The sequence below is a fragment of the Sorangium sp. So ce119 genome, assembly GCF_051524405.1.
Classification (GTDB): Bacteria; Myxococcota_A; Polyangia; order Polyangiales; family Polyangiaceae; genus Sorangium; species Sorangium cellulosum_G.
In genome coordinates this window covers 10,250,578-10,365,920 of the sequence record NZ_CP150310.1, presented here as the reverse complement: position 1 = coordinate 10,365,920, position 115,343 = coordinate 10,250,578, and the positions used below count along the sequence as shown (strand labels likewise).

The window sequence follows — 115,343 nt, the reverse complement described above, 5'->3', positions numbered from 1 at the left end:
GACCGAAGGCGAGGGGCGAGCGTGATCCCGCGCGTCCCGCGGCGGCACGCTCTTGAGCGTGTCGGGCGCTTCGGAAGGGCGCGGCGTGGGGAACTCGCCGACTCGCCCCTCCCCTTCACTCCAGGCGAACGGCGTCCCCTCCTCGGCGGAGATCGGCGCTTTCTCGTCCGGCGTGTGCCGAGCGCCGGACGGCTCCGCGAAGACACCCGCATCGGGAAACTCCGGCGGTCCGCCAAGCGCCTCCCACGCGTGGGCAAAGGGAGTCAGGACAGCGAGCATCTCTCCGATGCTTGGCTGCCGTCGGTTGGGGTCCTCCTCAAGGGCCCTTTCGATCATCACCTGAAGCATTAGAGGGATCCCGCTGGGAAAGCTCGGAGGTCGGTTCCACGGTGAGAGGGCGCGTTTGCACAAGAGCTCGTACATGATCGTGCCGAAGCCGTACACGTCCGCGCGAGGTCCCAGCCGACCACCCGAGAAGAGCTCGGGTGGTGCGTACCCGTACGGATCTTGACGAGCGTCCTCCGGGCCGAGTTGAAAGAGACGGGCAAACCCGAAGTGGGTGATCGCGTATCGGCTGTCGCCCACGACGCAGACCCGGTCCGGACTGAGGGCGCCGTGGATGAAGGAGAGCTCATGAGCACGCACGAGGCAGCGCCCGACGTCGATCAGCACCTCGAGATCCGCCGGCCCGAGGTCGTTTCCGCGCGTGGCGTCGATGAGCGGGATCGCGTCGCCGAGCACAGGCGACGCTGCCCACGCGACGTCGCCGTTCACCCCTCCGTAGAGCACGGGGACGACCTCCGGGACCTCGTCGGAAAGGCGCTGCAGGCGCGCGATCTCCTCGGCGAACAGGCCCGCATCGAGGCGCGCGCCCTCGTGGAGGTGCAACCAGACCAGAGCCCCCGTGTCGCCGACCTGCCGGGCGAGGAAGTGACGGAGCAAGCCGCGCTCCTCGCTGAGCAGCTCGTGGCCTTCCCAGACGTCGCCGGCGGCTACCATACGAGCTTGACCTCCGCGCCGGCGCCTCTCGTGCGGATCTCGGCCTTCCGCGGCCAGACCACGTACACGATCGTTGCGGCGCCGACCGCTGCCCCGGCGACGAGCGCAGCCGAGCCGAAGCCATGGAACAGGCCCGCTCGTGTGTTCGCCGCGTGCGCTTCGTCGTAGGTCTTGCGGAACTGTGCGCTGCTCGGGAGCATCGAGCCGTCCGAAAGGCGCGACACCTTGGCGGCCGTTTCGCTCTCCGCGGCGTCGCCGGCCAGGTGAAGGCCGACGCCGGCGCCGAGCAGGGCCGCCGAGGCGGCTGCGCCGGTGCCAATGGTCCACGGGTTGCGCGCCCGCGCTGGCGGGCTGGCGGCCTTCGGGGCCTCGAAGGCGAGGGCGACGCGCCGCGACTGCCCCGCCGTGAGCTTGACGAGCGCACGGGCTAGCTGCCCCTGCTTGCCCGTCGCCGTGACCTCGTGCTGTCCAGGGGCGACGAAGACGGGGCCGCCCGCGCCTACCTCGCGACCGTCCACCAGGAGCCGCGCCGTGCCTGGCGGGGCGCTCACGTGGAGCTCGGCCACGCGTTGCCGGACGGCCGCGAGATCGGCGCGTCGGACCTCGTAACGGCGGCGCTCGATATCGTTGGTCGGCGCGGGCATCTGCTTGACGCACGTGGAGAGCTCGGCCGCGGCCTCCTCGAGCCGGCCGAGGCGCAGGTCGAACACGCCGAGCTGACACACGGCCATCGTCGAGGGCTCTAGCTCGTTGATCCGCGCCCAGAGCTCGCGGGCGCGAGCGAGGTCGAGCCGCTTGGCGGCCTTCTCCGCCTCCTCGATGAGCTCCTGGACCTCGCGGGACCGGGGAGGAGGGGTCGCGGCCGCGGCTTGTGCGGGGAACGCGGAGGCAAGGACGAGGGCCAGGGCCGCCGCTTGCCGCGGATGGCCCCGTGGAACAGAAGCACGCACGGTTCACCTCGGGGCAAACGAGGGGGACCACAGCGCCGCGCTAGCCCATCCAGCGCGGCGCTGCTTTTCATACCACCGCGACGACGCGGTCGAGCGTGCGGAAGTGCCGCGTGCTCCGTCGCGAGCATTGTGATCGCGCGACGGAATTCCTCGTTTGCAACCTGAAAAGCGTCGCAACCGGTGACGACTCTCGCGGCGGTCCACGCTCACGACAGGGGCGAGGCGCGCTGCACCGGACAGGCGCGCCCACGCCGTCCGCGCCCGTTGTCTGGTACGCTCGGAGCATGCGTCCCGCTCGCCGCCCCCGCTCCGCCTCGCGACGAACGAGGAAGCGATGGCGACGAGGGCGGAGTGGGCCAAGCGTGTGGAGCGATGGCTGAGCCGCTCGCTAGACGACGGAGCACCCCGGGCGGCGTGAGGAGCTGGAGGCCGCGGGTGACCCCTGCGATCGGGCTCACACAGGTACGTGCGACCAGCGAACGCACCGAGGAGGACGGGCTAGATCGCCCGCTGTCCGACCTCGTCAAGGATGGCGCTGAGCTCAGTCTGGAGACGATGCACGGACGGCATGGTAAGCGGAGCACAGGGCTACCCAATGTGAGCCAGCTCGCCGAGCTTGCATCGTTAGCGCACCCAACATACGACCTCTGCTCGCCCGTTGCCTCCGTGTCAGGCCGGCTCGCCCCGCCCGGCCGGAGGTTGACAGATCGAAAACCCCATCGAACAAGGGCGAAGAGCCCCCTGCTCGGACAGGCACAATCCGGCAAGAACGTCTATGACTACGCTGCGCTGGCTTCACATCACGGACCTGCACACCGGAATGAAGGATCAAGGCCTGTGGCCGAGCGCAGCGCAATCCCTGCTCGAAGATCTGGAGCAGGTCACCCGCCGCGTGGGTCCTGTGGACATTGTGCTGTTCACCGGCGATCTCGCGTTCAGCGGCAAGCACAACGAGTACCGGCACGTAAACAGGGCGCTCGACCAGATCTGGGAGGTCCTCCAGCGCGTGCATCCGTTCGCGCCAGAGCCGAAGCTCCTCGCGGTGCCCGGCAACCATGACCTGGACCGACCTGGAAAGACCGATGCGACGGCGTACGGCCTGCTGACGGATCCACGCCAGCGGGACGAGCTCTGGCGCGGCGGTCGCGACAAGCTCAGGCCTCTCCGCGGCTGGTTCAAGGGCTACGAGAAATGGTGGAAGGACTGCAAGCGGCGGCCAACGACGGGCCTGGCGGAGGGCCTTCTGCCCGGGGAGTTCTCCTACACGCTCGATAAGGACGGCACGCGCTTCGGCTTCGCCGGGATGAACTCCGCTTTCCTCGACACATCCGACGAAGTCAAGGAGGGCCAGCTCTGGGTCGACGTGCGGCAGATCCAGCCGGCGTGCGGCAGCGATCTGCCCGCATGGCGCAAGCGCCACCACCTCACGTTTCTCCTGACGCACCATCCGCCCTCGTGGCTCAGCAAGGAGAGCCGCGACGCATACGCGGCGACCATTGCCCCGTTCTTCACGGCGCACCTGTGCGGCCACCTGCACGAGTCCTTCGCGGAGATGCGCAGGGTGGGCGGCGGCGATGCGCGGCGAATGTGGCAGGCGACATCCCTCTTCGGCATCGAGAAGCTGCCCCCTGCCGGCAAGCTCGACCGCAAGCACGGGTACACCCTCGGCGAGATCGAGCTGCGCGACGGCCAGGCGCACTCCCGTCTCTGGCCTCGCCTGGCCGTTCGGCTGCAGGACAGGAGCTGGCGAGTCACGGTGGACTACACGTACCGGCTCGAAGACGACTTGTGCCCCACGCGACCGGAGGAGCTCCCGGTACAGCAACCGCTCGCGGTTCCCCCACCGTCCACGGCCGCGCCGGTCATCGCGCCTCCGGCCGAGCCCGCCACCTGGCGCCAGGCCATCGAGCGCGCGGCTCTCTGGCCAGCGTCGAGAGGCGAGATGGCGGAGCGGCTCCGGCTGCTGACCGTCGAGCTCACGGACGCGTGCTGGGCCTGGTGGCAGCGGGGCGAGGCCGCTGTTCCGGGCGATCCGTGGCGGGATGAGCGCTATCCGGTCCGCGTCGTCCAGCGCCTCGAGCAACTCGTGCGCACGGACGCGGTGCACCCGGAGGAGGTCGTTCTGGTCGTCGTCGCGCCGTTTCTCCGCGAGGCCGCGTTCGCCGCCGGATCCGCCTGGATGGCGCCTGCTCGGCCCGACGATCTCGCGGTCGAGGGCGAGGCGCACACAGCGGATGCGGCGCATGCGGCCCTCGACCAGGTGCGCCAGAGCCGCCCGGACCTCGTGCGTCACGCAGCCAGGCTCGCAGGCGACGATCGGCGGTCCGTCTGCCTCTGGATGATGGTCCGTGCCCTGCAGGCCAGCAGCGATCTCTGGCGCCGCACGCCGGGCGGACCCGCCTACCCGCTGCTGGAGCGGATCAAGCGCATCGTCGACGACCATGGCGCGTCGCGGTGGCTACGCATCGAGATGCTGCTCCGGCTGGCGCGCTGCGTGGGCGTCAACCCGGATGCACTGGATGGCGAGGAAGGCATCGAGCGGGAGGGGGAGGTGACCCTTGAAGGGACCCATCTCCGCATCCCGGCGCTGGGCTACCTCCTTTGCGCGGCGGGCTGGCAGGCGCTGGACGTGCGGACGGCGGATGAGGTCGTGGTCGATCACGTCGGCCGGGACGGCTTCAAGCCAACGGAGGTCCGGGAGGCGCTCCGCGCCGCACGCTGGACTGTGCGTGACGAGCGTTACCTGCTCGAGCGCGCGTGCACGTCGCCCGTGGTGGACTTCGCGCTCAAGGATTTGGTCCGCCGAGCCGACGAGGCGCTCGAGCGGATCCGGCGCAAGCACGACCGGGATCCTCGAGCCTTCGCGCTGCTCCAGGATCTGCCGAGCCGCCTCTCCGCGGAGGGCATCCAGCCGGCGACGGACGCGCATGGGCGGTCGCTCTACCGGCTGCCGCACGTGCGCTTTCGTCTAGATCATAATCGCATCCGCGAGCTTCTAATGGGAGAGGCGCTCTACGGCGATCCGACCCTGGCCATTCGCGAGCTGTACCAGAACGCGCTGGACGCGTGCCGCTACCGGAAGGCACGCGCGGAGTACCTGAAGCGCATCGGCAAGCCCGCCGGCAGCGCGCCGTACAAAGGAAGGATCACCTTCCGACAGTCCACGGACGCAGCGGGCCGGCCCTACATCGAGTGCGAGGACAACGGCGTGGGGATGACGGAGGAGGTGGTGGAGCGCGTGTTCGCCGTGGCGGGGCAGCGCTTCCACGACACGCCGGACTTCATCGAGGAGCAGGCAGCATGGCAGCAGCTCCCCGAGCCTGTTGAGCTCTACCGTAACAGTCAGTTCGGCATCGGCGTACTGAGCTACTTCATGCTGGCGGACGAGCTGGTGATCTACACCCGTCGCTACCACCCGGACGGGCGCTGGTCCAGCCCGCTCGTGGTCCGGATCGCCAGTGCGAGCGGCCTCTTCCGGCTGGAGCACGGCCGGGAGGAGGACATGCCCGAGCCCGGAACGCGGGTGCGGCTCTATCTGACGTCCACGACCTACAGCAGAAGATCGGAGTTTGGGACGTCACAGTACAAAGAGGAGCTCTCGTGTGGCAAGGTGCTCGGCGAGTTGCTGTGGGTCGCTGAGGTGGACACCAAGGTCGAGGAGAAAGGCAAGGCCCCGCTCCGCTGGCCGATTGGCGTGCCCGCGAGGAACGCGCGGGAGATCCCGCGCGTACGATGCCTGCCGACGACGGAACCCGACATTTGGTGGCTAGCGCCCGAGCATGCGGGACGCAACTCCGAGATGGGAGTCAGGCTGCTCGTCGATGGCCTTGGTACGAGTAGCTCAACGACTTCGTGCATGCTGGTCAACCTGCACGGGCAGCGGCCTCCCGAGCTGACTGCAGACCGTCGGAAGGTTCATAGCTGGGACCATGCCCGCGCGATCGAGGTTGCGGAGAAAAACTGGCATGTTCTCCCCGAATGGGAAGGGCTAACGTTTGGCTTCCTCTGGGCGCTCGAGTCGATCAGTAGAAAGGCCGCATCGGCTGTCTGCGTGGCTCTTTTGCGTCAGGGGCGGTACCTGCGCCTTGACGGCAACAGTCAAAGCGGTGCCGAGATCCAGCAAACTGGCAGTTGCGCTGAAGACGCGAACATTGTTCACTCTATGTATTTTCGGGCTCCGAACCCGAGCGATGCCAATCTCTTGGAGGCATGGCGCGTGGCGTGCTGGGCGAAAGCTGGCGCCGTAGCGATTCCCCGGAATTGGCCCGCTCACGTGCGGCAGCTTGCGGACCTCCCAATTCCAGCGCCTGAGCCGGGCGACCAATTGATCCTGGGGGAATATTTGTGGGAGGGGATGACTGGTCCGTTCGAGCGCCGAGGGGGTCTTGTCTGCCACCTTCTGTCCATCGTCAAAATCGCTGCAATGCGGCGCGTGCCTGTCGCGGAGGTGTTCGCGCGTGCTCGCGGATACGCGCCTCTCGGAATCGTTGTGAAGCCCTCTGCTGTGGATCCATCCTTATTCGAGAACCTTAGCCTCGACGATAATGACTGGAAGCTGCTGTCGGCTGACCTTAATGGCCGGCCGCCGTGGGTGCAAGGTAGAGTCCCTCCGGGCCAGCTGCTAAAAGCTGTGAAGGTGTTGGAGATGTCGCCTGAGGAGATCTTACAGCGTCTGAGGCGTCTGGCACCCCTCGGTGTACATGTTGAGATCAGCCCCGAGGCGCTCCGGGATATGAGTCCGACAGAGGAGAATCTCCGTCTCTTGTCACGCAACGACGATGCTTCGTACCCCTGGCTGCGCGGCAAGGTGGGGCTTGATAGGGTCCTCATCACGGCGGAGAGCATGCGGTTGCCTGCCCCGGAAGCCGCGCGTCGGTTCACCCGGTTCGAAGTTCTGGGGATCAAGCTCGCGTTCGCGCCGTCTACGCTGGAGGGGATCGATGTGTCCGAGGAGCAACGGGTCATTCTTTCGCTCGATCTGGACGCGCAAAGTCCCTACATCAGCCACGTATCGACGGTTCGGGTGCTGCTGGCGGCGCACAAGCTTGGGGTTCAGCCGAGCGACGTCCTGCGGCACCTGCAGGGCCTCCCCGGATTGTCCCTGGACGTCCCGGAGGGGGCCGCGTTGGATGATATTACCCTGACCGATGACGACTTGCGGCTGGTTTCACGGGACTTGGACGGTGAGCGGACTTGGATCACAGTCCCCATAGGCCTGAGTCATCTCATGACGGCCGCCCGCAGCCTCGAGCAGCCCCTCGCGAAGATCGCCGCATCCGCGCACCGCATCGGCCTCGTGTCTGAGTCCACACGGACGGCCGTGGAGCGCATGGATGGGCGTGAGCTCGACGAAACTGATGAGCGGCTCCTGGAGTACGCGAGCGATGCCTCAGCGGCGGGAGGGCAGGACGAGCTCACGCGCAAGAAAGTCGTAGCCCGTTTCTGGCTCTGGTGGCTACCCCCCGAGGAGTTCGAGGCGCGTTGGGAGCGGCTCCTTCCGCTGCTCCAGCAGAAATGGGAGTAGCGCAGGGAGGCCCGGACGCTGGCGGGCCTTCCAGCGGGAGGAGGGGAGGAGCCCGCAGGCTGTGGAGTGAAGGCGGCCCCTTCGGTGCGTGGGTAAGTTATTGGTATAACGTCGCGCTTCCAGGAGGGTGGAGCGCACAAGAAACCTTCTGTCACTGCAAGGCCAGAAAGGCCGGGACTACCGCAAGTGACGCCAGCGCTTGAGGACGTGCGCGAGGTGCTTGCGGCCGAGCGCGAAGCTGCGAGAAGGCGGTCACGGTGAGTAGCTTCATGATCGTGGCGACTTGAGTGACCTGCTCGCCCTCGCCGACAAGGAGGAGGACGAGGCGCTCCGGGCCCTGATCACCCCGAGCTCGTCCAGAAATCGCGCGCCTCGACGGGCCCGTAGGCGAGGGCGCCAGCTGTTTGCCATGCAGGTCCGCGAAGGCCACTCCCGGCGGCAGTCGGCGTACTACCGGCGCGAGCTGGCCCGGTTCTCCGATGGTGACGACAGACTAATCAGTCGGCCGATCGCCTCGTGGACGACCCGGGCTGCCTCCGCATCACCGAGGGCGACGGCACGGCTCAGGGTGGCGGCGAGCGACGCGACCACGGCGGCCCGAGGGGAGAGGTCGGCTAGCGCCGGCTCTCCAAGCGCAGGCATCGCCGGCTGGTCCCGGGTTGGGTCCATGCCTTCCGAAGGGGTGCGCTCGGCGCTCGGCGCCCCCCCAACAACCTCGGCAAACGAGACGGATCGCGCCGGTTCGCCACCGCAAATTCGTTGCCCAAGCTCGTCCCTGGTTCCGCGCCCACCCGCCCAGCCCTCATCCCGCCTGCCGGAACCGCCGCAGCCGCAGCGAGCTGACCAGCACCGACACGCTCGACAGGCTCATCGCCGCGCTCGCGAGGACCGGCGACAGCAGCCAACCCGTCACCGGATAGAGCGCCCCCGCGGCGATCGGGATGCCGATCACGTTGTAGATGAACGCCCAGAACAGGTTCTGCCGGATGGTCCGCAGCGTCGCGCGCGCGAGCCCGAGCGCCGCCGGCAGCGCCCCGACGCCGCCGCGGAGCAGCGCCACGTCGGCCGCGGCGACCGCGATGTCGGTGCCGCTCGCGACCGCGATCCCCACGTGGGCGCCGGCGAGGGCGGGCGCGTCGTTGATGCCGTCGCCGACCATCGCGACGACGCGGCCGCGCTCCCGCTCCTCGCGCACGATGCGCGCCTTGTCCTCGGGGCGCACCTCGGCGAACACCTCGTCGATCCCGAGCTGCTGCGCCACGGCGCGCGCGGTCGCCTCGCGGTCCCCCGTCACCATCGCGACGCGCACGCCGAGCCGGTGCAGCGCGTCCACAGCCTCCCTGGCCTCCGGCGTCGGCAGATCCGCCACCGCGACCAGCCCGGCGAGCCGGCCGTCCACGGCGACGAACGACGGCGTGTTCCCCTGCCCGGCGAGCCCCTGGGCGAGCTCCTCGAGCGGCGCGGCGTCGATCCCGAGCTCGGCGAGGTACCGGGCCGTGCCGATGCGCACCTCGCGCCCCTCGACGCGGGCGACAACGCCGCGGCCGGCGTCGGCGCGGAAGTCCTCGGGCGCGGCGAGCGGGACGCTGCTGGCACGCGCACGCGCGCGCGCCCCCTCGACCAGCGCCTTCGCGACGGGGTGCTCGCTGCCGAGCTCCGCCGACCCGACCAGGCGCAGGAGCTCGTCCTCCGAGGCCTCCCCGAGCGCCTTCACCGCCGCGAGCTGCGGGCGGCCCGCCGTGAGCGTGCCCGTCTTGTCGACGAGGACCGTATCGACGCGGCTCGCGGCCTCGAGCGCCGCGCCGCCCTTCACCAGCACGCCGAGCTCGGCGCCGCGGCCGGTGCCCACGGCCACGGCGGCGGGCGTCGCGAGGCCCAGGGCGCAGGGGCACGCGATCACCAGGACGGCGACGAACCGCTCGACCGCGGCGGCGAGCCCCGCCGCGCTCGGATCCACCGCGACCCACGCGACGAACGCGAGCGCGGCGATGCCGAGGACCACCGGGACGAAGACGCCGCTCACGGTGTCGGCGAGGCGCGCGATCGGCGCCTTCGAGCCCTGCGCCTGCTCGACGGCCTCGACGATGCGGGCGAGCGCTGTGTCGGCGCCGGTCTTCGTGATCCGCACCGTGAGCTGCCCGCTCTGGTTGAGCGTGCCGCCGAACACGGCCGCTCCGGCGCCCTTGTCGACGGGGAGGCTCTCGCCCGTGAGCATCGACTCGTCGACCGCCGAGGCGCCGGAGACGACCTCGCCGTCGCTCGGCATCCGCTCCCCCGGGCGGACGCGGACGAGATCGCCGGGCGAGAGGGCGGCGGCGGGGATCTCCTCTTCGAGGTCGCCTTCGAGATCGCCTCCGAGGTCGCCTCCGAGCTTGCCGCGCAGCCGCCGCGCCGTCCTGGGCTGGAGCGCGACGAGCCCGCGCACGGCGTCGGTGAGCCGCTTGCGGGCGCGGGTCTCCAGGAGCTTGCCGAGCAGGACGAAGCTGATGATGGCCCCGGCGGCCTCGAAATAGACGTGCGGCCGCACGCCGTGCTCGGCGTGGGGGAAGAGCTGCGGCGCCACGACGGCGACCGCGGAGTAGACCCACGCGGCGCCCGTCCCGAGGGCGACGAGCGTGTTCATGTCGGCCGCCCGGTGCCGGAGCGCGGCCCAGGCGAGCCGGAAGAAGCGGCGGCCGGGGCCGAAGACCACGGCGGTCGCGAGGGCGAGCTGGACGAGACGGCCGATCGTGCCGTCCGCGCCCGGGATGCGGCCGTGCGACATGCCGAGCACGAGCAGCGGGACCGACAGGGCGAGCGAGATGCCGAAGTCCCGCCAGAGGGCGCGCCGCTCACCGTCGAGGCTCTCCTCAGCGGCGGCCGCCCGGTCGGCAGGCGCGACGGCAGCGCCGCCCGGCGCGGCGCTGCCCTCCGGGACGCTGTAGCCCGCGCGCTCGACGGCGGCGACGAGGCCCCTCGTGGACGCGGCGGCCGGGTCGAACATGATTGTGGCCGAGCGGGTCACAAGGTTGACCTTCGCGTCGCGGACGCCGCCTGTCGCGAGCAGCGCGCGCTCGACGCGCCGGACGCAGGCGGCGCAGGTCATGCCCTCGATGGGCAGGTCGACGCGGCGGACGGCGCCCTCGTCGGTGTCCTGGGGGGCTGGGATGGATACGGATGCGGTCGACATGATCACCTCGCTGTCGACGGAGCAGACGCAGGAGCCCCCCGCGGATTACGGCGAGATCGCTGAAGCCCACCTCGGAATTCACGCGAGACCAGGAGTTCACCTGGCCAGGCGCCACCCCCCCTGGCGGCTGTAATGGCGCCCCGGGGGGCGCGTCTGCTCGGCGGAGAGCCGGCCTTCGGACCGCGGACCGGCCGTCGGGAGCGCATCCGCGCGCGCCCTGCGACCCTCCAGACCCAGGGGAGACCATGAACCAGCTCGATCCCGACAAGGCACGCACCGCCGTCACGTACTCCGCCGCGGCGGATCACTTCGACGACCCGCCGCTCGCCTTCTGGGCCCGCATCGGGGAGCGCACCGTCGAGCGCGCCGGCCTCCGGCCCGGCCACCGCGTCCTCGACGTCTGCTCCGGCACCGGCGCGTCCGCCATCCCCGCCGCGCGCGCCGTCGGGCCCACCGGCTCGGTGCTCGCCGTGGATCTCGCCGATGCCTTGCTCGACCGCGGGCGCGCCAAGGCCCGCGCCCTGGGGCTCACGAACCTCGACTTCCGCTGCGCCGACGTCGAGGCCCTCGACCTGCCGCCCGGGAGCTTCGACGCCATCGTCTGCGTCTTCGGCATCTTCTTCATGCCGGACATGCCCGCCGCCGTGCGCCGGCTCTGGCGATGGCTGAAGCCCGGCGGCACGCTCGCCATCACCACCTGGGGACAGAACGTGCTCGAGCCCGGCAACACCGCCTTCTGGGCCGCGATCCAGGCCCATCGCCCCGATGTCTACAAGACCTTCCGGCCGTGGGAGCGCATCGACACCCCGGACGCCCTCCGCTCCATGCTCGCAGAGGCCGGCGTTGCGGCCTGCGTCATCGAGGCCGAGCACTCCAGTCAGCCCCTCACCTCGCCGGACGACTGGTGGGTCATCGCCCTCGGATCGGGCTATCGCGGCACGATCGACAAGCTCGATCCCGGCGCGCTGGAGGCCGTCCAGCGCGACACGCTCGCCCCGCTCCGCGCGCGCAACGCGCTCAGCGCCGAGACCAACGCGCTGGTTGCGATCGCCAGGAAGCCTCCCGGGCGCGGCGCGGAGCGCTGAGGCGCGCGCCTCCGCCCTGGCGGCCTCGGGACGGCTCAGCGCGCGGGGCGCAACCCCGCCAGCGTGACCGCGACGAGCCGGCGGACGGCAGCCTTGGACGGCAGGCTGCCGGCTGCGGTCAGGGCGTGGAGGCAGTACTGCGCGAGCTCGTCCGGCGCGATGTCGTCCCTGAAGGCGCCGGCCTCCGCGCCGTCCGCGATCAGGTCGCGGATGAAGTCGCGGAGGTGCTGCTGCGCGCGCGCGACGTGCTCCCCGCGGTGCAAGAGCGCCGAGAGCTCGGTGGTGGGGTGCTCATGGGCGATGAGCGCGAACGCCTCGAGCACGGCCTCGAGCCGCGCGCCCGGGTCGCCCGCCCGGTCCCGGACGGCCGCGAGGTGCTCGAGGTGGCCGGCGATCTGCCGCTCGTGCCAGGCCACCAGGATCGCCTCCACGTCGGCGAAGTACTTGTACAGCGTCGCGCGCCCGATGCCGGTCGCCTCGGCGATCTGCGACATCGTCACCGACGAAAGCCCGTGCTCGGCGACCAGCGCCGCGGTGGTGTCCAGGATCGCGTCGTGCACCGCGCGGCGGTGCGCCTCGATCGTCTCGTTCCACAGCTTCGGCACCCCCGAAGTGTACACGACGACGCCATGCATACAGAGTGATTTGACAGAGACAGAGTGTATTGATAAAGTCCGGGACGAGCCGCTGACAGGGGCGCTCGACCGAGGAGGTGCACATGGCTGACCCGTCCCGTTTTCCCGAAGCCGGCCTGGGGCTCGACCGCGGGTCGACCCCTCCTACCCCGCGCTGGGTGAAGGCGTTCGCGGCCGTCGTCGTCGTCCTGGTCGTGCTGTGGCTCGCCCTGCACCTCACCGGCAGGAGCCTTGGTGGTCCTGGTAGCCACACGCCGGTCGGCGGCCTCGGCGGCGACGCGCCGTTCGGTCATCGCGGCCCTGCGCCCCTGGAAGGGGGGCACGGATGACGATGACACCCCCGCTCCGGAAGCTCGCGCTCACCGCGCATGTCACGTCCTCGGTCGGCTGGCTCGGCTCGGTCGCGGCCTTCCTCGCGCTCGCGATCGCCGGTGTGACCCGCGGGGATGCTCCGACGGTGCGCGGAGCCTATGTCGCGATGGATCTGATCACGTGGTCCGTCATCGTCCCGTTCAGCCTCGCCTCGCTGATCACCGGGCTCGTCCAGTCGCTGGGCACTCCATGGGGCCTGCTCCGGCACTACTGGGTCGTGTTCAAGCTCCTGCTGACCGTCGTTGCCACGGGCGTCCTGCTGCTCCACACGCGGCCGATCCAGGTCGTGGCGAGCGCCGCGGCCGAGGCGGCGCTGTCCGGTGGCGATCTTCGCCGCCTGCGGATCCAGCTCGTGGCCGACGCGGCAGCCGCCGTGGCGGTGCTGCTCGTGGCCACGGCGCTCTCGGTGTACAAGCCGAGAGGCGTGACCCCCTACGGGCGGCGTGAGCATCAGACGCCGCGGGCGGCGCTCGCGCCGTAGCCGCGGCGAGTCGCGATGGCTGCCTGCGCCACCAACGCTCCCGTTCCCGCCTGCCGTCCTCGTCTCCCCTCTCCCGTCTCCCCTCTCCCGTCTCCCCTCTCCCGTCTCCCCTCTCCCGTCTCCCCTCTCCCGTCTCCCCTCTCCCGTCTCCCCTCTCCCGTCTCCCGTCCCCGATCCCCGTCCTCGTCTGGCGTGCTCGTGCGCGTGCGCGTGCGCGTTCTCGCTCGATTCGTTCCCGGTTCAGCCCGGAGTCATCCCTCTCCTCGCAACTGAGCCCGCTCTTGCGACGACCTCCAGAGCATGGCTCTCCTCGATCACGAAAACCTGGATGTCTACCACCGCTCCATCGAGTTCCTGACGGTCGCGCTTCGTCTCGTCGCGCGTCTACCTCGGGGAGAGCGGGAGCTCCGTGATCAACTCAAACGCGCAGCCATGTCGGTGCCACTCAACATTGCAGAAGGCTCGGGAAAACCGGCTACCGCTGACCGAGCACGATTCTACGCAATCGCCCGTGGATCCGCCATGGAATGCGGCGCCCTGGTAGATGTCTGCCGTGTGGCGGGCTTCCTGCTGTCGGAAGATGCGGAGAACGCAAAGAGCTTGCTGGCTCGAATCGTCGCCATGCTCACGAGAATGTGTCGCGGGTGAGCGCATGGAGGAATAACCGCGCACGCGCACGCGCACGCGCACGCGCACGCGCACGCGCACGCCAGACGAGGACGGGGACGGGAGACGGGAGACGGGAGAGGGGAGACGGGAGACGGGGGACGGGGACGGAGCGGCGACGGAGCGGGGACGGGGCGGCGACGGAAGAGTACGATGATGCTATCCGCTCGGCGGCCGGGTTCGTCAGCAGGTGCTCTTACCCAACGCTGTGCGCCTCGGGCTCACGAGCCGAGCAGCCGCGCGCTCGGCGCTCCCGCGCAGACCCCGCCTTCCCCCGCGCCCGCCCCGCCCTCGCTCGGTGCCCGCGCCAGCCGCTCGGCCGAGGCGCGGCCGAACTTCAGGAACACCGCCGGCGTGACCACGATGTCGAGCAGCGTCGACGACAGCAGGCCGCCGAGGATCACCACCGCCACGGGCTGCAGGATCTCCTTGCCCGGCTCGCCCCTGGACAGCGCGATCGGCACGAGCGCCAGCGCGGCCGTGAGCGCCGTCATCAGCACCGGGACGAGGCGCTCCAGCGAGCCGCGGACGATCATCGCCTCGCCGAACGACTCCCCCTCTTCCTTCATGAGGTGGATGTAGTGCGAGATCATCATGATCCCGTTGCGCGCGGCGATCCCGCAGAGCGTGATGAACCCGACGAGCGTCGCCACCGACAGGACTCCGCCGGTCAGGACCACGGCAACCACCGAGCCGACCAGCGCGAGCGGGATGTTCAGGAGGATCTGGAGCGCCACCGCCCACGAGCGGAACTGCGAGTAGAGGACGACGAGCATCCCGGCGAGGCTCGCGATCGAGAGGAGCCCGATGAGCCGCGACGCCGACCGCTGGCTCTCGAACTGCCCCCCGTACGTCGCGTAGTAGCCCGGCGGCTTCGGGATCGCGTCCACGGCGCGCTGGATATTGCTCACGACCTGCTCCAGATCGCGCCCGGCCACGTTGGCCGAGACAACGATGCGCCGCTGCGTGTCGTCGCGGCTGATCTGGTTGGGCCCCATGCTCTCCGTCACGTCGGCGAGCTGCGAGAGCGGGACCTTCGCGCCGCTCGGCGTGTCGACGAGCGTGCGCCGCAGGGCGTCGATGTCCTCGCGGAGCTCCGGCGGGTACCGCAGGACCACATCGATGGTCCGCTGGCCCTCCAGGATCTGCGTGACCGTTCCGCCCGCGAGCGCCAGCTCGAGCAGCTCGGCGAGCTGGCCCGCGTTGACGCCGAGCTGCGCCGCGCGCTCCCGGTTCACCTGGATGGCGATCTGCGGGATCAGCACCTGCTGCTCGATCTGGAGATCCTTCACCCCCTCGATGCCCTGCATCGCGCCGTGCGCCGCCTTGCCGAGGCGCCGCAGCTCGCCGAGATCCTCGCCGAAGATCTTCACCGCGACCTGCGCGCGGACGCCCGAGAGCAGGTGGTCGAGCCGGTGCGAGATCGGCTGACCCACGTTGACCGCCACGCCCGGGATCTTGTCGAGCTGGCCGCGGATGTCGCCGAGGATCACCTCGCGCTCCCGGTCGGACTCCCTGAGATCGACGTCGATCTCCGAGTAGTGGACCCCCTCCGCGTGCTCGTCGAGCTCGGCCCTGCCCGTCCGCCGCCCCGTCGAGACGACCTCGGGGACCTCGTGGATCAGCTCCTCGGCGAGCGTACCGAGGCGGCTCGACTCCGCGAGCGACGTGCCCGGCCTGGCGATGACGTTGACCGTGAGCGTCCCCTCGTTGAACGGCGGGAGGAACTCGCCTCCAAGGAACGGCACCGCCGCCGCCGCGGCGAGGACCAGCGCGCCCGCGGCCGCCATGACGGCCCCAGGGCGCCGCAGCGCCACCCCGAGCACGCGCCGGTCCGCGGCCTTGAGCTTGCGCACCAGCCAGCCGTCCTCGTGGCTCATCCGCTTCATGGACGGCAACAGATACGAGCAGAGCGCTGGAGTGACCGTCAGGGATACAACGAGCGACGCAAGGATCGACACGATGTAGGCGATCCCGAGCGGGGCGAAGAGCCGCCCCTCGATCCCGCTCATGGCGAACAGGGGGACGAACACAAGGACCACGAGGATCGTCGCGAACACGATGGAGCTGCGGACCTCGGTCGACGCGTCGCGGATGACGTCGATCGCCGGCCGCGGGGACGCGAGCGCCCGGTTCTCGCGCAGGCGCCGGAACACGTTCTCCACGTCGACGATGGCGTCGTCGACGAGCTCGCCGATCGCCACGGCGAGCCCCCCGAGCGTCATCGTGTTGACCGACAGATCGAAGGCCCGGAACACGAGCGCGCTCACGATGAACGAGAGCGGGATGGCGGTCAGCGTGATCGCGGTCGTCCGGAAGTTCAGCAGGAACAGGAACAGGACGATCGCGACGAGGATCGCGCCGTCGCGCAGCGCCTCGACCACGTTGTGGACCGCGCTCTCGATGAAGGTCGCCTGCCGGAACAGGCGCGGGTTGACGGTGACGCCCGCGGGCATCGACCGCTGCAGCTCGGCCACCGCCCTGTCGATGCTCGCGGTGAGCGCGACGGTGTCGGCGCCCGGCTGCTTCTGCACCGAGAGGATCACCGCGGGCTTGCCGTCGATCGACCCGTCGCCGCGCTTGACGCGCGCGGCCTCCTGCACCGTCGCGACCTGCGCCAGGGTCACCGGCGTCCCGCTCCGCACGGCGATCACGGTGGCGGCGATGTCCGCCTCGGTCCGGGCGCGGCCGAGCGTGCGCACGAGGAACTCCATGCCCCGCCGGTCGACGTACCCGCCGGTCGCGTTGGCGTTCGCGCCCGCGAGGGCGCGCGAGATCTCCTCGAGCGACACCGCCGCCGCCGCGAGCCTGGCCGGATCGACGGTGACCTGGATCTGCCGCACCTCGCCGCCGATCGGGATCACCTGCGCGACCCCGGGGATCGTGAGCAGCCTCGGCCGGATCACCCAGTCGGCCTGGGTCCGGAGCGTCATGGGCGAGACCCCCTCGCCCTGGACGCCGATCAGCAGGATCTCCCCCATGATGGAGGCGACGGGCCCCATCTGCGGCGTGATGCCGTCCGGGAGCTGCTCCGTCACCGTGGCGAGGCGCTCGGCCACGAGCTGCCGGTCGCGGTAGATGTCCGTGGACCAGTCGAACTCGACGTACACGACGCTCAGGCCGACGCCCGAGGTGGAGCGCACGCGCTCGACGCCCGGGGCGCCGTTCATCACCCGCTCGAGCGGCACCGTGACCAGCGTCTCCACCTCCTCGGGCGCGAGGCCGGGGGCCTCGGTCATGAGCGTGACCGTCGGCCGGTTCAGGTCGGGAAAGACGTCGATCGGCAGCTTCAGGAGCGAGTACGTCCCGTAGACGAGCACCAGCGCCGCCGCGGCGAGGACGAAGAGGCGGTTCCGGAGCGAGAAGCGGATCAGCGCGTCGAACATCGTCCCTGCTAGCCCCCGGCGGCGAGGACGACGGCCATCGCGCCGTCGACGACCACGCGCTCTCCCGCCGCCACGCCCGCCGTGATCCCGACCGCGCCGGCCGACTTCGGCCCGACCGCGGCCGCGCGCAGCTCGAACGTCTCGGGGCCGGTCTTCACGACGATCGTGGGCGTGCCGCTGCGATCGAGCAGCGCCGACGCCGGGACGACGACGCTCTCGACGGGCGCGCTCCCGGCCAGGCCGATGTGGACGAGCGCGCCGACCCGCGCGCGCCGGTCCCTGTTGTCGAACTCGAAGAGCGCCTGGACGGTGCGGGTCGCCGGGTCGACCAGCGACGCGACGGCGAGGCGCCGGGCCTCGAAGCGCGCCGCGGGATCCGTGACGAGCGCCACCTCGGCGCGATCGCCCGCGAGGCGCGCGGCGTCCGCCTCCGGGATGCGCACGTCGACCCAGAGCGCCGCGAGGTCGACGATGCGCCAGAGCTCGGTCCCCTCCGCGACCTGGGCGCCCGGGCTCACCCGGCCGGAGACCACCGTCCCGTCGATCGTCGCGCTGAGCCGCTGCGCGCCCGCCCCGCCCGCGAGCACCCCGACGTCCGCGCGGGCGCGCGCGACCTCGGCCCGGACGATCTCCACCTCGGTCGCGGCGGCCTCGACGTCCTTTGCGGCGACGATCCCCGTGAGCGCGCGCCGCCGCGCGAGCTCGCGCTCGGCCAGGGCGAGCCGCGCCTCGGCCGCGGCGACCCGGGAGGCGGCGTCGCTGCGCGACAGCCCGAGCTGCGCGCTCTCCGCGCCGCCCAGGCTCGGCCGGAGCGTCCCGAGGAGCTGGCCCTTCTTCACCTCGTCGCCGAGCCGGAGGAACCCGCCCTCGGGCGGGAGGAGGCGGCCGGACGTCGGCGCCACGACGGCGAGCTCGCCCGCGGGGCGCGCGACCACCGTGCCGATCTGCCCGAGGCTCGTGGCCAGCACGCCGCGGCGCGCGCGCTCGGTGCGCAGGCCGAGGAGGAACTGCGTCTCGATCGGCACGCGGGCCACGTTCGGGTCCGCCGCGGCGCTGGCCGCGGGCCTCGCGGGCGCGCCGTGGTCCTCGCCGCCGTGCGCGCCGGCGCGCTCCTCGAGGCCCGTGACCGCGACGGCCGAGGCGACGGCGAGCGCGGTGATGGCGAGGGGTCGGGCGCGGCTCACGAGGCCACCTGCGGGAGCGCGGAGCGGTCCTCGGGGGGCCGGGTGGGCGCAGGCGGCTTCCGCCGCGCGCGCCGCCCGAGCGCGTACCCGATCCCGCCGCTGAGCACGGCGAGCGCCCCCGCCGCGGCCGCCAGACCGCCGACGGGCACCTCCCGCGCCGGCGTCATCCCGGGCGGCGGCGCTGCGGGCGCGACGGCGCCGAAGCGGAGGTCGCCGACGAGCACGAGGTCGAAGTCGTCCCCGGCCTCGACCGAGACGACCCCGTTGGCGGTCGCCCCTTCCGGAGCCGCGGGGAGCGCGACGTCATAGACGCCGGCGGACGCCGTCTTCCCCGCGTCCGCGGCGAAGGTCAGCCCCCCCTTCAGCTCGATCCGCACGCGCGCGTCCGCGACCGGCGCGCTGGAGTCGGCCCGGGCGACGTAGACGCGCGCGGGCAGCGGCCCCTCCGCCTTCCTCGCCGGGTACTTGATCACCACCGAGAACATCGCGGTCTCCCCGGACACGACGTGCTCCGTCGCGGTGCTCGCGGCGCTCGGCTTGGCGGGCGCCGCGTGGTCCTCGCCGCCGTGCGCCGCGGCGCGCGGGGCCGCCGCGAGGATCGCGAGCGCCGCGGCCCAGGCGAGGTGCCTCTCGTGCGTCATCAGTGCCCGTGCCCGTCGTGCCCGTGCCCGTCGTGCCCATGGCCGTCGTGCCCGGCCGCGTGGCCCTCGAGGTGGAACGCGAACCGGATCGACGTCGCGGCCCCGCCGGCCGGCGTGATGCTGAGCACCCCGTCCACGTGGGCCTGCTGGAGCGGGTCGATCTTGCCCCGCAGGACGTCGGCCTTCTCGTCGTAAGCGAGCGCGGCCTCCTTCGACCCCGCGACGACGGGGCGCAGGGTCGCCTTGACGCCCTTCGCGGAGCGAGGCTTCTCGGCCGCGTCCAGCATCCAGACCGTGATGTCGCCGGTCTTCTCGAGCTTCACCTCGACGTGGCCGTCCGCGAGCGACTGGACGACGCCGCCGTGGGGCGAGCCGTGGGCGTGCTCTCCGGCCGGGTGCGCGGCCGGCGCGTCGACGAGGGACGCCGTCCCCCCGGCCGGCACCGTGAGCGTCATCTTCATCGGCGCGCCGCGGACCTTCAGGTCCCACGTGTAATCCGCCTTGTCCGGCGCCGGGCCCTTCGCCGACAGCGAGCCCTTCGCCTCGTTCGGGGCGAGCGTCAGGGTCTGCTTCTGGCCCTTGCCCCTGGGCTCGATCGTGATGGTGCCGGTGACGTCCTTCGGCGGGATCGGCGTCCGGACCGCGTCGCTGGCGTAGAGGTCGATGGCGCCGTCGGCCCCGACCACCACCTCGACGTGGTTGTCGCCCTCCATCGTGACCAGGCCTCCGTGGCGCGGGTCGTGATCCGCGTGAGGGCGCGTGCCCGCCGTGCTCGCGGCGTTGTCGTGGGCCGCCGCGTGGTCGTGGGCCGCCGCGTGGTCGTGGGCCTGCGGCGCCGCCGCCGGGGCCTGCGTCGGCGTGGCCGCGGCGTGGTCGTGGCGAGGCGCCTCCTTGGTGGAGCAGGCCACAAGCGGGATCGAGACGAGCAGAGAGAGAAGGATTTCGCGCATCGTGCTTTCCTGGAACCGAGGTTCTTGCCCTGGAGAGTAGGGCCCCGAGCAACGAGCGCGCCAGGCTGCCGCGCGCGAAGATCCCGGGCTTCTGCGCGGCGCCTGGTCCTCGCGGTGACCTCGAGGGTCACGATCGTGTGACCGCCTCGGTCACAGACCGCCCCTCCCCCGGGTCGACGATCACCACGCCCGCGCCTGTTCGGCGGCTCGCCGGCCCCTTTGCAGCCCCGGTACGCGGCTTGCGAGGATGCCCCCGTCCATGGCTCCGCCTCCCGCCCCGCAGCGCCTTTATCGGCTCCGCCGCCGGCTGCTCCTGGTCATCAGCCTCCTCGTCGCCCTGGTCGTCGCGAGCGGCATCGCCACGGTGCTCACCGGGCTCGCGTCGCGCCGCGCGATCCTGGAGGCGCACGGCCTCGAGGTGGCCTCCCGCCAGGCCGCGCTGCTCAGCGTCACCGCGCGCGAGCAGTACATCCACGAGGCGCACACGATCATCCTGCGCGACCGCTCGCACGTCGAGCACCACGACGCCTGGGTGAGCGAGCTCGGCGCGAAGCTCGCCGAGCTGCGGCCCGGCCTCGACGCCGAGGCGGCCACGAAGCTCGACGACATCGGCGAGGCGAGCCGCGAGCTCAGCCATCTCTTCTCCACGGCGATCCTCCCCGCGATCGATCGGCAGGACTGGCACGAGGTCCACCACGCGCACGACCGCGCCAACGCGCTCGTCGACCGGATGACCGAGCACGCCGACAGCCTGGCGCGCCACTTCGACGAGCGGGCCCTCGGCGCCGAGCGCCGGGCCGAGCAGTTCATCCGGTTCGCGCTGCTCCTCGCGACGGCCGTGTGCGCCCTCGCCGCGGCGCTCGCCCTGATCGCCGGGCGCGAGCTCTGGCGCTCGTTCTCCACCCCGCTCTCCTCGCTCGAGCGCGTCGCCGAGCGCGTCACCGCGGGCGATCGCAGCGCCCGCGTCGAGCCGGTCGCGGCCGTGGAGCTCGCGGCGGTCGCCGACGCGTTCAACCGCATGCTGGACGCGCTCTCGCGCACCGAGGCCGAGCTGGTCACCTCGGAGCGGCTGGCGGCGATCGGCCGCGTCGCCGCGGGCGTGGCGCACGAGATCAACAACCCCATCGCCGTGATCCGCGGCTACGTGAAGACGATGGCGAAGGAGGCGGAGAAGCCCGAGCTCCGCGAGGAGCTCTCGATCCTCGACGAGGAGGCGGCGGCCTGCCAGCGGATCGCGGAGGAGCTGCTCATGTACGCGCGCTCGCCGGTCCTGTCGCCGCGCCCCGTGCAGGCCGAGGAGCTGCTCCGGGACGCGGCCTCGCACTGCGACGGCGGGCCGGGGCGGCGCGAGCAGCTCCTGCTCGTGGACGCCGAGCCGGCGTTCATCACGGTGGATCCGCTCCGGATCCGGCAGGTCATCGTCAACCTCGTGACCAACGCGCGCGAGGCGACCAGCGCGATGTCGGGAGGTGACGAGATCGTCGTGCGCGGAAGGCAGCAGGACGACGGCTATCGGATCGAGATCCTCGACCGGGGCGCCGGCATCCCCGAGGAGGCGCGCGAGCGCCTCTTCGAGCCGTTCTTCACGACCCGCCGCGACGGCACCGGCCTCGGACTCGCGGTCTGCTATGGTCTCGTCACCGCGCACGGCGGGAGCATCCGGGCGGAGCCCCGGCCGGGGGGCGGGTCCCGGTTCGTGATCGACTTGCCGGGCGTCCTCGTCGAAGGCGCAAGGGAGAGCCAGGAGCGCGCATGAAGCCGACAGTGCTCGTCGTCGACGACAAGGCGAACATGCTGGCGCTCCTGTCCAAGGTGCTCGGCAAGAGCGCCCGGGTGCTGACGGCGCGGGGCGTGCGGACGGCGCTCCAGGTGCTTGAGACCGAGCCGGTCACAACGGTCGTCTGCGATCTGCGCATGAACGACGGGGACGGGCTCGAGGTGCTCCGCGCGGTGCGCGCGCGCTGGCCCGGGGTGCCGTTCATCCTGATGACCGCGTATGCGTCGGTCCCGACCGCCGTCCAGGCGATGCGCGAGGGCGCCTATGACTACGTGACGAAGCCGTTCGATCCGGACGAGCTGCGCGCGCTGGTCGAGCGGGCCATGGCGCAGGCCGCGGTGCTGAACGTCGGGCAGGACGCGCCGGAAGCGCAGGGCTTCGCGGGCATGACGGGGCGCTCGCCCGCGATGCGGGCGCTCTACCAGCTCATCGAGCGCGTGGCGCCGACGGACGCGACCGTGCTCATCCTGGGCGAGACGGGCACCGGGAAAGAGCTCGTGGCGCGCGCCATCCACGAGCACTCGTCGCGCGCGTCGCACCGCCCCATCGCGGTGAACTGCGCGGCCATCCCCCGCTCGCTCATCGAGAGCGAGCTCTTCGGCCACGCGCGCGGCTCGTTCACGGGCGCGGCCGCCGATCGCGCCGGGCTCTTCGAGGAGGCGCACGCGAGCACCCTGTTCCTCGACGAGATCGGCGAGCTCCGGCCGACGGTGCAGGCGAAGCTCACGCGCGTGCTCGAGGAGCGGGCGGTGCGGCGGATCGGCGAGTCGCGCGAGCGCAAGGTCGACGTGCGGCTCATCAGCGCGACGCACCGCGACCTCCGGGCCCTGGTCAAGGCGGGCGCCTTCCGCGAGGACCTGTGGTTCCGGCTCAACGTGTGCGTTGTCGAGCTGCCCCCGCTGCGCGAGCGACCGGAGGACATCCCGCTCCTGGCGCAGCGGTTCCTCGCCGAGCGGGCGCCGCAGTCGCGCTCGTCCGCGGCCGCGTTCTCGGCGGCGGCGATGAGCGCGCTCCAGGTGTACAGGTGGCCTGGCAACGTGCGCGAGCTCAAGAGCGCCGTCGAGCGGGCGCTGGTCATCGAGACGACGCGCGAGATCCGCCTCGAGTCGCTGCCGTCCGAGGTGCAGGGGGCGAGCCCGCTCCGGCTGACGAGCTCGAGCGACGTGGACCTCGCGCAGCTCTCGTACCGCGAGGCGGTCGACGCGTCGCGCGAGGAGATGAACCGGCGCTACCTCGAGGCCGTGATGCGCCGCTTCCGCGGCGACGTGCTGAAGGCCGCCGCGCACGCCGGCGTCGAGCGGGAGAGCTTCTACCGCCTCCTCCGCCGCTGCGGCCTGTCCGCCGACGACTTCCGCGAGGAGCGGCGAAGCACGGACGGATCGAAGAACTGAGCGGGCATTCACCGCCGGGCGCGGCGCGCGTCGCGAGCGTCAAAAGATCCGTCCGCGCGTCACGGGGCGGCCCGCTGGTGCCTAGAGGCATACGGCGGCGTCCCGCGCCCCATCGCCGTTGTGACCAGAGAGGTTACACTTGGGGTACACCAGGGACCAAGGAGGATACTCAGCCATGACCTTCTCTCGACTCATCTGCCTCGCCGTCCTGGGCCTCACCGTCGCCGCCTGCGGAGACTCGGAGCCGGGAGGCTCCCCTGGCGGTGGCGCGGGAGGGAGCGGCGAGGGCGGCAGCGCCGAAGCCAGCGGCGGGGGCGGCGGCGGGACCGCGGCGGCGGCGCCCGAGGCGCCGGTGCTCGCGTTCGTGATGCCGATGACGGGCGTGCTCCACGTCGAGTGGACGCCCCAGGAGGGCTGCGATGCGTTCGAAGGCGAGCGCAAGGACCCGATGAACGACTACGCCGTCGCCTTCACCGTCGCGGGCACGAAGAAGGCCTACATGGATCCCGAGGCGACCGAGGACATGGAGTACACGTACCGGCTTCGCTGCAAGGTCGGCGAGGTCTACTCCGAGTACTCGAACGAGATGTCCGGCAACCCCACGGACGAAGAGTAGGCCATGAGCGCGCGTTCACGGGTCCTCCTGGGCGTGGTCTCGCTGGCGCTGCTCTCGAGCGGGTGCGCGGCCGAGCGGGCCGAGGAGCCGCCCGCCCCCGACGCCTGGGGCGAGCCCGCCGCCGCGCCCGACAGCAACCCTGACCCCAGGATCGTCGAGGTCGAGCTCGAGGCCAGGGCGGCAGAGAAGAGCTTTCTCGAGGGCAAGACCACCACGGTCCTGGCCTACAACGGCGCGGTCCCCGGACCGCTGATCGAGGCGAACGTCGGCGACACGCTGGTCGTCCACCTCAAGAACAGCTTGCCGGAGGAGACGACGATCCACTGGCACGGCATCCGGTTGCCCAACGCGATGGACGGCGCGCCGGCCGTGCAGGAGCCGATCGCGCCCGGAGGCACCTTCACCTACCAGTTCACGCTGCGGGACGCGGGATTCTACTGGTTTCACCCGCACGTGATGGAGGAGGAGCAGATCCGGAGGGGCCTCTTCGGCGTGATCCGGGTGCGCGGCGAGGGCGAGCCGCAGGCCGACGTCGAGAAGATCGTCGTGCTGAGCGACGCGCTCCTCAAGGAAGACGGGAGCTTCGACGACGACATCGACGACGAGCTCATCATGATGGGCCGTGAGGGCAATGTCGTGCTCGTCAACGGCAAGGTGATGCCCGCGCTCGACGTGCAGCCGGGCGCGCTCACGCGGCTCCGGATCGTCAACGTGGCGAACGGCCGGTTCTTCCACCTCGCGCTCCCCGGTCACACCTTCCGGGTCATCGGCACCGACGGCGGGCTGATCCCGAGGCCGTACGACGCCGAGAAGCTCCTTGTCGCGCCTGGCGAGCGCTACGATGTCCTGCTGATCGCCCAGGGCGAGCCGGGGACGGAGCTCACGCTGACGAACGAGCCTTACGAGCGCGGGCACCACACCGGCCTGGCCGATCCGGTGCCGCTCGCCACGGTGCGCATCGGCGCGGGGCCCGCGCTCTCCGGACGCGCGCTGCCGGACTCGGGCCCTGCCATCGAGCGGCTGCCCGGAGGGGCGGCGGACACGACGATCACGTTCGACGAGGCGTACGTCGAGCGAGAGCTCAAGTTCCTTGTCGACGGCAAGACCCACCCGGACGTGCCGCCGATCCACGTGGAGCGCGGCGCGACGCGCGTCTTCGATCTGAAGAACGACGCAGAGATGGACCACCCGTTCCATCTGCACGGCTTCTTCTTCCAGGTCCTGGCCAGGGACGGCGTCGCCGTGGCCGACGAGGCGCTCGCCAACAAGGACACGCTGATCCTGCCCCAGAGGTCGACGACCACGGTCGTGGCCCGCTTCGACGAGCCCGGCCACTGGATGTATCACTGCCACATCCTCGAGCACGCCGAGCGAGGGATGATGGGCGAGATCATCGTCAGCCACTGAGCTCGGCTGCCAGTGTCAGGCGCCCGGCGCAGCCCGAGGTGTAAGAAGTGTGAGCGTTGGTCGTCGGCGGACAGGGAGCCGAATCATGAACCACGATCATCACCACGCGCATGGCCACCGTCACCCCGCCGGCCTGGAGCGGACGAAGGACCCTGTCTGCGGGATGACCGTCTCGCCGGCGACGGCGAAGGGGCGTCACGAGCACGGCGGTCAGACGTACTTCTTCTGTAGCGAGCGCTGCCTCGCCAGGTTCCAGGCGGAGCCGGAGAAGTACGCGCCCTCCGGTCCGACCCCCGGCGGGGCGAAGCCGGTCGAACCGGTCCAGTCGACGACGGGCGTCGAGTACGTCTGCCCGATGCACCCCGAGGTCGTCCGCGCGGAGCCGGGCTCCTGCCCGATCTGCGGGATGGCCCTCGAGCCGCGCACGGTCACGCTCGAGGACGCGCCCAACCCGGAGCTCGCGGACATGTCCCGGCGCTTCTGGGTGAGCGTCCCGCCGAGCCTCGTCGTCCTCGTGCTGGGGATGTCCGAGATGATCCCGGGCCAGCCGGTGCATCACCTCCTCGGCCGCTGGCTCCTCTGGATCGAGCTCGCCCTCGCGACGCCCGTGGTGCTCTGGTGCGGCGCCCCGTTCTTCGAGCGCGGCTGGGCCTCGATCAAGCGCCGGCACCTCAACATGTTCACCCTGATCGCCATCGGCACGGGCGCCGCGTACGCCTACAGCGTCGTGGCGACGCTGGCGCCGGGGCTCCTCCCCCACGCGCTGCGCCACGGCGTCGCGGTCCCTGTCTACTTCGAGGCGGCCAGCGTCATCGTCTCGCTCGTGCTGCTCGGCCAGGTCCTCGAGCTCCGCGCCCGCAGCCGGACGAGCAGCGCGCTCAAGGCCCTCCTCGGCCTCGCCCCGAAGACGGCAAGGCGCGTCGGCGAGGACGGCCGCGAAGAGGACGTGTCTCTCGAGCTCGTACGGCCGGGCGACCGGCTGCGCGTGCGGCCGGGGGAGAAGGTGCCTGTCGACGGCGAGGTCCTCGAGGGGAGCAGCGCTGTCGACGAGTCGATGGTCACGGGAGAGCCCATCCCGGTGGAGAAGGCGCCCGGCGCCCGCGTCGTCGGCGGCACCGTCAACGGCACAGGCGGCTTCGTGATGCGGGCCGATCGGGTCGGGCGCGACACGCTGCTCGCCCGGATCGTCCAGATGGTGGGCGAGGCCCAGCGCAGCCGCGCCCCCATCCAGCGCCTCGCGGACGCCGTCGCCGCGTACTTCGTGCCCGCCGTGATCGCCATCGCGGCGCTCACGTTCGTGGTCTGGCTGCTCGTCGGGCCGGAGCCGCGGTTCTCGCACGCGCTCGTCAACGCGGTGGCGGTGCTCATCATCGCGTGCCCGTGCGCGCTCGGCCTCGCCACGCCGATCTCGATCATGGTCGGGACGGGGCGCGGCGCGACGGCCGGCATCCTGATCAAGAACGCGGAGGCGCTCGAGACGTTCGAGAAGGTCGACACCCTGGTCGTCGACAAGACAGGCACGCTCACCGAGGGCAAGCCGAAGCTCGCCTCCGTGGCGACGCTGGGCGACCTCCCGGCGAACGAGATCCTGAGGCTCGCGGCGAGCCTGGAGCGCGGCAGCGAGCACCCGCTCGCGAGCGCGATCGTCGGCGGGGCGCTCGAGCGCGGGCTCGAGCTCCTGCCCGCCGAGGGGTTCCGATCGATCACGGGCAAGGGCGTGGTGGGCACGGTCGCCGGGCGCTCGGTCGCGCTCGGCAACCTCAAGCTCTTCGAGGAGCTCGGCGTCGGGCCGGACGATCTCCCGCGCCGCGCCGAGGAGCGCCGGCAAGAGGGCCAGACGGCGATGCTCGTGGCCGTGGACGGCAAGGCCGCCGGCATCGTCGCCGTGGCCGATCCCGTGCGCGCCACGACCGCCGAGGCCGTGCGCCTCCTCCGCCAGGAGGGCATCCACCTGATCATGCTCACCGGCGACAGCCGCACGACGGCGGAGGCGGTCGCCAGGAATCTCGGAATCGAGCACGTCGAGGCCGAGGTGCTGCCCGACCAGAAGGCCGCTGTCGTGAAGCGCCTCCAGGCCGAGGGCCGCATCGTGGCGATGACGGGGGACGGCATCAACGACGCGCCCGCGCTCGCCCAGGCGCACGTCGGCGTCGCCATGGGCACCGGGACCGACGTCGCCATCGAGAGCGCCGGGATCACGCTGGTGCGCGGCGATCTCCGCGGCCTCGTGCGCGCCCGGAGGCTCAGCCGGGCGACGATGCGCAACATCCGGCAGAACCTCTTCTTCGCGTTCGTCTACAACGCGCTCGGCGTGCCGGTCGCGGCGGGCGTGCTCTATCCCTTCCTCGGGCTGCTCCTTAGCCCCATGATCGCCAGCGCCGCGATGAGCCTGAGCTCGGTGTCGGTCATCGGCAATGCCCTCCGGCTGCGCCGGGTCGAGCTCTGAAGGTGCTGTCAGACCCGCGCGGGCTTCCGGGCGCGGAACCTGAACGCCACGCGCGGCCTGACGTCGACATCGATGTCGACGAACCCCGCCGCGGCCAGCCGGCGTGGCAGCGTCGCCGGGTCGACCACGACCCAATTGCAATCATGGAACGGAGATGAACATCCAGAGCGGCGGCCAGCGAGTTCAGGCGCTCCTCAACGCCGTCGAGGGTCAGGCCGGGACGCAGCCCGACGCCCCTCCGGTCGAGGCGGGGGCGGGAAGTTCGGCTCCCTGATCAGCGAGGTGCGCAGCATCGAGTAGGATCCGGCGCCTACCTGTTACAGCGGCGGTGGGCGAGCGTCGAGCGCCGCCACCTGGGCGCGCAACCGCGCCAGGTGCTGCTTCAGCGTCTCGGGCAGGTCGGGGCGGCGCAGTAGCTCGAGCAGATGCGGCATGCTGGAGACTCCCTCGCGCAGGCAACCGGTCAGCACCAGAACGTCGGTGCCGTCGAGATCGTGGAGAAACCGCTCGACCTCGGCCCAGTTGGCCTCGTGCAGCGCCGCCACGGGCGCCACCGCGTGCTCGCGCCGGATCGTCACGAACCCGCGGGACCGTCGGGAGGTGGGGTCGACAGGGAGCATGGCGCGATGGAGCGCTTCGAGCGGGACCCAGTGAGGCGGATACTTGAAGCGCGCCACGTCGAGCAGGAGCACGAGGTCGCGGTCCGGGTGCATTCCACCCACCGGGGAGAAGTGGCCGCTCCCGGTCTGGCCCAGCGTCCCGCGGTCATAGGCGACGACCACGTGGTTGTCATCGGCGCGCGAGGTGGCTTCTCGGACCGCGGCGCGGAGCGCCTCCAGCGAGGAGGTCTCCGCGAAGAACACGTTGGCCTGGGCGCCGTTGCACCGGGCCAGACACGCAAACTGCGTCAGCGTGATCCCCTCGCGAGCGACGTCGTCGAGGGAGCGGCAACAGTCGAGTTGCTCCTCCGAGAACCAGCGCCAGGGGCCCTTCCAGGCGCGCCCCGGATCGATCCCCAGTGCGTTGAGGACCATCACCAGCGTCCCCAGCCCGCAGAAGGCAGGCTCAGCCTGGGTGTGGAACTGCTCGATCAGAGGAAAGAAGCTCTCCATCGCCCCCAGGGCGAGCGCCTCGCCAAAGACCGCGCGCCCCTCCTCGGAGGAGAACGCAAGGCAGCCCGGTGGTAAGGGGCGCTTGTGATACGAGGGCATGGCGGAGGGGACGCGCTGCATGATCCAGCGCAGCGTAGCGGAGTGCGCCCTTGCCGCGCGCGGCCTGTTCGCGGTACGAGCAGGGCCGGGCGACGTGACCGGCCGGCGCCGCGCCGCTTGCCCGGGCTGGCCACGGAGCGCATCGTGCGGGGGACGGGGAACCATGACCCACGAGGCGAACGACTGGAGCCCCGGCGCGGTGATCGACGGCTTCACGCTCGGCGCTCGCGTGGGCGCGGGGGGCATGGGCGCGCTCTTCCGCGTCACGAAGCCGGGCATCGAGCGGCCGCTGATCATGAAGCTGCCGCGCCTCGGACCGGACGAGCCCGGCGAGACCATCGTCGGCTTCGAGACGGAGGCGATGATCCTCCCGACCTTGAAGGGACCTCACGTGCCGGCGTTCGTGGCGGCGGGAGACCTCGCGGGCACGCCGTACCTGGTCACGGAGTGGATCGAAGGCCGCACCCTCGAGGACCTGCTCGGCGCCGGGCCGCTCGGCGCCGCCGACGTCGCCCGGATCGGCGCCGCCCTCGCGGACGCGCTGCACGCCGTGCACCAGCAGGGCGTCATCCATCTGGACGTGAAGCCCGGGAACGCCATCCTGCGCGCCGACGGCACGGTGGTCCTCATCGACCTTGGCTTCGCCCACCACGCGCAGTACCCCGATCTGCTGGCAGAGGAGACGCGCTTCCGCGCCGGCTCGGCGCCGTACGTCTCGCCGGAGCAGCTCCTCGGGACGCGCTCGGACCGGCGCAGCGATCTGTTCGCGCTGGGCGTGGTGCTGTACGAGCTCGCGACGGGGGAGCTGCCGTTCGGCGAGCCCGACACCGACGTGCGCAACCGGCTCTGGCTCGACCCCGCGCCGCCGTCGGCGATCGCGCCCGGCACGCCGCCGTGGCTCCAGGAGATCATCCTGCGCAGCCTGGAGCCGCGCGCCGAGCTGCGCTACCAGTCGGCGGCCCACGTGGCGTTCGACCTGCGCCACCCCGAGCAGGTGGCGCTCAGCGCGCGCGCCACGAAGGCCAGGCGCGCCGGCCTTGTCGCGCAGCTACGGCGATTCCTGCGGGCTCGCGCCGAGCACGGCGCCCGCCTTCGCGCGCCCCCGGCGCTGCTCAGCGGCACACCGACCGTCCTGGTCGCCGTCGACACAGCGCACCTGGAAGACGAGCGACATCAGGCGATCCGCCTCGCGGTCTCGCAGGTCCTCGCGCTCAGCACGGAGTTCCGGCTGATCTGCCTGACCGTGATCGCCCATTCCGAAGCGTCGCGCGAGCACCTGGTGAAGCTGCGGGGCTGGGCGGCGCCGCTGGGCCTGGCCAGCCAGCGGCTCTCTTTGCATGCCGTCGCGTCCAGCGCTCCAGAGGACGTGATCGTCGAGCTGGCTCACCACAACCATGTCGACCTCGTCGTGGTCGGAGCGCCGCCGCAGGGCGGCCGCGCCTGGTCCCAGTCGGTCGCGTCGACGGTCACCGCGCGAGCCCGCTGCAGCGTGCACGTCGTGCGCGTGAACGCGGCCCGAGGGTGAAGCTTCGCGAGATCACGGTCCTGTACCGGAAGCCAGAGACCGACGGCGTGCTCGAGGCCTGCGAGACGGCCGGGTGGCGCGAACAGGTCAGCGCCGGAACGGCAGGGTCAGCACCTGCCAGAAGTGCTGCGACGGCGGATAGCCCGCGGAGCTGTCGACGCCCAGGCGGCGCGGGGCCGCGTCCGGCCGGTACAGGAACGTCCCGAAGACCAGATCCCACAGCGGAAGTACGGTCCCGAAGTTCCGGGCCTCGTCGACGTCGGCGCTGTGATGATAGCGGTGCAGCTCGGTGCCGATGAACACGTAGTTCAGGAACCCGGCGCGGATGTCGACGTTGAAGTGCGACAGCATCGTCTGCAGATCGATGAGCACTATCGCCGCGAAGACGGCCTCCGGCGACAGCCCCAGGAGCAGCAGGGTCGACTGGATCAGCACCGCCGAGAGGAGCGCGTTGAGGGGGTGAAACACGCCGTGCATCACCACGTACACGCGATCCGGGAGGTGATGCGCCAGGTGGATCTTCCACAAGAAGCGCCCCGGGGCGCCGTTGCCTTCGTGGCTGAGGCGATGGAACCAGTACTGAAGCAGCTCGAAGACCACAAGGAAGACCCCCACGCTGAGGAGCACGGGAGCGCTGGCGAGCGGGCCTTGATGCCGCTCGCTGAGCCACAGGGCCAGGGTGCCAAAGCCGGTCCGCACCACCGCGATGGTGACGCCCGAGGCCAGCAGGTACTTGAGGTCGCGCCAGAAGCTCCGGCGGGTCATGCCCCAGTCCGGCGACAGCGGCAGCAGGCGCTCGACGGTGATGAGCAAGACGATCAGGCCGAAGAGGTAGCCCCACAGGGTGCGCCTCAGGTCCCAGCCCTGCGTCACGGCGGCGTGGATGATGTACAAGGTCACCGCCAGCAGCAGCGGGTACAAGAGGCGGCTCGTCAACCAGATCAGCGTTCCTCGCATGCGATGGAAGCTAGGGTCGGGCGCCTCTTCCACCCAGCGACACGGACCGCGGATTGAACGTTAATGAACAAGAGCGCGAAAAAGTCCGGAAACGAGGACAGGGACGGGGGCGGCGACGGGATACGGACCGCCGGCAAGATCGCGGATCGGCGCGTGCAGGATCGGCGCGTACAGAAGAGCCGGAAGCTGCTCTCGGACGCCCTGGTCTCGCTGATCCTGGAGAAGGGCTATGACGACGTGACCATCCAGGACATCATCGATCGAGCCAACGTCGGGCGGTCCACGTTCTACGCGCACTACGAGAACAAGGAGCAGCTGCTGCTGTTCGGACACGAGCACCTGCGGGCGCTGTTCCTGCGGGACGCGGGACGTCCGCTCGACTTCCTGCCGTTTTACCGCCACCTCGCCGAGATGCGCGAGCTGGTGAGCAAGCTCCTGTCCGCGGAGAAGAGCGAGCGGGTGCTGACGCGCTCCCTGGAGGACATCCTGCAGGGCAGCATCTGCCGCCTGTACGCTCCGCGGATGGCGCCGGAGGAGGGGGCCCTGTTCATGCTCCGCTCCGAGGCGGCGGCGGCGGCGCTGGTGCGGCTGATGACGAGCTGGGTCCACAAGGGAATGCCGTGCTCACCGGAGCGGATGGCGGAGGAGAGCACGGCGCTGCTGCAGCGGGTCCTCCCGGACGCGCGGGCCGCGGCGAGCGGACGGACTCCGAAGGAGTGAGGCGCAACCGATTCTCAGGTTCGCGACGCGTTCACATCGCCTTCACGTCGAGCAGCGACATCATGCCAGCCTCGGCGTGCTCCAGGATGTGGCAATGGAGCATCCAGCGCCCCTCGTCGAGAGGGACCAGGCCGACGTCGACGGTCTCGCGTGGGTGGACCAGCACGGTGTCGCGGAAGAACGGCTCGTCGGCCGGGCGTCCGTCGCGGCTCAGGACCTTGAAGAACATCCCGTGAAGGTGGATCGGGTGGAGCCGGCCGGAGTCGTTGACGAACCGGAGCTTGCTCCACTCCCCGCGCGGCAGCGCCGAGACCTCGTGCCCATGACCATCCGCGGTCGACGCCTCCGTGTCGTGAGCATGGCGAGCCGCTGCGCCGTTGAGCGTCCACTCGATCCCGAGCTCACCGCCTCTCCTCGCGGCCAGCCGGTATTCGAGGCGCGGCGCGATCGCCGCTGTGTCGCGCCACAGGGGCACGTGGGCTGCTGCTGGCGAGGGGAAGGCGGGGGTCGGCACCGCTGCTCCCTGGCTCACGTCGATCGAGGCGAGCGCGTTCGGGCGCCGCGTGAAACGGTCGACGACGCTGAACTGCCGGCCGGCCGCGGACGCCGGGATGGTGATGTCGAGGTCGATCCGGTTGCCAGGCGCGAGCTCGAACCCCGCGGGGTCGAGCGGCCTGGCGCTGTACAGCCCGTCGACCGCGATGACCCGCGCGTCGAGGCCGGAGAGGTCCGGCGCGAAGACCCGCCCGTTCGCCGCGTTGAGGAGCCGGAGGCGGATCCGCTCGCCGGGCCTGACGGTGAGGCGCTCGTCGATGCTCCCGTTGACGGTGATGACGTTGCCCCAGCGACCGTCGTGCATGAGGTCGTGGGGGGTGTTGAACTGCGGATCGATCACCCCCTGCCGGATGCGCCAGTCGTCGAGCACCCAGACGATGTCGCGCGTGTAGGGCGGGGGCGCCGGGTCCTCGACCACGAGGACGCCGTACAGGCCGCGCTCGACCTGCTCGCTGCTCCTCAGATGCGGGTGGAACCAGAACGTCCCCGCGTCCCTGGGGACGAACTCGTAGACGAAGGTCCCGCCCGGCGGCACGGCCGGCTGCGTGACGCCGGGCACGCCGTCCATCGCGTTCGGGAGGCGCACGCCGTGCCAGTGCACGGTGGTCGGCCGCGGCAGCCGGTTCGTGAACGTCACGCGGAGGCGCTCGCCGCGCTGGACGCGGATCGTCGGGCCGGGGACCTGGCCGTTGTAGGCCCAGACGTCCAGGGGCTGCCCGTCGAGCAACGGCAGGGTCACCGGCGCGGCCTCGAGCGCGACCTCGCGGACGGCGCCTGTCGGCGTCACCGCCTCCGGATAAGACCCCTCGAACTCGCGCACCTGCGCGGTCAGGGGTTTGCCGCCGGCGGGCACAGCGCCGGCCGACGCGGCGCCGCGCTCCGGTGCGCGCCAGGGAGGATCGGGCCGGAGAACCAACGCCGCCGTGATCCCGGCGGCGAGCGTGGCGCCGATGATCAGCGGATACCGCCGCGATGCAGTTGCCATGGTCTCGTGTCCCTCCGCTCACGTTCCGTGGTCCTGGTGGAAGCCGGCCCCGGGGTGTAGTTCCAGCGGTCGGTCGCGTAGCACAGGACGGGCTGTCCGTTCAGTTCCTGCGTGAAAGACGCGCGAGCCTCTGCCCGATTACAGCGAGCGTGTGGGCTCAGCTCGCCTGCCTGGCCGACGCAAGTGCGCCCAGGAGCTCGGCTTCACCCTCCGGGAACCCAAAGAGCTGTTGAAGCTGCGCGGCGTCGGGCCTCTCAGCGCCCTGTAATGTCCGGCGACCGGCGACGTCTCCACGTACTGCCCTGCCCATGCACGTTCGCGCAGCCCTCCACGCACGGGGATTGCCTCTTCACGCTGGTCTGGCAGATCCACGAGGGCCACCACGCAGACGTCGATCTCTCGGGGCTCGCGGTCGTCAGCATCGGCGAGTTCAATGCTCCCGGCGCCGACGTCGGCCCCGGCCAGGTGGCCACCTGGGGCGTGGTCGAGGACGACCTCACCGTCGGATTCGACTTCTCCCACCCCTACGAGGGCGGTTCCAGCAAGCACTTCCCCTTCGACTGGCGTCCACGCCGCCGCGCCGGTCTTGCGCGCCTCCGGAGCGTGGCATCCCTGATGCATCGCGCGAGCGTTTCATGATTCCGTACATTCCCCAGCCCACTCTCCAGCTCGGCCCGCTGCACGTCTATTCATTCGGCGTGCTGGTCGCGCTCGGGATCTTCGTGGGAGTGCAGGTCCTCAAGCGCCGCGCGGTCCGCGAGGGGCTCGATCTCGACATCTCCGGCCGGATGCTCGCCTGGGTGCTCGTCGGTGGCTTCCTCGGCGCCCACCTCGTCGACCGCCTCGTCTACTTCCCGTCCGACACGCTGGCCGATCCCTGGAGCCTCCTCCGCATCTGGGAGGGGCTGTCGTCGTTCGGCGGCTTCCTCGGCGCGGTCGTGGGCGCGGCGCTCTTCCTCCGTCGTCACCGCGCCCGGCTCGGGGGCCGCGCGTGGCGCTACGTGGACGCCATCGCCTATGCCCTCCCGTTCGGCTGGACCGTCGGTCGGTTCGGCTGTTTCCTGGCCTTCGATCATCCCGGCAAGGTCACGACCTTCTTCCTCGGCCAGCGGTACACGGATGGGTTCATCCGGCACAACCTCGGCCTCGAGGAGGCGCTGTACATGATCCCCGTCACGGTGGTGATCGCCGCGCTGGGGCAGAGATCGCGGCCGGCGGGCTTCTTTGCGGGGCTCCTGGCCGTGCTGTACGCGCCCGTCCGGTTTCTGCTCGAGTTCCTCCGGATCGTCGACGTGCGCTACGCCGGCCTGACGCCCGGCCAGTACGGCGCGATCGCGCTGTTTGTGGCAGGGGTCATCCTGCTGATCCGCTGCAGTCGTGTTCGGCCCGCAGCCGCTCGGGCGCGCGAGGACCTCGGCCAGCCTCGGCGCTCGCCGGCGCGCGCGCTGCGGCCGTCCCGGTGACTCGTACGGTCACCGCGCCGTGACCACACCGGTCACAGCTCAGGAGCACCGAGCCGCGCTTCTATAGACGAGAACCGACGCCGCATTAGGATCGTCTGTGACCATGCAAGTCACAACGAGGCGGCCGCTTCGCTCCGCCGCCGGGGCGATCGAACCAGGCACGGGGGTTCTTCGTCCTCCCGGCGGCCTTGAAGCCCTGGCACGGCGCTTGCGCGGTCATGGCTCGTTGGCTCGGATTGGCCACGAGCAAGGAGCTCACCATGTCCATCCCTCCATCCATTCACGGTTTTCTCGTCCTGTTGTCCGCCGCCTCCGCCCTCGCGGCGGCGGGCTGCGTCGCCGACCCGTCGTCCGATGCGGGCGAGCCCGTCGGTGATAGTCAGCAGAGCTTCGATGAATGGAAGGCCAGCCTCCCGCGCGATCCGAACGACGGCGCTTATCTCGTCGACGGCGACATCGGCGTCCACGACGACGTGACCCTGAAGGAGCTCTCCGCCGAGCGCCGGCAACCGGGGGCGCTCATCGTCAACAGGCGCGACGACGGGAGCGATGACCGCTGGAGCGACGAGCAGAAGATGAACCTGACGTACTGCGTCTCTCCGCGCTTCGGCGACGATCACGACGCGGTGGTCGCCGCGACGCGGTCGGCCGGGTCCACCTGGGCGGGCGCCGCCGCCGTGCGCTTCGTCTACCAGCCCGGCCAGGACGAGGCCTGCGAGTCCGAGGAGCACCCCGTGCTGTTCGAAGTGGTCCCCGCGAGCGGCGCCACGTACAACGGGCGAGCCTTCCTTCCGAGCATGGTCGCGCGGGGGTATCACCAGGTCTTCCTCGATCTGGAGAACATCGCTCGAGCCGGCGCGAAGACCCTGACCGGGGTCCTCCGGCACGAGCTCGGGCACGTCCTCGGCTTCCGGCACGAGCACGTTCGGCCGGAGGGCAACGGCGCCTGCACCGAGCGCCCCGCCTGGCGGGCGCTCACGCCTTATGATCCGGCCTCCGTGATGCACTACAACGCGGCGAGCCGGTGCGAGGGCACCAACGGGGGCGACTACGTGCTGACCTCGCTCGACGAGGCAGGGGCGGCGAAGCTGTATGGCGAGCCGATCTCGGCCGGACTGCGGGCGCGAGCGCCTCGCGACGACTCCGCTTTGCCTTCCGAGGAAGACTGAGGTGAGCAGCTGGGGACTGGATGAGAGGCAGCAAGCTGATGGGCAAGACGAACATGCATCACGGTCGTGTCTTGATCCCGACCGCCCGCGACAAGAGGACGCGAGCGCCGTCGATGGCGGCGCCGGCGCTCGAGCGCACCGAGCAAAGGCCGCCGAGCATCGCGCGCGAGGTGAGGCGGCACGGCACGCGGGCGCCCGCCCGCGCGCTCCGCGAGCGCAGGCCCCGCGAGCGCAGGCCGCGGCTCGCCCGCGATGTGAGCGAGGCCGTCGGCCATGTCCCGTTCGTCCGGCTGAACCGCCTCGGGGAGGTGTGCGAGCGACACGACCTGTTCCTCAAGCTGGAGTCGTGCAATCCCGGCGGCAGCATCAAGGAGAAGAACGCCGCGTACCTCATCAAGGAGGCTGAGGCGCGAGGGCTGTTGCGTCGCGGCGGGACGATCGTCGAGTCGAGCTCGGGCAATTTCGGCATCGGTCTCGCCATGGTCGGGGCGGCCCGGGGCTACCGCGTGATCATCGTCGTTGATGCCAAGACCGCCCCGCCCATGCGGCGTATGCTCGAGGCCTACGGCGCGGAGCTCATGGACGTACCGCTCTCTGCGATGGATGCGCACGGATCCATGCAGGTGGCTCGCATGAGGAAGGCCGCACAGCTCGCCGGAGAGATCCCCGGCGCGTGGTACCCTTGCCAGCACCTCAATCCTCTGAACCCCGAGGCCCATGCGCTCACCACGGCGCCCGAGATCGAGGAGGCGTTCAGCGGCGCGCCGGACGTGATCGTGCTGGGCATCAGCACGGCTGGCCAGCTCGCCGGGGTCGCGAAGTTCTTCCAGCGCTGGTACGCTGGCATCAAGCTCGTCGGCGTCGACGTGGCCGGCTCCGCCATCCTCGGGACGCCGCGCCATCCGTACAAGATGACCGGGCTGGGCCTCTCCTTCGTCCCGCCCAGCTTCACTCCGGCGGCGCTGGATTCCGCGTATTCGATTCCAGACCAGATGGCCTTCTCCGTCTGTCACGCGTTGGCCAGGAAGGAGGGCCTGCTCCTGGGAGCGTCGACCGGCGCGATCGTGGCCGCTGGCCTGGCCTACGCGGCGCCCCTCGCGCTGCGCCAGCAGGTCGTGCTCATCAACCCTGACCGCGGCGATCGGTATCTGGAGACCGTCTACAACCGGGAATGGCTCGCCGCGCAGGGGATCGAGATCCTGGAGGAAGATGCCCTCATGGCGGCGATCCGGAGGCTCGAACCGGTGTCCCGAGAGAGAATGGTGGAGAACGCGCGGCATGAGCGAGCCTGAGGAGACGGCGATGACGGTCCGGTCCCTCTGGGCGCAGTTCCTGCCACTGTCGCTGAGCGAGGTGACGATGGCGGCCGGCGAGCCGCTCATCACAACGACGCTCGCCCACCTCCCGGAGGCCCGGGTGAACCTGGCAGCTGCCGGTGTGGCGAAGTCGCTCGCCGTGTTCTTCGAGAGTCCGATCATCATGCTCCTGCACGCCTCGAACGCGCTCTCGGCCACCATGGCGTCCCGGAGGGCGCTCTTCCGCTTCATGATGATCGCCCTGGCGGTCCTGACCGGGGGCCTCTTGCTCCTGGCTTCGCCGCCGTCGTTCGCCCTCTTCGGGCGGCATGTCTTGCGCCTCGACGGCGCGATCGGCGAACGTGCGCAGGTCGTCCTGCTCCTCTTGATCCTCTGGCCAGCCGCGATCGGATGGCGGCGCTACTTCCAGGGCCGGCTCATCCGCGCCGGCCACGCCAAGCAGGTGGGCCGGGCGGGCCTGGCGAGGCTCGCCGTCGTCGCCGCCGTGCTCGCGGTCGGGTTCGCGACCGGCATGCCGGGCGCCTGGCTCGCGGGCACGGCGCTCATCCTGGGCGTGATCTCCGAGGCGCTGATGGTGACGGCAGCGGCCAGGGACCTCGGCGCAGCTCACGCGCCGCAAACCGAAGACGCACGCGACCTCCCGACGGATGTCGCCGGCGTCTTTCGGTTCTACTGGCCGCTCGCCAGCTCCATGCTCGTGGTCTGGGGCGGGCGCGCGATCCTCGTGGCGCTCGTGGCCCGCGCCAGAGATGCGTCCGTCGCGCTGGCTGCCTGGCCCGCCGCGTGGGGTTTCGTGCTCTTGATCGCCAACACGACGCGCATGGTCCAGCAGGTCATCATCCGCAACCGCGACCAGGCGTCGGACGGCCTCCTGGTTCGGTTTGCGCTGAGCGTCGGAGCACCCTGTACACTGCTCCTGCTCGGCGTGGCGGTGACGTCGCCTGGGCGGCTCTTGCTGAGCGCCTTCATCGGACATGACGCGGCCATTCTGGCGGGAGTATTGCCCGTCGTCCTCCTTTGCTCCGTCGTGCCCATGTTCATCGCGCTCCAGAACGCGGCCCAGGGGTTCCTGATCAGCGAAGGTCGCACGAGCCGGGTCAACGTTGCGACATGGCTCGGGACGACGGTCCTTCTGGGCGCTGCTGCCTTCGGGATCCGAGCAGAGATGCCCGGCGCCACGGCGGCCGCGGTGGCCATGCTCGCGGCCCTCGCCGCCGAGCTCCTGTGGCTGAGCCTCGGGCTGCGCCAGCGCGCCCAGCAGGCTCAAGCACGCTGACCGGGAGGCGCTCTCGCCCCCATGCCTCGAGCGAACCCGCCCGCCGGCATCCCCGGTGCTGCGCGGTACGTTTTCGCGGTGCTGACGTCCGGCGATCCTCGTCAGCTTCGAAACCGATGGGCGACCTCCACCAGGGCGCTCGCCAGACGGTCGACGTCATCGACGGAGGTATACAAGGCAGGGGTCACCCGCACGCAGTCCCCCTTCGCGATCCCGCCGCGGCGCACCGTGAAGATCCGGTGCGTGTCCATCAGATGATCGGCGATCGCCACGTTGTCGGCCTCCGAGGTTCGCCCGGCTATCCGGAACGACGTGATCGCCCCGTACATCTCCGGGTCGTCCGGGGTCAGCACCTCGACGTTGCCGATCTGCTTCACCCGGCTCACCCAGCGATCCCGCAGGTAGCGTAGCCGGGCCTGCTTGACCGCAGCGCCCAGCGCGAGGTGACAGTCCAGCGCGACCGGCAGGGTGAGGGAGGGGGCGATGTCGACCGTGCCCGAGTGAACCCGGGAGCGCACGTCGTCTGCCGGGTAGAGCTCATCGGCGAGGAAGGGGTCGATGTCGGCCATCCGACCCTCGCGGATATAGAGGAAACCGACGCCGAGCGGCGCGCTGACCCACTTGTGCAACGAGAATCCAACGAAGTCCGCGTTCAGGTCGCCGTTCGTGAAGTCGAGCTGACCCCAGGAGTGGGCCGCGTCGACGATCACGTCCACGCCGGCGTCCCTGGCCATGGCGACGATCTCGCTCACGGGCACGACGAGGCCGGTGCGATTGTTGATATGGGTGAGCAGAAGCAGCTTGACCCGTGGGTGCTCGTGCAGCGCCCTGGCGTAGGTGTCGAGGACAGCCTGCCTGGTCGGCGGTTCCGGGATCGAGATGGTCACGACATCGACGCCGCGTCGATCGCGCAGCCAGTTGAAGGCGTACTGGCAGCTGTAGTAATCGAGGTCGGCGTACATGACAGCGTCCCCGGGCCGCAGCCGGTTATAGCCCGCGATGAGGTTCTGCAGCGCCTCGGTGCCGCCCCGGGTGAGCGCGATCTCCTCCTTCGACACGCCCGCCACAGCGGCGAGCCGCTCGCGGACCCGTTCGACCTCGTCCTTGTAGGTGGTGCGCAGCAGGCAGGAGCTCGACTCGTTGAGCCGCCTGGTGTTGCGCAGGTACTCACGGTACACCGGCTCAGGCATGATTCCATAATAGCCGTTTTCTAGATTGGTGAAATCCGGGTTCACCTGGTACTGGCGAGCGACCCTGCGCCAGAACCGCTCGTCCCGCGCCAGTGCGATCGGGTCGCTCCCCGCCGGCGCGGCTACGGGGGCAGGGTCCCCCGCCTCGATAGGAGCTGCACGGCACGCTCCAACGGTGGTGGCGACCGTGGCGATTTCAGCGAACAAGCGACGCCGGGATAGGGTCATCCAACTCCTCCATTCAATCCGGAATGGCTGCGTTCGGGCGCCGCCGCGGCGCAGCCGCCATGTCCGTATCTCTTGCGCCTGAGCTCGGTCGGGCCCCTCGGCGATGCGCCTGCGCAACCCGGTCTGTCGCTCTGGGCAGCGGTTCAGTGGTTACGAGGGCTACCTGAACACGCCTGCTGTAACCGGTGTGGTTACTCTGTGAGTGTACGAGCACGCGAGCAAAGGCGCCACAGCTGCGGCGTCTCGACCGGTCGAGGACGCTCTCCGCGGGCCACGCGCTGGCCGATGGGACGCCGTTCCCGAGGGGGACAGGGGCGGCACCGCATTCGCATGGGCGGTCTGGTCCCCTGACACTGGAGGATACCATGGTTCCGAGTCCGCATTCACGACCGATCTCTACCGATGGGGCGCGCGCCACGCCTCGTGAGCGCCGCGCTCCTTCGTTGCGTCCGCTGCACCGAGGCGCTGTCGATGGGCGAGGGCACAGCTCACGTCCAGGCCGTCTGCTCGCCGCGCTCGTCCTCGCGGGGGCCTCTGTCCTCGTGACCGCGTGCAGCAAGTCGTCCCCGGGCGCTCACGACGGCCACACGGCGGGCGGCGGAGAGACGGCCTCGGCGCCGTTCGATCGGCAGTTCATCGACATGATGACGCCTCACCACGAGGGCGCCGTGATGATGGCCATCACCGCACAGCAGCGGGCCGAGCACGCCGAGCTCAAGGCGATGGCCGACGAGATCATCTCGGCCCAGAACCAGGAGATCAGCCAGCTCAAGAGCTGGCGCGAGCAGTGGTACGGGAGCGCAGAGACGCCGCCCGTGGACGAGATGCCCATGCTCGAGGGCGTGGAGCACGGCGCGATGATGGACATGGCGAGGCAGAACGAGGAGCTGAAGACGGCGGAGCCGTTCGACAGGGCCTTCATCGACGCGATGATCCCGCACCACGAGATGGCGATCGACGCGGCCGAGGTGGCGTTGCAGAAGGCCGAGCACGCCGAGATCAAGACGCTCGCCTCCGGCATCATCGAGGCGCAGCAGCGGGAGATCGACCAGATGCAGGCGTGGCGCGCGGCGTGGTACCCGGAGGAGTAGCGGCCGCGCCGGCAGGCCGGGGTAGTGCAGTCATTTGAACATGAAGGCGGGAAGGCGGGAAGAAACCTGAATGATCTTCCCGCCTTCATGTGGAATCTCTCTGAGCACATGACCGCAACACCGGCGCCGGGACGAGGCGAGCCTCGACGAGGAGGAGCAGGTACGGCTACATCGGGCAGGGCGGCGTGACCGAGGCGGTCACACCCGCCCGCTGAGCCCGGGGGGCGACCGCCGGGCGAGGCGCGCAATCGGCGCGCGCCGCGCACGCCCTGCGCCGGCCCGGCGGGCGGCACCCGCGGCAGCAGGCGGCGACAGGCGGCGACAGGCGGCGAGCGGGCGGCACACCCCGTGCTCTGGTCGCGGGCATGAAGTCGCGACTGTTCGCCGCCCTGCTCGCGCTGGCGTCGCTCGGCGGCGCGCAGGCCGCGCGGGCCGACGAGCCCGGGCTCGACGCGATCGTCGCCGACGTGCTCGCCCGGAACCCCTCGCTGCGCGCGGGCGCGCTGCGGCGGCGCGCGTTCCAGGACGAGGCCGCGGCGGCCGGCGCGTGGCCCGATCCCGCGGCCAGCGTGATGGTCGATCGCCTCCCGATGGGCGCGGAGATGCCCATGATCCGGTACGAGCTCTCGCAGATGGTCCCCTGGCCCGGGAAGCTCGAGCTGATGCGCCGGGCGGTGGAGCAGCAGGAGAGCAACGCGGCCGCGGAGCTCGCGGTCCGCCGGCTCGACCTGCGCCTCGAGGCGAAGCGCGCGTACTTCATGCTGCTCCGGAGCGCGAAGCGCAGCGAGGTGACCCGCGCGGCGCGCGGCCTCGCGGTCCAGATCGCCGGCGCGGCGCTCGGGCGCTACGCCGCGGGCCAGGGCGGCCACCACGACGTGGCGCGCGCGCAGGTGGAGGTCGCGGCGATCGACGTGGAGCTCGTCGACCTGGAAGGCGAGCGCGCCGCCATGGTGGCCATGCTGAACGCGCTCAGGGACCGGCCCGTCGACACGCCGATCGCCGAGCCGACCGGCGCGCTCTCCCCGATGCCATCGGCCGGGCTCGCGGCGCTCGTCGGCCGGGCCGGCGCGGCGCGGCCCGAGCTCGCGGGGATGGCGGCGATGCGGGCCGAGGCGCAGGCGATGGCGGCCATGGCGCGCAAGGAGCCGTACCCGGACCTCATGACGGGCGTCTGGCTCAACCAGAACATCGGCGCCGCGCCGTCGTTCGGCGCGATGATCGGCGGCACGATCCCGCTCTTCGGCGCCGCAAAGCAGGGGCACCTCGCCCGCGCCTTCGACGCGCGCGCGGACGGCGCCGCGGAGGACCGGGCGGCGATGCGCGCGATGATCGCGTCCGAGGTCGCCGGCGCCTGGCACCGGGCGCAGGCCGCGGCCCGGCAGATGGAGCTCCTGCGCGCGGTGGCGCTGCCGAAGGCACGCGAGAGCTTCGAGGCCGCGATCGCGGGCTACGGCACGGCGGCGGCGGACCTCGTCGCCGTGCTCGACGCGCGGCGCGCCCTCCAGAGCGCGGAGCTCGCCGTCGCCGAGGCGGCGGTGCGCCGCGAGATCGCCCTCGCAGAGCTCGAGCGGGCCGTGGGCGGGCCGCTCGGTGGAGATGGACAATGAAGCGGACTCGTTCGATCGTGCTCACCGCCGCGGTGGCGCTGCTCGGCTGCAACGCCCCCTCGACCGACGACGGGCACGCCGCGCACGCGGCCCCGAGCGCCGCGCCGACGCCGGTCGATCCTCACGCCGGTCACGGGGCGCAGCGGGCCGAGCCCGCCGGGGGCGATCCCCACGCCGGTCACGGGGCGCAGCGGGCCGAGCCCGCCGGGGGCGATCCCCACGCCGGCCACCGGGCGCCCGCGGCCCAGCCCGCCGGGGGCGACCCCCACGCCGGCCACGGGGCGCCTGCGGCCCAGCCCGCCGCCGCCCGCGCCGGGGAAGGCGCCGCGACGCCGATGAGCCCGGCGGGCTACGCCCCGGTCTCCCTGGACCCGGCGCGCCTCGGCGGCCTGGCGCTCAGCACGGCCGTGGTCGAGTCGCGGGAGCTCAAGCGCCCGCTCCGCACCGTGGGCGTCGTCGCGCTGGACGAGACGCGATCGGCGCACGTGCACGCCAAGGTCCGCGGCTTCGTCGAGCGCGTCGCCGTCGACTTCGTCGGCCGCAAGGTCTCGGCGGGGCAGGCGCTCTGCTCGCTGTACAGCCAGGAGGTCTTCGCGGCAGAGCTGGAGTTCGTGGCGCTGCTCGAGCGCGCCGCGGGAGCGCCGGCTCCGGCGGGCGAGCTCGCGGCCGCGGAGCGGCGCGCCCACGAGCAGCTCCTCGCCGCCGCGCGCCGCCGACTCTCGCTCTGGGACGTGCCGAAGGCGGAGATCGCGCGGCTGGAGGCGACCCGGCAGCCGCAGCGCACCTTCGCCCTCACCGCGCCGCGCGCCGGCGTGGTCGTGGCGAAGCAGGCCGTGGACGGCATGTTCGTCGAGCCCTCGCTGGAGCTCTACACCATCTCGGACCTGTCCCGCGTCTGGGTGCTGGCCGACGTGTACGAGCGCGACGTGCCCCACGTCCGCGCCGGGGATCACGCGCACCTCCACGTCGAGGGGCGCGAGGGCGCGCTCCACGCGCCCGTCGCGTTCGTCCCGCCGACGGTGGACGAGGCCACCCGCACGATGAAGATCCGGTTCGAGCTCGACAACGCCGACGGCTCGCTCCGGCCCGGCGCGTTCGTCTCCGTGACCATGGATCTGGCGCTCGGCGAGGGGCTCTCGGTCCCGGAGAGCGCGGTGATCCGGACCGGCACGCGCGCCATCGCCTTCGTTGTCCAGGGCGACAGGGCCGAGCCGCGCGAGGTGAAGCTCGGCCCGCTCGTCGGCGATCGCTACCGGGTCGACGCGGGCCTGTCCGCGGGAGAGCGGGTCGCGACAGGGGCGCAGTTCCTCCTCGACTCCGAGAGCCGACTCCAGGCCTCCAGCGCGCCCAAGGGCGGCCATGTCCACTGAGCCGCCGCGCCGCGACGACGCGCCGGCGGCGCCGCTCGGCGTCATCGCGCGCCTGATCGACTTCTCCGCCCGCAAGCGGCTCTTCATCTTCCTCCTCGCCGCGGCGCTCACCGCCTTCGGGCTGTTCAGCGCGCGGCGCTCCCAGCTCGACGCGCTGCCGGATCTCTCGGACACGCAGGTCATCGTGGCCACCGAGTGGATGGGCCGCAGCCCGACCCTCATCGAGGATCAGGTCACCTATCCCGTCGCCACGTCGTTCCTGGGCGCGCCCGGGGTGAAGACCGTCCGCGGACTCACGATGTTCGGGATGAGCTTCGTCCACGTCGTCTTCAAGGACGGGACGGACATCTACTGGGCGCGATCGCGCGTCGTCGAGCAGCTCGCCAAGGTGAAGGACAGCCTGCCCGAGGGCGTCACGCCGCAGATCGGCCCGGACGCGACAAGCGTGGGGTGGGTCTATCAATATGCCCTCGTCGACGAGCGCGGGGAGCACAACCTCCAGGAGCTGCGCTCGTTCCAGGACTGGCACCTTCGCTACTGGCTCCAGGGGCTGGAGGGCGTCGCCGAGGTCGCGAGCGTGGGCGGCTTCGAGAAGGAGTACCAGATCCAGGTCGACCCGGCGCGGATGAAGGCGCGGGGCGCGTCCGTGGGGCAGGTCGCCGCGGCCGTCCGCGGGGCCAACACCGAGGTGGGCGGGCGCGTGATCGAGATGGCCCAGCACGAGTACGTGCTCCGCGGCCGGGGCTACGTGCGCGGCAGGGAGGATCTCGAGGAAGCGGTTGTCGCGACCGACGCGCGCGGCACGCCGATCCGCGTCCGCGACGTCGCCGACGTCACCGTGGGCGGCAACCTCCGCCGCGGCGTGGCCGAGCTCGACGGCCGCGGCGAGGTCGTCGGCGGCATCGTGGTGATGCGCCACGGCGAGAACGCGCTCGACGTCATCGATCGGGTGAAGCGCAAGATCGAGGAGGTGAAGGGCTCCCTCCCGCCCGGCGTGGAGGTCGTGCCTGTCTACGACCGGAGCGAGCTCATCGCCGGCTCGGTGAAGACGCTCTCGACCAACCTGGTCCAGATCCTGGGCGTGGTCATCCTTGTCATCTTCGTCTTCCTCTTCCACCTGCGCTCCGCGCTGGTGGCCGCCATCGCGCTCCCGGTCGCGACGGCCGCGACGTTCATCGCCTTCTATGCGCTGGATCTCTCGATCAACATCATGTCGCTCGCCGGGATCATCCTGGCGCTGGGCGACATGGTCGACTCCGCCTGCGTGCTGGTCGAGGACGCGCACCGGAAGATCGAGGCGGCGGAGCGGGAAGGGCGCGAGATCCCGCGCGCGGAGATCGTCATCGGCGCCGCGCGCGAGCTCGGGCCGTCGATGTTCGGGGCGCTGCTCGTGCTCACCATCGCGTTCTTGCCCGTCTTCACCCTCGAGGGCGAGGAGGGCCGGCTCTTCCGGCCGCTCGCCCTGGCCAAGACCTTCTCGATGGCGTTCGCGTCGCTGTTCTCGGTCACGCTGGTGCCCGCGCTGATGGTGACGCTCCTGAGGGGCCGGATCACGCCGGAGGCGCGGAATCCAATCAACCGCCTCTGCATCGCGGCCTATCGCCCCGTGCTGCGGGCGTGCCTGCGCCGCCGCGGCCTCGTCATCGCGGCCGCGATCGGGCTCATGGGGGCCACGGTGTACCCGATGTCGCGCCTGGGATCGGAGTTCATGCCGCCGCTCGACGAGGGCGACCTGCTCTTCATGCCGGTCACGGTGCCGGGCATCCCCATCGCCGAGGCCCGGCGCCTCCTGACCTGGCAGGACGCGCAGATCCGGAGCGTGCCCGAGGTCGAGCGCGTGTTCGGCAAGGCGGGCCGCGCCGAGACCGCGCTCGACCCGGCCCCGCTCTCGATGTTCGAGACCGTCGTCCGGCTGAAGCCGAGGAGCGCGTGGCGGCCGGGGATGACGCACGAGAAGCTCGTGGCCGAGCTCGAGCAGAAGACGGCGACCCCCGGCGTGCAGGGCGCGTGGACCATGCCGATCAAGGCGCGGATCGACATGCTCGCGACAGGGATCCGGACGCCGATCGGGCTCAAGGTCTTCGGGCCGGATCTCGAGGTGATCAGCAAGATCGACGACGACCTGGAGCGCGCGCTCAGGGACGTGCCCGGGACGCGGAGCGTCTATGCGGAGCGCGAGCTCGGCGGCTTCTTCCTCGACATCACGCCCGACCGGCAGGCCATCGCCCGGTACGGCCTCAGCGTGCGCGACGTGCTCGACGTGGTGGAGAGCACGATCGGCGGCATGGATGTCGACACCCTCTTCGAGGGCCGCGAGCGCTACCGGGTGAGCGTGCGTTATCCGCGCGAGCTCCGGGACAGCATCGAGGCGCTGCGCGACGTGCCGGTCCCGGTCGCCCCGCTGTCGCCGCGCCCGCTGCCGGTCGGGAGCGCCCCGGCGGCGATGGGCGGCGCGGCGTCCGCGGCCTTCGGCGGGGGCATGGCCGCGGGCGGCATGGGCGGCGATCCGATGGGGGGCGCCCCCTCGCCGGCCGAGATCGCGCGCCTCGCCGCCGGCGGGGGCGGCGCGATGGGCGGCGGCGCGATGGGCGGGAGCGCCGCCATGGCGAGGGGCCCCGCCGAGGGGCCGGCGCGCGCGGCGTCCGTCCCGCTCGGGCAGCTCGCCAGGATCGAGACGGTCATGGGGCCGCCGATGATCAAGAGCGAGATGGGCTCGCTCACGGGCTGGATCTACATCGACACCTCGACGAGCGACGTCGGCGGCTACGTGGAGGCGGCGAAGGTGGCCGTCGCGCGGGAGGTCGAGCTGCCCCCGGGCTATTACCTCAAGTGGACGGGGCAATTCGAGCTGCTCGAGCGCGTGCGCGAGCGACTCGCGTACATCCTGCCGCTCACGCTCGGCATCGTGTTCGTGATTCTTTACCTGAACTTCGGCGGAGCGGCGCAGACGCTCCTCGTGATGACCGGGGTGCCGTTCGCCGCCGTGGGCGCGATCTGGACGCTCTACGCCGCCGGATTCAACACCTCGATCGCCGTGTGGGTCGGGATGATCGCGCTCCTCGGCGTCGCCGCCGAGACCGCGAGCGTCATGATCGTGTATCTCGACGAGGCGTGGACCCGGGGGCGTGAAGCCGGCACGCTGGCGAGCGTCGACGACCTCATCCAGGCCTCGCTCGAGGCGGGCGCGAAGCGCGTGCGGCCGCTCCTGATGACGGTGCTCACCAACGTGTTCGGCCTGCTCCCGGTGCTGCTCGACGATGGCGTCGGGTCCGACGTGGCCAAGCGCATCGCCGCGCCGATGTGGGGAGGGCTGGTCTCGCTCACGCTGCTGACGTTGCTGGTGATCCCCGCGATGTACGTGGTGTGGAGGGGCTCCCAGCTCCGCCGGGCCGCGCCCGCGGCGCCGCCGGCTCTCGCTCCAGGGGCGGCGGCGGAGCACGCCGCGCAGGGCTGACGGCGCCGCGCAGCGACGCTCCGGCGGCGCGGCGGCTGGCTCAGGGCACGCTGTGGTGTCCCGCGCCGGCCGCCCCGCCCGGCCGCATCTGCGCGGCCTGCTGGCACGCGGCGGCGCAGTGGCGGCAGGCGTCGGCGCAGGCCTTCATCTGCGCGTCGCCCGCGAACCGGTCACAGCTCCGGGCGCAGCGCTCGCAGATGTCCGCGCACGCGGCCGTGACCTGGTTGTGCTGCGGCGAGGCGCGCAGCAGCATCGTCCCGGTCGTCTCGCAGATCTCGGCGCAATCCTGCAGGAGCTGCATGTGGGAAGGCTCCACGTGGGGGCCTCCCATCTGGAGACAGTGCTGGATCGACTGGACGCAGATCGACTGGCAGTTCTGGGCCTCGGTGGCGGTGTCCTGGAAAGCCTTGCTCAGGGTCGTCCCTTTGTGGGCCATGTGTCCCTCCCTTATTTCAATGATACTTCTCGGTGTCCTTTGAGCTCATGTCCTGCATGCTCGCCTGACATGACGCCGGCCGGCGAGTCGACAGGCTTGCCCAGTTCACCAGGTTCGTCATGTCGGAGCGCTCCGTAACCACGGCTCGGACGAAGGACGAACGAGCTCCGATGTCGCGGATGCGTTCGCGCCATACCGCCCGCCGGTGCGTCTGCGGTGCTCACCGAGCGCCCGGGCGAGATCGAATGCAGATTGCCTTGGACCAGGGGACGAACGCCGGGGCGCTTGTAACCGGCACGGTCACATCGACGCGCCTGCTGGAACCGGCGGAGCCGGTGTCACGGGGAGCGCGCTGGCGCGCATCGCGCGGACCGCGGCGCAGCCGGGCTCTGCGGGGCGGGCACAGCGCACGCGGCCGGACGGACGCGGCGGCGCCGGCGGGGTGTAATGAAGCGGGACGGCTGCGTCTTCGGGGGTGAGCGGCCAGCGGGTCGCCGGAAGGAAGACACCATGAAAGAGACCATCCTCCACGTCGACGGGATGAGCTGCCCGTCCTGCATTCGCCACATCGACAGCGCGCTCCGCGCGCTCGACGGCATCGCCAAGGTCGAGGTGCGCCTGCGCGAGGGCACCGTCGTCGTGCGGCACGACCCGGCGAGCGCGTCCGTGGACGCGCTCGCCGAGGCCGTGCGCGGGGCCGGCTACGACGTGCGCCCCCGCGCCGCCTGAGGGCGCGCGGCGCCCGGGGCTCGTGGCCGGGATCTGCGGAATTGCCCAGGACATCCGGGAGGCCGGACGGAGATCGCGTATTCAGGAAACGGCTGGATAATACGCATATCCTGGAGCTCCGACGAGCTCTTGCTCCCCCGATCCTCCTACGGTGTCCAGCCGTGAGCCGCTACCACCGTGAGGCGTGAGCGCTAGGATGAGCTCATCCCGTATGCCCGTCCATGCCATCCGAATCGAAGAGCGCCTCTGGTCGAGCGCGTCGCCGCTCCGGAGGCAGGAGTGGCGCACGATCACGACCGACATGGTCTCCGGCGAGCCGCCCTGGCCCTCGCGCGAGCCGTGCACCCTGATCGCCGGCTACGACGACAGACACCTCCACTTCGTCTTCACCGGAAGCTCCCGCTCGGATGACGCCCTCGCCGTCGCGCGGGCGGACATCGCGCCGCTCGTGAGCGAGTACGCGGACCTCATCAAGAAGCTCTCCGGGGGCGATTTCCACGCCGCGCACATCGAGACCCTCGATATGGCCAAGCGCGTCGTCCACGACGCGGGCGCAAGGCGGATCGGCGCGCTCCTCCCCGACCTGAGCCCGAGCTTCGAGACGCGCCGCCGCTTCTTCTCGCTCGTCGTCTCGCTCACCGTCGACACGACGCGGCTCGGGCCGCTCACACCGCATCTGCACGACTCGAGGCGCGCGCGGTAGCACGGGAGAACCGGCGCGAGCCTCGCCCCGCCGTCAGCACATCGACGACGTGCAACCCCGGACAGGCGCGGGTCACCTCGCGCGCGCCGCCTCGCGCTCGATGACGAACGCCTTGAGCGCGCGGGCGGGGGGCGACAGCACGGTGCCTTTGGGGTGAATCAGCGAGAACGGCCGGCTCGCCCCTCGGAACGGCGCGAGCACTTGCACGAGCGTGCCGCGCGCGACGTCGTCCTCGACCAGGAAGTCGTACGTCTGCACGAGCCCGACGCCGGCGCGCGCGAGCCCGATGGTGCCGAGCACGTCCTCCGAGCACCGGTAGCGGGCTTCGGGGACGAGCGAGGTCGGGCCAGGGTGGAAGACCCACGGGAGCGCCCGACCCGAACGCGGCATCTGGAACGCGATGCACGTGTGCTTCTCGAGATCCGAGGGCGAGCGCGGCGCGCCGTGCCGGGCCAGGTAGCTGCTGCTCGCGTAAACGCCGAGCGCGAAGTCGCCGAGCTTGCGGGCCACGAGCGTCCTGTCGGCGATCGCTCCCATGCGGATCGCGAGGTGGTGCCCCTCGCGGACGAAGTCGACGTTCTGGTTCGACACGTGGATGTCCACGCGTATGCCGGGGTAGCGCTCGCGAAACACGCCGAGCGCCGGGAGCAGACGGTGGTGGCCGTACGTCGTCGGGACGCTGATGCGTACGAGCCCTTCGGGGGAGGAGCGCTCGCTCGCGAGCTCGCGCTCACCCGCGGACAGGAGCGCGAGCGCCTGGGTGCACAGCGCGTAGTAGCGGCGCGCCTCGTCGGTCGGCGCGAGGCTCCGGGTGGTGCGCCGGAAGAGCGTCACGCCGAGCCTGCGCTCGAGCCGCGCGACGCTCCGGCTCGTCGCCTGCGGCGTGACGGCGAGCAGGCGCGCGGCGCGGGTGAAGCTCCCCGTCTCGTAGGTGCGGCAGAACGCCTCGACGTTCGGGAGCGTACCGGCGAGCGACGGCGCGACCATTCTCAACACGCTAGTACAAATGCTTCGCCCTGGCGTCGTCTACCCGGCGCGCGCCGCAGCGCCTACGAGTTGGGCATGACCGATCCGGATCGTCGCCCCGGGCGCCGCGCGGCGTTGACCACGCTGCTCGCCGCCCTGTGCGCCTTCTCATCCGGGTGCGCGGGCGGCGCCACGCCCGACAGCGCTCACCCAGACCAGGCTCAATCCAAGGAGAACCAGATGACCCAGCGCGTGCTCATCGCCATGACCAGCCACGACGAGAAGGGCGCCACCGGGCAGCCCACGGGCGCCTACCTGCCCGAGATCGCGCACCCGTACGCCGAGTTCACGAAGGCGGGGCTCGCCGTCGACTTCGCCTCGACGCGCGGCGGCCGCGTGCCGCTCGACGGCGTCGACGACGCCGACCCGGCCAGCGCTCCGTTCCTCGACGGCGGCGCGCTCGCGGGGCGCGTTCACGACAGCCTGCCGGCGGCCAGCGTCGACCCGTCCCGCTACGCCGCGATCTTCTTCGCCGGCGGGCACGGCACGATGTGGGACTTCCCCGAGAACGAGGCGTTCGCGCGCGTCGCCGCGAGCATTTACGAGCGCGGCGGCGTCGTCGGCGCCGTGTGCCACGGGCCCGCAGCGCTCGTGAACGTGCGCCTCTCGTCCGGGCAGCACCTCGTCGCCGGCAAGGCGGTGAGCGCGTTCACGAACGAGGAGGAGCGGGCGGTGAAGCTCGACGCCGTGGTGCCGTTCCTGCTCCAGGATCGGCTCGTCGAGCGCGGCGCGCTCTTCCAGCCTGCGGCGCCGTGGCAGAAGCAGGTCGTCGTCGCCGAGCGCCTCGTGACCGGGCAAAACCCTGCGTCGGCCGCGGGCGTCGCCGAGGCGATGGTCCGCCTGCTCCACCCCGCGGCGCGTTGAGGGGCCGGCCGCCCGCGGGGCGCGCGAGGAGGGATGAAGGCCTCGGCGCCCGATGTATCCTGCGGCCATGAGCGCCACGCCTCGCCAGAGCCTGATCCGCCGGATCACAGAGACGCGAGCCCCTGCGGCGGCCGTGTTGATCCGCATCGCCGTGGGCAGCGTCTTTCTGTCCGAGGGGATCCAGAAGTTCCTCTTCCCCGCCGAGATCGGCGCCGGCCGCTTCGCGAAGATCGGCCTCCCCTCGCCGGAGATCCTCGGCCCCTTCGTCGGCGCCGTCGAGATCGCCTGCGGGTCGCTCGTCCTCCTCGGCCTCGCGACGCGCCTCGCCGCCGTGCCGCTCATCGCCACCATGCTGGTCGCGATCGCGTCGACGAAGGTCCCCATCCTCGTGAAGCGCGGGTTCTGGGCGATGGCGCACGAGTCGCGCACGGACTGGGCGATGCTGCTCGGGGCGCTGTTCCTGCTGATCGTCGGCGCGGGCCCCCTCTCGCTCGACGCGCGGCTCGCCCGGCGGGGCGCCTCGCGGCCCCCGCGCTAGGGCCGGCCGCGCCGCCGGGCACGGCCCGTCACGATCACCCGCAGCGTGCGCGCGTCGCCCCGCGCCCTGCCCGCGGCGCCCGGGCGCGCCTCACTCGCCGCCCGCCGGCGCGCCGGCCTCCGGCCGGCCGAGCAGCGCGTCCAGCTCGGCCTCGCCCCGGTCCTCCGCCGCCTTGCTCCTGCGGCGGCGCAGCCACTCGGCCGCGTCGTCGAAGAGCGAGTAGGCCACCGGCACCGCGAGCAGCGTGAGGACGAGCGAGAGCGACTGCCCGCCGAGCACGATCGCCCCCGTCGTCCGGTTCTGGCCCGAGCCGACGCCGCGCGAGAGCACGAGCGGGATCATGCCGGCGACGAAGGCGATCGTCGTCATCAGGATCGGCCGGAGCCGGTCCTTGTTCGCCTGGAGGATCGCCTGGAGCCGCGGCATCCCCTCGGCCCGCAGGTGGTTCGTGTGATCGATCTGGAGGATCGCGTTCTTCTTCACCACGCCGAAGAGGACGAGGAGGCCGAGCCCCGAGAACAGGTTCAGCGACTGGCCGAACAGCTTCAGCGAGATCAGCGCGAACGGGACCGTGAGCGGCAGCGAGAGCAGGATCGTCACCGGGTGCAGCCACGACTCGAACTGCGCCGCGAGGATCAGGTACATGAACACGAACGCGAGGCCGATGACGACGACGAAGCTCGTCGCCGTGCTCGCCGTGTTCTTCGAGCTCCCCACCGCCTGCGTGGAGTAGCCCGCCGGCATCCGCTGCTCGGCGACGATCCTGTCGAGCGCCGACTGCACCGCCGTGTCGCCGACGCCGGGGGCGGAGTTCGCGCTGATCGTGATCTGCCGGCGCCGGCCGAGGCGGCCGATCGAGGAGGGCCCGCTGTCGGGCTCCATCGCGACGACGCTGTGGAGCGGGACGGCGCCGTACCTGGACGAGGGCACGGTGAGGAACGAGAGGCTCTCCGCGTCGGCGCGGTACCTCGCGTCGGCGCGCATGCGGACGTCGTACTGCTCGCCCGCCTCCGAGTACGTCGAGACCTTGAGCCCGCCGACGAAGAGCTGGAGCGCGCCGGCCACGTCGGCCACCTGGACGCCGAGATCCGCGGCGCGGTCGCGATCGATGGTGGCGCGGAGCTCGGGCTTGCCGACGACGAGGCTGTTGTCGACGTCCACGGCGCCGGGGACCCTCCGCAGCTCCTCGGTGATGCGCGCCGCGTACTCCGCCAGGCGGTCGAGATCCGGGCCCTGGAGCGCCACCTGGATCCGCCCCGTCGACTGGCCGCCGGACGAGATCGCCTGCACCTCGCCGGCCGTGACGCGCAGCTCGGGCGGCAGCTTCGCGAGCACCTCCTCGCGCGCCCTCTGCATGATCTGGAGCTGCCCGAGCGCGCGCTGCTCCGGGTCGACGAGCATCACGTAGATCTTGGCGACGTTCGAGGCCTGCTGCTCCCCCTCGCCCACCGTCATCAGCGTGCTGGTGACGCCCGGGAGCCGGCGCACGTCGTCGGCGATCCGCTCGGCGATGAGGCGGGTCGAGGTGAGGCTCGTGCCCTCGGGCGCGCGCATCGTGATCTCGAACTGCGCCTGATCGTCCTCCGGGAGGAAGCCGGCGGGCAGCGTCCTGGCGACGGGGAGGCACGAGCCGAGCGCGGCCGCGGAGGCGACGACGACCACCCAGCGGCGCCGCATCACCCACGCGAGCGCGGCCATGTAGGCGCGCTCGATCGGCCGGTAGAAGACGTCGACGGCGCGCTCGAGGACCGAGGGCGCCGCGCGCTCGCCGTGGCGCCGGTGCCCCGAGAGCCACCGCGCGGCGAGCGAGGGGGTGAGGGAGAAGCTGACGATCAGCGAGACGCCGATGGCGAAGGCCATCGTGAGGCCGAAGCTCTTGAGGAAGCGCCCCACCATGCCGGGCATGAACGCGACAGGGATGAAGACCGCCATGAGCGAGAGCGTCGTCGCGAGCACCGCCATGCCGATCTCCCGGGTCGCCAGGACGGCGGCCGGGAACGGCTTCATCCCCTTCTCGTCGATGTAACGGACGATGTTCTCGAGCACGACGATGGCGTCGTCGATCACGATGCCGACCGCGAGCGCGAGCGCGAGGAGCGTGAGGAAGTTGAGCGTGAAGCCGGCGAGCCACATCACCGCGAACGTCCCGATGACCGAGATCGGGATCGCGAGCGCCGCGATGAGCGTGCTGCGGGCGTTGCCGAGGAAGAGGAGCACCACCACGGCGGCGAGGAGGGCGCCGAGCACGAGGTGCTCCTTCACGGCGGCGATGCCGGTGCGGATGACCCGCGAGCCGTCGCGCACGACCTCGATCTTCGTCCCCTCGGGCAGCGCGCGCTGCACCTCGGCGAGGCGCGACCGCACCTCGTCGACGACGGCGACGGTGTTCTGGCCCGACTGCTTGACGACCGAGAGGAGGACGGTGCGCCGGCGGTCGAGCTGGGCCCACGTCTTCTCCTCCGCGCGATCGTCCTCGACGCGCGCGACGTCGGAGAGGCGCACCGCGCGCCCGTCCTTCTCCCGCAGCACGACGCGGCCGAGGGCCTCGGGCGAGTCGACGCGCCCCATCACGCGCAGCGTGAGGTCCTCGGGGCCGGTCTCGACGCTGCCGCCCGGGGTCATCAGGTTCTGCGCCGCGATGGCGCGCTGGACCTCGGCCGCGGTGATCCCCTGCGCCCGCAGGGCGATCGGGTCGAGCCAGACGTTGAGCTGCCGGCTCTGCGCGCCGATCAGGGTGACCTGGCCGACGCCGGAGATGCCCTCGATCTGCCGGCGCACCTGCTTGTCGGCGATCTCGCTGAGGTCGCGGATCGGCAGGTCCGACTCGACGGACACGAGCAGGACCGGGGCCGCGCCGAGGTCGATCCGGCTCACGATCGGCGGGTCGATGCCCTTGGGCAGGCTGGGCAGGACGGCGTTGATCTTGTCGCGCACCTCCTGGGCGGCGACGTCGGCGTCCTTCTCCAGCTCGAAGCCGACGACGACCTGGCTGACGCCCTGGGTCGACGTCGAGCGGAGCTCCTCGATGCCGCTGATGGTGTTCACCGCGCCCTCGATCCGGTCGGAGATCTCGGCCTCGACCTCCTCGGGCGCGGCGCCGTCGAGGCGCGTCGTGACGACGACGTACGGGACGTCGATGTCGGGGAACTGGTCGAGGCCGAGCCGGGTGTACCCGGCCGCGCCGACGACCACGATGATCAGCATGAGGACCGACGCGAAGACCGGCCTCTTGACGCAGACGCGAGCGAGCCACTGCATGACGACCTCACTCCACGGCTTGGCCGTTCTGGAGCGCCTCGGACGGTTGGATCACGATCGCCTCGCCGGCGCGGACGCCGCGGAGGACGGCGATGGCGTCGCCCTTCTCCGCGCCGAGCTGCACGACGCGCTCCTCGATCCGGCGATCGACGACGGCGAACAGGTGCGCGCGCCCGTCCCGCGGGACGACGGCGGACCTCGGCACGACGAGGCTGGGGGCCTCGCCTGTCGCCAGCGCGATGGAGGCGAACATGCCCGGCCGCAGCGCGCCGTCGGGGTCGTGCACCTCGGCCTCGGCGACGAGGTCGCGCGTGGTCTCGCGGACCGCCCCGCCGATCCAGCGCACCGTGCCCGCGAACGAGCGCCCCGGGTACGCCGGCACCGTGAAGGCCAGCGCGCCGCCGGGCCTGACGGCCGCGAGGTTCGCCTCCGGCACGCTGAACGAGAGGCGCGGCGCGCCCTTCGAGACGAGCGCGACGACCGGTGAGTCGTGGCGGACGTACTCGCCGACGTCGACGAAGCGCTCGGTGATCGTGCCGTCGAACGGCGCGCGGATCTGGCCGTCGCCGACGCTCTGCGAGGCGGCGCGGGCGCGGGCGGCGGCGGCCGCGACCGAGAGCGGGGCGCTCCGGCACTGGTCGGCGATCCGGTCGTGCTCGGCCCGGGAGACAGCGCCGCTCTCGAGCAGCGCCCTGGTGCGATCGCACTCGCGCCGCGCCGTCTCCTCCTGGGCGCGGGTCAGCGCGGCGTTCGCCTGCGCCTCGGCGGCGGTGAGCGCCGCGGCGCGGACGTCGAGGCGCGCGAGCAGGTCGCCCTTCTTCACCTCCGCGCCGCGCTCGACGAAGGTCTCGAGCACGCGGCCGGCCGCGTTGGCGGCCAGGTCGGTCTGCCGATCCCCGCGCAGCGTGCCGGTGAGCGCGAGGCTGCGCGGCATCGGCGCCTCGCGCGCCGGCGCTGTCTCGACGCGGACGGGCGGCGCGGGCGCCTCGGTCGCGCCGGGGGCGTCGGAGGCGCTGGCCTTCGTCGCGCAGCCCGGCGCGGCGGCGGCGAGCGCGGCGAGGAGGAGGAGGCTTCCGGCGCGGCTGGACGTCGTGGTGGTGCTCAAGGGTCCCTCGGGGCGGTGTCGGTCGCGGGCGCGCGGGCTCGCCCGCGGGGGGCGCCGGCACCTGGGCCATCGCAACCGATAGTTGCAATCTGGTATACCACGGCCGAGGGCGATCGCAACGATCGGTTGCGGTGATCGCAACGAAGAGGTGCGATAAGGGACCCCGTCGCAAGATTGCGCTGGCGTGTGCGGCGTGACCGAACTTCAATGACGGCCGATGCAGGCGACGGCGAAGCGGACGGCGAAGCGGGGCTCCGCGAAGAAGCGCGCGCTCGTGCGCGGCGAGCCGGTCGTGCGCGGCATCCTGGCCGCGACGCTGGAGGAGCTCGCGAGCGCGGGCTACCGCGCGCTGCGGATCGAGGACGTGGCGACGCGCGCGGGGGTCAACAAGACCACCGTCTACCGGCGCTGGCCGACGAAGGAGGACCTGGTGCGCGCCGCGCTGCTGTCGGTCACGGACGAGAAGATCGTCCCGCCGGACACGGGCTCTCTCCGCGGGGATCTCCTCTCGCTCGGGCGCGCGATCGTCGAGATCCAGACGTCACCGGTGGGGCAGAGCCTCTTTCACGTGTGCCTCGCCGAGGGGCCCGACTCGGAGCTGATGGCCATCGCGCGCTCGCTGCGCGCCGTCCAGGAGGCAGGGGTGCGGGCGATCGTCGAGGGCGCCGTCGCGCGCGGCGAGCTCGCGCCGGGCGCCGATCCGATGCTCCCGTGCGAGCTCCTCGCCGCCTACCTCCAGCACAAGATGATCGCGGATCGCGCGAGCGTCGACGACGCCCAGCTCGCCCGCGTCGTCGACGCGATCCTCCTCGGGGTGCTGCGGCCTGAGCGGCGCGGCGCGATCTGAGCCGCCGCGGCGCGGGGCCGCGCGCGCGGGCGGCTCAGACGGCGACGCTCCTCCAGCGGCCGCGCGCGTAGGCGACGGCGAGGAGGGCGCTGCGGCAGATCCAGTCGGCGGTGCTGCCCATCCAGACGCCGACGAGCCCGTGGCCGAGGGTCACCGCGAACAGCCAGGTCCCCCCGAGCCGCACGAGGAGCGAGGAGACGAGCGTCACGGCGAGCACGGTCCGGGTGTCGCCGGCGCCGCGGAGCCCCATCCCCATGACGGTCGCGAACGCCATGAACGGCTGCGCCACCGCGGCGACGGGGAGCGCGCGGGCGCCGAGGGCGAGGAGCTCGGGGTCGCTCGAGAACGCGCGCAGGAGCGGGCGCGGGGCGAGCGCGAACAGGACGCCGAAGGCGGAGAGGGCGAGGATCGCCATGAGGGCCGCGATGAGCGCGACGCGCGCGGCGTCGCGGGGGCTGCGCGCGCCGAGGCGCTGCGCCATGAGCGACGCGGCGGCGATGCCGAAGCCCTCGGCGGAGAGGAAGCAGACCGACTCGATGGCGATGAGGGCCTGGTTGGCGGCCATGGCCGTGGCGCCGAGGAGCCCGATGATGGCGACGAAGCCGATGTAGCCGGCGTGGTAGGCCGAGCGCTCGGCAAAGGCGGGCGCGGCGACGCGCAGGACGCGCGCGAGCGCGGCGGCGTCGGCCTGGCGGGGGGTGAGCGGGTCGGGGGCGGCGGAGGCGCCCCAGGGGGCCGCGGAGGCGCCCCAGGGGGCCGCGGGCGGCGCTGGCGCGGCGGCGAAGGGCGCCAGCGGGGCGGCGGAGGGCGCCGGCGAGGCCCGGAGGGGCAGCGGGCCCGAGCGGGACAGCAGCGCCGCCGTGAGCAGCAGCGCCTCGGTCGCCATGGTGCACGCCACGCCGACGGCCGCGCCGCGCACGCCGAGCGCGGGCAACCCGAGGTGGCCGAAGATCAGGACGGCGCTCACCGCCACGTTGACCAGGTTGCCGAGCGTGGCCACGACGAGCGGCGTCTTCGTGTCCCCGACGCCCTGCAGCGCCGACGCCGCGACCGCCTCGACGAACGCGAGGGGCAGCGCCGGCAGCACGATCCCGAGGTAGGCGGCCGCCTGCGCGATGACCGCCGCGCCGGCCTGCGGGAAGAGCGCGCGGAGCAGCGGGCCGCAGGCGACGAGCAGCGGCAGCGAGACCGCCGACCCGAGCGCGAGCGCGAAGACGAGCGACACGCGCACGGCCGCGGCGGCGCCGGCGCGGTCGCCCGCGCCCACGCTGCGCGCCACCACGGCGAGCGTGCCGGCGGAGGTGGCGCTGAAGATCGAGACGATCGTCCAGGTGAGCGTCCCGCAGATCTGCATCGAGGCGAGCGCTGTCGTGGAGTAGCGCCCGACCATGCCGCGGCCGACGAGGAAGACGAGCGTCAGCAGCAGCATGTGCGCGATCGCGGGCCAGGCGAGCCGCCACACCTGCCGGGCGAGCGCCGCCGCTTCGCGCAGCGCGGGGGTAGCGGGGTGGGTCATCGGGGGCGCGATGCTGGCATGCGGCCGGCGCAGGGCCAGGCGGGCGGGGGTGGGGAGGAAGGCCCGGGCACCGACGTGCGCGGCGGGGCTCAGGCCGCGCGGCGAGGCGGGCCGCGCCGCACCGCGCGGCTCAGGACGCGCGGCCGGTCCGTGAGGCGGGCGCGGCGCTGCGCCTGTGGCGGCGCCGCAGGATCAGCGCGCGCCCGTCACGGCCTCACGGTGGGATCGCACGCGGACCGCGAGGACCGCCGCGCAGCGCGGCGACGGCGGAACAGCCGGCCCAGCGCGACGGCAGCGCCGAGCAGGACGGAGACAGGCGCGGCGTCGCGCTCGCCGGAGCCGCCGACGACGCTGCAGGAGCACGACGGGGCCTGCGGCGCGTCGATGGGCGGGACGCACTCGCCGGCGAGGTTGCATACGTTGCCGTCGACGCAGTCGCCCACCGACGCGCACGGCCTCGCGCAGGCCTTCCCGCCCGGCGGGCAGGCGTACGGGGCGCAGCCCTCGTCGCCGTCGCCGACGACCAGGAGCGTCCTGTCGCCGTCGCAGCTCGGCCCTACCTCCTCGAGGTCGGCGCACACACCGTCGAGGCAGACGAAGTCCTCGATGCAGTCGGCGCTGGAGTCGCACGACGTCTCGCAGGAGCTCTCGTCCTTGCACCGGAACCCGCCGTTCTCGCCGCCGCAGCGCGCGACCTCGGGCTCCTGCTCCTGGCCGTCTCCATCGCAGAAGAAGCGCGTGAGCGTCGCGGGGCCGACATCGCAGTTCCCGTCCGGGCAGGTGCACGTGGACGTCCTCGCGATCGCGCCCTCCACAGGGAACATGCACAGGGCGTCGGTGGCGCCGCCGCAGTAGCCGGCGCACGCGCCCTCGCCGGGGCAAGCCTCGCGGCGGAAGGAACCACCGGTGTTGGGGTGCGGGGTCTCGCGCTGCTCGTCCGTGCCGACGGGCGTGCACCGGCCGACGTTGTTCACCACGTCGCAGGCCTGACACGGGCCGTCACACCGGTAATCGCAGCAGAAGCCGTCGACGCAGTTGCCCGAGACGCACTGGCGATCGCGGGCGCACTCGGCGCCGTTGGCGAGCCGATCGAGGCACAGGCCCGACCCGGGCCGAGCGCCGCCCTCGCCACCGCCGGCGGACCCGGCCGAGACGCCGCCAGCTCCGCCCGAGCCGGCGTCGGCGCTGGTCGAGCCGCCGCCGGTTCCGGCCAGGCCGCCGCCGCTTCCGGCCAGGTCCCCGCCAGTCCCGGCCACGCCGCCGCCACCGGCCGCACCGCCGCCACCGGCCGCGCCGCCGCCGCCGGCCGCACCGCCGCCACTTCCGGCCGCACCGCCGCCACTTCCGGCCGCACCGCCGCTCGCGTCGCCGGTCCCGGTGGACACGCCGCCAGCGCCGGCCGTGCCGCCGCCGCCCGCGCCCCCACCCCCCGCGCCAGCCGTCGCGCCGCCGGCGCCGTCGGACCGAGAGCAGGCGTCCGGATCGCCCACGCCGACCTCGCACCAGCCGCTCTCGTCGCAGTCGCAGTCGTCCAGGCACTCGAGGACGCACCTGTCGTCCTCGCCGCAGCGCCCCGGCTTGCAGTCCCTCGTGGACGCGTGCGCCACCGCGCGTCCCAGGCCGTCGCAGCGGTTGTGCACCTCGATCTGCTGGACGCAGACGATCGGGAGCTCCGTATCCAGCCTGGCGGGACCGCAGGCGCCGTCGCTCCCCGTCCCCTTGCCCGCCGCCGTGCACGAGAAGCACTCCTGGTCGCACGCCTCGTTGCAGCAGACGTGCTCCCGATCGGAGCAGTGCCCCGAGGCGCATTCCTGGTCGCCCGCGCAGGCATCCCCGTTCGGCTTCACGAGGAGCTGGGCGCTCGCCAGCACTGCGCTCGACGCGCCGAGGCCCCCCGCGACGAGCACCGCCCGCCCCGCGTCGATGTCGTCGCCCGCGTTGACCAGGACCGCCGTGTGCTCCCGCCGGGCGTCCTGGGCAGCGGAGCCGCCCGCGAGGGTGAGGCGGCTGAAGAGCCTGGCCGCCGGATCGTAGGTCTCGGCGGTGGAGAGCGTAGTCGCGCCGTCGTGGCCGCCGGCGACGAGGATGTTGCCGCTGGGCAGGAGGCTCGCTGTGTGATGGGCGCGCACGTCATGCAGGGAGATCGGCGTGCGCTGGACCTCGAAGCCTCGCCTCGTCGGGTCCGTCACGCCGTCGTGGTAGATGTCGATGGTGCCGACGTAGGCGCCCGCCGTGACCCGCGTGGTGCCGCCGATGAGGACCACCTCGCCCGAGTCCTGCGATGTGGCCTCATGGCCGATCAGCGCCCCCGCGCGATCGATCAGCGTCGCCGTGTGGAAGCCGCGGAGGGAGCTCATCTGCGCCGACATCGATCTCCCGGGCGGCGACACCGCGGCGATCGCCTGGAAGGTGCGCGTGCCCTCGTCGAAGATCTCGGCCGAGCCGAGCGCGGCGCCCGAGAGGACGAAGCCGCCGGCGACCAGCACGTTCCCGGACCTCAGGCGGACGGCCGTGTGGGCGTGGCGCGACGTCGCCATGCCGCCGACGGCGACGAGCGCGCTCGTGACGGGCGCGCCGCCGCCCGGTCCGAACGAGCTGAAGGTGTAGAGCGACGCGGTGCTCGTGGGCTGGTTGAGCGGATCCGCGAGGCCGCCCGCCAGCAGGACCGCGCCCGGGTCGAGGAGGGTGGCCGTATGGTTGAACCGGGCCAGCGATGACTCCGAGTCCCTCACGAACTGGCCTGTGGCCGGGTTGTAGACCTCGATGGCCGCGATCGGCGTACCGCTGCTGGCGCGGTTGCTGCTGCCGCCCACGACGACGACGGCCGGCGGCGGGGACGCCGGCGGGAGCTTCGTGAGCGCCGTGGCGCTGTGGGCGCCGCGCGCCACGTCCATGGCGTCGGTGCTCGCGAAGGTGCGGTCGAGGGGGAAGTACAGCTCGGCCGTCGCCAGCGCCGCGCCGGAGGCGTTGAAGCCGCCGGCGATGAGCACCGGGCTCGCCGGGCTGGTCGGGTCGATCACGGTGGCGGTGTGCCGCGTGCGCGGCTCGATCATCTGGTTCTTCGTCGAGATCCATTGCGGATCGACGAGCGCCGGATACGCGACGCCGGCGGGCTGCCACGCGACGACCACGGTGCACGCCGGCGCGCCGGGCGGCGTGACAGGCCGGCCCCACGGGGCGCGGGGGCTCGCGTCGAACGCGCAGCCCTCGACCGAGAGCGAGGCCGGGAAGCGCGCGCCCGTCGCGTCGACGAGGTAGGGGGGCGCGACGCGCAGCCGGGGTGAGCCGGCGGCGTCGAGGAACTCGAGCGTTCGCTCCACGAGGCGGAGGCCTGAAACGGCCGTGACGTCGACGCTGTAACGGAGCTCCTTGTGCTCGGGCTCCTCGTCGAAGACGACGAAGTCCTCGGTGCCATTCGGGAGGACGCGGTGCAGGACGTCGCGGGCACGACCGCCCTCGGCCCGGAGCGCGCCCGTGTAGAGGACCAGGTCGCCATCGACGGCAGCGGGCACGTCGGCGGCGCTGGCGAGGGAGAAGCCGATCGAGACGCGAGAGGCGCTGTCGGCGAGGCGCACCGGGCCGGCGGCGCGCAGGGGGAGCTCGACGGACGCCGCGGCGTCCGGCGCGGCCACACGCAGCGCGCCGGCCGCTGTCGGCGCGAGGGCCACGGCGGCGCGGGGGCCGAAGGCGCCGGCGAAGCGCGCGCGGATCGCGGCGATGCGGGCGCGCGCGGCGGGCAGCGCCGCCTGCGGCGACGCGGCGCCGGGCGGGGGAGAGCGGCGCGGGGCGCTCTCGTCGGAACAGCCGAGCGCCTGGGGGAGGACGGCGCACGCCGAGAGCAGCACAGCCGTTCGCAGCCTGGAGCCGAGTCGCAGCACGCGGTGGTCTTGCAAGGGGGGCGTTCCGTGGTCGGCGCGGCGCGCGCGACGTGAGGGGGTCGACTCGAGCCATCCTAACAGAAGGCGGCCGGCGGCCGAACAGGGGGTGGCGCAGAGGAAAAACGTCCCAGGACGAGGGGGAACCCGGATACGCTCACGGGGGGCGCTGTCGTGTACGGCGCGATCTGTCTGGAGGAGCCGCGATGAGTTTCCCCGCTTCGCCTTCAATGCCCCGGCAACACGCGCACGCCGGCGCCCCGAGACGCGGCCTCTTGCCGCTGCTCGCCGGCCTGCTCGCGCTCGTGGCGCTCGCGCCGACGCCGGCGCTGGCGGCGTTGTGGGACACCGACAACGACCAGGTCGCGAACGGGGTCGACAACTGCCCTGGGGTCAGCAACCCGGGCCAGTACGACGGCGACGGGGATGGACTCGGCGACGCCTGCGACGACAACGACGACAACGACGGCACCCCGGACGACGCCGATCTCGACGACGACAACGACGGGATCGAGGACGCGACCGACAGGTGTCCGACGATAGCGACGCCCATGGGGGCGATGCCGAACTTCGACGGCGACGGCGACGGCGTGCCCGACGTCTGCGACAACTGCCCAGCGGACCGGAACGAGGACCAGCTCGACAGCAACAGCGACGGGGAAGGGAACATCTGCTCGCCGGACAACGACGGCGACGGGATCAATGACACTCCGGACAATTGCAACGACGTCGCCAATCCCGGTCAGGCCAATGATGACGGCGACCAGTTCGGCAACGCCTGCGACAATTGCCCCACCGCGTACAACAACGACCAGCGGGACAGCGACAACGACGGCATCGGCAACGCCTGCGACAACTGCGCGAACATTCACAACACCGATCAAGACAACGTAGACCGAGACGCCTTCGGCGACGCCTGCGACAACTGCCCTGGCAGCCCCAACACCTCCCAGGCGGACACGGACAGAGATGGCGTCGGCGACGCCTGCGACAACTGCCCGAGCCGCGCGAACCAGACCCAGAGCAACGGAGACGGGGATACGGTCGGCGACGCCTGCGACAACTGCCCCGGCACCTCGAACAGCGGCCAGGAGGACGCGGACGGCGACACCTTCGGCGACGCCTGCGACAACTGCCCGAGCCGCACGAACGATCAGGAGAACGCGGACGGCGACGGCTTCGGCAACGTCTGCGACAACTGCCCGTACATCGCCACGCTGACCCAGGTCGACACCGACGGCGACGGCGTCGGCGACGCGTGCGACACCTGCCCGCTCCTCATCACCGGCACTCAGGCTGACGGCGACGGCGATGGTGTCGGCAATGCATGCGACAATTGCCCCGAAGCCTCCAATTCAACCCAGGTGGATGGCGACGGCGACGGCTTCGGAAACGCGTGCGACAACTGCGCCAGCATCGCCAACGCAGGCCAGGCCGACGACGACGGCGATGGAGTCGGCAACGTCTGCGACAACTGCCCGGCGCTGCAGAACGCGCCCGGCGCCGGCGTCGTTCAGGCCGACCGTGATCTGGACGGGATAGGCGACGCCTGTGACAACTGCCCGGCGGTCGCCAACGCGAGCCAGATCAACACCGACGCGGCGACAGGCGATCTGGACGGGGACGACTGCGACGACGACGACGACGCCGACCGCGTGCCCGACGTCAACGACAACTGCCCGCTCGTCTCGAACACGAACCAGCGGAACACGGACCGGACTTTCCCGGGCGGCGACGACAGGGGCGACGCGTGCGACAACGACGACGACGCGGACGGCGTGCCTGACGCGACCGACAACTGCCCGCTCACGGCGAATCCGGATCAGACGAACACGGACGAGCACCTGACCGACGGCGACGGCTTCGGCGACGCGTGCGACGATGACGACGACGCCGACCGCGTGCCCGACGTCAACGACAACTGCGTCACGACGCCGAACCCTGCCCAGGCCAACACCGATCTCAGCCTCCCCGGCGGCGACGTCCTCGGCGACGACTGCGACGAGGACGACGACGCCGACAGCGCGCTCGACGGGGTCGACAACTGCCCCTTCGCGCCGAACAGCACCCAGATCAACACCGACGAGGGGCTCCCCGGCGGCGACGGCGACGGCGACGCGTGCGACAACGATGACGACGCGGATGGGGTGCCGGACGGCTCCGACAACTGCATCACCACCCCGAACCCCGACCAGGCGAACAACACAAAGAACGGGCCTGACGATCCGTACGGCGACCTCTGCGACGAGGACGACGACCAGGACCGCGTCCTCGACGTGGACGACAACTGCTCGTACGACGTCAACACCAACCAGCTCGATACGGACCGCGACGGCGACGGCGACGTCTGTGATGGCGACGACGACGACGACGGCCTCACGGACGCCGAGGAGGCGGCGCTCGGGACCGACCCGACCAGCGTCGACTCCGATGGCGACACCATCGGCGACATCGAGGAGGTGGCGAACCGCGGCAACCCTGCCGATCCTGCCAACAACACCGACAGGGATGCCGCCATCGACGCGGTGGACCCGGACAGCGACAACGACGGGCTGCTCGACGCCGAGGAGGCAGGAGATGCTTTGCTGAGCACGCCTGCATTCGACACCGACGACGCGGACGACATCCCGAACTACCGGGACACCGACTCGGACGACGACGGCGTGCTCGACGGCGACGACAACTGCCCGCTCCTCGCGAACGCGCCGCCGAGCCCGGGCGAGCCGCAGACCGACACCGACGGCGACGGCAAGGGCGACGTCTGCGACGGCGACTCGGACAACGACGGCGTGCTCGACGGCGACGACAACTGCGCGCTCCTGCCGAACGCCGGGCAGGAGGACGCCGACGGCGACGGCGACGGCGACGTGTGCGATCCGGACGCCGATCCGGACGGCGACGGGGTGACCAACGCGGACGACAACTGCGACTTCGACGCGAACCCGCCGTCGGCGCCGGGCGAGCCGCAGGCCGACCTCGACGGCGACGGCGCCGGCGACGCCTGCGATGACGACACCGACGGCGACGACATCCCGGACGCCGGCGACAACTGCCGGATGATCGTGAATGCCGGACAGGAAGACGCCGACAGCGACGGCCACGGGGACGTGTGCGACAACTGCCCGCGCCTGGCGAACGCCGGGCAGGAAGACGAGAACGGCGACGACATCGGCGACACCTGCGATCCCGACGGCGACGGGGTGACGAGTGATCTCGACAACTGCCCGCGCGTGGCGAACGCCGGACAGGAAGACACCGACGAGGACGGTCTCGGTGACGCCTGTGATGAGATGGCGCCGACCGGCGGCGGCGGGATGGGCGGCGAGGGAGGCCAGGGCGGCGCGGGCGGCGCCGGTGGCGAGGCCGAGGCGACCACGACGACAAGCGGCGGCGGGCCGGCGTCAGGGTTCCAGGGCGGCTGCGACTGCCGCACGGGGCGCGCGCCGGCGTCTCAGGAGGCGTGGGGCCTGCTGCTGGTCCTCTCCGCCGTGCTCCGGCGGTTCGGGCGACGGCGCCCGCCGCGGGCGGCGTGACCCGCCCGGCAGCGGTTGCGCCATGGCGATCACCCGAGGCACATGTCCGGCGAGCGCGACGGCTTCTCCTCGAAGGAGCCGTCCGGTTCGTCGACCTTTTCACGTGGCTTCAAGGAGGACCCTCATGCAGGCATCTCGGTGGATCGCGGTGTGGATGGCGGTGGGCGCACTCGGCATCACCGGCACGGGCGCGGGGTGTGGCGGTGACGGGTCAGGGGACGAGCCGCCCGCGAGCTCGGCGTCGACCACCAGCACAGGCGAGGGCAGCACGGGAACGGGCGGCAACGGTGGCCCGGGGACGGGCGGCGACGGCGGCTCGGGGACAGGCGGCGACGGCGGCTCGGGGACAGGCGGCGACGGTGGCTCGGGGACAGGTGGCGACGGCGGCTCGGGAACAGGCGGCGACGGCGGCTCGGGAACAGGCGGCGACGGCGGCTCAATGGGCCAGAGCTTCAATCTCACCCTGCGTGGAGCCGGGTACGCCCCCGCCTACGACGTCGGAACCGACGTCTACGTGGAGGTCATCGCCGTGGGCGAGACCGTGGCGACCCTGAGCGCATCGGACACGATCGATGATAAGGGGGCGTTCTCGGTGACGGGGCAGGTGCCCGGCGGCAAAGCCTACAAGATGCACTGGTACGTGGATCTCGTGGCCGACGGAGAGTGCAACGAAGCCGAGGATCACGTCTGGACGCAGGACGTCCCCACCGTGACCGCGGATATCGCGCGCAGCGTCGCCCCCAACACGGACTTCGGCACCTGCCCATAGGGCATCGCGCAAGGTCATCGCATGGGCCCAGGGAGGAAACCCGGATATTGCCCCCCGCCGCACGCCCCCGCTATCGTGGCCCCTTGATGAGGTCGTCCTCCATCGCAGCGGCAGCGTCCGCGTCCTTCCTGCTGACGCTCGCCAGCGCTTCGAGGGGTCAATCCACCGGCGGCTTCGCGCTCGACCGATTCGAGCCGGCGCCCGCCGGCGACGTGTTCTTCGGCGTCCCCTCCCCCGCCGCGCCCGGCCAGCTCACGCCGCGCGTCCACGCGATGTTCGATTACTCCCATCGGCCGGTCCGCACCGCGCCCCCCGAGGGCGCCGTCGATCTGCGCGAGGTCGCCATCGTCTCCTCGCAGGCGTTCCTGCGCCTCGACGCCTCGCTGGCGCTCTGGGACCGCGTGCTGCTCTCCGTCGGCGCGCCGCTCGCCGTCGTGCAGGGCGGCGACGATCCCGGCTTCTCTGACACGCAGTTCACCGAGCTGAAGGCGCCCGTCGTCGGCGATCTCCGCCTCGGCGCCCGGGTCCGGTTGCTCGGGCAGGACGCGGGGCCCCTCCAGCTCGGGATCGGCAGTTACCTTTTCCTGCCCACCGGGTCACCGGCGCAGTACACCGGCGATTCATCCACCCGCGGCAACTTCCACGCGAGCCTCGGCGGCCGCGTCGGCGCACCGCTCGCGTTCCTCTGGAATGCGAGCGGCGGCGTCGAGGTCGGCGGCGGCGCGAACAGCCCGCCGCTGTTCACGTTCGGCGGCGCCGCGGGGCTCCTCCTCGCCGGGGATCTGCTCCAGCTCGGCGCCGAGCTGTACGGCGCGGCGCCGCTCGGAAACGACCTCCAGCTCTCGAGCACACCGCCCACCCGAGCGGACGCCGGCGTCAACGCCGAGCTGCTCTTCGGCGCCAAGCTGCGCGTCCTCGGCGGCCTCACCTTCGGCGCAGCGGCCGGGCCGGGCCTCTTCGACGCGGTCGGCACGCCGAATATCCGCGCCGTCGGCATGATCGGCTGGGCGCCGCTCCCGCAGCCGGCCCCTCCCGAGCGCGCGCCGGCCGCCGCCGCCGCGGGCGACAAGGACGACGACGGCATCAACGACGACATCGACGCCTGCCCCGACGTGAAGGGCGAGCCGTCGCCCGATCCCGCGAGGGACGGCTGCCCTCCGGCGGATCGCGACGGCGACACGGTGCTCGACGTCGACGACGCGTGCCCGGCCACGCCGGGCGTCCGGCGCGCCGACGCGACGAAGAGCGGCTGCCCGGACGACGCGGACGAGGACGGCTTCCACGACGGGATCGACGCCTGCCCGACCGTGGCCGGCGCCGCGAGCGACGACCCGAAGAAGGTCGGTTGCCCCGGCGACGCGGACGGCGACGGCATCGCCGACGCCGCCGACGCCTGTCCAGCGGCCAAGGGGCCCGCCAGCCGCGATCCGAAGCAGAACGGCTGCCCCGACGATCCGGACGGCGACGGCGTGCGCGGCGCCGCGGACGCCTGCCCGAGGGAGCGCGGGCTGCCCGACAAGGATCCGAGGCAGAACGGCTGCCCGAGGTTCGTGCGGGTGCACGCCGACGAGATCACCACCTCGAAGCCGGTGCAGTTCATCCCTTATGGCAAGACGCGCACGCAGACGGTCGACCCCATCTCCGACGAGGTCCTCTACGAGGTGCGCGACGCCATCCTGCAGAACCCGGACATCGAGCTCGTCGAGGTGCAAGGGCACACGGACGACAACGGGACCGAGGAATTCAATCTGGCCTTGTCCCAGGAGCGCGCCGACGCCGTCCTCTCGTGGCTCGTGGCCGCCGGCGTGCCGCGGGAGAAGCTCGTGGCCAAGGGGTACGGGTTCGAGCAGCCGCTCGGGGACAACCGCGTCAAGACAGGGCGCCAGAAGAACCGGCGCGTCCAGTTCATGATCATCAAGCGCAAAGGGCAGCAGCCCTAGCGATCAGAAGTCGTAACGGAGGCTCACGCCGGGCGCGAACATGAACACGAGGTCGCCCATCACGGGCTCGGGCCGGTAGGTGCCGATCCCGTCGGTCGACGCCGGGATCTCGATCGTCGGATCCCACCTGGGCGCCTCGGGGGCGATGAGCACCAGCAGCTTGGCCCCGGCCGAGACCTCGAAATGCTCGGCGAAGCGGGCGCCAAACCGCACCTCGGGATCCAGGAAGAGGTACGTGGCCGACGAGAAGGACGCGGCCGGCGCGGCGAGGATCACGCTGCCGTCCCGCGCCGTGAAATCGCCGCTGCGCTCGTCGCGGACCTGACCGAGCAACACCCCGGCGCCGAGGCGGAACTGCAGGGGGAAGCGCTGCTCCACGTGGTAGCCGATCGTCGCGCCGACGAGCACGCCGCTCAGCCGCAGATCGTCGTCCGCGTGGCCTCGATCCGGCTCGGCCACGCCCACCGGGTAGAGCTCGGCGTCGCGGCCCTCGACGCCCTGGAACGCCATCAGGCCGCCGACCTCGACGCCGAAGCCGAGCCCCGAGCCGAGCTCGTAGGCGCCATGGAGGAAGGCGGCGCCGCCGAGCCCGGGCGAGCTCGAGCAGCCCCCGGAGCAACCCGCGACGTCGCCCCCGAGCGTCGGCACGAGCAGGAACGACGCGCTCGCGTCGAGCGCGATCTTCGGCGGTTTGCGCCAGATCGGCGCCTCCTCGTCGCGCTCGAGCTGCAGCGTGAGCACCTCGCGCTCCCCGCGGTCGAGCGTCACGGTCCGCGACCCGGTGACGAACCCGTCGGCCTTCACCTCGACGCGGTGCTGGCCTTCTTTCAGCCGGCCGAGCCACACGCCGTTGCCGACGTTGACCGAGTTGATCCACACGCTCGCGCCGGGCGGCGTCGGGTTGACGCGCAGCGAGGCGTCGAGCTCCTCGGCGAGCAGCGACAGCGTGGTGAGCTCCTGGGGCCGCACGGGCGCGGCGGTCGGCTGGGAGCCGAGCTTCCCCTCCCCGCGCAGCGTCACCATGTGGTTGCCGACCGACAGCGCGCCGAGCCAGGGCGTGCGCCCGACGACGACGTTGTCGACGAGCACGTCGACCGTCTTTCCGGTGCGCTCGACGACGCGCAGCCTGCCGGATCGCGTGAGCCTGCGGAGCCTGGCCTGCACCGGGACCGTCTGGCCGCCGGCGACGTCGACGCGCCGCTCGAACGACTCGAACCCCTCCTTGAACACGCGGATCACGTGCGGCCCTGCGGGCACGCGGATCGGCTTGAAGGGCGGATACTGGCCGCGGTCCTCGCCGCTCACGACGATGGACGCGCCGGGCTCGGCGCCGGTGATGTCGATCGTCCCGACGCGCGCCCTGAGCTCGGCGATGTCGCGCTGGACGGCCGTGCGCTCGCCGGCCGACGCGTTGAAATCGCGGAGGAACGCCTCGAACATGTCGAGCGCCTCGTCGTAACGGTGCAGCTCCCGCAGCGCGATCGCCGCGTTCCTCGTCGCGGCGCGCGTCGGGAACAGCTTGCGCGAGAGCATGAACTCCGCGAGCGCGGGCCCGAGCGCTCCCTGACCGAGGAGCGCGATCCCCCTCTCGAAGTGCTGGAGCGCCTCCTGGCGGACGGCCTCGGACACCGGGACCTCGTCCCCCAGCGAGCGCGGCGCCGCCGGGTCCTGCGCCGGCGCGGCCTCGCCGGAGGCCGCCGGGGCCGGCGCTGCCTCGCCCGGCGGGGGCGCGGGCGGAGCGCCGGGCTGCGCGCCGGCGGTCAGCGGCGCGAGCGCGGTCAACATCCCCGCCGCCATCGCCGTCACGGAGGACGCGCGCCGGCGGGGCGCGCCCCTCGAGCCCGGGAGATCGGCTGTCTCGGATCCCTGCGTCGACCTGCTGCGCCCGGCCGACGGCCGCTCAAGCTCGCCCATCACGTTCGTCTGTCCCGCCCTGCTCAAGGAGGCTCACTGCTTGAATTCGTCGGTGTCGCGCGTGAACCCTGGAGGGACCGCGGGGCGCGTCGTGCTCGGCGGCGGCGCGGCGCTCGCCTTCGTCGTCGGCGCGGGTCCGGGTCGTCCATGCACGGCAGGGAGCTCGACCTTCGCCGGGTAAGCCCCGCCCTCCGTGATGGCGATCTCGGTGGTCACCTGGGCCGAGCCCTTGAACACGCGGACCTTGTACGTGCTGCCGAGTCGCCCGTTGATCTCGAGCACGCCGTCGCTGGTGGTCGCGCGCTCGCCCTCGAGCTCGACGAGCGCGTCTTCTGGCCAGATCACGACGCGCACGCGCCGCTTCGGTGCCTCGTCGGGCGGCGCGGTGGCGCTGGGCGGCGCCTCGACGACCGCGACCGGAGGTGGCGGCGTGACCTGGCTGGCCGGCGTGACGGGCACCTGCGCCGTGATCTGCGGCTCCGGGGCGACCTCGGGTGTCGCGGAGAAGCGCCGCGCCGCCATCACCCCGAGCCCCACCACGGCGCCGAGCGCAGCGACGCCGGCGACGAGCGCGACGCCCTTGGCGGACCGGCCGAGTCGCGCGGCGCTGCCCGAGCGCGACGCCGTGAGCCCGCCCTCGGTGCCTGACGGCACGGCGGGATACGCCCCGCTGCGCAGCGCCGAGCCGTCGGAGGCCGGGTACCCGCCGCTCGCGTTCGCGTTCGGCGCGGCCGGGTACCCGCCGCTCGCGTTCGCGTTCGGCGCGGCCGGGTACCCGCCGCTCGGCAGCCCCAGGGCGCTGACGGCCGGGTATCCGCCGCTCGCGTTCGCGGGGGGTATCGACGGCGAGATGTGCGGGTTGCTCTGCCGCACCTCGGGGGCGCTCGCGCCGAGGCGCGGGGCCACGTGGTGGCGGTGGGCCTCGGTCAGGGGGACGAGCATGTCCTCCTGGATGGCCCACCCGTAAGGCAGCATGGGCCGGAGCGTGGCGAGCATGTCCTGCGCGCTCTGGAACCGGCGCGCCGGGTCTTGCTGGAGGCAGCGGTGCACGACGGCCGCGATCTCGGCCGGGACCCAGGGCGCGTGGTCCTGGAGCGGCGGCACGGGCCCGGAGCAGATGGAGAGGATGAGCTGCCCGAGCGCCTTGATGTCGTGGAAGGGCGTGCGCCCGGAGAGCGCCTGATAGAGGACGGCGCCGAGCGACCAGATGTCGGTGCGGTGGTCGATCTCGCGCTGCCCGACGGCCTGCTCCGGCGACATGTAGAGCGGCGAGCCCACGAGGCTGCCGGTCTTGGTGAGATCGGCCCCCTCGGTGTCGTTCGCCTGGTCCATCTTGACCTTGGCGATCCCGAAATCGAGCAGCTTGATGATGATCTCGCCCGCGTCGCGCCGCGCGAGGAACAGGTTGTGCGGCTTGATGTCGCGGTGGACCACGCCCGCGTCGTGCGCCTTCTGCAGCCCGAGGCAGCAGTGCACCGCGATGCGCAGGGCGACGTGCGGCGCGAGCGGGCCGGTGCGGAGCAGGAGGTGCTGGAGGTCCTCGCCGGAGAGGTACTCCATCGCGAGGAACGGCAGCTTGGTCTCGCGATCGACCCCGGCGTCGAGCACCTGGGTGATGTGCTGCGTGTCGATGGCTCCGGCGGCGCGCGCCTCGCGCTGGAACCGCTGAACGATCCTCGGATCGCGCGTCAGGTCGAGCGAGCTGATCACCTTGATGGCGCAGCGCCGGCCCGTCGCCGTGTGCTCGGCTTCGTACACCGAGCCCATCGCTCCCTCCCCGAGGAGCTTGGCTATCCGGTACTTGCCGTCGATGACCGCGCCGATCACAGGGCTACGATCGACTGTAGGCGGTTCCGCCGGGGAGCGCAACGCTCACCCGCGGCGCGACGCGTCGCGCGACATCGGCGCGACATTGGTGCGACCGGCGCGACCGGAGCCACCGGATTTCCAGTGCGGCCACCTCGATGGCTGGCCGGCGACGCGTCGCTCACTTCGCGCGGAGGGTCTTCATCGCGCCTGCCCAGGCGATGAGCTGGTCGAGCATGTTGCCAACGGACTTCTCGTGGCGAGGATTGGGCTTGAACACGCTGAAGTTCTCGAAATCGTCAAACAGGGAGAGCATGACCTGCGCGCGGACGTCCGCGATCTGAAGCTCGGCCATCACGAGCCGGAGCTGCTCGACGGCGCGGGCGCCGCCTGCGCTGCCGTAGCTCACGAATCCAGCGGCCTTGTTGTTCCACTCCTTGTACAGGTAGTCGATCGCGTTCTTGAGCGCGCCCGAGGTGCCGTGGTTGTACTCCGGCGTGACGAACACGAAGGCGTCGAAAGGGTCGATCTTCGCCGCCCACGCCTTGGTGTGAGGCTTTGTGTACTGTCCCATCGACGGCGGCGCTGGCTCGTCGAGCAGCGGCAGGTCGAAGTCCTTGATATCGACGAGCTCGTACTCGGCGCCACCCTTCTTCGTCGCCACGCCATGGACCCACTTCGCGACGGCCTCACCGTTCCGTCCCGGCCGCGTGCTCCCCAGAATGATCGCCACCTTCAGCATGTCTGCGCTCCAGTCGATGGCCCCTCTTCGATCGGGCGAACGGGCGGCAGGATGCGACTTCCCATGACATCCCGGTGGTAGGAGGGGCCGTTCGAGGTTGTTACGAGCTGCGTTTCAGGCGCGTTTTCATCCCGCGCCGTCCATGCGTCAAGTGCGCCGGCCAGCCAGCGTGGAGGCCGCCAGGCCACGTCGGCGAGCTCGACCGCGTCACGGCGCGTGAGGCGATGAGGCCGCGGCCCTGGCTCTGCGGGCGAGGGTCACATACCGGATGATCAGGCTGATCGCGGACCAGAGCGCGAGCGCGGCGAGCGGCCAGGCGAGCAGACGAGGAAAGTACAGGGCGATCGCCGCGCTGCCGAGGAGCCAGAGCGCTCCGCCGAGGAGGATCCCGCCCTCGGCCGCGCCGAGGACGCGGCGGTTCGTGATCGCCGCGCCCACGGTGTTCGCGAGGCGCAAGGCGCCCGCCGCGGAGCGCCCGGTCCCGGCTGCCTGCGGGGGGCGCGTTCTGCCGGGGAGGGCGCGGCGTCGCGCGCGGAGGACGATCTCGGTCGCGCCGCGGAGATCTTCCTCGAACTGCGCCTGCATGCGCCCGGCGAACTCCTCGTCCTCGATCGCCACGTCGATCTCGCAGTTCTCGAGCCAGCTTGCGACGTTGAGGTTGCTCGAGCCCACGCGCGCCCAGCGACCGTCGGCCACCGCGGTCTTCGCGTGGAGCATGGATCCATTCCACTCGTAGACGCGGACCCCGGCCTCGAGCAGCGGGCGATAGCCGGCCCGCGACAGCGTACCGACGGCCGGAACATCGCTCGTGCCCGGGACGAGCAGGCGCACGTCGACTCCATCGCGCGCCGCCGCCGCGAGCGCCTGGACGTAGGGCGCGATGCCGACGAAGTACGCGTCCGTCAACCAGAGTGACCGCTGCGCCAGCGCCGCGATCATCTGATCGAGCCGGTAGAGCCCGGTGGTGCTCGGCAGCTTCGCCACGACGCGCAGGTCCACGCGGCCCGCCGCCGGGGGGACGTCGGTGAGGACGGGCAGGTCGGCGGGCAGGCCGTCGCCGAGGCTCGCCCAGTTGTCGGAGAAGGCGACGGCGAGCGCGTGCACCGCCGGCCCCCGCACAGCGATGCCGGTGTCGCGCCACGGCGACACGCGGCGCGCTGGATTGCCGAGCCATTTGCCGCTCACGCAGATGCCGGAGACGAAGCCGACCTCGGCGTCGACGACGAGCAGCTTGCGGTGGTCGCGCGTCACCCACCCGAACGGGCTGGTGAAGCCGAACGGATTGTAGGTGCGGACCTCTCCACCCGCCGCGCGCAGCTTGCTCCAGAAGCGATCCGTCGACGAGCCCAGGCACCCGAACCAGTCGCGAACCACGCTGACGTGGACGCCCGCCGCGGCGCGCTCGCTGAGCGCCTCGCGGAACTCGCGCCCCAGCGCGTCGTCGTCGAAGATGTAGTTCTCGAACAGGATCGAGGTCCGCGCCGCCCGTATCGCGGCGAGCCAGGCGTCGAAGTTCGCTCGGCCGTCGATGAGGAGATCGACGGCGTTGCCGGCGATGAGCGGCGCGCCCGCGACGCGGCTGAAGGTCTGCTGTGCGAGGGGGCGCAGCGGTGCGTTCGTCGGCAGGGAAATGCGTGCGGGGGCGCGGGCGGCGGCCATGGGATGCTCTAGGTGCCAGAATTTTCGGGTCCCGTCGCGCATTCGCGTCGAGGACGTGCCCGGGGGGAGCGGGTGACGGGCACGATGACCGAGGCGGCCGCCCGCGCGGCCAAGACCGCCACGCGCAGCGGCGCCTCGGCTCGGACCGTTGAGCGGCTCGCAGCAGCCCATTCCGATGATCCTCTCGTGATTCTCACGCCAGAGCTTCTCTTTCACACGCTCTGCCAGAATCGCGCGAAGTCCAGACAGCTCGTCGCCGACGCTATATAAAGCTCGTCCGCTGGGTTGCCCGATGGCATCGCCTCGCGCAGTCTCTCCGGCGCACGCGGCGAGGGCCGCCTCGCCGCGAGAGGCAATTTACCTGAGAGGTGAGTGGTGCTGAACGACGTCACGGCGGCGCTCGCGGCCATCGAGGCAGAAGGGGAATTCGCGACCGAGCTCGCATGCGCCCCGGGCGATCTGCACATCGAGGTCGAGGGGGCCGGCCCTATCCATTTCCCGATCTCGGTCGCCGCGGCGCGGAAGCTGTGCGCCGTCGCCCGCCCGGCTCCCTACGGGCGGCGGGACGAGACCGTGTACGACGCGCGCGTGCGCGACACGTGGGAGATCGACAGGAGCCTGCTCAAGATCGATGCGCGGACATGGTCGCGCGCCCTGGAGCCCAAGCTGGAGATCGTCCGGCAGCGCCTCGGCCTGCCGGAGGGGGGCACGCTCGAGGCCGCTCTCGACAAGATGCTCGTGTACGGCCCGGGCCAGTTCTTCGCGTCGCACCAGGACTCCGAGAGGGACGACGACATGGTGGGATCCCTCGTGGTGGAGCTGCCGTCCAGGCATGAAGGCGGGGCCGTCGTCGTCCAGCACCATCGAGAAAAGAAGGTGCTTCGCGGCGCGGCGCGTGGGCCGAAGGACCTGTCGCTCCTCGCTTTCTACGCGGATTGCCACCATGAGGTGACGCCCGTCGAGGCAGGCTACCGGATCACCCTCACGTACCACCTGCTCTACCGCGGAGCAGCGGTGGATCCTGTGCCGCTCCGCCTCCCCGCCATCGAGCGCCTCTCGGCGAGCGTCAGAGCGTACTTTGCGACGCCGGTCACGCTCCCCTACGCGACGTCTGCCCCGCAGCGGCCGGACCGCTTCATCTACCTCCTCGACCACGAATACACGCAGAAGAGCCTGGGGTGGAGCCGCCTGAAGGGCGCAGATCGTCTGCGCGTCTCGGCGCTGCGGCAGGTCGCCGAGCGCCTCGATTGCGAGGTGCATCTCGCCCTCGCTGATGTGCACGAGAGCTGGTCGTGCGAGGAAGACGACTTGGACGTCGGGTACGGACGACGCGCTTCCGGTCGCCGCGACGACGAATCCGATGAAGCTCGCGAGGCGGGGGACCACGAGCTCGTCGATCTCCTCGACACGGACATCGAGCTGCGCCACTGGGTCGACCTCGACGGGCGGCTCGCGCCGGGCCTCCACGCGCATCCGGCGCTCCACGAGGTCTGCTTCACCAGGGCGTCGACGGAAATGGCACCGTTCAAGTCCGAGCACGAAGGCTACATGGGCAACTACGGCAACACCGTGGACCGCTGGTATCACCGGGCCGCTCTCGTGATGTGGCCACGGGACAGGAGCTTCGTGGTTCGAGCCAAGGTGTCCCCGTCCTGGGCCGTGAACGAGCTCGGCGCGCGCATCGAGGCAGGCGCCCTGGACGAGGCGCGCGACAGGGCGAACGAGCTCCTGCCCTTCTGGCGCCGAGCCGCGTCGATGGAGACGAGCCAGGCATTCGTCCTGCGACTCCTCGATATCACGGCATCGCTCGACGACGCAGATCTCGCCCTCGGGTTGCTATCGCCCCTCGGAGCGCACCGGCTGAGTCCCGGCACCACCGCCGCCTTCGTCGCGCTCGTCCAGCGCCATGGCCTCTCGTGGTCACAGCGGCTCTTCTCCGCATGGGACGAGGACAAGCGCTACGACGCGCCGCCATGGCTCTCGTACCTCCCTCATCTCTGCGAGGCGCTCTCGGCGGCTGGAGAGCACGGCAAGGCGCTCGCCGCGTGGCTCCTCTCGCGCGAAGTGGCTTCGTTCAAGACAGGATACATCGGCGTGTTCAGGTTGCCCGACACCTCCAGGGAGGAGGGCTTCCATGGGCGTATCGACGACATCCTTTCGCTGCTGGAGGCGGCGGCCGTGACCCGGGCGCCGTCAACCCGCGACGATCTCGTGGCCTTTCTCACGGCACCCGAGACGGCGCTGCCGCTCATGACGGCGGGCGCGCTGCTGGAGAGGTGCCGGGAAGCGCGGACGCCGGCCGCGGTGAGGGCCCTCGGGTTGCAACCGCTGGTTCTCCGCGTCATGCGCTTGCTCGAACGGGCCCTCGCAGCGAAGCCGCGCAGCGCGGACGACTGGTCGATCGAGCCTCCGCATGGATGCACGTGCGCGCTTTGCAACGAGCTCTCGGCGTTCCTGCGCGATCGAGACCGGGTTGAGCATGCGTGGCCGCTGGCCAAGGAACGGCGGAGACACATCCACAGCGTGATCGATCTCCACCGCTTGCCCGTGACGCACACGACGATCCGCGCCGGGAGGCCCCAGACGCTCGTCCTGACGAAGCAGCAGGCTCTCTTCGAGCGCGACGCTGCGCTTCGAGCGCGACAGAAGGCGCTCTCGGCGTGGCTCAAGAAGCAGTGGAGCGCGTTCACGGACGCGGCGCGACCGCGCAGCGATGCCCGAGACGCTTGAGTAGCCGATTCGCCGGGGCGAGGCAGCAGACCGCCATTCCCCCAACGGCTCTACAGCAGCCGACGTCAGTTCGCAGGAGCCGACGGACGCGGTAGGCCAACCTGCGTCGGCCTCCGCTCGTCAGAAATTTGCCAGTACCTGCGGCCAGACCTGCCGCGCCCGTCCACGTCCCGGACCGCGCCTACTACCCGATATCCTTGTAGATTTCAGCGGAGGAGAAGGGATTCGAACCCCTGGTTGAGTTGCCCCAACGGCGGTTTTCAAAAACGATGGTCTTGGGGCCCTCCGGGGGACGATTTACGAGGAATATCAAATGGTTGCGCGTGACACGAAACCGCTGGAGGTCCGCCGTGCCAGAAGTTTGCCAGATCTCGGGCAGGTACCTGTGAACTGGCGTGCGCCGAGGTGACGCGCCGCTGGAGGTCAAGTCAAGGCAGGCCAAGAATCCACCCTTCCTCCTCGACGCAGTCCTGCACCGCGGAGTCGGGCATCCCCCTCGGCCTGTCGAAGAACGCGCCGAGCTGGCCCGCTGCGTCGGTGCGCTCCGCCCACACGCAGAGGGCCCGCACCTGCGCTTGGTCGAGGATCTCCAGCTTGGGATCCGCCGCCCGCCGTGCCGTCACCTCGGCCTTGAACAGGACCGGCCAGATCTCGGCGTGCAGCACGAACGGGCCGGTCGCAGGGCTCGGTGTCGGAGCGAAGCCCGTCTCGAAAGGCCACACCTTGCTGAACGGGGCGAGGACCGCATCGTGACGGAGCCGCGCCACGCGGGGAATCCCGACGAGCGCCTGGCTCCCGACGTTCCCGGAGGTGAACAGCTTCCAGGTCGACTGGACGCTCGGGTTCTTGCTGCGGGCTCGCGCCTCCGCGTGCCGCCACTCCTGTAACTGTCGCCCCGACCGCGAGAGGAACGGGAAGGAGAGCTTCCCTGCCTGCTTGCCCGGCTTCAACGTGGCCGTCGCAGCGCCCGGAGGGCAGCCCCAGAACGGGCCGACGGGACCCGAGGCAGGCATGAGCGCCCTGTTGAGCTCTGCCGCTACATGCCAGCGGTTGTTCTGGTTTCTCGCTCCATCGGTGAGCTTCGATGTGAGCAGGCTCCACGTCGCCACCCAGGGCGCTGCGCCCGTTGGCAGCCCGAGCGCGGCGGCGAACCCTCGCGGATACCCGTAGGCGAAGTCGAACCCGACGAGCACGCGTAGCCCGTCGGCGGTGAGCACGCGCAGTCGTCCCAGGAGATCGTCGACGCACGACGAGCGTGTCCGGTGATAGCGCTCCGCCCGGGACGAGCCGCGCACCAACTCGCCGAGCCAGATCGCGTGCTTCTCCGGCTTGAGCCGCGTCGGCTCGTTGCTCGCACTCCAGTCCACGAAGAAGTACGCGTCGAACAAGGTCATCGCGCCAGCTCCAGGGTCAAGTCCAAGCGCGTCGTGCTCGTTCCCGAGCCCGCGTTGTAGCTCGCTTCGGTCTGCCGCCCTCGAGCTTGTGGAGCAAGTCGCTCGAGGTACGCCGTGACGACCCGTGCCGCCTGGTCCGCGGTGCCCTCCGCGGCCTCGCGCGGCAGCTCCACGCGGATCAGATGAACGCCGCCTCCGCAGTTCTGGTGAAACACGCGCAGCCCCGCGCGCTGCACCTTCGACATGGGGACCCGTTGTATCTCCTCGTAGACCCGATCCGTGATCGGCGTGCTCTCCAGCAGCTCGGAGGTGACCGTGCTCCTCTACAACAAGTCGACGATGTCGTCGCGCACGTTCGCCTTGGCCTTGCCGAGGTGCGCCATCACGAGCTCGACGAACTCGTCGCGGTCCACGAGGCGGATGTCGATCCCGAGCTCTTCCTCGAGCGCCTCGCGCCTCGCCTGGAACGCCTCGCTCATCTGTTCCGCTGTCGTCACCACGACGCCCGCATCGACCTTGTGGTACTCGCGGGCTTGCTTGATCTGCGAGAGCGCTGTCGTGTCGTGCTCCGTTCCCTGATGCAGCTTCACCTGTACGGCGATCTTGTACTCGATGCCGAGCGGATCCCGGGTGAAGACGATGAGGTCCGCGCCCTTCTCGCCCGCACCGCCCCAGTGCTCGACGCGGCCGTCCTTGTAGATGCACTCGAGCAAGCGGCGGACGAGGTGCTCGAACTCCGCTCCCTCGTACTTCTGTTTGATGTGCTGCCACGCGGCTTGGCGAATCGCCTCGAAGAAGCCTTCGGCTTTCTGGACTTCGGGCTCGGGCGTGTGCGTGTCCTTCCCCGCCCCGATGGCGTCGATGAGCGCGTCGACGGCCGCGCCGAGCGCGTCGATCGCCCACATCCGCGACGGGTTGCGCATCGTGGCTCGCAGCCTCGCGTCGACGTGCTCGTTGTCGGCTTCGACGACGGCGATCTTCCCACCGGGCTCCCGGATGGGGCTCACAGTAACGATGTGACCGTAGTCGGGCCCGGCGCCCTCTTGGACTCGGATGGGCGAGAAGTCGTACCCGCCGGTCACCCGCGCGAGGACCCAGCGGCCCTGCTCGGGGAGGTTGGGGATGACGATCACGTCGCCCTTCTTGAGGCCGTCCGGTTCTGTATCGAGTAGGCGTCGGTTGCGCCAGACGCGCGCCTCCTCGTCGCTCAGCTTCCTCGACCGGACCTGCCGTGCGAGGAGCCGCAGGTCGTGGTCACGCTTCCACCCCCACCCCTGCCGTAGCCGGCCCTGCTCGAGCTCGCGGAGGATGAAGTCTCGCCGGGTTCGATCTGTTCGGATCACGAGGTAGCGACGGGCCATGCTCGAAGGCTACGGCGAGAGCGCTGGCAGCAGAAGGACGCTCGGCGCCTGCCTACTTCGGCCACGCCGTGCGTAGCTGCTCGAGAAGCTCGACAGGCATCTCACGGGTCGACCTTACGCCGGGCGGCCGGCTCGACGTCGTCCTCCGCCACAGGCGCGAGAACTCGGTCCACGAGATCCTGGTGTCCTCGCGGTCCGCATACTCCTCGACGAAGAGGTGCGTCACCCCGTTCTTGTCCTTCCGTCCCAGCAGAGGCTCCGGTGCGAACACGTGCGCCCGTGACGACTTCGCGTTGGGGCGCCAGATCGCGATGACCAAGTCGCCCGGCTTGGCGGACCGACGGAAGATCGAGGTCCCCGTGAACCGGATGTAGCCGGGCTCGCTGTCGGAGAACTGCGTCTCCTCCCCTGCCTTCGCGCGCTCGCTCTCGACGACCGGCTCTTCGTCCGCGTGCTTGTCCCCATCGAGCGGCACGACGCTGATCAACCAGGCCCTCGGTTCCGCGAGTCGAACCGATCGCCGGCGTCGACTTCCCCGCTGGGCCTGCACGACGGGCAACTTCTCGATCCGGCGGAGGAACCTCTCGTCGATCTGGTCGGCCGCCTGTACGAGGTTCTCGATCAGGAGGCGCACGCGCCGACACGGCGCGAGCGTCGTCGGAGATCAGCGCCGCCTCCTCGAGCTCGTTCACCGACATCGCCGAGAGGTTCGCCGACCCGACGACGGCGACGCGCCCGAGGAGGAAGACTGGTCTTCGACTTTTCGACGGGCGCAACGTCTACGCCGCGGAGGCGGGCGCGGCCCAGATCGGCGTGGGGGCCGGTGGTGAACGGTGAACGTGGGCGATCACGTGGCTGCGATCTTCACCGATCGGACGCGGGACGCGAGGATCACCGACACCCTGCAACGGCAACTACGACACCACCCTCTTCACGGGGAAAGAGGCTGCCAACTTCCAGAAGATCGTGGGCCCGAAGTTGCGCGCCAAGGGCGTGATTCCGATGTCGGTCGAGGCGTCCGAATGGCTCCACACCTGGTCGAACGAGTCGGCCTGTTGCTCGGAACCCTCGGGCCTGCCGAGCTCCGATCCGCTCGAATGCGGAGGCTTCAATGGTGATCCCATCGCGGAGCACTGCACGACGGACTTCGGCGGGTACGACTATGGGCACGCGCTCGCTGCCGACCCGGACGCGTGGGCCGCCTTCGACATCCTCGGGACCCACCACTATGACACTCAGGTCGCCTACCCCTGGCCGGACGATGTCCCGCCTCGGGGCGACAAGGAAGTCTGGCAGACCGAGATGTCCGGCGTGAAGTGGTGGCCGGAACAGGGACCGAGCAACACCATCGAGAACGGCGTGGCCATCGCCCGTTGGGTGCACAGCGCGCTCGTGGTCGGCGAAGCCAACGCCTGGCTCTGGTGGTGGTACTCGGGCACCGCGCCAAGCGCGATGGTCCCCCTCCTGACCGCCGCTTCGAAGAACTGGGCCGAAGGAACTCCCGTCACCGTAACGGACGCCACGCTCCCGATGGCCCTCGAAGCCATGAGCGTGACGACGTTCGTGAGTCAGTGAAGCCTAGCCAGATCGGCCCCGTCGCTCAGGGGACGTTCATCAGGGCGTTCTGCTCTGCTTGCACGCGGCCATCGGTGCAGAACTTGCAGTTGTCGCCGTAGAAGAAGTTCCTGTTCGCTGTGTCATCCATCAGATGAACGCGGAACCAGGCCGCGGCCGACGACAGGGACACGCCATTTGCGCCCTGATAGACCCAGCTACCGTGATCCGCGTTGAGCTCGTTGAGGAAAAACGCGGGCTGATCGGTGACCGTCTTGAAGACATCGTGGACCCCGCTGCATCTCACCGTGGAGTCCTTCCCCCCGCAGAAGAACAACATGGGGGTGTGCACTCCCTCGAGGGCCCTGGTGCCGCAAATCGTGCCGAGGGCCGAGAAACGGGGATCGGAGGCCGTCATGCAAGTCGACATGCCCCCATAGGAATGGCCAAGCTGGCCGATCTTCGTGGTGTCGAGGGCGTGATAGTACGGGCTGCTCGCATCCTCGGCTTGTTCCAAGATCCAATCGAGGCCCGCGGTCGTGGGAAGAGGATCGCCTTCGGCGGTCGCGGTGCTGAGAGAAGCCACCACGACGAAACCGTGGGACGCGAGATGGTTGACGATCGGTCCGTATTGTCCGCACCACTGATTGCTGCCGGCGTTGACGACGCATTTCGGCGGGTTCTGCTCCGGATTGTCCCGGTAGCCATTGGCCCAGATCAGGATCGGATGGCAGTGGCCGCTGGTTGCGATATTGCTCGGGCGGTACACGTGGAAGCGCTGTTGCTCGTCCCCATAGATCGGATCGGGAACGACGCCGGCGAGGGGGCCGACGTTCTTGTCTGCGGTGACCGAGAAGGGGCCCGTCTTGGTAGGATCGGCCGTGGGGAACGGGTCGCCGACGCAGCTACCGGTCGTGCCGCCGCTACCGGTCGTGCCGCCGCTAGCGGTCGTGCCGCCGCTACCGGTCGTGCCGCCGCTGCCCGATTGCCCGCCCGAAGCCGCGCCACCCGTGGCCCCACTCGAGCCGCCCGACGCCGAGCCGCCAGCCCCACCACTGGATGCGCCGCCGCTTTCGGCCGTTCCCCCAGAGCCCGTCGCACCACCGGAGGCCGTGCCCCCGCTGCCCGTGCCAACCGCGCCCCCGCTCGCGGCAGCGTCCCCATTCGATCCGTTACCACACGCCGCGGTGGAAACGCACACGCCCAAAGCCAGTAGCCAACGCCTCATGGTGACTCTGTCCTCGCCCAGCCGCTCAGCGTCGTCAAGCGCTTTGGCGGATAGGACAAGCAAACGCGTTCCGCAAAGTCAAGATTCTCGGAGCCGTTCCTGGCTCGTGCAGTCCGACTGTACGAGCTTATCGACAGAACGGGCCTTATGCGATCAGACAGGCTTTCCACTCGTGAAACGCCTGCGATTACCGCGACGTCGCACCAAGCGGAAGGCATCCTACCGTATCGCTGTACACTACTGGCACCAAGCGGAAGGCATCCTACCGTATAGCTGTACACTACTGAGCTCGTCCAAACGGCCGCCGTCGCGGTTCGCGGCGCGTCGTGATGGCCGGCGCACGGGAACCGCCTCCTACAAGTCGCGGTGGGCGAAGGATTTGACGAGATCATCACCGGCACCTGGCATGCTCGTAGGCGAAAGCCCGCGGCTCATCGAGGCTCGGTTCTTACGGACCAGGTGGGGAGGCGTGCGCCCGGGCGAAGCCGCAGGGACATGGCTGAGGCTCTTACTCGGCATACTGAGCGTGACGCCGCGGATCGGGGCACGCGACATGGTGGAGGTCGCGCGACATGGCGTGTCGCGCCGGACGATGGTCGGCTCAATGAGGCCGATTTCCCGGATGGACTCGATGATCGACGTGATGCCGCCGCGCTGGCGCATTCACCCCTCGGGAACAACCACGTCATGGGAACAACCACGTCTTCGGTGGGCACCAGCCGGACCTCGCCGGACAGGGTTCGGTTGCCCTTTTGACAAGGGGGCAGATCCGATCTGCCTCGCGCTCCATCTCGATCACGTTTTCGTCCGAAACCCGCGCACCCCTGAGCCCTCCGTCCAAGTTGGACGGATCGTTCTCATCAAAGCGCTCTCGCTTCGCAAAGCGGTGGTCTCGCACGCCCGCCACAACGTCGCCGTGGTGCCCTGCCCGTTAGCGATGGCCGGCGCCAAGCCTCTCGCTAGGCGCTGGGCTGGATGTGCGTGCTCCGGCAGTAGCAGCGAGGTCGCCAAAGTTCGGGGAGACCCGTGCCCCAAGCACGACGCATCCGGTCGATGCGTCACCAGGCCCACGGGCTCTCGAGAGAGCTCGTCGCAGGGCGACCGTGAATCCGGGCCGCCCGCATCGTGAGCCGACTCACACAGCTGGGCCCGGAATCAGGGACCTGCCGTGCCAGAAATTTGCCAGAACCTGCGTCCAGACCTGTCCACGCCTGTCTACTCCCGTCCACATCCCGGACCGCGCGAACTACTCGACATCCTTGCAGAAACCAGCGGAGGAGAAGGGATTCGAACCCCTGGTTGAGTTGCCCCAACGGCGGTTTTCAAAACCGCTGCCTTCGACCGCTCGGCCACTCCTCCAAATACTCAGAACGACTTACTTTTGTGCCCGTTCTGGCGGCGCCTGTCAACGCCCCCTGTCGTCCGCGCCCACCCCTCTGCGGCGCGTACGCCTCGGTCGCACATCCGCGCTCCCCTCTCCTTACGCCTCTCTCCCTACCCTCCCTACCTCCGCGCCTTCTCCCCGCTCACCCCGCCCCGCACCCCCACCCCGCCCTTCATCACCTCCGCCAGCCACGCCTTCGCGCCCGCGCACGTCCCCACCGCGCTCACCTCCCCTCCCCCGCGCCGCGCGTACGGCCCCGCGACGATCGCCACGTCGCTCCCGCGCGCCGTCCACGCGATCGGCCCGAGCCCCGCGCGCCTCTGGCACGCTCTCCCGAAGCGGCGCTCGATCACCCTCCCCGCCTCCGCCGCGTCGCCCGCGCTGTCGAACCGCAGCCGCCACGCCAGCGCGAACTCCCTCCGCGTCGGGTCCTGCGCGTCGTCCCGCCGCGCCACCGCGAACCGGTCCCCGCCCCACCCCGCCGCGGCCCCGATGGCCGCGTCGCGGTGCGCGTACGCCGCGAACGCGATGCGCAGCGCCTGCTCGCCCATCACGTCGTCGAACACGACGCGGAACCCTGGGCCGAGCGCGGCGGCCGTCGGGACCGCGACCTCCACGGCGGGCTCGCGCGCCGCGAGCTTCTCCGGGTGCAGCAGCTGCTCGGTGGTCTCCGGCAGCGCGCGCCACACCGCGTCCACGGAGGCCCAGCCGCCGTCTCGGCGCAGCGCCTGGACGAACTCGAAGCCGTCCGTGTACGGCGCGCCCAGCGACTCCTGCAGCACGAGCGGCGTGTCGCCCACGGACGACAGCGCCGTCGACATCGCCACGAGCTTCCGGAGCATCGACCCGTCGACCTGGAACGCCGAGCCGACCAGCACGTCGAACATCGCGCTCATCGCCTCGCCCTCGACGAGCGCGTGCGAGGCCGCCAGCCGGTCGCTGTCGCCGGCCTTGAACTCGAGCAGCTTCCCCAGCGAGAAGCTCTGGTCCTGCAGCGCGTGGACGAGCTCGTGCGCCAGCGTCTCCTCGGCCTCGCTCTCGCTGAGATCGTCGACCAGGTACATCGTCTGGTCGTCCGGCTCGTAGAAGCCCGCGATGCGGCCCTCGAGCAGGCGGTACATCCCGGCGGTGAAGTCGTAGTCGGCCGGGATGAGCTCGAGCGCCGCGAGCACCTCGCCCTGATGGTCGAGCACGCCCTCGGGGATCTCTCGCTCCACGTGCGCGCGGACCCGCTGGAGGATCTCGCCGCGGGCGAGCACGCGGCTCCGCACCTCGCGGAGCACCGGCAGCCCGCGCGCCTTCGCGACGAGCGCGAGCACCCGCGCGACCTCTTCCTTGGTCAGGCGAGCCTCTTCCTCGTCGATCTCGCCCTCCACGGGGCCTGCGCCCTCCGCCGGAGGGCGCGCCGCCGGCGCCGCGGGGCGCGCCGCGGCCGAGGCCTGCGCCCGCGCCGGCGCCGCGGGCGCGCTCGGCGGCGTGCAGCCGACCAGCGCGCCCGTCCCGACGAGCGCGGCCCCGACCACCGCGGCGACCACCGCCGCGCCCCCCGCGCTCGCTCCTCCGCGCTCGCCCGTCACCCCGCCGCGCTCGCTCACGACGGCGTCCCGGCGGGCGCGCGGATCGCGCGGATCGCCTCCGCATACCGCGCCACGCGCGCGTCGAACGGCAGCTCCTCCCCCGGCTTCACCGTGCCGAACACGGCCGCGCCGGCGACGAGCGCCCTCGCGCCGGCGGCGATCACCTGCCCGGACGTCGACGGCGCGATCCCGCCGTCGACCTCGAGCGTGATGTCCAGGCCCGCCTCATCGATCGTCTGGCGCAGGCTCCGCAGCTTCGTGAGCGCCCCCGGGATGAACCGCTGCCCGCCGAACCCCGGGTTGACGCTCATCACGAGCACCAGATCGAGATCGGGCAGGACGTGCCGGATCGACTCCTCCGACGTGTGCGGGTTCAGCACGACGCCGGGCCGCGCGCCCGCGTCCCTGATCTGCTGCAGCGTCCGGTGCAGGTGCGGCGACGCCTCGACATGGACCGAGATCCGATCGGCGCCGGCGGCCGCGAACTCGGCGACGTAGCGCTCTGGCTCCACGATCATCAGGTGCACGTCGAGCGGAAGACGCGTCGCGGCACGGACCGCGCGAACGATGAGGGGGCCGATCGTGATATTCGGTACAAAACGGCCATCCATCACGTCGACGTGGATCCAGTCGGCGCCGGCGGCCTCTGCGGCGCGCACGTCGTCGGCGAGGCGGCCGAAGTCAGCGGACAAGATCGACGGAGCGACGATGATTCCTTCGTGACGCACATGCTAGCGCTAGCAGGCGTGACGCGCGGCGGCTAGCGAGGCAGCCACGAGCGTGCTTACGGGGAGGCCGTCGCGGCTGCTAGGCTGCGGTGGTCTGCGCGAGGCGCTCGTGTCCTGTGCGCCGCCGCAGCAGATCCGAGGCACGATCCCGAACCGCTCGAGTGAGGTGATGCATGGAGACACGGCCGCTGACGAAGCCCGACTACGACCGGATCGTGGGCGAGATCGATCGGTGGTGGGCAGGCCCGACCAGCGCCCTCGCGCACCCCATCTACTTCTACGAGCTCGGCCGTCTCGCCCGCGTCGTCGAGGATCACGGCCTGCTCGTCGGCTTCCTCCTCGGCTTCAAGTGCCCGGACGCGGCGGTCGGCTACGTGCACCTCGTGGGCATTCACCCCGACTACCGCCGTCGCGGGGTCGGTCGGATGCTCTATGCGGCGTTCGAGGAGGACTGCCGCCGCGAGGCGTGCCGGCAGCTCAAGGCGATCACGACCCTTGGCAACGAGGGCTCGGTGCGCTTCCACGCGGCGGTCGGCTGGTCGGCGGCCGAGGTCGAGGACTACGCCGGACCTGGGCGTCCGCGGATCGTGTTCACCAAGGATCTCTAGTGGTGATCGCACGCGGCGCGATCAGCGGCGGAACGGCCACGACGCGGTCGCGGTGCGCGCGCCGATCGCCCGATCACGCGGGGCGCGCGCCGCGCGCGCCGGGTCGCGCGGCGCGGGTCGGACACCGGGCGGGACGCCGCGCGCATCTCACGAGGGCGAGCGTTGACGTCCTCGTGTCGCGGCGTACGCTCTCGGCGGGAACCATCGGCTCGAGGCCGCGAGGTGGAGCGATGCGAGAAGGCGAGCATGTTGGCGCGGTGTTGGTGGGCGGCGTCGGGTCGCGGGCAGGCGGCGTGGGATCGGCCGACGGGACGGTCGCCGCGGGCGCCCTCGGAGCATCCCAGTGAGCCGGAGACCTGAGCTGGTCGCGCAGCTCCGCGAGATCGGCCTCTTCGGCGGCCTGGGCGACCACGTCCTCGAGGGCCTCGCCGACACGCTGGAGCTGGTCGAGCTGCAGCCCGGGGCGGTCGCCTTCCGCGAGGGCGACAGCGGCCGCGAGATGTTCGTGCTGCTCGCGGGCGAGATGGAGGTGCTCAAGCGCTCCAAGCGCGACGTCGAGGCCCGGGTCGCGGTCCTGGGGCCGAGCGACTGGTTCGGCGAGATGTCGATCCTCGACGTCATGCCCCGCTCGGCGACGGTCCGAGCCATCGCCCCGTCGCGCCTGATGCGCGTCACCGCGCACGACCTCGACACGCTCTACCGGCGCGATCTCAAGTCGTACACCCTCCTCGTGCTGAACATCGCGCGCGAGATGTCGCGCCGCCTCCGCGTGGCGGACAGCCTGCTCGCCGAGCTCGTCGCGAACATGCTCGACGAGTACGCGCGGCCGCGGCGCCCGGGGATCTGAGCCGGCGCGATCGCCGGGGCGCTCAGCCCACCCGGCGCGTCATCCGCCGCCTTCTCCGATCACACCGCCGGCGCCGCCGCCAGCGCCACCCGCACCGCCGGCGCCGCCCTCGCCACCGGCACCGCCTTCGCCGCCGGCGCCGCCAGCGCCACCGGCGCCGCCCTCGCCACCGGCACCGCCCTCGCCGCCGTCGTTACCCGCGCCGCCAGCGCCGCCCCCGCCCCCCGGGCTGGTCTCGCCGGAGGTGCCCGTGCTGCCGGCTCCCGTGGACGTGGCGCCGGTCGGGCCCGCCTCGCTGCCGAGGTCGGGGTCGCTGGCGCCGCCAGCGGCATCCCCCCCGCCTGCCCCGCTCGCGCCGACGCTCCCCTCGCAATCGACGCAGCCGATATCCGTGATCGGAGGCTCGGGCTGTGGGTTGAAGCCACAGCCCGCGAGCACCATCCCGAACCCAAGGACGACAAGCTTACGCATAAGCCCTCTCCTCATAGCACCCTGCGCATTTCCTGCCGCTTGCGCAGCGCTCTCGTCCGCCGGGAGGGCGGCGTCCAGCGCGATCATTCTCTGCCTTGGCTCGCCTTACCATGCGCCGCGATCGGCGCCGACGTCAGGGTCGCCCGGCGTGCCTGCTCAGCCGCAGACCACGCCGCCGGCGCCTCCTCCGCCGCACGGCTCGCCGTCCCCGCCGCCCTGCCCTCCCGCACCGCCGGCACCACCCGCGCCGCCGGCACCGCCCGCGCCGCCGGCACCGCCCTCGCCGCCGTCGCCGCCCTCGCCGCCGGCACCGCCCTCGCCGCTGGCGCCGGCCTCGCCGCCGGCACCGCCCTCGCCTGTCCCGCCGCTGCCCGTGGCATCGCCCCCGGTGCTGGTGCCGCCGTTGCCCCCGGTACCGGAGCTGCTCGATCCGACCGGACCGCCGCCCCCAGCACCTGTCGCGGCGCCCGCGCCCGTCGAGCTACCGGCCCCTGTGCCGGTCACCGCGGGCGGGATCGGGTCGTCGTCCCCGCCGTCCTGGAACGGCGGTTCAGGTTGCGGGTTGAACGTGCATCCAACCGCGAGGAGCAGGGTAAGCAACAGCAGGCTTCGCATGGCAGGTGCGCGCAACCTCGCAATCCACATGCCACGCGATACCACACGAAAATCTCCGGAAGCAGCGCGATCCCTCCGCTGCCGAGGGGGCCCTCAGGCACACTCTGGCACGCCGGCCGGGCGGATGGATCCGACACCCCGCGCTGGCCTCGGGTCGCGAGCGCGCTGCCGGGTCCGCTGCAGCGGATGCACTTGCGTGTCCACGGCGGCCGCCCGCGGTATCGTGCGCCGTGATGTCGGAAGACCTGGGGAACATCGCGTCGCGGCTCGAAGAGGTGCGGCGCCGGATCGCCGGCGCCGCGGCGCGGGCCGGGCGCAGGCCGGAGGACGTCCGGCTCATCGCCGTGTCCAAGGAGAAGCCCGCCGAGGCGATCCGCGCCGCCTACGCCGCCGGGCAGCGCGATTTCGGCGAGAGCTACGCGCAGGAGCTCGTCGAGAAGGCCGAGGCGCTCGCCGACCTGGACGGGATCGTGTGGCACGCCATCGGCCGGCTCCAGCGCAACAAGGCGAAGCTCGTCGCGCGCGTCGCGCAGGTCGTGCACGTGGTCGACCGCGACGAGCTCGCCGTCGAGCTCGACCGGCGCGCGGCCGCGACCAACCGCGCGCTCGACGTGCTGCTCGAGGTCAACGTCGGCGGCGAGGCCTCGAAGGGCGGCTGCGCGCCCGCCGAGCTCACGTCGCTCCTCGGCGCGGTGGCCCGGTGCGCGCACCTCCGCCCGGTCGGCCTGATGACCATCGCCCCCTTCCTCGAGGACCCGACCGACGTCCGCCCGTTCTTCGCGCAGCTCCGCGCCCTGCGCGACGCGCACGGCGGCCAGGAGGCGCTGCCCGAGCTCTCGATGGGCATGTCGCACGATTTCGAGGCCGCCATCGCCGAGGGCGCGACCCTCGTCCGCGTCGGCACCGCGATCTTCGGGGCCCGCGGGTGAGGTCCGCCGCGTCGCGCCTCGGCTCGGCCATCGCCGCCGCGACGGCCGCGGCGTGCGCGCTCCTCGCGCTCGGCTGCGGGCCGGGCGCGATGCCTGCGTCCGTGCGCCACCCGCTCGTGGGCAGCGCCGCGCCGGAGTTCCGCGCGGAGTCGACGGCGGCGCTCACGGTCGGCGTGCCCGGCACGCGCAGGACGCGGGTCACCGTGATCGACTTCTGGGCGTCCTGGTGCGCGTCCTGCAGCCGGACGATGCCGGCGCTCGACCGGCTGTGGCGCGACCGCAAGGCGGACGGGGTGGCCGTCATCGGCGTGAACGTCGACGACTCGGAGGCCGCCGCGGAGGCGGCCGCCCACGAGCTCGGCGCGACGTTCCCCATCGTCGCGGACCTCGATCAGCGGCTCACCGGGACCTACGGCGTCGCGCAGGTCCCCCTGACGTTCGTCGTCGACGGCGCGGGCACCGTGCGCTGGGTCGGGCGCGATCCGGAGGGCGCGCGCCGCGCCGTGGACGTCCTGCTCTCGGAGCGGTCCTCTGACGCGCACGCGCGCGCGCGGTCGGTCTTCGAATGAGCGCGGCGCGCGGCGGCGGCGGAGCGCGGCGGCGGCCCGCGGGCGACGAGCCGACCCTCTTCGACGCCGCCCGGCAGCGCGATCCCGAGCTCAGGGCCGCGGTGCCCCTCGCCGAGCGCATGCGCCCCAGCGCGCTCGCGGACATGATCGGCCAGGGCCACCTCCTCGGCGAGGGCAAGCTGCTCGCGCGCGCGATCGCGGCCGACCGGATCCCCTCCATGATCCTGTGGGGCCCCCCGGGCGCCGGGAAGACCACGCTCGCGCGCGTCGTCGCGCACACGACGAACGCCCGCTTCGTCCCCTTCAACGCCGTGCTCGGCGGCGTGCCGGAGCTCCGCGAGATCCTCGCCCAGGCGCGCGCCGCGCGCTCGTACGAGGGCAAGCGGACGATCCTGTTCGTCGACGAGATCCACCGCTTCAACAAGGCCCAGCAGGACGCGTTCCTCCCGCACGTCGAGGACGGCACCATCACGCTGATCGGCGCGACCACCGAGAACCCGTCGTTCGCCGTGAACGCGCCGCTGCTCTCCCGGTGCAAGGTCTTCCGGCTCCAGGGCCTCGACGCCCCGGAGCTCGTCGAGCTCCTGCGCCGCGCGCTCGAGTCGCCCACGGGGCTCGCCGGCGCGGTGACCGCCGACGACGACGCGCTCTCGGCCATCGCGGCGCTCGCGCAGGGCGACGCGCGCAGGGCGCTCACCACGCTCGAGATCGCCGCGGACGAGGCGGCGCGCGCGGGCGCCTCCACGATCACGCGCGAGCTCATCGCCGGCGCGAGCGAGCACAAGACGCTGCTCTACGACAAGGCCGGCGAGGAGCACTACAACGTCATCAGCGCCTTCATCAAGTCGATGCGCGGCTCCGATCCCGACGCCGCCGTCTACTGGCTGATGCGCATGATCGAGTCCGGCGACGACCCGCTCTTCTTGCTGCGCCGGATGATGATCTTCGCCTCCGAGGACATCGGCAACGCCGACCCGCGCGCCCTGGAGGTCGCGGTCGCGGCGGACGCCGCGTTCCGGCGCATGGGGATGCCGGAGGGGCTCTATCCGCTCACGCAGGCGGCGCTGTACCTCGCCACGGCCCCGAAATCGAACGCGTGCAAGGCGGCGTGGCAGACGGCGCAGGCCGCCGTGCGCGAGCACGGCGCGCTCCCGGTCCCGCTCACGCTGCGCAACGCCGTCACCCGCCTGATGCGCGACGAGGGCTACGGCGAGGGCTACCGCTACGCGCACGACGAGCCCGGCGGCGTCGCTGTCGGCGAGACCTACCTGCCCGAGCCGCTCGCCGGCAGCCGGTTCTACGAGCCGGCCGATCGCGGCTACGAGCGGACCATCGGCGAGCGCCTCCGCCGCATCCGCGGCGAGGGCGGGGGAGAGGGCGGCTGAGGGGGCGAGGGCGGCCGAGGCGCCGCGCCCGGCTCCCCCCCGGCGCGGCCGCCCTCGCGCCGTCAGTCCTCGCCGCCGCCCGCGCCGGCGAGCGCCTGCTGGAGCTCGCTCAGCGCGTGCTGATCTCCCTTGCTGCGCGCGGCGCCGATGCCGTCGCTCAGCCAGGCGCGCCCCTCGTCGGCGCGGCCTGCCTTCACCAGCATCGTCCCGCACATGAGGTACATCGGCACGTAGCTCGGGTCCATCGCCCGCAGCGCGTTGAACGTCGCGAGCGCCTCGTCGTGCCGGTCCAGCCCCGCGTACTCCAGCGCGAGCGCGTACCAGTGGAACGGATCCTTCGACCCGCCCTGGGTCATCTTTTCGAGCATCAAGAGCCGCTTGCTCACGTCGCCTCCACAACGCCGATGTACGGCAGGTTCCGGTAACGCTCGGCCCAGTCGAGCCCGTAGCCCACGACGAACTTGTCCTCGATCGTGAAGCCCAGGTAGTCGATGGGCACCTCGACCCGCGCGCGCGCCGGCTTGTGCAGGAGCGCGCAGACCTTCACGCTGCTCGGCATCCTCGTGCGGAAGAGCTGGAGCAGGTGCGAGATCGTGAGGCCCGTATCGACGATGTCCTCGACGAGGAGGATGTCCTCGCCCTCGATCGGGCGGGTGAGGTCCTGCGTGATCTGGACGACGCCGGTCGAGTCGGTGCCCTCGCCGTAGCTGCGCACGCCGAGGAACTCGATGCGCACGGGGAGGTCGATGTGCCGCGCGATGTCGGCGGTGAACACGAAGCTCCCCTTGAGCACGGAGACGAGCACGAGCCGCCGCTCCGCGTAGTCCCTGGTGATCTGCGCGCCGAGCGCGCGCACGCGGGCGCCGATCTGCTCGGCGGACAGGAGCGTCCGGACGTTCGCCATGGCGGCCGCGCTAACACCGCGGCGCGCCCGCGGCCAGCGCCGACGCGGCTCCCTCGCCGTGGACGCTGCGCCGCCCGGGTCGAGCGACCGCTCCGTCGCCGCCCGGGCCGGAACTGGGCTAGTCTCCGCGCCCCCCGTCATGCCGCCCCTTCCGCCCGACGCACCGCCGCACCTCACCTCGCGCATGCCGCTGGCCGTCCGCTTCTGCGAGACGGATCTGATGGGCATCGTCCACCACTCCAACTACGTCGTGTACCTGGAGGCGGGCCGCATCGACTGGCTGCAGCGCCGCGGGATCTCCTACGAGGAGATGGTGCGGCGCGACCTTCACCTCGCGGTCGCCGAGCTGCGGCTCAAGTACCGGCTGCCCGCGCGGTTCGGGGACACCCTCGTGGTCGAGACGACCTGCCGCGAGATCCAGCGGGTCACGGCGCGCTTCAGCTACCGCATCCTCCGGGGCGAGGACGTGATCTGCGACGGCGACATCCTCCTCGCGTGCCTCGGCTCGAGCCTCACGCTGACGAGGATCCCGGACGACATCGCCCAGCTCCTGTCGAGCCCCGAGGTCGCGGCCGCCGGCTAGCGCGCGCGGCCGCGCCCGCTCAGCCGCCGTCCGCCGCGTCCCCCTCGGCCGCGCTGCGCACGAGGCGCGCCGGCATCTCGATCGTCTGCGGCGGCTCGATGCTCTCGCCGAGGAACGTGCGCCACTGGACGACGTAGAGCCCGCGCTGGGGGCCGCTGACGTAGCGCTCGCTCATCGGGGGCACCGCGACCGCGGGGATGCCGTCGACGAGCAGGTAGAGCAGCGCGTCGGTCTGGTTCACCGCGACGAAGCCCTCGCCGGGCGCGCCGGGGTCGACGCTCGCCGGCAGCGGGAGCGGCTCCGTCCGGATCGCCGCGAGCTCGTCGCGCGACAGGAAGACGCCGCCCTGCGCCGACGGGAGCCCCGCGGCCGCGTACGCGGCGCTCGGGGGTGGCATCAGCAAGTCGGTCGAGACAAGGTCGCTGCGCCGGGCGACCGACGTCACCTCGAAGCCGACCCCGCCGCCGCCCTGCCACGCGTAGCTCGCGTGGAGCGGCACCTCGCCGGCCACGCACTCGGGCGACTTCGGATCGACGCCGAGGATCTCCAGCAGCGCCCGGCAGAGCAGGGGACCGCCCTCGCCCGCCTCGGGCATCTTGCCGAGCTCCAGGTGCAGCGTGCCGAGGCTCGCGTGCATCTCGACCTTGCGGACGTCGACGTCGAGCCGCTTGCCCTCGCCGACCGGGCGCGCCGAGCCCGTCGACAGCGGCGTCACGTCGACGCGCCGCTCGCCGAGCAGCGTGCGGAGCGCCCCCGGCGGCAGGACCCGGTACTGGGTCAAGCCCGGCCACAGCAGGACCTCGCCGTGGACGTCGTGGCGGGCGCGCAGCTCCGAGCCGGAGGGCAATGGCAGCGCCCGCGACGTGAACTGGACGCGCATGCGGCCCGTCTCCGCGAGATCGATCTTCCACCTCAGGTCGGTGACCGCCTGCGCCGCCTCGAGCCCGGCGACGGCCACCTGGGGCGCCTTGGGCGGCTGCGGCACGTCGCGCCAGCGGAAGGCCGCCTCGAGGGTGACGCCGGGCAGCTCGCGGGGCGAGAGCGTGTCCTCGGGCAGCGGCGCCGCCGGCGGCAGCGGGATCGGCGAATGCTGGCTCGCCTCGGACATGATGGGCCGGCCGTAATCGTCGGACACGAGCTTCGCGCTCGCCTCGGCGGCCGACGCGTCGAGCAGGTCCGGCGTCTCGCTCGCGAGCGGCGCGGGGAGGATCCGCGCGTTCGGGCTCGCGCCCGCCTCCACGGGGTCGACCGGCGGGTGGCGCGACGGCTCGCACCCGGCGCCGGCGGCGAGCAGCAGCCCTGCGGCGGCGGCGCGCGCGCGGATCACGGCGCCCGCTCGAAGGTGTGGATCACCTTCACCCGCGGATCGAGCGGCGGCGGGTCGGGCGCGTACTGCGTGTCGAGGAAGACCGCGGTGCAGCGGGGGTGGCACTCCACCATCAGGTTGCAGTTCGCGGCCTCGTTGTCGAACGCCGCGATGACCCGCCCGAGCCGGGAGAGCTGCGGGGCGACGCTCCGCTTGAACTCGGTGTCGGGCATCTCGAACCGCGGCTTCACGACGAGCTCGGTGCCGATGACCCCGATCGGGAAGCCGAGATCGCGCAGGCTCGCGAACGATCCGAGCGCCATGTTCGGGAGGTCGCGCCCGGTGAGGTACACGAGCGTCGCCCCCGCCGCGTGGCACGCCCGCGCGTACTGGCTCGCGCCCGGCACCTCGATGTCGTGCCGGATGTGCGGATCGTTGAAGAAGCGGGCCTTCCAGAACTCGAACGCGTGCAGGTGGAGCGCCTCGTCGTCGACGCCGAGCCGGCGCAGGTTGTCCTGGAACCCGTACACGATGCCGTCGGGCGCCGCGCGCTCGAGGAGGGCGGCGGCGTGCGGGTGCTTGCGGCGCCACTCCTCGGCGAGCTCGTGGAGGATCGCGACCACCCGCGGCCGGTTGTCCATGAGGGTGCCGTCGAGATCGAAGACGATCACGGGCGGCCCCGCCGACCGGTCGCCCGCGCGCTCGACGATGGAGTTCAGGAGCCGCGTCCGATCGAGGGGGACGAGGCGCTTCTCGTGGAACAGCGTGCTCAAGGTGGTCGCGCCGTGAAGGAGCGCGCCCGCCGCGCGCTCATCGGGCGGAACCCTAGCGCGAACTCGCCCTCCTCAGAAGCCGCAGCGGCCATCTCCGTCGACCAGCCCGATCGGGTCGGCAAGTGTGCCGAAATATCCTACATTGTTGGCCCAAACGTTCCGTTCTTCTTAGGATTTTCCACATCCGGGACCCCTCGACGTCCCGAAGGAAGGCCCATGCAGAACCGCATCAAGACCGCTCTGGCCCTGGCGATGGCGCTGACCGCTGTGGCGGGCTGCTCGAAGACCCCTCGCGATCGCCTGCAGGGGCGCTGGTATGGCGAGTCCATCGAGAACGCCCCCGTGGAGCAGCTCACGAAGGCGACCGGGTGGGTGAAGGGGACCGCGATCGAGTTCAACGGCAGCAAGGTCACGGTGACCGTGCCGGCGGAGACGCCGCGCAGCGGGACCTTCAAGGTGACCAAGGCGGAGGGCGATCAGGTGACCGTCGCGTTCCTCCGGCCCGAGGGCGGGCTCGATCAGGCGGAGTTCCGCTTCGCCACGGATCACTCGCTGCGCTGGGAGCTCGGCGACGGCCGCGCGATCGTGATGGCCAAGGCGAAGAACTGACGCCGGCCGGCGCGCCCCCGCGCGCCGCGCACGGCCAGCGCCGCCGCCGGGCGCCCCGGCCGCCTACCGCCGCACCTTCTCCCGCCGCACCCGCGTGAGCCACCGCGCCTCGCCGCGCTCGCCGTCGCGCGCGAGCAGCACCACGACGTCCTCCGAGAGCGGCCCCGTGAGCCGCCGCCGCGCCTCCTCGAGGGAGCGCACCTCGACCCCGTTCACGGACAGCAGCCGATCGCCGGGCTCGACGCCCGCCTCCTCCGCCTCGCTCCCCGGCGGCACCGACACCACGGTCACGGTCCGGCGCTCCTCGCCGAGCGTCACCGCCAGGCTCCCCGCGCCCTTCGGGTCCTGCCGCGCGCCGTCCCCCGGCAGCGCGATCCTGACCCGATCGGTCGTCCTGCCGGCCCGCACCTGCACCGGCTGCGACTCGGCGCGCCCGAGGTCCGCGCTGTACGCCTCGATCACCGCCGTCCCCTCGGGCAGCCCGCCGAGCTGGAACCGCCCGTCCCGGTCGGTGGTCACGACGCCCGGCGGCAGCGGGCCGAGCGGCAGGTACGTCGGCACCCGGTCGCGCGCCACGCGGGCCCCCGCGACCGGATCGCCGCGCTGATCGACGACCTCGCCGGCGACCTCTCCCGCCTCGAACAGGTCGATGCGCCCGAGGTCCGTCGGGCGATCCGGATCGCCGGCGATCACGACCCGCAGCGTCGCCGGCGCGAACCCGTCGCGGCTCACCGTGACGCGGAACCGGCCCGGCGCGAGGTCCCCGAGCGTGAAGGCGCCCTCCGCGTCGCTCGTGGCGCGGCGCGGCCCGGTCTGCGAGAACAGCGTGATCCGCGCGCCCTCGAGCCGCTCCCGCCCGCCGCGCCCCGTCACGGTGCCCGTCGCCTTCAGGGCGCCGCTCATCTCGAGCCGCAGCTCCTTCGGCGCGGCGTCGACCTGCTCCACGCGCGGCGCCCTGCCGGAGCGCACGAGGCTGATCCGCAGCGGCAGCCCGGCGGCGTCGGCCAGCAGCGCGTCGCCGCCGTCGTCCGTGAAGAGCGTCTTGCGGAGCGGGACCGCGACGTCGAGCGAGAGGACGCGCACCTCCACGCGGTCGAGCGGGTAGCCGCGATCGTCGGCCACGTGGATGGCCACCGCCTCGCGCACCTTCGGGAGGACGACCTCGATCTCCTTGCGGTCGCGCTCCGGGACCTCGACCACGAGGCGCGCCACGACGTCCCCGGGCGACTCGGGCCGCGACACCGAGACGAGCACCTCGTCGGGGACCGCCGCGAAGGCGAACGTGCCGTCGTCGGCCGAGTACGTCACCCGCTCGAGCGAGCCGGTCGTCGCGGCCAGCTCGACGCGCGCGCCCGCGACCGGCTTGCGGTCCTCCTCGAGGACGCGGCCCTCGAGCAGGCCGCCCTGGCGCATCACCACGCGCACGTGGGCCTCGCCGCCCGGCGGCAGCGTCACGACCTCGCTGAGCGTCTCGACGTACTCCGGGTGCCGCACGATGGCGTGGACGCGCCCCGGGGTGACCGGCTCGGCCCGGAAGGTGCCGTCGGCGCGCGTCACCCACGGGTCGCCCGACCGCACCGACGCGGCCGGGATGAACACGTCTCCCCGCGGCAGGTCGGGGATCGGGCCCGGCATGACCCCGAGCTCGCCCGCGGGGATCAGCGGCGCCGGGCCGGGCAGGGCGCGCTCGAACTGCTCGTCCCTGAACGCGGACATCGCGGTGGTCTCGTCGATGGGCATCCCCTCGGCGTCCGCGCCGACGACCTCGATCGTCGCGCCCGGCACCGGGTAGCCGCGGTCGTCGACGACCTCGCCCACGATCGCGCCGCCGCGGAGCAGCGGGATGCGGGCCTCGGTCGCGCCCGCGTCGACCTCCACGGCGTTGCGCGGCACGAACCCGGCCGCCAGGGCCGACGCGCTCGCGTACCCCGGCGCGATCGGCCCGAGCGTCACCGACCCGTCGTCGCCCGTGCGGCCGTGCAGCGGGAACGCCGACAGGCCGTGCTCGACGAGCACGACGTTGGCGCCCTTCACGCCCGGCGCGCCCTCGCCGTCGCCGTCGGTGACGAGGAGCCGCACGTGGCGGCCGGGCCCGAGGACGAGCTTCACCTCCTTGCCCTCGCCGCGCCGCACGGGCACGGCGAGCGCTGTCGCGCTCACGGCGCCGCCGCGCCGCGCCTTCAGGTCGTACACCCCGTCGCGGAGCCCGGAGATCCGCGCGGCGCCGCTCGCGTCCGTGGTCGTGCTGCGCGCCGGCCAGAGGCCGGTGCCGGCGGCGAGCACGGTCGCGCCGTCGGCGGGCTGCCCCTCGGCGTCCACCACCCGCACGGTGAGGGCGCCGAGCCGGTCCATGCGCAGCCGGAGCGGCACCGGCCCGGGCACGATGCCGGTCCGCACCGTGTCCTCGAACCCCGGGGCCGACGCGCGCACGACGTAGGGCGTCGCGCCGAGCCGATCGAACCGGGCGCGGCCGCCTCCTTCGGTCGTCGCCACGAAGGGGAGGGGATCGGCGGTCGCGACCGCGACCTCCGCGCCGTCGATCGGGCGCTCCGCGTCGTCGACGACAAGCACCTCGAGCACCTTCGCGGGCCGCAGCACGAGGTCCACGGCGCGCGGTCCCGGCTCGAGCGCGAGGCGCGTCGAGGCGCGCGCCCGCTCCGCGCCGTACGCCATGACCCACGCCTCGCCGGACGGCAGCCCGGCGAAGCGCGCCTCGCCCGCCGCGTCGGTCCTCTGCTCTCCGGCGAAGTAGGCGCGGTCCTCGCGCATCGCGAAGACGCGCACGGTGGCGTCCTGGAGCGGGCGCCCCTGCTCGTCGCGCACGGTCGCGGTGAGCTCGGCCGCGCGCCCCTCCACCGACGCGGGCACCGGCGGCGCCGGGATCGGCGCCTGCGGCAGGTACCGCGGGCCGAGATCGCGCAGCGTCGTCGCGGCGAAGAAGCACACGAGCGCCGCGATCGCGGCCAGGACGGTATCGAGCCGCGACCGGCGCTCGGGCCGGTCGGCTTCCGCTGCGGGTTGCTTGTCCTGCTCGGCCACGGCCTGGATCTCTACTCCGGATCCGCGGAAACGCCGAACGTCCCGCGGCCGTTCCCGCGGCGGGCCGGGCCCGGGCCGAGGCCGCGCCGGGTCAGGCCTGACGGCCGCGGTGCTGCTCGATCACGGCCTGGATCTCCTCCTCGCCGAGGATGTGATCCGTGGCCTTGGCCCTGGCCAGGATGGCGTCGACGAGCTCCTTCGAGGGCTCGATCTTCCGCTGCCTGAGCCAGTAGTTCACGTTGGAGGCGCCGGACATGTAGCCCACGCAGATCTCCTGCTTCCGCCCGAACATCCCGGCGGGGACGCCCGAGTAGATCCGGTCGGCCATCCAGGCGTCGCCCTTCGACTCCGCCTTGATGATGGCCGCCGCGTGCACGCCGGTCGCCGTGCGGAACGCGTCCCGTCCGACCAGGGGATAATTGATGGGCACCTCCCAGCCGACCGCCTGCGCGGCGGTCGTGCAGTACTCGAGCAGGTGGGTGAGGTCCTGGTGCTCGAGCAGGCCGAGGAGCTTCATGTTGAGCAGGATGAGCTCCATGGCGGCGTTGCCGACCCGCTCGCCGATGCCGAGGGCGGTGCCGTGCACCCGGTCGGCGCCGAACTGGAGCGCCCAGATCGCGTTCTCGAGCGCGAGCCCGCGGTCGTTGTGGCCGTGCCAGTCGATGCCGACCGACGCCCCGGCGCCCGCGACGATGGCCCGCGTGAAGTTGATCACGTTGCGCACCCCGTCGGGCGTCGCGTGCCCGACGGTATCGCACAGGCACAGCCGGGACGCGCCGTGGTCGATGGCGACCTTGAAGAGCGTCGCCAGCACCTCGGGGCGCGATCGCGTCGTGTCTTCCGTGACATAGGCCACCGGCAGCCCGGCCTTCACCCCCGCGTCGATCGCGTCGGCGCTGCGCTGCGCGATGAGGTCGACGTCCCACGCCTCCGCGAGCTGCCGGATCGGGCTGGATCCGATGAAGGCGTAGATCTCGACCGGGATCCCCGCGCGCTGGGAGATCTCGATCATGGGGGTAATGTCCGAGACGACCGTGCGGCCTGCGCAGGCGATGCGGAGCGGCAGGTTGTTGTCCGCGACCTCCTTGCACATCCGGAGCACGTCCTCGAACGCCCGCTGCGAGCTGCCGGGCAGGCCCACATCGGCGACGTGGATACCGATCTTGGCCATCAGGTGGAGCAGCTTGAGCTTGCTCTCGATGTTCGGGTCGGCGACGGACGGGTTCTGCAGACCGTCGCGCAGGGTCTCGTCGAAGAACCCGATCTCCTTCGGAATGACCCGCCCGACGCGGCCGACCTCGTTCCAGTCGTAGATGAGATCGGTCGGGCGGGTACCGGCGGGATCGATCGCCATGCTCCGAGTATAGTGCGCCGCGCGCAACGCCGAGCCTGAAACGAAGCTTCTCCGGGGAGCTCGACATGACGCACAGCGCTGGCGAGGAGGGCGAATCCGTAACGGCGACGACGTTGCAACGCGCTCTCTGTCACCCTGCACGCAGGCGTTGCGCGCGGGCAGCGACACGCGCGCGGCGCGTGCAGTTCCGTCAGAAAAAGCGCCGGCGCCAGGACGGGGGCGATACGCATGAGCCAGCGCGGCGCCGGCAACCGCGGCGAACGCTCGTGTGCGCGCTGCGGTGCGCTGGCCCTGCGCGCCTGGCAAGCCTAAGCTTGGCCCCACAACGATGTGGCAATCCCTTCCTGAGTTCGGGACCGGCGTCCTCTACGCCATTCTGGTCACCGCGGCGTACACGTTCGCGGTGGGGCTCGCGTCGGCGCGCGGGCGGCCGCGGCTGCTCCAGGCGGCGCGGCTCGGCGCGTACGGTACGATCGCGCTCGTCGGTCTCGCCGTGCTCGTGCTGGCGTACGCCTTCGTCAGCCACGATTTCCGCATCGCCTACGTGGCCCAGTACAGCGACAGGTCCATGACCACGCCGTACCTCATCGCGGCGCTCTGGGGCGGGCAGGACGGCTCGCTGCTCTGGTGGATGTTCCTGACCGCGCTGTTCTCGGGAGGCTGCGTCTACTGGCTCCGGCGCAAGTACCTGGAGCTCCAGCCCTACGTCATCGCGACGCTGATGAGCATCATGATGTTCTTCGCGATCCTGATGGTGTTCTCGACGAACCCGTTCCAGACGAGCGTCGCCGGCGCGCCCCTCGACGGCAGCGGCCTGAACTACCAGCTCCGCAACTTCTACATGATCATCCACCCGCCGAGCCTGTACGTCGGGTTCACGAGCTCGGCGGTGCCGTTCGCCTTTGCCATCGCCGCGCTCGCCACGGGCCGGCTCGACAGCGAGTGGATCATCGCCACGCGCAAGTGGATGCTCTTCTCCTGGCTGTTCCTGTCGATCGGCAACGTGCTCGGGATGCTCTGGGCCTACGAGGAGCTCGGCTGGGGCGGCCCGTGGGCGTGGGACCCGGTCGAGAACGCGGCGTTCCTGCCGTGGCTCACGGCGAGCGCGTACGTGCACTCGACGATGATCCAGGAGCGGCGCGGCATGCTGAAGGTGTGGAACGTCTCGCTGATCTGCATGACGTTCTTCCTGACGATCTTCGGCACGTTCCTCACGCGCTCCGGCCTCATCGCGAGCGTCCACTCCTTCGCGCGGTCGGGCATCGGCATCTTCTTCCTCTACTTCATGGCCGTGATCTTCGCGACGTGCGCGTCGCTCATCATCTACCGCCTGCCGCGCCTGCGCGGCGACGACCAGTTCGAGGCCGCGCTCGCCCGCCAGGCGAAGCCGCCGTTCAACAGCTGGGGCTTCATCAGCTTCCTCGTGTTCCTGGTGGTCATCTCGCTCCCGGTCGTCCACATCACGGCGAGCTTCCTGAGCCAGGACCCGGACGGGGCCGCGCTGTGGTTCGTCACGTGGCTCGGGCTCCCCGCGACGCTCGCTGTGACGGGGCTCCTGCTCTACCGCCTGCGGAACCTCCGCAGCGACGGGCACTTCGAGTCGCTGCTGTCGCGCGAGGCCGCGTTCCTCTTCAACAACTGGGGCCTCTTCAGCATCATGATCTTCATCGCGGTCGCGACGGTGTGGCCGCGCATCAGCGAGTGGCTGCTCGACCAGAAGTCGACGCTCGGGCCGACGTTCTACAACATGTGGCTCCCGCCGGTCGCGCTGGTGGTCTTCCTGCTCATGGGCGTCGCGCCGCTGCTCGGGTGGCGGAAGACGTCGCCGGAGCTCTTCCGGAAGAGCTTCCGCTGGCCGGTGCTGGCCACGGTGATCGCGGCGGCGCTCCACCTCACGCTCGGGAAGAAGGTGGGCTTCGCCCCGTTCGTCGCCGTGGACCCGATCTACCCCGGCCAGCTCGGCGACGGGCTCGCCAAGCTCGCGTCGACGTACCCGTTCATCACGGTGGCGTTCGCCGCCTTCAACGTCGCCGTGGTCGTCCAGGAGTTCGCCCGCGGCATCGCGGCGCGGCAGAAGCGCGGGGGCGAGTCGTTCTTCGCCTCGTTCTACAACCTGGTCGCGAGGTCGCGGCGCCGCTACGGCGGCTACATCGTGCACGTCGGCATCGCGGTGATGTTCCTCGGGTTCGCCGGCCGCGCGTGGGGCGTCGACAAGGAGATCAGCCTCCACCCGGGCGAGTCGGTGGAGATCGAGGAGTATCGCCTCGTCTACGCCGGCCCGCGCATGGAGGTCGACAGCGAGAAGCGGATGGTCTTCGCCGACCTCGACGTCGAGCGGCACGGCGCGCCGGTCGGCCGGATCAGCCCGGCGAAGTTCATCTACAAGGCGACCCCCGAGGCGCCGTCGACCGAGGTCGCCCGGCACATCACCCTCAAGAACGACCTCTACGTGATCATCGGCATGGCGAACCCCCAGACGAAGGTCGCCTCGTTCCAGCTGCACGTGAACAACCTCATCTCGTTCATGTGGTTCGGCGCCGGGATCCTCGTCCTCGGCGCGCTCATCGCGATGTGGCCCGACATCGCGCTCGAGGAGGCCGGGGCGTTCGGCTATGTACGAGCGGCAGGGTCGGTCACGGCCTCCGTCGTGTTCGCCTTCCTGCTCGCCGGCGGTCCGTCGCAGGCCTACGGACACCCGATCCAGGAAGGGTTCGGTCGCCCGACCCTTGTCGCGCCCGGCGGCGCCGGCGTCGAGGGCCACGCCCCGGCGGCCGGCGAGACCGTTCATGCCGGGCAGGCGCCCGCGATCGATGCCATCCTCCCGACCGCTGCCCAGCCGCTGCAGCCAGCCTTCGAATGAGCCGCACCCGAAAACTCATCCACGGCATCACCCTCCTCGTCGCGGGCGTCATCGCCCTCGTCGTCATGCTGCGCTCGCCGGAGTTCGCCCACGGCCAGCAGCTCGGCGAGGGGATGGTGCGCACGGGCACCGTCGGCATCCAGAACGACACCGAGCGGCAGCTCTTCTGGAGCCTGATCTGCACGTGCGGCTGCCCGCGCGAGACCCTCGGGACGTGCACCTGCGGCACCGCGCACGAGCGCCGGGACGCGCTCCGCGCCGCGCTCGCGGAGGGGCGCACGATCGAGCAGATCCAGGCCACCTACGCCGAGCTCTATGGCGCGGAGGCGCTGGCGGTGCCGCCGAACAAGGGGAGCCAGCGCCTGCTCTACCTCTTCCCGCTGACCGCCATCGTGGTCGGCGCCGGCCTCGTCATCGTGACGCTCCGCCGCTGGAAGCGGCGCAGCGACGAGGTGGGCGCCGCCGCGGCGCAGCGATCCCCGAAGGGCGCTGGCCCCGCCGCGCGCGACGATTACGACGACAAGCTCGACGACGAGCTCAAGAGCCTCGACCGCGAATGAGCGCCGAAAACCCTGCCAAGAGCGCCGCCTCGGCCGCGGTCCACGAGACCGTGAGCCGCGGCTCTGACTCGCCGCTGGAGCGGCAGATCGTGCACTACGCCCGCTTCGGGGTGCCGCTCGCGGCGCTCGTGGGCGCCGGGGTCGCGGGGCTCGTCGCGGGGCCGCCCGCGGCGATCCTCGTGCTCGCGGGCGGCGCCCTCGTCGCGGTCATCGCCATCTTCTGGGCGAGCCTCCGCGTGCTGCTCGGGGAGACGCCGCTGAGCGGCGCCGACGCGTACGCGATCGGCGCGCCGCGCACGGAAGAGGAGCAGAAGCAGGCCGTGCTGCGGGCGCTCAAGGACCTGGAGTTCGAGCGCAGCGTCGGGAAGATCAGCGAGGAGGACTACGCCGAGCTGGTCGCGAAGTACCGCGCCGAGGCGAAGCGGCTGCTCCGCCTGCTGGACGCCGACGCGCAGCCGCGGCGCGAGCACGTCGCCGCGCTCGTCGCGAGGCACCTCCGGCGCGCCGGGCTCCAGGACGACGCCGGCGCGCCCGAGGCGCCGGAGCAGGACGAGGACGCCGCCGCGAGCGAGACGGACGGCGCCGCCGCGGAGCCGAGGCCGGCGAAGCGGAAGCGCGTCAAGGCCGGTCGGCCGGAGCAGCGGGAGCGCGACCAGGAGCCCGCGTCCGACGCGGAGCGCGACGACGCCGTGGCGACGGACGACGCCGTGGCGACGGACGACCGCGGGGCGACGCGCACGACCGTGTGCGCCGTCTGCGGCACGCTGAACGACGAAGACGCCGTGTTTTGCAAGAAGTGCGGGACGAGGTGCGCGCTCGACGCGCCTCTCTCGGAGCAGGCCGCGACCGACGAGGCCGCGGTCGCTGGTGACCAGAACGAGAGCAGGAGGGCGCCGTGATGCGCTGGACCAGGTGCACCGCGCTGGCGGCGATCGCCTCGCTGGGCGTGACCGCGACGCAGGCCGCGCAGGCGCAGCCGGCCGCTCCGGCGCAGACCGCAGCGGCGACGGCCGCTCCGGCGCAACCCGCCGCCCCCGGGGCGGCCGCGGCTCCGGCGCAGCCCCGAGCGGCGACGGCCGCTCCGGCGCAGCCCGCAGCCGCCGGGCACGGCACGCAGGCGGCGAAGCCGGGCGCGACCACGCCAGCCGGCGGGGCCGCTGCCGCCGCCGCGAGCCCCGCCGCGGCCCCGCCGGCTGGCGCGCCGGACGCGGGCGCGCCCGACGCCGCCGGCGCGCTGCCGCCGGGCCACCCCGAGGTCGGTCAGGAGCTGCCGTCCGGCCATCCGCCGGTAGGAGGCTCCGCCGCGGGAGGGGCCGCATCGCGGCGCGCTTCGGAGCAGCTGACAGGCATGTTCGACGCGCCCGAAGACGCGGTCCAGGACGACACGGGGCTTCCGCCCGGCGTCGTGGTGCTCACGGTGCAGGACGCGGACGGGCAGCCCGTCCCTCGCGTCCCGGTCGACATCGACGTCCTTCAGAGCTCGGTGACGAAGGGCGACTCGCGCGAGCGCGTGACGAGGGAGACGGACGACGCGGGCGTCGTCCGTCTCGAGAACCTCACGATCGGCGCCGGCACGAGCTACGGCATCTCGGTCACGCGCGAGGGCGCCACGTTCTCGCTGCCGCATTTCGGGCTCGGCGCCGAGGCCGGAAAGCGCGCCGTGCTCCACGTCTACGAGGCCACGCCGGACGTGAACAACCTGCTCGTCGGGACGCAAGGCATCATCTACCTCCAGCTCCGGCAGGACTCGATCTCGGTCGAGCAGCTGTTCCAGGTCTACAACCTCGGCCGCGTCGCCTGGCTGCCCAACGAGACGTTCGCCCTGCCGCCCGACTACAAGGCGTTCAGCAAGACGGACACCATGGACGACATGCGCGTCGAGGAGGCCAAGGGCACCGGCGTGGCGCTGCGCGGCACGGTGAGCCCTGGCCGGCACGAAGGGCAGTTCCGCTGGCAGGTCCCGTTCAACCGGGAAGAGCGCCAGACGATCCGCGTCGAGCTGCCGCCGCGCATGGCCCAGCTCCGGGTCATGGCCGAGGCGTCGAAGTCCATGACGCTGAACGTCGCTGGCTTCCCGGCGGCGCAGCGCACCCAGAACCGGGACGGCAAGAAGATCCTGGTCACCGAGAAGCAAAGCTCCCGCGTCGAAGGCGGGCTGAGGACCATCGAGATCACGCTCGCCGGGCTGCCGACGCCGGGCTGGGGCCGGTGGATCGCGCTGTTCCTGGCCGGCGCCACCGTGATCGGCGGGGCCGCGGTGAACCTGGTCCGGCGGCGCGACGACGACCGCGCGGCCGACGACGAGGAGCGGCGGGAGCTGCTCGAGGCGCGGGACGCGTTGCTCGACGAGTTCGTCGAGCTCGAGCGCGCCCGGAAGCGGGGCGACGTCGGCCCGAAGACCTACGAGCGCGTCCGGGGGGCGCTCCTCGACGCGCTCGCGCGCATCGTCGCCATGATCGAGGCGAAGCCGGCGCGCGGGAAGGCCGCTGGCTCCCGCAAGGCAGCCGGCGCGTCGCTCAAGGCGAACGCCGACGCGCCGCCGTCCCCCTGAGGTGGGCTCAGCACCGATCCTCGGATCGATGCCTGGCTGGAAGGTCGCCCTCTCCGCGGCCGTCGCCCTCCTGATGATCGCCGGAATCGCCGTGCTCGCCGGCCAGCGCGGCGGTCCGCCGGCGCGCTGCGCTCCGGGGATGGTCGCGCTCGGCCCGCGATGCTGCGGTGACGGCCAGCGCCTCGAGGCTGGCCGCTGCGCCGGCGCCCCGAGCCGCTGCGGCGCCGGCCTCACGCTCACCCCTGGCGGGTGCGTCGCGCCGAGCGCGCGCGTGCGCATCGCCGCCGGGACGCTGCGCCTCGGGCCGAGCGACTGGGAGGCGCAGGGCGTCGTCGACGCGCACACGCGCGAGGTGTTCGTCCCGGCGTTCTCGCTCGACGCGTTCGAGGTCACCGAGCAGCGTTACGCCACCTGCGTGGACGCCGGCGCGTGCGCCCCGCTGCCGCTGCGCGGCGAGCCGGGCCTGCCCGTGACGGGGATCACCGTGGAAGAAGCCGCCCGCTCCTGCGCCTTCGCGGGCGGGGCGCTCCCCTCGCGGGATCAGCTCGCCTTCGCCGCGGCGGGGCCCTCGAGCCGGCGGTACCCGTGGGGAGACACCGGCGCGGTCTGCCGGCGCGTCGCCTTCGGCTTGCGAGCGGGCCCGTGCGGGTGGAACGCGACAGGCCCGGAGCTCGCCGGCGCGCGCCCCGACGGCGCCGCCGTCCACGCGGCCGGGCACCTGTTCGACCTGGCGGGCAACGTCGCCGAGTGGGCGACCCCCGACCCGCCGGGATTGGAGATGTCGGGAACTCACGGTGGATCGTGGGCAGACGGCGCCGCGGCGGCGCTCCGCACCTGGAACCGTCGGCTCCTCCCGGTATCCACCCGAGCGCCGGATATCGGCTTCCGGTGCGCCTACGACCCTTGAGCCGGCAGCGCGCGGCGGGGGCTCGGGCGGGGCGGGGGAGGGGACGCGACCTCGCCGCAAAACACTCCGGAAACGCGCTCCGTCTGCTCCGGATTGGGTTACAGTCGTCCGTCCCAATGACTGTCGCGCTTCTCTCGATCGGGACCGAGCTCACCCGGGGCGAGATCATCAACACCAACGCGGCCTGGCTCGCTGCAGAGCTCACCGCAGCGGGCTTCACGGTCAGCGAGTCCGTCACGGTCGACGACGACGTCGACCGCATCGCCGCCGCGGTCCGCCAGCTCGCGAGCGCTCACCGGCTGGTGATCGCCACCGGCGGCCTTGGCCCCACGACGGACGACCTCACGGTGCGGGCCGCCGCGCGCGCCACGGGCACCGACCTCGTGCGCGACGAGAGCACGCTCCTCGCGATCCGCCGCCGCGTCGAGAGCCGCGGCAAGACGATGAACGCGGGCCACGAGAAGCAGGCCGAGGTCCCGGCCGGGTCGGAGATCCTTCCGAACTCGTCCGGCACCGCGCCCGGCTTCGGGGTCCAGCTCGGGGAGTCGACGGCCTTCTTCCTCCCGGGTGTGCCGCGGGAGATGAAGAGCATGTTCGCGGATCAGGTCCTGCCGCGCGTGCGCCCGGCCGCGCCGAACAACACCTTCCAGGTGCGTCTCCGCACCTACGGTCTCCCCGAGTCCGCGCTGGGCGAGCTCCTGAAGGGCGTCGAGGAGGCCTATCCCGGCATCACGCTCGGTTACCGCGTGCATTACCCGGAGGTCGACGTGAAGGTCCACGCCCGCGCCGCCACGCAGTCGATGGCGCACGAGCTGGCCTTGAGGGCGACGGCCGACGTCCGCGAGCGGCTCGGCACGGCCGTGTACGGGGAGGGGGACGACGCCTTCCCGGAGATGGTCGGGCGCTCCGTGCGCGCTCGTGGCTGGCGGCTCGCCGTATCGGAGTCGTGCACTGGCGGGCTGATCTCTCACCTGCTCACCAGCTACCCGGCGAGCGACTACCTTGTCGGCGCCGCGGTCACCTACGCGAACAGCGCCAAGACCCGGCTCCTCGGCGTCGCCGAGGACACCCTGCGCGGCCACGGCGCGGTGTCCGCCGAGGTCGCCGCCGAGATGGCGCAGGGGGTTCGCCGCCTCTGCGAGGTCGACGTCGCCATCTCCGTCACGGGGATCGCCGGCCCGACGGGCGGCACGGCGACCAAGCCGGTCGGCCTTTGCTACTGGGCCGTCTCGCACCCCGGCGGCCTCGTCGTGCGCGATCGCGTCTTCTCGGGGGATCGCGAGGAGGTCCAGCTCGGCGCTGCCTACGCCGTCCTGGACCTCCTCCGCCGCATCGCCGGCAACCTCCCCGAGCGCTGACGCGGGCGCGGGCCGACTCGCGTCAGTTCGGCGCTGAGCGCGTGAACGTCAGCGCCTCTCCCCCGCGGTCGATCTGCACCGTGTCTCCCTGCTTGAACTCGCCGCCGAGGATCCGCTTCGCGAGCTCGTCCTCGATGCTCCGCTGAATGGCGCGCTTCAGCGGCCTGGCGCCGTACTGCGGATCCCACCCCTGCTCGATGAGGTAGCCCTTCGCCTCGGACGAGATGGTGAACAGCAGCCCGCGCCGATCCAGGCGCTTTCGCAGGAGATCGAGCTGGAGTTCGACGATCGTCTCCATCTGCTCGCGCCCGAGCCGCCGGAACACGATGAGATCGTCGAGCCGATTCAAGAACTCCGGGCGGAAGTGCTTCCGCACCTCCTCGACGACGGCCCTCCTCACGAGCTCGGCCTTCTCGTCCGCCGGCAGGTTGGCGCGCTCCTCGATCGCCGCGGCCGCCGGCGTCCCGAGGTTCGATGTCAGGATGATGATCGTGTTCTTGAAATCGACCGTGTGCCCCTGCCCGTCGGTCAGGCGTCCGTCGTCGAGCACCTGGAGCAGCGTATTCCAGATGTCCGGGTGGGCCTTCTCGATCTCATCGAACAGCACCACGCTGTACGGCCGCCGCCGCACCGGCTCCGTGAGCTGGCCGCCCTCCTCGTAGCCGACGTACCCGGGCGGCGCGCCGATCAGGCGGGCCACCGCGTGGCGCTCCCCGTACTCGCTCATATCGAGCCGCACCATGGCCCGCTCGTCGTCGAAGAGGATCTCGGCGAGCGCGCGCGCGAGCTCGGTCTTGCCGACGCCGGTCGGCCCGAGGAACAGGAACGATCCGATCGGCCGCCGCTCGTCGCCGAGGCCTGCGCGCGAGCGCCGGATGGCGTTCGACACCGCGCGGAGCGCGTCCTCCTGCCCGACCACGCGCCGTCGCAGCTCCTCCTCGAGGCGCAGGAGCTTCTGCATCTCGCTCTCGAGCATCTTGGACACGGGGATCCCGGTCCACTTCGACACGACCGCCGCGATGTCCTCGTCGGTGACCTCTTCCTTCAGGTAGCTTTGCTTCGTCTGCACCTGCGCGAGGGTGGCGCGGATCGACTCGAGCTTCTTCTCGATCTCCGGGATCCTGCCGTAATGGATCTCCGCCGCGCGCCCGAGATCGCCGGCGCGCTTCAGGCGCTCTTCCTCGAGCTTGAGCTCCTCGATCTGCGGCTTGAGCTGCCGCAGCTCGGAGATGAGCTCCTTCTCGCGCATCCACTGCGCCCGCATCGCGTCGCGCTGCCCCTGGAGCTCGGCGATCTCGCGCCGCACCTCGTCGAGGCGCGCCTTGCTCGCCTTGTCGCTCTCGCGCTTGAGCGCCTGCTCCTCCATCTGCAGCTTGAGCAGGTCGCGCTCGACCTGGTCGATCGGCGTGGGCAGGCTGTCGATCTCCATGCGGATCTTCGACGCCGCCTCGTCGACGAGATCGATCGCCTTGTCGGGCAGGAACCGCTCGGTGATGTACCGGTTCGACAGCACCGCTGACGCGACGAGCGCCGCGTCCTGGATGCGGATCCCGTGGTGGACCTCGTACTTCTCCTTGAGGCCCCGGAGGATGGCGATGGTGTCCTCGACGCTCGGCTGTGACACGAGCACCTGCTGGAACCGCCGCTCCAGCGCCGCGTCCTTCTCGATGCGCTTGCGGTACTCGTCCAGCGTGGTCGCGCCGATGCACCGCAGCTCGCCGCGCGCCAGCGCGGGCTTCAGCATGTTGGCCGCGTCCATCGCGCCCTCGGCCGCGCCCGCGCCCACGAGGGTGTGGAGCTCGTCGATGAACAGGATGATGCGCCCGTTCGAGCCCTCGATCTCCTTGAGGACGGCCTTGAGCCGGTCCTCGAACTCGCCGCGGAACTTCGAGCCTGCGACCATGGCGGCGAGGTCGAGCGCCGCGATCGTCTTGTCCTTGAGCGACTCGGGCACATCGCCCGCGACGATCCGGTGGGCGATGCCCTCGACGATGGCTGTCTTGCCGACGCCGGGCTCACCGATGAGCACCGGGTTGTTCTTGGTGCGGCGCGAGAGCACCTGGATCACGCGCCGGATCTCCTCGTCTCGGCCGATCACCGGATCGATCTTGCCCTGACGAGCGAGCTTCGTGAGGTCGCGCGTGTACTTCTCGAGCGCCTGGAACTTCCCCTCCGGGTCCCGATCGGTCACGCGCTGGTTCCCGCGCACGGCCGCGAGCGAGGCGAGGAGTTTGTCGTACGAGAGCCCCGCTCGTTCGAAGATCGACTGGATCTCCTTGTCGACCTTCGTCGCGGCGAGCAGGACGTGCTCTGTCGAGATGTAGTCGTCCTTGAGCGACTTCGCCTCATCCTCGGCCTTTTGCAGGACCGCGAGCGAGCGCCGCGACAGGTTCGGCTCGGCGCCCCCGCTCACGCGAGGATAGGTATCGATCTTCGCCTCGAGGAGGCGCACCAACCCCGCCGGGTCGGCGCCTGCTTTCTGCACCAGGGGAGCGCCGACGCCGCCGTCCTGGCCGACGATCGCCCGCACGAGGTGCTCGGGATAGAGTTCGGGGTTGCCCCGGCGGCTGCCGGAGTCGACAGCCTCTCGTATGGCCTCTTGGGCCTTCGTCGTCATTCGGTCGATTCTCATGGCACCCCGAAGCTAAGGCGCGTGCCCGCGCTAGCAAGGGCCCGGCCAGGCAAGGGGCTTGCCAGAGACGCCGAAGAGACGCCGAAGAAACGCCGAAGAGATGCCGACAGAGATGCCGAACGAACTCGACGGCTGATCGATGCAGCCTGGACGCCGCGTCAACCCCCACCGCGCATCGCGTGCGAGGCGCGGTGGACGGACCCGCGAGCGCGGCGCTCGATTGGACGCGCGCCGCCGCGCGCCGCGAGCGCAGGTCAGATGTCGAGGTTCTTCACGTTGAGCGCGTTCTGCTCGATGAAGTTGCGCCGCGGCTCGACCTGATCCCCCATGAGGATCGTGAAGAGCTCGTCCGTCTTCACCGCATCATCGATACGGACCTGGAGGAGGGTCCGCGCGTCCGGGTTCATCGTCGTTTCCCAGAGCTCGTCGGCGTTCATCTCGCCGAGGCCCTTGTAACGGCTGATCGCGATACCCTTCTTGCCCCGCTCCTCGATGTACTCGACGAGCGCCTCGCCGTTCTCGATCGTCTCCTCGCCGCTCGACGAGCGCGCCCGGTACGGCGGCGCGCCGATGGATCGGAGGTCCTGCTCGATCGACCAGGCCTCCTGGTACTCCGGCGAGTTCACCAGATCCCAGTCGATGACGCTCCTGCGCGCGCTGGCGCCGGGCCGCGGTACGACCTCGATGCGGCTCGTCCCGTGCTCGGTGTCCCGGGGCGTCGCCAGCGTGAGCGGGAACAGGTCCGGATACCGCTGCTTCAGGTACGCCCGGAGCTCGTCGGCGGCCGCCGCGACCTTCTTCGTCTCGCGCAGATCGTCGCGACCGAGCCCGCTCGACCGCAGCACCGCCGCCACGATCCGCGCGTCACAGCGCTTGTCGATGTTGGACAGCACCGCGCGGAAGCGCTTCAGCCGCTGCGCCAGCCGGTAGAGCGGCTGCCCCAGGATGCCCGTCTGCCCGCCGCTGGCGACGATCTCGAGCCCGTCCACGGCGTTGCCCACGAGGAACTCGTCCAGCGCGGCCTGGTCCTTGAGGTACAGGTCCCGCTTGCCCTTGCGCACGCGGTAGAGCGGCGGCTGCGCGATGAACAGATACCCCTTCTCCATGATCTCCGGCATCTGCCGGAAGAAGAAGGTCAGGAGCAGCGTCCGGATGTGGGACCCGTCGACGTCGGCGTCCGTCATCAGGATGATCTTGTGGTAGCGGAGCTTGTCGATCTCGAACCCGCCCGCGTCGTTGATCCCGCAGCCGAGGGCGGTGATCAGCGTGCCGACCTCGGCGGAGCTCAGCATCCGGTCGAGCCGCGCCCGCTCCACGTTCAGGATCTTCCCCTTGAGCGGCAGGATCGCCTGGAAGTGCCGGTCGCGCCCCATCTTGGCGCTGCCGCCGGCGCTCTCGCCCTCGACGATGTAGATCTCGCTCTTCTCCGGGTCCTTGGACTGGCAGTCCGCGAGCTTGCCCGAGAGCGACGTCACGTCGAGCGAGCCCTTGCGGATCACCTCGCGCGCCTTGCGGGCCGCCTCGCGCGCCTTGGCCGCGACGACCGCCTTCTCGATGATCTTCTTCGCGCTCTGCGGGTTCTCCTCGAAGTACTGCCCGAGCTTGTCGCTGACGACCGCCTCGACGATGCCCTTGACCTCGCTGGAGACGAGCTTCGATTTCGTCTGGGAGTCGAACGACGGGTCCGGGTGCTTGATGCTGAGCACGCACGTCAGACCCTCGCGCGCGTCCTCGCCCTGGAGGCCCTGCTTCAGCTCCTTGAAGAGGTTGTGCGCGCTCCCGTAGTTGTTGATCGTCTTCGTGAGCGCGGCGCGGAGGCCGGTCAGGTGCGTGCCGCCGTCCTTGTTGTGGACGTTGTTCGTGTAACAGAAGATCGCCTCGGTGTACGAGCCGTTCCACTGCAGCGCGACCTCCACGCCGACCGGCGGCGCCGCGCTGCCGCGGCCGTTCGCGCCCTCGCCCGAGGCGGCGATCTCGTGCTGCGTGACGAAGCTGATCACGTCGTCGTGAATCGGCTCCTTGGTCTTGTTGAGGAGCGCGACGAACTCCGCGATGCCCCCCTTGTACTCGTAGGCTTCCGCCCTCCCGTCCGGGCGCTGGTCGTCGAGGTGGATGACGAGCCCGGCGTTCAGGAAGGCGAGCTCGCGCAGGCGGCTCGCGAGGATGTCGAAGCTGAACTCGACCGCGCTGAAGATGACCGGATCGGCCTTGAAGGTGAGCTTCGTCCCCGTCTTGTCCGTCACCCCGATCGCCTTGAGCGGCGCCTTCGGCACGCCCCGGGCGTACTCCTGGAACCAGAGCTTCCCCTCGCGCTTGATCTCGAGCTTCAGCCACTCGGAGACGGCGTTCACGGCGCTCACGCCGACGCCGTGCAGGCCCGCAGAGACCTTGTAGCTGGAGTTGTCGAACTTGCCGCCGGCGTGGAGGACGGTCATGACGACCTCCGCCGCGCTCACGCCCTTCGCGTGCATCCCGACCGGGATCCCGCGGCCGTTGTCCTCGATGGAGACCGAGCCGTCGAAGTGGACGGTGATCCTGATCTCCGTGCAGGCGCCGGCGAGGTGCTCGTCGACGGCGTTGTCCACGGCTTCCCAGACGAGGTGATGCAGCCCCGATCCGTCGTGCACATCGCCGATGTACATGCCGGGGCGCTTTCGCACCGCTTCAAGGCCTTCGAGCGCCGTGATGCTGTGGGCGTCGTACGAGGGCTTGGTCAGGTCGGTCGGCTGGCTCAGGGTGGGTTCCGTCATCTCGGTCCTGGTGGCGCGCCCGCCGCCTCTCACCGGGGGGCGCAGAGCGGCGGAGGCCGCTCGGATTGCCGGAGTTCTTGCAGTGGGAGGGGCCGGCTCGATGGCAGCTCGTCGGGTGGGACCCGGGGCCGCGGCCGCGGCGCCGGGTCGCGTCAGAGGCCACGAGCGATCATGCGCGGATCGCTCGTCGAGGCCCCGTAAAGACTGCGGAAATGTAGCTGAAATCAGCGGCTCGGGCAAGCGTTTCGCCGGGTCCGGAGGCCTCGTAACACCGTATTTTCAGCGCCTCGCGCGGGCGCGTCCGGAGCATTCCAACTCGCGCCCTGAGGGGGGTGGATCAACGCCTCTGGCCGGGGTCGCGGTGCCGTGTCGGCGCCCGCTCCGCCGACGCGCCTCACCCCCGCGTGCCCGCCGCGCGCGCTAGCTGAGCGCGCCGCCCTCGACGTGGAAATCGCGGCGTTCCGAGGAAGGTACCCCCGGCGTGACGATGAGATCACGCCGCGTCGTCGTCAGGAACACCTGTCCGCGTGCCATCCCGAGAAACAGGAACAGCGCTGCCGTGCGGTCGGGGTCGAGCTCGCTGGATACATCGTCGAGCAACAGAATGGGCTCTACGCCCCGGACGGACGCAATGGCGGCGGTCTCGGCCGCCTTGAGCGACAGCGTGAGCGCTCTGTGCTGCCCCTGGGAGGCGACAACGCGGGCGGGGTGCCCGTCGAGC

The 115,343-nt window shown here is 71.7% G+C and carries 84 protein-coding genes and 1 tRNA gene (2 of these 85 only partly in view); 44 read left to right on the top strand and 41 right to left on the bottom strand.

Annotated elements, in window-relative coordinates; translation table 11 throughout:
- On the bottom strand, window positions 1-999 hold the 5' portion of the coding sequence (locus tag WME76_RS39245) for a protein kinase (protein WP_437957271.1). 585 nt of this gene lie to the left of the window's left edge; 999 of the gene's 1,584 nt are visible here — the first part of the coding sequence; it begins with the start codon at window positions 997-999; its stop codon lies off the left edge, out of view.
- On the bottom strand, window positions 993-1,949 hold the full coding sequence (locus tag WME76_RS39240; RefSeq protein ID WP_437957270.1) for a hypothetical protein: 957 nt from the start codon (window positions 1,947-1,949) through the stop codon (window positions 993-995). Before WME76_RS39240 ends, WME76_RS39245 begins: the two co-directional genes overlap by 7 nt.
- 775 nt (window positions 1,950-2,724) lie before the next feature.
- Here WME76_RS39240 and WME76_RS39235 point away from each other — a divergent pair.
- A complete protein-coding gene (locus tag WME76_RS39235; RefSeq protein WP_437957269.1) occupies window positions 2,725-7,473 on the top strand; it encodes a wHTH domain-containing protein in 4,749 nt (1,582 codons plus the stop codon).
- 802 nt (window positions 7,474-8,275) lie between these two features.
- On the opposite strand, the gene WME76_RS39230 is transcribed toward WME76_RS39235, so the two are convergent.
- The gene (locus WME76_RS39230; protein WP_437957268.1) at window positions 8,276-10,642 is read right to left on the bottom strand and encodes a heavy metal translocating P-type ATPase; all 2,367 of its coding nucleotides are present in this window, start codon (window positions 10,640-10,642) and stop codon (window positions 8,276-8,278) included.
- Window positions 10,643-10,887: 245 nt separating this feature from the next.
- On the opposite strand from WME76_RS39230, the gene WME76_RS39225 reads away from it, so the two are divergent.
- A complete protein-coding gene (locus WME76_RS39225) occupies window positions 10,888-11,727 on the top strand; it encodes a class I SAM-dependent methyltransferase (RefSeq protein WP_437957267.1) in 840 nt (279 codons plus the stop codon).
- Window positions 11,728-11,762: 35 nt separating this feature from the next.
- On the opposite strand, the gene WME76_RS39220 is transcribed toward WME76_RS39225, so the two are convergent.
- Window positions 11,763-12,332, bottom strand: coding sequence for a TetR/AcrR family transcriptional regulator (locus WME76_RS39220; protein WP_437962206.1), 570 nt, complete (start codon window positions 12,330-12,332; stop codon window positions 11,763-11,765).
- Window positions 12,333-12,445: 113 nt separating this feature from the next.
- On the opposite strand from WME76_RS39220, the gene WME76_RS39215 reads away from it, so the two are divergent.
- From WME76_RS39215 to WME76_RS39205, 3 genes are all read left to right on the top strand, one after another.
- Window positions 12,446-12,691, top strand: a complete 246-nt coding sequence (locus WME76_RS39215; protein ID WP_437957266.1) for a hypothetical protein — start codon at window positions 12,446-12,448, stop codon at window positions 12,689-12,691.
- Window positions 12,688-13,215 (top strand): hypothetical protein, encoded by a 528-nt coding sequence (locus tag WME76_RS39210; RefSeq protein ID WP_437957265.1) that lies wholly within the window; start codon window positions 12,688-12,690, stop codon window positions 13,213-13,215. The genes WME76_RS39215 and WME76_RS39210 overlap by 4 nt, the downstream gene beginning before the upstream one ends.
- Before the next feature lie 300 nt (window positions 13,216-13,515).
- Window positions 13,516-13,863: a four helix bundle protein gene (locus tag WME76_RS39205; RefSeq protein ID WP_437957264.1), complete on the top strand. Its 348-nt coding sequence runs from the start codon at window positions 13,516-13,518 to the stop codon at window positions 13,861-13,863.
- Window positions 13,864-14,102: 239 nt separating this feature from the next.
- Here the strand turns inward: WME76_RS39205 and WME76_RS39200 are convergent, their stop codons facing one another.
- The 4 genes from WME76_RS39200 to WME76_RS39185 are packed head-to-tail and all read right to left on the bottom strand — an operon-like array spanning window position 14,103 to window position 20,042.
- Window positions 14,103-17,267, bottom strand: coding sequence for an efflux RND transporter permease subunit (locus WME76_RS39200; RefSeq protein ID WP_437957263.1), 3,165 nt, complete (start codon window positions 17,265-17,267; stop codon window positions 14,103-14,105).
- An 8-nt stretch (window positions 17,268-17,275) separates the two neighbouring features.
- Entirely contained in the window at window positions 17,276-18,451 is a 1,176-nt protein-coding gene (locus WME76_RS39195; RefSeq protein ID WP_437957262.1) for an efflux RND transporter periplasmic adaptor subunit, read from the bottom strand.
- A complete protein-coding gene (locus WME76_RS39190; protein ID WP_437957261.1) occupies window positions 18,448-19,092 on the bottom strand; it encodes a hypothetical protein in 645 nt (214 codons plus the stop codon). Before WME76_RS39190 ends, WME76_RS39195 begins: the two co-directional genes overlap by 4 nt.
- A complete protein-coding gene (locus WME76_RS39185) occupies window positions 19,092-20,042 on the bottom strand; it encodes a hypothetical protein (RefSeq protein ID WP_437957260.1) in 951 nt (316 codons plus the stop codon). Before WME76_RS39185 ends, WME76_RS39190 begins: the two co-directional genes overlap by 1 nt.
- Window positions 20,043-20,301: 259 nt before the next feature.
- Between WME76_RS39185 and WME76_RS39180 the strand changes: the two genes are divergently transcribed.
- The 5 genes from WME76_RS39180 (at window position 20,302) to WME76_RS39160 (ending at window position 27,679) form a co-directional block, all read left to right on the top strand.
- Window positions 20,302-21,798 carry a sensor histidine kinase gene (locus WME76_RS39180; RefSeq protein WP_437957259.1) on the top strand — a complete coding sequence of 499 codons (1,497 nt, stop codon included), beginning with the start codon at window positions 20,302-20,304 and terminating at the stop codon, window positions 21,796-21,798.
- Entirely contained in the window at window positions 21,795-23,210 is a 1,416-nt protein-coding gene (locus WME76_RS39175; RefSeq protein ID WP_437957258.1) for a sigma-54-dependent transcriptional regulator, read from the top strand. Before WME76_RS39180 ends, WME76_RS39175 begins: the two co-directional genes overlap by 4 nt.
- 175 nt (window positions 23,211-23,385) lie before the next feature.
- Window positions 23,386-23,826 (top strand): hypothetical protein, encoded by a 441-nt coding sequence (locus WME76_RS39170; protein ID WP_437957257.1) that lies wholly within the window; start codon window positions 23,386-23,388, stop codon window positions 23,824-23,826.
- Between the two features lie 3 nt (window positions 23,827-23,829).
- Entirely contained in the window at window positions 23,830-25,233 is a 1,404-nt protein-coding gene (locus WME76_RS39165; protein WP_437957256.1) for a multicopper oxidase family protein, read from the top strand.
- An 85-nt stretch (window positions 25,234-25,318) separates the two neighbouring features.
- Window positions 25,319-27,679, top strand: a complete 2,361-nt coding sequence (locus WME76_RS39160; protein WP_437957255.1) for a heavy metal translocating P-type ATPase — start codon at window positions 25,319-25,321, stop codon at window positions 27,677-27,679.
- 317 nt (window positions 27,680-27,996) lie between these two features.
- On the opposite strand, the gene WME76_RS39155 is transcribed toward WME76_RS39160, so the two are convergent.
- Entirely contained in the window at window positions 27,997-28,911 is a 915-nt protein-coding gene (locus WME76_RS39155; RefSeq protein WP_437957254.1) for a phytochelatin synthase family protein, read from the bottom strand.
- Between the two features lie 142 nt (window positions 28,912-29,053).
- Between WME76_RS39155 and WME76_RS39150 the strand changes: the two genes are divergently transcribed.
- Window positions 29,054-30,415, top strand: coding sequence for a protein kinase domain-containing protein (locus tag WME76_RS39150; protein WP_437957253.1), 1,362 nt, complete (start codon window positions 29,054-29,056; stop codon window positions 30,413-30,415).
- An 87-nt stretch (window positions 30,416-30,502) separates the two neighbouring features.
- On the opposite strand, the gene WME76_RS39145 is transcribed toward WME76_RS39150, so the two are convergent.
- The gene (locus tag WME76_RS39145; RefSeq protein WP_437957252.1) at window positions 30,503-31,372 is read right to left on the bottom strand and encodes a sterol desaturase family protein; all 870 of its coding nucleotides are present in this window, start codon (window positions 31,370-31,372) and stop codon (window positions 30,503-30,505) included.
- A gap of 63 nt (window positions 31,373-31,435) precedes the next feature.
- Here WME76_RS39145 and WME76_RS39140 point away from each other — a divergent pair, with 63 nt between their 5' ends.
- Window positions 31,436-32,092, top strand: a complete 657-nt coding sequence (locus WME76_RS39140; protein WP_437957251.1) for a TetR/AcrR family transcriptional regulator — start codon at window positions 31,436-31,438, stop codon at window positions 32,090-32,092.
- A gap of 31 nt (window positions 32,093-32,123) precedes the next feature.
- On the opposite strand, the gene WME76_RS39135 is transcribed toward WME76_RS39140, so the two are convergent.
- A complete protein-coding gene (locus tag WME76_RS39135) occupies window positions 32,124-33,632 on the bottom strand; it encodes a multicopper oxidase family protein (protein WP_437957250.1) in 1,509 nt (502 codons plus the stop codon).
- A gap of 267 nt (window positions 33,633-33,899) precedes the next feature.
- Here WME76_RS39135 and WME76_RS39130 point away from each other — a divergent pair, with 267 nt between their 5' ends.
- From WME76_RS39130 to WME76_RS39110, 5 genes are all read left to right on the top strand, one after another.
- Window positions 33,900-34,271 carry a DUF1326 domain-containing protein gene (locus tag WME76_RS39130; protein WP_437957249.1) on the top strand — a complete coding sequence of 124 codons (372 nt, stop codon included), beginning with the start codon at window positions 33,900-33,902 and terminating at the stop codon, window positions 34,269-34,271.
- On the top strand, window positions 34,268-35,095 hold the full coding sequence (locus tag WME76_RS39125; RefSeq protein WP_437957248.1) for a prolipoprotein diacylglyceryl transferase: 828 nt from the start codon (window positions 34,268-34,270) through the stop codon (window positions 35,093-35,095). The genes WME76_RS39130 and WME76_RS39125 overlap by 4 nt, the downstream gene beginning before the upstream one ends.
- 260 nt (window positions 35,096-35,355) lie before the next feature.
- Window positions 35,356-36,264, top strand: coding sequence for a hypothetical protein (locus WME76_RS39120; RefSeq protein ID WP_437957247.1), 909 nt, complete (start codon window positions 35,356-35,358; stop codon window positions 36,262-36,264).
- Between the two features lie 20 nt (window positions 36,265-36,284).
- Window positions 36,285-37,556, top strand: coding sequence for a cysteine synthase family protein (locus WME76_RS39115; RefSeq protein ID WP_437957246.1), 1,272 nt, complete (start codon window positions 36,285-36,287; stop codon window positions 37,554-37,556).
- Window positions 37,543-38,856 carry a hypothetical protein gene (locus tag WME76_RS39110; RefSeq protein WP_437957245.1) on the top strand — a complete coding sequence of 438 codons (1,314 nt, stop codon included), beginning with the start codon at window positions 37,543-37,545 and terminating at the stop codon, window positions 38,854-38,856. Before WME76_RS39115 ends, WME76_RS39110 begins: the two co-directional genes overlap by 14 nt.
- 101 nt (window positions 38,857-38,957) lie before the next feature.
- On the opposite strand, the gene WME76_RS39105 is transcribed toward WME76_RS39110, so the two are convergent.
- Window positions 38,958-40,274 (bottom strand): aminotransferase class V-fold PLP-dependent enzyme, encoded by a 1,317-nt coding sequence (locus WME76_RS39105; RefSeq protein WP_437957244.1) that lies wholly within the window; start codon window positions 40,272-40,274, stop codon window positions 38,958-38,960.
- A 542-nt stretch (window positions 40,275-40,816) separates the two neighbouring features.
- Here WME76_RS39105 and WME76_RS39100 point away from each other — a divergent pair.
- From WME76_RS39100 to WME76_RS39085, 4 genes are all read left to right on the top strand, one after another.
- On the top strand, window positions 40,817-41,365 hold the full coding sequence (locus WME76_RS39100; protein WP_437957243.1) for a DUF305 domain-containing protein: 549 nt from the start codon (window positions 40,817-40,819) through the stop codon (window positions 41,363-41,365).
- Between the two features lie 365 nt (window positions 41,366-41,730).
- Window positions 41,731-42,972, top strand: coding sequence for a TolC family protein (locus WME76_RS39095; protein ID WP_437957242.1), 1,242 nt, complete (start codon window positions 41,731-41,733; stop codon window positions 42,970-42,972).
- A complete protein-coding gene (locus tag WME76_RS39090; protein ID WP_437957241.1) occupies window positions 42,969-44,342 on the top strand; it encodes an efflux RND transporter periplasmic adaptor subunit in 1,374 nt (457 codons plus the stop codon). The genes WME76_RS39095 and WME76_RS39090 overlap by 4 nt, the downstream gene beginning before the upstream one ends.
- The gene (locus tag WME76_RS39085; protein WP_437957240.1) at window positions 44,332-47,796 is read left to right on the top strand and encodes an efflux RND transporter permease subunit; all 3,465 of its coding nucleotides are present in this window, start codon (window positions 44,332-44,334) and stop codon (window positions 47,794-47,796) included. The genes WME76_RS39090 and WME76_RS39085 overlap by 11 nt, the downstream gene beginning before the upstream one ends.
- Before the next feature lie 40 nt (window positions 47,797-47,836).
- Here WME76_RS39085 and WME76_RS39080 read toward each other — a convergent pair whose 3' ends face one another.
- Entirely contained in the window at window positions 47,837-48,232 is a 396-nt protein-coding gene (locus tag WME76_RS39080) for a four-helix bundle copper-binding protein (protein ID WP_437957239.1), read from the bottom strand.
- A 510-nt stretch (window positions 48,233-48,742) separates the two neighbouring features.
- Here WME76_RS39080 and WME76_RS39075 point away from each other — a divergent pair.
- Both WME76_RS39075 and WME76_RS39070 read left to right on the top strand, forming a co-directional pair.
- Window positions 48,743-48,961, top strand: coding sequence for a heavy-metal-associated domain-containing protein (locus WME76_RS39075; protein ID WP_437957238.1), 219 nt, complete (start codon window positions 48,743-48,745; stop codon window positions 48,959-48,961).
- A 211-nt stretch (window positions 48,962-49,172) separates the two neighbouring features.
- Window positions 49,173-49,664, top strand: coding sequence for a UPF0262 family protein (locus WME76_RS39070; RefSeq protein ID WP_437957237.1), 492 nt, complete (start codon window positions 49,173-49,175; stop codon window positions 49,662-49,664).
- 72 nt (window positions 49,665-49,736) lie between these two features.
- Here WME76_RS39070 and WME76_RS39065 read toward each other — a convergent pair whose 3' ends face one another.
- Window positions 49,737-50,651, bottom strand: a complete 915-nt coding sequence (locus tag WME76_RS39065; protein WP_437962205.1) for a LysR family transcriptional regulator — start codon at window positions 50,649-50,651, stop codon at window positions 49,737-49,739.
- Window positions 50,652-50,726: 75 nt separating this feature from the next.
- On the opposite strand from WME76_RS39065, the gene WME76_RS39060 reads away from it, so the two are divergent.
- Complete coding sequence (locus tag WME76_RS39060) at window positions 50,727-51,554, top strand: type 1 glutamine amidotransferase domain-containing protein (RefSeq protein WP_437957236.1); 828 nt, start codon at window positions 50,727-50,729, stop codon at window positions 51,552-51,554.
- A 67-nt stretch (window positions 51,555-51,621) separates the two neighbouring features.
- Complete coding sequence (locus tag WME76_RS39055; RefSeq protein ID WP_437957235.1) at window positions 51,622-52,092, top strand: DoxX family protein; 471 nt, start codon at window positions 51,622-51,624, stop codon at window positions 52,090-52,092.
- A gap of 90 nt (window positions 52,093-52,182) precedes the next feature.
- On the opposite strand, the gene WME76_RS39050 is transcribed toward WME76_RS39055, so the two are convergent.
- Entirely contained in the window at window positions 52,183-55,350 is a 3,168-nt protein-coding gene (locus tag WME76_RS39050; RefSeq protein WP_437957234.1) for an efflux RND transporter permease subunit, read from the bottom strand.
- A gap of 7 nt (window positions 55,351-55,357) precedes the next feature.
- Window positions 55,358-56,455 (bottom strand): efflux RND transporter periplasmic adaptor subunit, encoded by a 1,098-nt coding sequence (locus WME76_RS39045; protein WP_437957233.1) that lies wholly within the window; start codon window positions 56,453-56,455, stop codon window positions 55,358-55,360.
- A 217-nt stretch (window positions 56,456-56,672) separates the two neighbouring features.
- Here WME76_RS39045 and WME76_RS39040 point away from each other — a divergent pair, with 217 nt between their 5' ends.
- On the top strand, window positions 56,673-57,302 hold the full coding sequence (locus tag WME76_RS39040) for a TetR/AcrR family transcriptional regulator (RefSeq protein WP_437957232.1): 630 nt from the start codon (window positions 56,673-56,675) through the stop codon (window positions 57,300-57,302).
- A 34-nt stretch (window positions 57,303-57,336) separates the two neighbouring features.
- Here the strand turns inward: WME76_RS39040 and WME76_RS39035 are convergent, their stop codons facing one another.
- Together WME76_RS39035 and WME76_RS39030 are read right to left on the bottom strand one after the other, a co-directional pair.
- A complete protein-coding gene (locus WME76_RS39035; protein WP_437957231.1) occupies window positions 57,337-58,818 on the bottom strand; it encodes an MATE family efflux transporter in 1,482 nt (493 codons plus the stop codon).
- A 206-nt stretch (window positions 58,819-59,024) separates the two neighbouring features.
- The gene (locus WME76_RS39030) at window positions 59,025-62,711 is read right to left on the bottom strand and encodes a hypothetical protein (protein WP_437957230.1); all 3,687 of its coding nucleotides are present in this window, start codon (window positions 62,709-62,711) and stop codon (window positions 59,025-59,027) included.
- A gap of 257 nt (window positions 62,712-62,968) precedes the next feature.
- Here WME76_RS39030 and WME76_RS39025 point away from each other — a divergent pair, with 257 nt between their 5' ends.
- From WME76_RS39025 to WME76_RS39015, 3 genes are all read left to right on the top strand, one after another.
- Complete coding sequence (locus WME76_RS39025; RefSeq protein WP_437957229.1) at window positions 62,969-66,226, top strand: thrombospondin type 3 repeat-containing protein; 3,258 nt, start codon at window positions 62,969-62,971, stop codon at window positions 66,224-66,226.
- A 124-nt stretch (window positions 66,227-66,350) separates the two neighbouring features.
- Window positions 66,351-66,995 carry a hypothetical protein gene (locus WME76_RS39020; RefSeq protein WP_437957228.1) on the top strand — a complete coding sequence of 215 codons (645 nt, stop codon included), beginning with the start codon at window positions 66,351-66,353 and terminating at the stop codon, window positions 66,993-66,995.
- Between the two features lie 86 nt (window positions 66,996-67,081).
- Window positions 67,082-68,935, top strand: coding sequence for an OmpA family protein (locus WME76_RS39015; protein ID WP_437957227.1), 1,854 nt, complete (start codon window positions 67,082-67,084; stop codon window positions 68,933-68,935).
- Between the two features lie 3 nt (window positions 68,936-68,938).
- On the opposite strand, the gene WME76_RS39010 is transcribed toward WME76_RS39015, so the two are convergent.
- The 4 genes from WME76_RS39010 to WME76_RS38995 form a co-directional block, all read right to left on the bottom strand.
- Entirely contained in the window at window positions 68,939-70,849 is a 1,911-nt protein-coding gene (locus WME76_RS39010) for a PEGA domain-containing protein (RefSeq protein ID WP_437957226.1), read from the bottom strand.
- Window positions 70,850-70,882: 33 nt separating this feature from the next.
- Window positions 70,883-72,676 carry a protein kinase domain-containing protein gene (locus tag WME76_RS39005; RefSeq protein ID WP_437957225.1) on the bottom strand — a complete coding sequence of 598 codons (1,794 nt, stop codon included), beginning with the start codon at window positions 72,674-72,676 and terminating at the stop codon, window positions 70,883-70,885.
- A gap of 160 nt (window positions 72,677-72,836) precedes the next feature.
- Complete coding sequence (locus WME76_RS39000) at window positions 72,837-73,397, bottom strand: NADPH-dependent FMN reductase (RefSeq protein WP_437957224.1); 561 nt, start codon at window positions 73,395-73,397, stop codon at window positions 72,837-72,839.
- A gap of 207 nt (window positions 73,398-73,604) precedes the next feature.
- The gene (locus tag WME76_RS38995) at window positions 73,605-75,056 is read right to left on the bottom strand and encodes a phospholipase D-like domain-containing protein (protein ID WP_437957223.1); all 1,452 of its coding nucleotides are present in this window, start codon (window positions 75,054-75,056) and stop codon (window positions 73,605-73,607) included.
- A 375-nt stretch (window positions 75,057-75,431) separates the two neighbouring features.
- Between WME76_RS38995 and WME76_RS38990 the strand changes: the two genes are divergently transcribed.
- Window positions 75,432-77,786, top strand: a complete 2,355-nt coding sequence (locus WME76_RS38990; RefSeq protein ID WP_437957222.1) for a 2OG-Fe(II) oxygenase — start codon at window positions 75,432-75,434, stop codon at window positions 77,784-77,786.
- Window positions 77,787-78,214: 428 nt separating this feature from the next.
- Here the strand turns inward: WME76_RS38990 and WME76_RS38985 are convergent, their stop codons facing one another.
- From WME76_RS38985 to WME76_RS38970, 4 genes are all read right to left on the bottom strand, one after another.
- Complete coding sequence (locus WME76_RS38985) at window positions 78,215-79,180, bottom strand: cobalamin biosynthesis protein CbiG (RefSeq protein WP_437957221.1); 966 nt, start codon at window positions 79,178-79,180, stop codon at window positions 78,215-78,217.
- A complete protein-coding gene (locus WME76_RS38980) occupies window positions 79,177-79,425 on the bottom strand; it encodes a hypothetical protein (protein ID WP_437957220.1) in 249 nt (82 codons plus the stop codon). Before WME76_RS38980 ends, WME76_RS38985 begins: the two co-directional genes overlap by 4 nt.
- A gap of 78 nt (window positions 79,426-79,503) precedes the next feature.
- Entirely contained in the window at window positions 79,504-80,541 is a 1,038-nt protein-coding gene (locus WME76_RS38975) for a restriction endonuclease (RefSeq protein ID WP_437957219.1), read from the bottom strand.
- A 52-nt stretch (window positions 80,542-80,593) separates the two neighbouring features.
- On the bottom strand, window positions 80,594-81,175 hold the full coding sequence (locus WME76_RS38970) for a hypothetical protein (protein WP_437957218.1): 582 nt from the start codon (window positions 81,173-81,175) through the stop codon (window positions 80,594-80,596).
- 332 nt (window positions 81,176-81,507) lie between these two features.
- On the opposite strand from WME76_RS38970, the gene WME76_RS38965 reads away from it, so the two are divergent.
- Window positions 81,508-82,116 carry a hypothetical protein gene (locus tag WME76_RS38965; protein WP_437957217.1) on the top strand — a complete coding sequence of 203 codons (609 nt, stop codon included), beginning with the start codon at window positions 81,508-81,510 and terminating at the stop codon, window positions 82,114-82,116.
- 25 nt (window positions 82,117-82,141) lie between these two features.
- Here the strand turns inward: WME76_RS38965 and WME76_RS38960 are convergent, their stop codons facing one another.
- The 4 genes from WME76_RS38960 to rpe all read right to left on the bottom strand — a co-directional run bounded on the left by WME76_RS38960 (window position 82,142) and on the right by rpe (window position 87,012).
- Complete coding sequence (locus tag WME76_RS38960) at window positions 82,142-83,323, bottom strand: poly(ethylene terephthalate) hydrolase family protein (RefSeq protein ID WP_437957216.1); 1,182 nt, start codon at window positions 83,321-83,323, stop codon at window positions 82,142-82,144.
- Window positions 83,324-84,595: 1,272 nt separating this feature from the next.
- Window positions 84,596-84,682 (bottom strand) — tRNA-Ser (locus WME76_RS38955).
- 144 nt (window positions 84,683-84,826) lie between these two features.
- On the bottom strand, window positions 84,827-86,302 hold the full coding sequence (locus WME76_RS38950; protein ID WP_437957215.1) for a hypothetical protein: 1,476 nt from the start codon (window positions 86,300-86,302) through the stop codon (window positions 84,827-84,829).
- Window positions 86,299-87,012 carry a ribulose-phosphate 3-epimerase gene (gene rpe, locus WME76_RS38945; protein ID WP_437957214.1) on the bottom strand — a complete coding sequence of 238 codons (714 nt, stop codon included), beginning with the start codon at window positions 87,010-87,012 and terminating at the stop codon, window positions 86,299-86,301. Before rpe ends, WME76_RS38950 begins: the two co-directional genes overlap by 4 nt.
- Before the next feature lie 173 nt (window positions 87,013-87,185).
- On the opposite strand from rpe, the gene WME76_RS38940 reads away from it, so the two are divergent.
- Both WME76_RS38940 and WME76_RS38935 read left to right on the top strand, forming a co-directional pair.
- Window positions 87,186-87,620 (top strand): N-acetyltransferase family protein, encoded by a 435-nt coding sequence (locus WME76_RS38940; protein ID WP_437957213.1) that lies wholly within the window; start codon window positions 87,186-87,188, stop codon window positions 87,618-87,620.
- Between the two features lie 343 nt (window positions 87,621-87,963).
- On the top strand, window positions 87,964-88,467 hold the full coding sequence (locus WME76_RS38935) for a cyclic nucleotide-binding domain-containing protein (protein ID WP_437957212.1): 504 nt from the start codon (window positions 87,964-87,966) through the stop codon (window positions 88,465-88,467).
- 39 nt (window positions 88,468-88,506) lie between these two features.
- Here WME76_RS38935 and WME76_RS38930 read toward each other — a convergent pair whose 3' ends face one another.
- Both WME76_RS38930 and WME76_RS38925 read right to left on the bottom strand, forming a co-directional pair.
- Window positions 88,507-88,938: a hypothetical protein gene (locus tag WME76_RS38930; RefSeq protein ID WP_437957211.1), complete on the bottom strand. Its 432-nt coding sequence runs from the start codon at window positions 88,936-88,938 to the stop codon at window positions 88,507-88,509.
- Between the two features lie 156 nt (window positions 88,939-89,094).
- Window positions 89,095-89,553 carry a hypothetical protein gene (locus WME76_RS38925; protein WP_437957210.1) on the bottom strand — a complete coding sequence of 153 codons (459 nt, stop codon included), beginning with the start codon at window positions 89,551-89,553 and terminating at the stop codon, window positions 89,095-89,097.
- A 233-nt stretch (window positions 89,554-89,786) separates the two neighbouring features.
- Here WME76_RS38925 and WME76_RS38920 point away from each other — a divergent pair, with 233 nt between their 5' ends.
- The 3 genes from WME76_RS38920 to WME76_RS38910 are packed head-to-tail and all read left to right on the top strand — an operon-like array spanning window position 89,787 to window position 92,436.
- Window positions 89,787-90,482, top strand: a complete 696-nt coding sequence (locus WME76_RS38920; RefSeq protein ID WP_437957209.1) for a YggS family pyridoxal phosphate-dependent enzyme — start codon at window positions 89,787-89,789, stop codon at window positions 90,480-90,482.
- Complete coding sequence (locus tag WME76_RS38915; protein WP_437957208.1) at window positions 90,479-91,051, top strand: TlpA family protein disulfide reductase; 573 nt, start codon at window positions 90,479-90,481, stop codon at window positions 91,049-91,051. The genes WME76_RS38920 and WME76_RS38915 overlap by 4 nt, the downstream gene beginning before the upstream one ends.
- Complete coding sequence (locus tag WME76_RS38910; RefSeq protein WP_437957207.1) at window positions 91,048-92,436, top strand: replication-associated recombination protein A; 1,389 nt, start codon at window positions 91,048-91,050, stop codon at window positions 92,434-92,436. The genes WME76_RS38915 and WME76_RS38910 overlap by 4 nt, the downstream gene beginning before the upstream one ends.
- 62 nt (window positions 92,437-92,498) lie before the next feature.
- On the opposite strand, the gene WME76_RS38905 is transcribed toward WME76_RS38910, so the two are convergent.
- Window positions 92,499-92,804 (bottom strand): tetratricopeptide repeat protein, encoded by a 306-nt coding sequence (locus WME76_RS38905; RefSeq protein ID WP_437962204.1) that lies wholly within the window; start codon window positions 92,802-92,804, stop codon window positions 92,499-92,501.
- A 14-nt stretch (window positions 92,805-92,818) separates the two neighbouring features.
- Window positions 92,819-93,340 (bottom strand): hypoxanthine phosphoribosyltransferase, encoded by a 522-nt coding sequence (gene hpt / locus WME76_RS38900; protein WP_437957206.1) that lies wholly within the window; start codon window positions 93,338-93,340, stop codon window positions 92,819-92,821.
- 139 nt (window positions 93,341-93,479) lie between these two features.
- Here hpt and WME76_RS38895 point away from each other — a divergent pair, with 139 nt between their 5' ends.
- Entirely contained in the window at window positions 93,480-93,923 is a 444-nt protein-coding gene (locus WME76_RS38895) for an acyl-CoA thioesterase (protein ID WP_437287186.1), read from the top strand.
- Between the two features lie 19 nt (window positions 93,924-93,942).
- Here WME76_RS38895 and WME76_RS38890 read toward each other — a convergent pair whose 3' ends face one another.
- On the bottom strand, window positions 93,943-95,250 hold the full coding sequence (locus WME76_RS38890) for a hypothetical protein (protein WP_437957205.1): 1,308 nt from the start codon (window positions 95,248-95,250) through the stop codon (window positions 93,943-93,945).
- Window positions 95,247-96,002 (bottom strand): HAD family hydrolase, encoded by a 756-nt coding sequence (locus WME76_RS38885; RefSeq protein WP_437957204.1) that lies wholly within the window; start codon window positions 96,000-96,002, stop codon window positions 95,247-95,249. Before WME76_RS38885 ends, WME76_RS38890 begins: the two co-directional genes overlap by 4 nt.
- A gap of 216 nt (window positions 96,003-96,218) precedes the next feature.
- On the opposite strand from WME76_RS38885, the gene WME76_RS38880 reads away from it, so the two are divergent.
- Window positions 96,219-96,611 carry a hypothetical protein gene (locus WME76_RS38880; RefSeq protein ID WP_433930988.1) on the top strand — a complete coding sequence of 131 codons (393 nt, stop codon included), beginning with the start codon at window positions 96,219-96,221 and terminating at the stop codon, window positions 96,609-96,611.
- A gap of 63 nt (window positions 96,612-96,674) precedes the next feature.
- Here the strand turns inward: WME76_RS38880 and WME76_RS38875 are convergent, their stop codons facing one another.
- Both WME76_RS38875 and WME76_RS38870 read right to left on the bottom strand, forming a co-directional pair.
- A complete protein-coding gene (locus WME76_RS38875; protein WP_437957203.1) occupies window positions 96,675-99,650 on the bottom strand; it encodes a carboxypeptidase regulatory-like domain-containing protein in 2,976 nt (991 codons plus the stop codon).
- 91 nt (window positions 99,651-99,741) lie between these two features.
- Window positions 99,742-101,004 carry a LeuA family protein gene (locus WME76_RS38870; protein ID WP_437957202.1) on the bottom strand — a complete coding sequence of 421 codons (1,263 nt, stop codon included), beginning with the start codon at window positions 101,002-101,004 and terminating at the stop codon, window positions 99,742-99,744.
- 328 nt (window positions 101,005-101,332) lie between these two features.
- Here WME76_RS38870 and WME76_RS38865 point away from each other — a divergent pair, with 328 nt between their 5' ends.
- From WME76_RS38865 to WME76_RS38840, 6 genes are all read left to right on the top strand, one after another.
- Window positions 101,333-103,864 (top strand): heme lyase CcmF/NrfE family subunit, encoded by a 2,532-nt coding sequence (locus tag WME76_RS38865; protein WP_437957201.1) that lies wholly within the window; start codon window positions 101,333-101,335, stop codon window positions 103,862-103,864.
- Entirely contained in the window at window positions 103,861-104,424 is a 564-nt protein-coding gene (locus WME76_RS38860) for a cytochrome c-type biogenesis protein (protein WP_437957200.1), read from the top strand. Before WME76_RS38865 ends, WME76_RS38860 begins: the two co-directional genes overlap by 4 nt.
- Window positions 104,421-105,323 (top strand): hypothetical protein, encoded by a 903-nt coding sequence (locus WME76_RS38855; RefSeq protein WP_437957199.1) that lies wholly within the window; start codon window positions 104,421-104,423, stop codon window positions 105,321-105,323. Before WME76_RS38860 ends, WME76_RS38855 begins: the two co-directional genes overlap by 4 nt.
- A complete protein-coding gene (locus WME76_RS38850) occupies window positions 105,320-106,975 on the top strand; it encodes a hypothetical protein (protein WP_437957198.1) in 1,656 nt (551 codons plus the stop codon). Before WME76_RS38855 ends, WME76_RS38850 begins: the two co-directional genes overlap by 4 nt.
- A 28-nt stretch (window positions 106,976-107,003) precedes the next feature.
- On the top strand, window positions 107,004-107,882 hold the full coding sequence (locus WME76_RS38845) for a formylglycine-generating enzyme family protein (RefSeq protein WP_437957197.1): 879 nt from the start codon (window positions 107,004-107,006) through the stop codon (window positions 107,880-107,882).
- Window positions 107,883-107,998: 116 nt separating this feature from the next.
- Window positions 107,999-109,240 (top strand): CinA family nicotinamide mononucleotide deamidase-related protein, encoded by a 1,242-nt coding sequence (locus tag WME76_RS38840; protein ID WP_437957196.1) that lies wholly within the window; start codon window positions 107,999-108,001, stop codon window positions 109,238-109,240.
- A gap of 22 nt (window positions 109,241-109,262) precedes the next feature.
- Here WME76_RS38840 and clpB read toward each other — a convergent pair whose 3' ends face one another.
- The 3 genes from clpB to recF form a co-directional block, all read right to left on the bottom strand.
- Window positions 109,263-111,872 carry an ATP-dependent chaperone ClpB gene (clpB, locus tag WME76_RS38835; RefSeq protein WP_437957195.1) on the bottom strand — a complete coding sequence of 870 codons (2,610 nt, stop codon included), beginning with the start codon at window positions 111,870-111,872 and terminating at the stop codon, window positions 109,263-109,265.
- A gap of 254 nt (window positions 111,873-112,126) precedes the next feature.
- Complete coding sequence (gyrB, locus tag WME76_RS38830) at window positions 112,127-114,622, bottom strand: DNA topoisomerase (ATP-hydrolyzing) subunit B (RefSeq protein WP_437957194.1); 2,496 nt, start codon at window positions 114,620-114,622, stop codon at window positions 112,127-112,129.
- Window positions 114,623-115,042: 420 nt separating this feature from the next.
- Window positions 115,043-115,343 carry the end of a DNA replication/repair protein RecF gene (recF, locus tag WME76_RS38825; protein ID WP_437957193.1) on the bottom strand. Its footprint extends 848 nt past the window's final position, so only the last 301 of its 1,149 coding nucleotides appear in the window; its start codon lies beyond the right edge, outside the window; it ends in the stop codon at window positions 115,043-115,045.

Coding starts and splice junctions, on each gene's coding strand:
- WME76_RS39235 (WP_437957269.1), top strand. CDS start 2,725: ATGACTACGCTGCGCTGGCTTCACATCACGGACCTGCACACCGGAATG.
- WME76_RS39230 (WP_437957268.1), bottom strand. CDS start 10,642: ATGTCGACCGCATCCGTATCCATCCCAGCCCCCCAGGACACCGACGAG.
- WME76_RS39225 (WP_437957267.1), top strand. CDS start 10,888: ATGAACCAGCTCGATCCCGACAAGGCACGCACCGCCGTCACGTACTCC.
- WME76_RS39215 (WP_437957266.1), top strand. CDS start 12,446: ATGGCTGACCCGTCCCGTTTTCCCGAAGCCGGCCTGGGGCTCGACCGC.
- WME76_RS39210 (WP_437957265.1), top strand. CDS start 12,688: ATGACGATGACACCCCCGCTCCGGAAGCTCGCGCTCACCGCGCATGTC.
- WME76_RS39205 (WP_437957264.1), top strand. CDS start 13,516: ATGGCTCTCCTCGATCACGAAAACCTGGATGTCTACCACCGCTCCATC.
- WME76_RS39200 (WP_437957263.1), bottom strand. CDS start 17,267: ATGTTCGACGCGCTGATCCGCTTCTCGCTCCGGAACCGCCTCTTCGTC.
- WME76_RS39190 (WP_437957261.1), bottom strand. CDS start 19,092: ATGACGCACGAGAGGCACCTCGCCTGGGCCGCGGCGCTCGCGATCCTC.
- WME76_RS39185 (WP_437957260.1), bottom strand. CDS start 20,042: ATGCGCGAAATCCTTCTCTCTCTGCTCGTCTCGATCCCGCTTGTGGCC.
- WME76_RS39180 (WP_437957259.1), top strand. CDS start 20,302: ATGGCTCCGCCTCCCGCCCCGCAGCGCCTTTATCGGCTCCGCCGCCGG.
- WME76_RS39175 (WP_437957258.1), top strand. CDS start 21,795: ATGAAGCCGACAGTGCTCGTCGTCGACGACAAGGCGAACATGCTGGCG.
- WME76_RS39170 (WP_437957257.1), top strand. CDS start 23,386: ATGACCTTCTCTCGACTCATCTGCCTCGCCGTCCTGGGCCTCACCGTC.
- WME76_RS39165 (WP_437957256.1), top strand. CDS start 23,830: ATGAGCGCGCGTTCACGGGTCCTCCTGGGCGTGGTCTCGCTGGCGCTG.
- WME76_RS39160 (WP_437957255.1), top strand. CDS start 25,319: ATGAACCACGATCATCACCACGCGCATGGCCACCGTCACCCCGCCGGC.
- WME76_RS39155 (WP_437957254.1), bottom strand. CDS start 28,911: ATGCAGCGCGTCCCCTCCGCCATGCCCTCGTATCACAAGCGCCCCTTA.
- WME76_RS39150 (WP_437957253.1), top strand. CDS start 29,054: ATGACCCACGAGGCGAACGACTGGAGCCCCGGCGCGGTGATCGACGGC.
- WME76_RS39145 (WP_437957252.1), bottom strand. CDS start 31,372: ATGCGAGGAACGCTGATCTGGTTGACGAGCCGCCTCTTGTACCCGCTG.
- WME76_RS39140 (WP_437957251.1), top strand. CDS start 31,436: ATGAACAAGAGCGCGAAAAAGTCCGGAAACGAGGACAGGGACGGGGGC.
- WME76_RS39135 (WP_437957250.1), bottom strand. CDS start 33,632: ATGGCAACTGCATCGCGGCGGTATCCGCTGATCATCGGCGCCACGCTC.
- WME76_RS39130 (WP_437957249.1), top strand. CDS start 33,900: ATGTCCGGCGACCGGCGACGTCTCCACGTACTGCCCTGCCCATGCACG.
- WME76_RS39125 (WP_437957248.1), top strand. CDS start 34,268: ATGATTCCGTACATTCCCCAGCCCACTCTCCAGCTCGGCCCGCTGCAC.
- WME76_RS39120 (WP_437957247.1), top strand. CDS start 35,356: ATGTCCATCCCTCCATCCATTCACGGTTTTCTCGTCCTGTTGTCCGCC.
- WME76_RS39115 (WP_437957246.1), top strand. CDS start 36,285: ATGAGAGGCAGCAAGCTGATGGGCAAGACGAACATGCATCACGGTCGT.
- WME76_RS39110 (WP_437957245.1), top strand. CDS start 37,543: ATGAGCGAGCCTGAGGAGACGGCGATGACGGTCCGGTCCCTCTGGGCG.
- WME76_RS39105 (WP_437957244.1), bottom strand. CDS start 40,274: ATGACCCTATCCCGGCGTCGCTTGTTCGCTGAAATCGCCACGGTCGCC.
- WME76_RS39095 (WP_437957242.1), top strand. CDS start 41,731: ATGAAGTCGCGACTGTTCGCCGCCCTGCTCGCGCTGGCGTCGCTCGGC.
- WME76_RS39090 (WP_437957241.1), top strand. CDS start 42,969: ATGAAGCGGACTCGTTCGATCGTGCTCACCGCCGCGGTGGCGCTGCTC.
- WME76_RS39085 (WP_437957240.1), top strand. CDS start 44,332: ATGTCCACTGAGCCGCCGCGCCGCGACGACGCGCCGGCGGCGCCGCTC.
- WME76_RS39080 (WP_437957239.1), bottom strand. CDS start 48,232: ATGGCCCACAAAGGGACGACCCTGAGCAAGGCTTTCCAGGACACCGCC.
- WME76_RS39075 (WP_437957238.1), top strand. CDS start 48,743: ATGAAAGAGACCATCCTCCACGTCGACGGGATGAGCTGCCCGTCCTGC.
- WME76_RS39070 (WP_437957237.1), top strand. CDS start 49,173: ATGCCCGTCCATGCCATCCGAATCGAAGAGCGCCTCTGGTCGAGCGCG.
- WME76_RS39065 (WP_437962205.1), bottom strand. CDS start 50,651: ATGGTCGCGCCGTCGCTCGCCGGTACGCTCCCGAACGTCGAGGCGTTC.
- WME76_RS39060 (WP_437957236.1), top strand. CDS start 50,727: ATGACCGATCCGGATCGTCGCCCCGGGCGCCGCGCGGCGTTGACCACG.
- WME76_RS39055 (WP_437957235.1), top strand. CDS start 51,622: ATGAGCGCCACGCCTCGCCAGAGCCTGATCCGCCGGATCACAGAGACG.
- WME76_RS39050 (WP_437957234.1), bottom strand. CDS start 55,350: ATGCAGTGGCTCGCTCGCGTCTGCGTCAAGAGGCCGGTCTTCGCGTCG.
- WME76_RS39040 (WP_437957232.1), top strand. CDS start 56,673: ATGCAGGCGACGGCGAAGCGGACGGCGAAGCGGGGCTCCGCGAAGAAG.
- WME76_RS39035 (WP_437957231.1), bottom strand. CDS start 58,818: ATGACCCACCCCGCTACCCCCGCGCTGCGCGAAGCGGCGGCGCTCGCC.
- WME76_RS39020 (WP_437957228.1), top strand. CDS start 66,351: ATGCAGGCATCTCGGTGGATCGCGGTGTGGATGGCGGTGGGCGCACTC.
- WME76_RS39015 (WP_437957227.1), top strand. CDS start 67,082: ATGAGGTCGTCCTCCATCGCAGCGGCAGCGTCCGCGTCCTTCCTGCTG.
- WME76_RS39010 (WP_437957226.1), bottom strand. CDS start 70,849: ATGGGCGAGCTTGAGCGGCCGTCGGCCGGGCGCAGCAGGTCGACGCAG.
- WME76_RS39000 (WP_437957224.1), bottom strand. CDS start 73,397: ATGCTGAAGGTGGCGATCATTCTGGGGAGCACGCGGCCGGGACGGAAC.
- WME76_RS38995 (WP_437957223.1), bottom strand. CDS start 75,056: ATGGCCGCCGCCCGCGCCCCCGCACGCATTTCCCTGCCGACGAACGCA.
- WME76_RS38985 (WP_437957221.1), bottom strand. CDS start 79,180: ATGACCTTGTTCGACGCGTACTTCTTCGTGGACTGGAGTGCGAGCAAC.
- WME76_RS38980 (WP_437957220.1), bottom strand. CDS start 79,425: ATGTCGAAGGTGCAGCGCGCGGGGCTGCGCGTGTTTCACCAGAACTGC.
- WME76_RS38975 (WP_437957219.1), bottom strand. CDS start 80,541: ATGGCCCGTCGCTACCTCGTGATCCGAACAGATCGAACCCGGCGAGAC.
- WME76_RS38960 (WP_437957216.1), bottom strand. CDS start 83,323: ATGAGGCGTTGGCTACTGGCTTTGGGCGTGTGCGTTTCCACCGCGGCG.
- WME76_RS38940 (WP_437957213.1), top strand. CDS start 87,186: ATGGAGACACGGCCGCTGACGAAGCCCGACTACGACCGGATCGTGGGC.
- WME76_RS38930 (WP_437957211.1), bottom strand. CDS start 88,938: ATGCGTAAGCTTGTCGTCCTTGGGTTCGGGATGGTGCTCGCGGGCTGT.
- WME76_RS38925 (WP_437957210.1), bottom strand. CDS start 89,553: ATGCGAAGCCTGCTGTTGCTTACCCTGCTCCTCGCGGTTGGATGCACG.
- WME76_RS38920 (WP_437957209.1), top strand. CDS start 89,787: ATGTCGGAAGACCTGGGGAACATCGCGTCGCGGCTCGAAGAGGTGCGG.
- WME76_RS38910 (WP_437957207.1), top strand. CDS start 91,048: ATGAGCGCGGCGCGCGGCGGCGGCGGAGCGCGGCGGCGGCCCGCGGGC.
- WME76_RS38905 (WP_437962204.1), bottom strand. CDS start 92,804: ATGCTCGAAAAGATGACCCAGGGCGGGTCGAAGGATCCGTTCCACTGG.
- hpt (WP_437957206.1), bottom strand. CDS start 93,340: ATGGCGAACGTCCGGACGCTCCTGTCCGCCGAGCAGATCGGCGCCCGC.
- WME76_RS38895 (WP_437287186.1), top strand. CDS start 93,480: ATGCCGCCCCTTCCGCCCGACGCACCGCCGCACCTCACCTCGCGCATG.
- WME76_RS38880 (WP_433930988.1), top strand. CDS start 96,219: ATGCAGAACCGCATCAAGACCGCTCTGGCCCTGGCGATGGCGCTGACC.
- WME76_RS38870 (WP_437957202.1), bottom strand. CDS start 101,004: ATGGCGATCGATCCCGCCGGTACCCGCCCGACCGATCTCATCTACGAC.
- WME76_RS38865 (WP_437957201.1), top strand. CDS start 101,333: ATGTGGCAATCCCTTCCTGAGTTCGGGACCGGCGTCCTCTACGCCATT.
- WME76_RS38860 (WP_437957200.1), top strand. CDS start 103,861: ATGAGCCGCACCCGAAAACTCATCCACGGCATCACCCTCCTCGTCGCG.
- WME76_RS38855 (WP_437957199.1), top strand. CDS start 104,421: ATGAGCGCCGAAAACCCTGCCAAGAGCGCCGCCTCGGCCGCGGTCCAC.
- WME76_RS38845 (WP_437957197.1), top strand. CDS start 107,004: ATGCCTGGCTGGAAGGTCGCCCTCTCCGCGGCCGTCGCCCTCCTGATG.
- WME76_RS38840 (WP_437957196.1), top strand. CDS start 107,999: ATGACTGTCGCGCTTCTCTCGATCGGGACCGAGCTCACCCGGGGCGAG.
- clpB (WP_437957195.1), bottom strand. CDS start 111,872: ATGAGAATCGACCGAATGACGACGAAGGCCCAAGAGGCCATACGAGAG.
- gyrB (WP_437957194.1), bottom strand. CDS start 114,622: ATGACGGAACCCACCCTGAGCCAGCCGACCGACCTGACCAAGCCCTCG.